This window comes from Calothrix anomala FACHB-343 (assembly GCF_014696435.1).
In the GTDB taxonomy this organism is placed as follows: Bacteria; Cyanobacteriota; Cyanobacteriia; order Cyanobacteriales; family Nostocaceae; genus Aulosira; species Aulosira anomala_A.
In genome coordinates this window covers 1-91,429 of the sequence record NZ_JACJQG010000034.1, presented here as the reverse complement: position 1 = coordinate 91,429, position 91,429 = coordinate 1, and the positions used below count along the sequence as shown (strand labels likewise).

Annotated in this window: 81 protein-coding genes; 32 read left to right on the top strand and 49 right to left on the bottom strand. The window is 39.5% G+C overall.

The annotated features are described in order from the left end of the window. Positions 1-108 precede the first annotated feature (108 nt). From H6G08_RS19770 to H6G08_RS19755, 4 genes are all read left to right on the top strand, one after another. Positions 109-888 carry a hypothetical protein gene (locus H6G08_RS19770; protein ID WP_190545982.1) on the top strand — a complete coding sequence of 260 codons (780 nt, stop codon included), beginning with the start codon at positions 109-111 and terminating at the stop codon, positions 886-888. After that, entirely contained in the window at positions 885-2,759 is a 1,875-nt protein-coding gene (locus H6G08_RS19765) for a ligand-binding sensor domain-containing protein (RefSeq protein ID WP_190545980.1), read from the top strand. The genes H6G08_RS19770 and H6G08_RS19765 overlap by 4 nt, the downstream gene beginning before the upstream one ends. A 29-nt stretch (positions 2,760-2,788) precedes the next feature. Then, entirely contained in the window at positions 2,789-4,576 is a 1,788-nt protein-coding gene (locus H6G08_RS19760) for an Hsp70 family protein (RefSeq protein ID WP_190545978.1), read from the top strand. A 76-nt stretch (positions 4,577-4,652) separates the two neighbouring features. Continuing rightward, on the top strand, positions 4,653-5,969 hold the full coding sequence (locus H6G08_RS19755) for a clostripain-related cysteine peptidase (protein ID WP_190545976.1): 1,317 nt from the start codon (positions 4,653-4,655) through the stop codon (positions 5,967-5,969). Between the two features lie 112 nt (positions 5,970-6,081). On the opposite strand, the gene H6G08_RS19750 is transcribed toward H6G08_RS19755, so the two are convergent. The 8 genes from H6G08_RS19750 to H6G08_RS19715 all read right to left on the bottom strand — a co-directional run bounded on the left by H6G08_RS19750 (position 6,082) and on the right by H6G08_RS19715 (position 16,543). Further along, positions 6,082-8,145, bottom strand: coding sequence for an NACHT domain-containing protein (locus H6G08_RS19750; RefSeq protein WP_242046215.1), 2,064 nt, complete (start codon positions 8,143-8,145; stop codon positions 6,082-6,084). After that, positions 8,133-9,296: a hypothetical protein gene (locus H6G08_RS19745; RefSeq protein ID WP_190545974.1), complete on the bottom strand. Its 1,164-nt coding sequence runs from the start codon at positions 9,294-9,296 to the stop codon at positions 8,133-8,135. Before H6G08_RS19745 ends, H6G08_RS19750 begins: the two co-directional genes overlap by 13 nt. Further along, positions 9,286-10,233, bottom strand: coding sequence for an AAA family ATPase (locus H6G08_RS19740; protein ID WP_190545973.1), 948 nt, complete (start codon positions 10,231-10,233; stop codon positions 9,286-9,288). The genes H6G08_RS19745 and H6G08_RS19740 overlap by 11 nt, the downstream gene beginning before the upstream one ends. Continuing rightward, complete coding sequence (locus H6G08_RS19735; RefSeq protein ID WP_242046214.1) at positions 10,218-11,306, bottom strand: XRE family transcriptional regulator; 1,089 nt, start codon at positions 11,304-11,306, stop codon at positions 10,218-10,220. Before H6G08_RS19735 ends, H6G08_RS19740 begins: the two co-directional genes overlap by 16 nt. Positions 11,307-11,363: 57 nt before the next feature. Next, complete coding sequence (locus H6G08_RS19730) at positions 11,364-12,713, bottom strand: hypothetical protein (RefSeq protein WP_190545971.1); 1,350 nt, start codon at positions 12,711-12,713, stop codon at positions 11,364-11,366. Between the two features lie 5 nt (positions 12,714-12,718). Next, positions 12,719-13,780 carry a trypsin-like peptidase domain-containing protein gene (locus tag H6G08_RS38535; protein ID WP_190545969.1) on the bottom strand — a complete coding sequence of 354 codons (1,062 nt, stop codon included), beginning with the start codon at positions 13,778-13,780 and terminating at the stop codon, positions 12,719-12,721. Between the two features lie 173 nt (positions 13,781-13,953). Continuing rightward, positions 13,954-16,344, bottom strand: a complete 2,391-nt coding sequence (locus H6G08_RS19720) for an NACHT C-terminal helical domain 2-containing protein (RefSeq protein ID WP_190545967.1) — start codon at positions 16,342-16,344, stop codon at positions 13,954-13,956. A 16-nt stretch (positions 16,345-16,360) separates the two neighbouring features. Beyond that, positions 16,361-16,543: a hypothetical protein gene (locus H6G08_RS19715; protein ID WP_190545965.1), complete on the bottom strand. Its 183-nt coding sequence runs from the start codon at positions 16,541-16,543 to the stop codon at positions 16,361-16,363. 46 nt (positions 16,544-16,589) lie between these two features. Between H6G08_RS19715 and H6G08_RS19710 the strand changes: the two genes are divergently transcribed. Together H6G08_RS19710 and H6G08_RS19705 are read left to right on the top strand one after the other, a co-directional pair. Then, positions 16,590-18,773: a CHAT domain-containing protein gene (locus tag H6G08_RS19710; protein WP_190545964.1), complete on the top strand. Its 2,184-nt coding sequence runs from the start codon at positions 16,590-16,592 to the stop codon at positions 18,771-18,773. 15 nt (positions 18,774-18,788) lie between these two features. Further along, positions 18,789-20,429, top strand: coding sequence for a hypothetical protein (locus H6G08_RS19705; protein ID WP_190545961.1), 1,641 nt, complete (start codon positions 18,789-18,791; stop codon positions 20,427-20,429). Positions 20,430-20,476: 47 nt separating this feature from the next. On the opposite strand, the gene H6G08_RS19700 is transcribed toward H6G08_RS19705, so the two are convergent. From H6G08_RS19700 to H6G08_RS19680, 5 genes are all read right to left on the bottom strand, one after another. Then, positions 20,477-20,968 (bottom strand): hypothetical protein, encoded by a 492-nt coding sequence (locus H6G08_RS19700; RefSeq protein WP_190545959.1) that lies wholly within the window; start codon positions 20,966-20,968, stop codon positions 20,477-20,479. Between the two features lie 155 nt (positions 20,969-21,123). Further along, entirely contained in the window at positions 21,124-24,390 is a 3,267-nt protein-coding gene (locus tag H6G08_RS19695) for an nSTAND1 domain-containing NTPase (protein WP_190545957.1), read from the bottom strand. 89 nt (positions 24,391-24,479) lie between these two features. Further along, positions 24,480-24,689, bottom strand: a complete 210-nt coding sequence (locus H6G08_RS19690) for a hypothetical protein (RefSeq protein WP_190555622.1) — start codon at positions 24,687-24,689, stop codon at positions 24,480-24,482. A gap of 52 nt (positions 24,690-24,741) precedes the next feature. Then, positions 24,742-25,644: a M48 family metallopeptidase gene (locus H6G08_RS19685; protein ID WP_190545953.1), complete on the bottom strand. Its 903-nt coding sequence runs from the start codon at positions 25,642-25,644 to the stop codon at positions 24,742-24,744. A gap of 337 nt (positions 25,645-25,981) precedes the next feature. Continuing rightward, complete coding sequence (locus H6G08_RS19680) at positions 25,982-26,545, bottom strand: hypothetical protein (protein WP_190545951.1); 564 nt, start codon at positions 26,543-26,545, stop codon at positions 25,982-25,984. Between the two features lie 187 nt (positions 26,546-26,732). Between H6G08_RS19680 and H6G08_RS19675 the strand changes: the two genes are divergently transcribed. After that, on the top strand, positions 26,733-26,912 hold the full coding sequence (locus H6G08_RS19675) for a hypothetical protein (RefSeq protein WP_190545949.1): 180 nt from the start codon (positions 26,733-26,735) through the stop codon (positions 26,910-26,912). A 52-nt stretch (positions 26,913-26,964) separates the two neighbouring features. On the opposite strand, the gene H6G08_RS19670 is transcribed toward H6G08_RS19675, so the two are convergent. From H6G08_RS19670 to H6G08_RS19645, 6 genes are all read right to left on the bottom strand, one after another. Further along, positions 26,965-27,405 (bottom strand): RDD family protein, encoded by a 441-nt coding sequence (locus tag H6G08_RS19670; RefSeq protein WP_190545947.1) that lies wholly within the window; start codon positions 27,403-27,405, stop codon positions 26,965-26,967. Positions 27,406-27,690: 285 nt separating this feature from the next. Continuing rightward, on the bottom strand, positions 27,691-28,095 hold the full coding sequence (locus H6G08_RS19665; RefSeq protein ID WP_190545945.1) for a helix-turn-helix domain-containing protein: 405 nt from the start codon (positions 28,093-28,095) through the stop codon (positions 27,691-27,693). Then, positions 28,079-28,378: a type II toxin-antitoxin system HigB family toxin gene (locus H6G08_RS19660; protein ID WP_190545943.1), complete on the bottom strand. Its 300-nt coding sequence runs from the start codon at positions 28,376-28,378 to the stop codon at positions 28,079-28,081. The genes H6G08_RS19665 and H6G08_RS19660 overlap by 17 nt, the downstream gene beginning before the upstream one ends. Before the next feature lie 422 nt (positions 28,379-28,800). After that, positions 28,801-32,925: an nSTAND1 domain-containing NTPase gene (locus H6G08_RS19655; protein ID WP_190545941.1), complete on the bottom strand. Its 4,125-nt coding sequence runs from the start codon at positions 32,923-32,925 to the stop codon at positions 28,801-28,803. A gap of 394 nt (positions 32,926-33,319) precedes the next feature. After that, complete coding sequence (locus tag H6G08_RS19650) at positions 33,320-34,258, bottom strand: DUF1822 family protein (protein ID WP_190545939.1); 939 nt, start codon at positions 34,256-34,258, stop codon at positions 33,320-33,322. A gap of 67 nt (positions 34,259-34,325) precedes the next feature. Then, positions 34,326-35,081 carry a hypothetical protein gene (locus H6G08_RS19645; protein WP_242046213.1) on the bottom strand — a complete coding sequence of 252 codons (756 nt, stop codon included), beginning with the start codon at positions 35,079-35,081 and terminating at the stop codon, positions 34,326-34,328. 439 nt (positions 35,082-35,520) lie between these two features. Here H6G08_RS19645 and H6G08_RS19640 point away from each other — a divergent pair, with 439 nt between their 5' ends. Beyond that, complete coding sequence (locus tag H6G08_RS19640) at positions 35,521-36,123, top strand: Uma2 family endonuclease (protein WP_190545937.1); 603 nt, start codon at positions 35,521-35,523, stop codon at positions 36,121-36,123. Here H6G08_RS19640 and H6G08_RS19635 read toward each other — a convergent pair. The 4 genes from H6G08_RS19635 to H6G08_RS19620 form a co-directional block, all read right to left on the bottom strand. Beyond that, positions 36,075-36,356 (bottom strand): hypothetical protein, encoded by a 282-nt coding sequence (locus H6G08_RS19635; protein ID WP_242046212.1) that lies wholly within the window; start codon positions 36,354-36,356, stop codon positions 36,075-36,077. The genes H6G08_RS19640 and H6G08_RS19635 overlap by 49 nt on opposite strands. Further along, positions 36,356-36,661, bottom strand: a complete 306-nt coding sequence (locus tag H6G08_RS19630; RefSeq protein WP_190545935.1) for a type II toxin-antitoxin system HicB family antitoxin — start codon at positions 36,659-36,661, stop codon at positions 36,356-36,358. The genes H6G08_RS19635 and H6G08_RS19630 overlap by 1 nt, the downstream gene beginning before the upstream one ends. A 167-nt stretch (positions 36,662-36,828) precedes the next feature. Further along, positions 36,829-40,911: an nSTAND1 domain-containing NTPase gene (locus tag H6G08_RS19625; RefSeq protein WP_190545933.1), complete on the bottom strand. Its 4,083-nt coding sequence runs from the start codon at positions 40,909-40,911 to the stop codon at positions 36,829-36,831. A gap of 215 nt (positions 40,912-41,126) precedes the next feature. Next, the gene (locus H6G08_RS19620; protein ID WP_190545931.1) at positions 41,127-41,621 is read right to left on the bottom strand and encodes a hypothetical protein; all 495 of its coding nucleotides are present in this window, start codon (positions 41,619-41,621) and stop codon (positions 41,127-41,129) included. Positions 41,622-41,878: 257 nt separating this feature from the next. On the opposite strand from H6G08_RS19620, the gene H6G08_RS19615 reads away from it, so the two are divergent. Then, positions 41,879-42,958 (top strand): tyrosine-type recombinase/integrase, encoded by a 1,080-nt coding sequence (locus H6G08_RS19615; protein WP_190545929.1) that lies wholly within the window; start codon positions 41,879-41,881, stop codon positions 42,956-42,958. A gap of 153 nt (positions 42,959-43,111) precedes the next feature. Here H6G08_RS19615 and H6G08_RS19610 read toward each other — a convergent pair whose 3' ends face one another. From H6G08_RS19610 to H6G08_RS19600, 3 genes are all read right to left on the bottom strand, one after another. Beyond that, entirely contained in the window at positions 43,112-43,687 is a 576-nt protein-coding gene (locus H6G08_RS19610) for a hypothetical protein (protein WP_190545927.1), read from the bottom strand. Between the two features lie 184 nt (positions 43,688-43,871). Beyond that, on the bottom strand, positions 43,872-44,126 hold the full coding sequence (locus tag H6G08_RS19605; RefSeq protein WP_190545925.1) for a hypothetical protein: 255 nt from the start codon (positions 44,124-44,126) through the stop codon (positions 43,872-43,874). Between the two features lie 78 nt (positions 44,127-44,204). Continuing rightward, a complete protein-coding gene (locus H6G08_RS19600) occupies positions 44,205-44,543 on the bottom strand; it encodes a hypothetical protein (protein ID WP_199322663.1) in 339 nt (112 codons plus the stop codon). Positions 44,544-44,732: 189 nt separating this feature from the next. Here H6G08_RS19600 and H6G08_RS19595 point away from each other — a divergent pair, with 189 nt between their 5' ends. The 14 genes from H6G08_RS19595 to H6G08_RS19530 all read left to right on the top strand — a co-directional run bounded on the left by H6G08_RS19595 (position 44,733) and on the right by H6G08_RS19530 (position 54,428). Continuing rightward, on the top strand, positions 44,733-45,095 hold the full coding sequence (locus H6G08_RS19595; RefSeq protein WP_096648833.1) for a DUF6876 family protein: 363 nt from the start codon (positions 44,733-44,735) through the stop codon (positions 45,093-45,095). A 157-nt stretch (positions 45,096-45,252) separates the two neighbouring features. Then, positions 45,253-45,549, top strand: coding sequence for a hypothetical protein (locus tag H6G08_RS19590; protein ID WP_190545923.1), 297 nt, complete (start codon positions 45,253-45,255; stop codon positions 45,547-45,549). A 99-nt stretch (positions 45,550-45,648) separates the two neighbouring features. Then, a complete protein-coding gene (locus H6G08_RS19585; protein ID WP_190545921.1) occupies positions 45,649-45,837 on the top strand; it encodes a hypothetical protein in 189 nt (62 codons plus the stop codon). 117 nt (positions 45,838-45,954) lie between these two features. Further along, positions 45,955-46,860 (top strand): hypothetical protein, encoded by a 906-nt coding sequence (locus H6G08_RS19580; RefSeq protein ID WP_190545919.1) that lies wholly within the window; start codon positions 45,955-45,957, stop codon positions 46,858-46,860. 219 nt (positions 46,861-47,079) lie between these two features. Next, positions 47,080-48,213, top strand: coding sequence for a hypothetical protein (locus H6G08_RS19575; protein ID WP_190545917.1), 1,134 nt, complete (start codon positions 47,080-47,082; stop codon positions 48,211-48,213). A gap of 371 nt (positions 48,214-48,584) precedes the next feature. After that, entirely contained in the window at positions 48,585-49,091 is a 507-nt protein-coding gene (locus H6G08_RS19570) for a hypothetical protein (RefSeq protein ID WP_190545915.1), read from the top strand. Between the two features lie 12 nt (positions 49,092-49,103). After that, positions 49,104-49,301 carry a hypothetical protein gene (locus H6G08_RS19565; RefSeq protein WP_096648845.1) on the top strand — a complete coding sequence of 66 codons (198 nt, stop codon included), beginning with the start codon at positions 49,104-49,106 and terminating at the stop codon, positions 49,299-49,301. A 76-nt stretch (positions 49,302-49,377) separates the two neighbouring features. Continuing rightward, on the top strand, positions 49,378-51,057 hold the full coding sequence (locus H6G08_RS19560) for an AAA family ATPase (protein WP_190545912.1): 1,680 nt from the start codon (positions 49,378-49,380) through the stop codon (positions 51,055-51,057). 67 nt (positions 51,058-51,124) lie between these two features. Continuing rightward, positions 51,125-51,922 (top strand): WGR domain-containing protein, encoded by a 798-nt coding sequence (locus tag H6G08_RS19555; protein ID WP_190545911.1) that lies wholly within the window; start codon positions 51,125-51,127, stop codon positions 51,920-51,922. A gap of 356 nt (positions 51,923-52,278) precedes the next feature. Beyond that, the gene (locus H6G08_RS19550; protein WP_190545908.1) at positions 52,279-52,596 is read left to right on the top strand and encodes a hypothetical protein; all 318 of its coding nucleotides are present in this window, start codon (positions 52,279-52,281) and stop codon (positions 52,594-52,596) included. After that, a complete protein-coding gene (locus tag H6G08_RS19545; RefSeq protein ID WP_190545907.1) occupies positions 52,593-52,961 on the top strand; it encodes an aspartyl protease in 369 nt (122 codons plus the stop codon). Before H6G08_RS19550 ends, H6G08_RS19545 begins: the two co-directional genes overlap by 4 nt. Positions 52,962-53,102: 141 nt before the next feature. Continuing rightward, positions 53,103-53,381 (top strand): hypothetical protein, encoded by a 279-nt coding sequence (locus tag H6G08_RS19540; protein ID WP_190545905.1) that lies wholly within the window; start codon positions 53,103-53,105, stop codon positions 53,379-53,381. A 210-nt stretch (positions 53,382-53,591) separates the two neighbouring features. Continuing rightward, positions 53,592-53,813, top strand: coding sequence for a hypothetical protein (locus H6G08_RS19535; RefSeq protein ID WP_190545902.1), 222 nt, complete (start codon positions 53,592-53,594; stop codon positions 53,811-53,813). A 117-nt stretch (positions 53,814-53,930) separates the two neighbouring features. After that, positions 53,931-54,428, top strand: a complete 498-nt coding sequence (locus H6G08_RS19530) for a hypothetical protein (protein ID WP_190545900.1) — start codon at positions 53,931-53,933, stop codon at positions 54,426-54,428. Here the strand turns inward: H6G08_RS19530 and H6G08_RS19525 are convergent. Continuing rightward, positions 54,425-55,366 (bottom strand): hypothetical protein, encoded by a 942-nt coding sequence (locus H6G08_RS19525; RefSeq protein ID WP_242046211.1) that lies wholly within the window; start codon positions 55,364-55,366, stop codon positions 54,425-54,427. The two genes, H6G08_RS19530 and H6G08_RS19525, sit on opposite strands and share 4 nt — an antisense overlap. A gap of 142 nt (positions 55,367-55,508) precedes the next feature. Here H6G08_RS19525 and H6G08_RS19520 point away from each other — a divergent pair, with 142 nt between their 5' ends. Both H6G08_RS19520 and H6G08_RS19515 read left to right on the top strand, forming a co-directional pair. Further along, on the top strand, positions 55,509-55,739 hold the full coding sequence (locus tag H6G08_RS19520; protein ID WP_045873569.1) for a helix-turn-helix domain-containing protein: 231 nt from the start codon (positions 55,509-55,511) through the stop codon (positions 55,737-55,739). 89 nt (positions 55,740-55,828) lie between these two features. Then, positions 55,829-56,356, top strand: a complete 528-nt coding sequence (locus H6G08_RS19515) for a DUF6155 family protein (RefSeq protein ID WP_190545897.1) — start codon at positions 55,829-55,831, stop codon at positions 56,354-56,356. A gap of 243 nt (positions 56,357-56,599) precedes the next feature. Here H6G08_RS19515 and H6G08_RS19510 read toward each other — a convergent pair whose 3' ends face one another. Then, on the bottom strand, positions 56,600-60,436 hold the full coding sequence (locus tag H6G08_RS19510) for a hypothetical protein (protein WP_190545895.1): 3,837 nt from the start codon (positions 60,434-60,436) through the stop codon (positions 56,600-56,602). Positions 60,437-60,656: 220 nt separating this feature from the next. Here H6G08_RS19510 and H6G08_RS19505 point away from each other — a divergent pair, with 220 nt between their 5' ends. Beyond that, positions 60,657-60,848, top strand: coding sequence for a hypothetical protein (locus H6G08_RS19505; RefSeq protein WP_190545893.1), 192 nt, complete (start codon positions 60,657-60,659; stop codon positions 60,846-60,848). Positions 60,849-61,124: 276 nt separating this feature from the next. On the opposite strand, the gene H6G08_RS19500 is transcribed toward H6G08_RS19505, so the two are convergent. From H6G08_RS19500 to H6G08_RS19485, 4 genes are all read right to left on the bottom strand, one after another. Further along, the gene (locus H6G08_RS19500) at positions 61,125-61,871 is read right to left on the bottom strand and encodes a DUF6753 family protein (RefSeq protein ID WP_242046210.1); all 747 of its coding nucleotides are present in this window, start codon (positions 61,869-61,871) and stop codon (positions 61,125-61,127) included. Then, complete coding sequence (locus H6G08_RS19495; RefSeq protein WP_242046209.1) at positions 61,868-62,854, bottom strand: P-loop NTPase family protein; 987 nt, start codon at positions 62,852-62,854, stop codon at positions 61,868-61,870. The genes H6G08_RS19500 and H6G08_RS19495 overlap by 4 nt, the downstream gene beginning before the upstream one ends. 206 nt (positions 62,855-63,060) lie before the next feature. Then, on the bottom strand, positions 63,061-63,483 hold the full coding sequence (locus H6G08_RS19490) for a hypothetical protein (RefSeq protein WP_190545889.1): 423 nt from the start codon (positions 63,481-63,483) through the stop codon (positions 63,061-63,063). Then, positions 63,476-64,630: a ParM/StbA family protein gene (locus tag H6G08_RS19485; protein WP_190545887.1), complete on the bottom strand. Its 1,155-nt coding sequence runs from the start codon at positions 64,628-64,630 to the stop codon at positions 63,476-63,478. Before H6G08_RS19485 ends, H6G08_RS19490 begins: the two co-directional genes overlap by 8 nt. 1,252 nt (positions 64,631-65,882) lie before the next feature. Between H6G08_RS19485 and mobV the strand changes: the two genes are divergently transcribed. The 3 genes from mobV to H6G08_RS19470 all read left to right on the top strand — a co-directional run bounded on the left by mobV (position 65,883) and on the right by H6G08_RS19470 (position 69,807). After that, positions 65,883-67,604, top strand: a complete 1,722-nt coding sequence (gene mobV, locus H6G08_RS19480) for a MobV family relaxase (RefSeq protein ID WP_190545885.1) — start codon at positions 65,883-65,885, stop codon at positions 67,602-67,604. Continuing rightward, positions 67,588-68,067, top strand: a complete 480-nt coding sequence (locus tag H6G08_RS19475) for a hypothetical protein (protein ID WP_190545883.1) — start codon at positions 67,588-67,590, stop codon at positions 68,065-68,067. The genes mobV and H6G08_RS19475 overlap by 17 nt, the downstream gene beginning before the upstream one ends. Positions 68,068-68,952: 885 nt before the next feature. Further along, a complete protein-coding gene (locus H6G08_RS19470) occupies positions 68,953-69,807 on the top strand; it encodes a hypothetical protein (RefSeq protein WP_190545881.1) in 855 nt (284 codons plus the stop codon). Between the two features lie 61 nt (positions 69,808-69,868). On the opposite strand, the gene H6G08_RS19465 is transcribed toward H6G08_RS19470, so the two are convergent. The 11 genes from H6G08_RS19465 to H6G08_RS19415 all read right to left on the bottom strand — a co-directional run bounded on the left by H6G08_RS19465 (position 69,869) and on the right by H6G08_RS19415 (position 82,114). Continuing rightward, positions 69,869-70,318, bottom strand: coding sequence for an HNH endonuclease (locus H6G08_RS19465; protein WP_190545879.1), 450 nt, complete (start codon positions 70,316-70,318; stop codon positions 69,869-69,871). Then, positions 70,315-70,554 (bottom strand): hypothetical protein, encoded by a 240-nt coding sequence (locus H6G08_RS19460; protein WP_190545877.1) that lies wholly within the window; start codon positions 70,552-70,554, stop codon positions 70,315-70,317. Before H6G08_RS19460 ends, H6G08_RS19465 begins: the two co-directional genes overlap by 4 nt. 118 nt (positions 70,555-70,672) lie before the next feature. Further along, on the bottom strand, positions 70,673-72,301 hold the full coding sequence (locus H6G08_RS19455; protein ID WP_190545875.1) for an AAA family ATPase: 1,629 nt from the start codon (positions 72,299-72,301) through the stop codon (positions 70,673-70,675). 2 nt (positions 72,302-72,303) lie between these two features. Next, positions 72,304-73,785, bottom strand: coding sequence for a hypothetical protein (locus tag H6G08_RS19450; protein ID WP_190545873.1), 1,482 nt, complete (start codon positions 73,783-73,785; stop codon positions 72,304-72,306). Then, positions 73,778-74,113, bottom strand: coding sequence for a hypothetical protein (locus H6G08_RS19445; protein WP_190545871.1), 336 nt, complete (start codon positions 74,111-74,113; stop codon positions 73,778-73,780). The genes H6G08_RS19450 and H6G08_RS19445 overlap by 8 nt, the downstream gene beginning before the upstream one ends. An 11-nt stretch (positions 74,114-74,124) precedes the next feature. Next, entirely contained in the window at positions 74,125-75,972 is a 1,848-nt protein-coding gene (locus H6G08_RS19440) for a type IV secretory system conjugative DNA transfer family protein (RefSeq protein WP_242046208.1), read from the bottom strand. A 26-nt stretch (positions 75,973-75,998) separates the two neighbouring features. Next, positions 75,999-76,547: a histidine kinase gene (locus tag H6G08_RS19435; protein WP_190545869.1), complete on the bottom strand. Its 549-nt coding sequence runs from the start codon at positions 76,545-76,547 to the stop codon at positions 75,999-76,001. Positions 76,548-76,842: 295 nt separating this feature from the next. Next, positions 76,843-78,681: a hypothetical protein gene (locus tag H6G08_RS19430; RefSeq protein WP_190545867.1), complete on the bottom strand. Its 1,839-nt coding sequence runs from the start codon at positions 78,679-78,681 to the stop codon at positions 76,843-76,845. A 31-nt stretch (positions 78,682-78,712) separates the two neighbouring features. Further along, a complete protein-coding gene (locus H6G08_RS19425; protein ID WP_190545865.1) occupies positions 78,713-79,498 on the bottom strand; it encodes a hypothetical protein in 786 nt (261 codons plus the stop codon). Positions 79,499-79,538: 40 nt separating this feature from the next. After that, on the bottom strand, positions 79,539-81,314 hold the full coding sequence (locus tag H6G08_RS19420; protein ID WP_190545863.1) for a TrbI/VirB10 family protein: 1,776 nt from the start codon (positions 81,312-81,314) through the stop codon (positions 79,539-79,541). Further along, the gene (locus H6G08_RS19415; RefSeq protein WP_190545862.1) at positions 81,314-82,114 is read right to left on the bottom strand and encodes a hypothetical protein; all 801 of its coding nucleotides are present in this window, start codon (positions 82,112-82,114) and stop codon (positions 81,314-81,316) included. Before H6G08_RS19415 ends, H6G08_RS19420 begins: the two co-directional genes overlap by 1 nt. Positions 82,115-82,174: 60 nt before the next feature. Here H6G08_RS19415 and H6G08_RS19410 point away from each other — a divergent pair, with 60 nt between their 5' ends. Further along, positions 82,175-82,600 carry a hypothetical protein gene (locus tag H6G08_RS19410; RefSeq protein WP_190545860.1) on the top strand — a complete coding sequence of 142 codons (426 nt, stop codon included), beginning with the start codon at positions 82,175-82,177 and terminating at the stop codon, positions 82,598-82,600. A gap of 4 nt (positions 82,601-82,604) precedes the next feature. On the opposite strand, the gene H6G08_RS19405 is transcribed toward H6G08_RS19410, so the two are convergent. The 6 genes from H6G08_RS19405 to H6G08_RS19380 all read right to left on the bottom strand — a co-directional run bounded on the left by H6G08_RS19405 (position 82,605) and on the right by H6G08_RS19380 (position 89,348). Further along, the gene (locus tag H6G08_RS19405; RefSeq protein WP_190545987.1) at positions 82,605-83,621 is read right to left on the bottom strand and encodes a hypothetical protein; all 1,017 of its coding nucleotides are present in this window, start codon (positions 83,619-83,621) and stop codon (positions 82,605-82,607) included. A 211-nt stretch (positions 83,622-83,832) separates the two neighbouring features. Further along, entirely contained in the window at positions 83,833-84,549 is a 717-nt protein-coding gene (locus H6G08_RS19400; RefSeq protein ID WP_190545858.1) for a hypothetical protein, read from the bottom strand. 21 nt (positions 84,550-84,570) lie between these two features. After that, positions 84,571-87,294: a putative type IV secretion/conjugal transfer ATPase gene (locus H6G08_RS19395; protein WP_190545985.1), complete on the bottom strand. Its 2,724-nt coding sequence runs from the start codon at positions 87,292-87,294 to the stop codon at positions 84,571-84,573. A 290-nt stretch (positions 87,295-87,584) separates the two neighbouring features. Further along, entirely contained in the window at positions 87,585-87,941 is a 357-nt protein-coding gene (locus tag H6G08_RS19390) for a hypothetical protein (protein WP_190545856.1), read from the bottom strand. A gap of 8 nt (positions 87,942-87,949) precedes the next feature. After that, positions 87,950-88,510: a hypothetical protein gene (locus H6G08_RS19385; protein WP_190545854.1), complete on the bottom strand. Its 561-nt coding sequence runs from the start codon at positions 88,508-88,510 to the stop codon at positions 87,950-87,952. Positions 88,511-89,087: 577 nt separating this feature from the next. After that, a complete protein-coding gene (locus H6G08_RS19380) occupies positions 89,088-89,348 on the bottom strand; it encodes a hypothetical protein (protein WP_190545852.1) in 261 nt (86 codons plus the stop codon). Positions 89,349-89,531: 183 nt separating this feature from the next. Between H6G08_RS19380 and H6G08_RS19375 the strand changes: the two genes are divergently transcribed. Both H6G08_RS19375 and H6G08_RS19370 read left to right on the top strand, forming a co-directional pair. Further along, on the top strand, positions 89,532-90,305 hold the full coding sequence (locus tag H6G08_RS19375; RefSeq protein WP_190545983.1) for a ParA family protein: 774 nt from the start codon (positions 89,532-89,534) through the stop codon (positions 90,303-90,305). Beyond that, the gene (locus tag H6G08_RS19370) at positions 90,302-91,264 is read left to right on the top strand and encodes a ParB/RepB/Spo0J family partition protein (protein ID WP_190545850.1); all 963 of its coding nucleotides are present in this window, start codon (positions 90,302-90,304) and stop codon (positions 91,262-91,264) included. The genes H6G08_RS19375 and H6G08_RS19370 overlap by 4 nt, the downstream gene beginning before the upstream one ends. Positions 91,265-91,429 lie beyond the last annotated feature (165 nt).

Here is a 91,429-nt window from a genome sequence, read left to right as displayed (position 1 = left end):
GTTATTACCCGAAACTTCAGAAACCTTTATCTACCTTGCTATGATCCGTATTATGGTGAGGCGGCTAGCATAAAATTTGACCCCTAAAAACTTTTCAAACACCCTCTAATGACAAACTACCCATCTACCTCAGCAATAACTCAAGCAGAATTAGATAAGTTACTGACGCAACTGCAACAACTGCGCTCCTCAATTACTACTGCACGGGAAACAATTGCACCACTAGAAACAAATCTCGCAGCAGCTTACAACGAATTTCAGGCAGTTGTTGGTACATTACGTCGCCAGTCGATGCGCTTACAAGCAGAAATTGCCTCCCTTCGCAGCCAAATTCAACGTTTCACCCAGGATGAAGACGATACGCAACAGCAAGATGTCGCAACTGATAATTTTCTCTACCAGGAAGAACAAACAACAGAATTTAGCCTCAAAGACCCAGAAGCAATTGATAAAGATATGCTACTGGAGCATATTTTTCGGTTACTAGATCCTGATGTCAATGCTGAGGATGCAGAGTTACTGGCCAATCTCCAGGGTTTATGTAGCGATGCTACCGTCAGTTTAGGCGATGTTTTGGAAGAATTACCTTGGGGAATAGTTTGGACAACTCGTAACTCCCAAGAAAACTTAACACAGCAATATCAGCGTCTGAAGATTTGGGAGGGAGCGTTAAACCGACAGCTACAAAATTTAAAGCAAGCAACAGAACGTTTGTATAAAGATGCACGTTATGGACTTTGGCGACAACAGCAAAAAAGTCCAGAACACTGGCATAATTTTCTCAATCAATGTATTGAACAGCAGCAAGACCAGAATTACGAATTGCAAGCTGAGTTAGACAAATTAAAAGAGGAGTGGGGGCGTATTACCAGCACCAATAAATTATGAGTAGTAAAGACTACCAACTTAATTTACCTGTACCAGTAGGGGGAGAAGATTTGCCCATCCCCGTTGCTGATGCTGCACCGCAACAAGAACAACCCAGTGATAAAGCTTTTTTGGAGTGGGGTAACTTAGTTAGTCAGCGTCATGTCCGTCACTTAGCTTTTGACCTGACACAAGAAAATTTATGGTTGGCGACTGGGGGAGGGATACTGCACTGGAAGCTGGAATTAAATCGATTTGTGAGATACACCAGCGAACATGGTTTGCCAGGTAACTCAGTGTTAGCAGTTAGCGTAGATGGTATGGGTCAAGTTTGGGCTACTCACGAACAATTTGGAATTTATTATCTAAAAAATGATACTTGGCGACCTTACCGCATTCTGGGCGAGGTAAAGGTAAGTTGTTTGACCCTGGACTCTACTGGTAGACTTTGGGCTGGAACTGCTAGCGGTCTTTATGCTATCAACACTCCAGACCGCAAACCCGCTATCGAATTACCCCCGGCTGGTTTTCCTCCGAGAGTAATGTCTATTGTTGACGAAAATGATATTTGGCTGTGCAATGCTCAAGGCGTTTATAATTACAAAAATGCTAGTTGGATGCGTACCAGCGACAGTGTGCAGCCGGATGTTCTCACGCTAGCTCGTCAAGGTGAAAACCTGTGGTTAGGCACTTTTCGCGGACTGGTACGCATTGACTTATCAACGAACAAACTACACAAAATTAATACTACATATCCTGGTGAAGTTACTGCCCTAGCTCCCCATCCGCAAGGAGTTTGGGTAGCTTGTGGCGGACAGGTGGGTTTAGCAACAGAAACTGGTTGGACACCCTTGACAGAAAAGCAATTTAATGCACCTATTACCAGCTTGCTAGCAGGTAGCGATCATCAAGTATGGATTGGTACTCATGATGGACTCTTACGCGGAGAGAAAAAACAAATATTTTTGCACTTAACGGACAATCCCCCTGATGTCATTGGGTTAGCTTCCCGCGAAAAATCTCCACCCACTTTCAGCAGTTTAGTGCAAGCACTATCAGTGCAACAATTTGCAGACCGTTCTATTTTATGGATAGGGACGGCACAGGGCTTATTTCGTTATGACTTATTTACCGAAAGTTGGCGACGCTATGGAAAACTTGCTAGCCAAGATATCCGCGCTATCATCACCAGCCAAGACCAAGAAACTGTTTGGGTTGCGAGTTGGAATAGTGGTTTACATAGCTTAAAACAGCAGAATGAACTGCAAACCGCTCCCAATATTTCAGAGCCTATTTTAACCCTAACTATTGGAAGCGATCGCTACTGGGCAATTGGCTTAGATGGTCTTTATCACTACAAAGATTCAGCTTTGTTACAAGTAATTTCCAACAAGGAATTACCCGTTAGGGGATGGCTGCAAGCAATTACCCAAGCTGTTACAGACCATGTTTGGCTGGGTACTTCAGCAGGATTGTTGTTATATAAAACTGATACAAAACGACTGATCCCCATTACTGGTAACTTAGGTAGTGCAGATGTGCGATCGCTACTAGCAATTAATAGAGATGAATTAGAACAGGTTTGGGTGGGTACAAGTCAGGGGTTATACATAGGCAATGTTGACAACTGGGAACCAATACCTGAGCTTGACAATCGACTCATAACAGCTTTGATATGGGATAAGAACAATAGCAGTTTATGGGTTGGGACAGATAAGGGGCTATTTTGTTTACTGAGTCAAGGCAATAGATGGAAAATTAACGAATTTAACATCCACAATAGTGGCTTAGGGGCAAATCGAGTTATAGCACTGGCCATCAGCACTGGTGAAGATAAAGAGACTAAATTATGGGTAGGTACAGCTTGTGGTTTAAGTTGCTACACATATTAAAAAATCTAAAATTAAAAGGGGAGTAGACAGTGAGTGAGGTAGATGTTTTAGGGATTGATTTAGGGACAACTAATTCAGCCATTGCCATTTGGGAACCAGACACAGGAAAAGCGAGAGTTTTATCCAACTCAGAAGGCGATCGCCTCACTCCCTCCGTTGTCATGTTTGATACCCAAACAAATCAACACATTGTTGGTAAATCAGCATTAAGTTGTATTACAACTCACCCTAGTGAAGTCATCTACTCCGTAAAACGCTTTATGGGCTGTACCTTTCGTGATGAACGGGTACGTAACGACCAAACTCAAGTTACCTATAATATCGCCGAAATGCAGCAGAGCAAAGTTGCTATTCTTGTAGGCGAAGAAACTTTTACACCTCCGCAGATTTCTGCTCAAATTTTGCGTAAGCTGAAGGAAGATGCTGAAGCAACTTTAGGTAAAACAATCTCCCAAGCTGTGATTACTGTTCCGGCTTATTTTAGTGAATCTCAGCGTCAGGCAACAAAAGAAGCTGGAGAATTAGCTGGTTTGCGAGTTCCGCGAATCATTAATGAACCAACTGCTGCGGCTTTAGCCTTTGGTTTGGGTACAGAACCCCAAACCGTAGCAGTGTATGACTTGGGTGGTGGTACATTCGATATCTCAATTCTGCGGATTGAAAAGGGTTTGTTTCGGGTAAAGGCTACTAGCGGCGATACCCATTTAGGTGGGGATGATTTTGATTTGGAAATTGTCACATGGCTGAAAGCTGCGTTTCAGCAGCAGCATGGTGTAGATTTATCTATTGAGCAAGATAGTGGCGTGCGATCGCAGTTACGCAAAGCCGCAGAAGCTGCCAAAATTGCTTTAACTAAAAGTACAGAATATCAAGTTAGCATTCCCAATCTTTTCACCATAGAAAGCCAGTGTTTGGGGCTAGAAGCAACATTAACTCGGACTGAGTTAGAAAAACTTGTGCAACTTTTGATCAACCGCACCTTAGATATCTGTGATGCGACTTTAAAAGAAGCAAAGTTGGAAGCTACAGATATTGATCAAGTGTTATTGGTTGGTGGACAAACCAGATTACCTGCTATCAAAGAAGCATTACGCGATCGCTTCGGTTGGAAAATCAATGATTCTGTCAATCCAGATGAAGCTGTAGCTAGAGGTGCGGCGGTACTGGGCGCAAGATTATGCGGTTATCTTCGGGATGAGGTGAAACTCTGGGATGTAACGCCTTTGTCTTTGGGACTTGAGTTAGCTAACGGCAAGATGGATGCAATTATTTGTGCCAATGAACCAATACCAGTTACCAAGTGGCGTAAGGGTTCCCAAGCTTTTACTACTCAGCGCGATGGACAAGAAAGTATCCGCTTCCGCATTTACCAAGGTGAACGACCAATTGCCGGGGACAATGAATTTATCGGTGAAGTAGTTCTCAACCTAGCTACTGCACGTCCGGCGGGGGAAGTTCGGGTTAATTGTAAGTTCACAGTTGACCACGATGGCATTCTTCATGTGTTAGCGGAAGATACCAGCACCGATGGACAACCTGTGGAGAAAACGTTTGACCGCTTTTATCGCTTGACTCAGCAAGAGGTAGAAAAGAAGCTGGAAGAAGCGAAAGTGCATGAAAATGAAGACGCTGTAACTAATCGGATTTTTCAGTTAGAAGAAGAGATAACCCGATTGCAACGCGCGATCAATCAAGACAAGTCATCTGATAATTTTTTACTAGAAAATTTAGGAAACTTGCAAGCTGCTATTAATAGCCGCGATGTCAGCCAAGCAGAGGAACTACTTGCCGAACTTAAAAGCAAAATAATCAACTAACAGTTTGTGTAATTTCCGGTAATCGCAGCAATAAATTTGTATAAAAATAAGAAACTTAAATACGAAATTTTGCAACATGACTCACAATGAGCGTCACTGGACTGTGATGGTTTACATGGCTGGGGACAACGGTAAGGTTTTCGAGCAACTTCAAGGTAAACGCTTGATGGCCCCGATGGAAGCACAAGGCTATCAAGACATTGCAGAAATGGAAGCAGTTGGCTCTACACCAGAAGTGGCTGTGTTAGTGCAGTTCGATACTCTTTCTGATAGAGAACACACATACCGCATATATATTCGCCCTTCAGAAGAACCCAGGCAAATTGAGAATATCCCAGAGCAGAATATGGGCGATCCTCGCTCCTTACGGGACTTTATTGTTTGGGGAATTGAGAATTATCCGGCAGAAAACTATGCGGTGATTTTGTGGAATCACGGTACTGGCTGGAAAGAAGACGATATTTATGCTTTTGCGCGCTCGCGTGGTGTTGAAATTCAGGCAAGTCAGGATGAAGTGCGATCGCTTACCCGAAATCATCAACGGTTGTCTCGTGCTTTTTTCCTTTCGTCAATTACGGAAGTGCTGCAACTGGAGGATGAAGATTCGCGGGCGATCGCATTTGATGATTCATCATTAGATTTCCTAGATAATGCCAAACTTCAGCAGGCTTTTCAGGAAGCCGAAGCAATTACAGGTAAAAAAGTTAGCTTAATTTGTATGGATGCCTGTTTAATGGGCATGGTAGAAGTAGCTTATCAGCTGCGGGCTAATGCTAATTATATGGTTGCATCGCAAGAGGTAGAACCCATAACAGGTTATCCGTACACAGCAATTTTGCAGAATTTAACCGCCTATCCAGAAATGACATCAGAGATGTTGGCAAAGTTAATTGTACAGGAGTATGGGCGTTACTACGAAGGAGAATCGCGGGGTAGTGTAACTCAGATTACCCAATCAGCAACAAATTTGAAAGTGGTTGAGAAACTAGCGGAGGCGTTGGGAAGATTGGCGGATGTTTTGCATCAATTGCTGACAGACGAAGATATTTATGCTGAGAATGCTCTTTACAATGCTCAACGTAAAGCGGTGCGTTTTAAAGATAGTGACTTTGTAGACTTGTATGATTTTTTAAAAGTTTTACGGGATAGATATGCTGGGGAAAGTAATGTATTGACTCAAGTCATTTCTGAAGTGATGGATTTGATGATTGTTGAAGTTGAACCGCAGTTAATTTTGGCAAATGTGACTTCAGGGGTGAGATTTAAACGTGTGAAGGGTTTGTCGATTTATTCGCCAGTTAGAGGTTATTGTCCGTTTTATGAGAAATCAGAATTTGCTGGTTATGGATGGGGACAGCTTATTCGGTTTCATAACCATGTGGATGAAGAGTAAAGGTTTGTATGTCAAGAGTTATTAACAGGTGGGGCATAAAAAATTAAGCTTCCTAATGCCAAGTATTTTGTAGTTAATCGCTGTTAATTTGGTATATATTAACATTTTGCAATTAATCTGAAGGGAGGGACATGTTAGTAAAATGGTCTTGTAATAGCTTATGTATGAACTTATATTGTCTTCCAATTCTTTGCAAAATTAATCGCTCAGTAGCATAGTCCAAAAAACGGCGATAGTTCCAAGGCATCTCACCACGCCAATATTTTTGTAACCTACCCAGCGCCTGTATTTCTTCGATTGAAAATAGGGTTTGACTTTGTTCCTGAAGCGTTCTTGCCAAACAAGTTAACCAAATCCGTGTTTGTCTAGCATTAGGAGGTTTGTTGTTCAAATATGCTCTACTGTTAATATTCCGTGTTAACATACGCCCTATATAAGCATCTAACAAATACTGAATCCGGTCTGCTGTAGAGTCTAAACGCTGCCATTGTTCAATAGATATTTCTTGAAAGGCTAAAACAGTAATGCTGAGTAGTAAGGGAGTCTTTACTAACTCTAGTAAGTCTAAGTCATTACTGATAGTTGACCAAAGCGCTATATAATTTATAGACGTTAGATAATCACAAATTTGATTGTAAGTCAAAGGCTGTAAGTAGATAGCACCATTAAGTTGTAACTGAGTAGCGTAGTTACTATATTCTTCACTCCGACTACAAACAATTAGATAAAGCGGTCTAGTCTCGCCTGATAAAAATTTATTGATTGCATGAACGCAAAGTTCTTGACGCTGTGGCTCAATCTCATCTAGACCATCAAGCAATGGTAGTAATTGATGATTATTTAAACACTCTTGGCCAAACTTTTTTGAGACACCATATTTAGATTTGAGTTCTGCCACTAACCACTCGGTTATAGGCTGACGATCATCTATCCAAGAGGACAAGTTAAATAAAACTGGATTGGGATAATCAGGCACTTCTTCTGCACGGCTGACTAAAGCTTGAGCCAGTTCTAATTGTGTGGTGGTTTTACCTACTCCTGGCGGACCCAGTATTAACAGTTTCCCTGCTATTTCTTGGGAGTCAAAAACTTCTAAAATTGTTGTGGTATCTGGGAGAGGTTCAGCAGGTTTTAAGCCAATTCTTATCTCAGCATCCCAAGGGCGTTTTACTTGTTGAGGTTGCGACTCCTTACCCAAATTAATCAGCACGGCGTTGTGTAGAGATTGCCTTAATCTTGAAGTAACTTCTTCCTTGACTGCGGCTAGTAGTATCCGTTCATTCTTTGGTCGTGCCGGGTTGCCTATTGGGGTTGTCTGCTGCCCGAAGAAAACATTCCAAATATTACCACCTATTCGCTGGGCTTCTATAACTTTATCAATTTTTTCAATTTCTTCTGTGGAGGAAGGACTAATATTATTATTAGCACTATGTTTTGTATGAGTGTTGGCATCATCTCCTGAAAAATCCAAAATTTGTTTTGGTATCTCTAAATTCACTCCAGCAACTTTGACTCGCTCATCGCTGATATTTAATTTGCTCAATTGTGCTTGCGCTGTCTCCAGGTTTCCATGAAAAAACTTACCTATTCCACGTGCATAAACTAATAATGGCTCAAATCCTGCATCCATTAAAGGTTCTGCAAAAGTTTCTATCAATGGGGTAAGACGAACAACCTCCGCTATATCCTCCTGCTTAACTCTTAAACTGAGTATCTCTGCTAATTCGCGTGCTACCTCACCCGGCTTAGTGTATACTAACGCTGTCCACTCCTGCACCTCCCGCAAATCCTGCGTATCTGCCTCATCATCAGTTAATCGCTGCGCTACATAATCTAATAAAAATTCCCCTAGTTCATCAAATCTTTCTTGCCCAGATTCCTCCTTCAATTCCCGTAACAATAAATTGCGGTCAGCAATATCCATCTCATACATTTCATAACCCACCTGACGACATAACCGCGACAGCAATACATGAGCAACTGCTACCCAAGGGGCTTGGGGAACAAAGTTTGCCCAAATTTGGTAAAGTAAATCAGGTGTCAATACCAAAGGAAACGCCGCATGACGAGCTAAGTTGCGGTGTGCTTCCCCAAACTGCTGGGCAAACCCTTCAACCCGTCTTTGGGCTATTCTCATCGCACGGCTTTGGTTAATATCTGCCGTCACATCAGCCATGAGTAAATTACCTCCCCAGCGATATATCGGCCCCGCAACACAGTAATTGCCGCATTCATTCCCTGGGGACTCATCTCAAACATCGGCACAAAACGGGCAATTTCCTCAGCCGTAGTTTGCCGCCAGCATTCACTAGGCATCGGATTCAACCAAGCAAAATAACGCACCGACTGCTGTAACTGCTCAATCCATACCTTAGTATTATCAACCCGTTCTGCGTCAAAATTCCCCCGTGCTGCTCCGGCATCGCTAATAATTAATACAGCCGCTCGTTCGCCTATTTCCGCCAATACTTCAGAAACAGCCTTGGCCTCAAGCATCGCTGGATGTCGATACAAGTATTCATCTGGGTAGTCGTGAAAATAAAATACATTGGTTGTTCTCAACCGTCCTCCCCGTTGTGCCGTTTCCACTAACTGCCGCGATAAATCGTGAAACGGAACCATTGAGCCTTCCTGGTCAATTAATAGCACCAAATCTGTACGATTTGTACGCGGTGGCATCATCACAGGTTGCAGTAAAATACCCTCACGCCCAATTTTTGCCACCGTCGCTTCCACATCTAATTCTGTAGGTACTCCTTGGCGCACCGGACGACGCAGATAACGCCAGCATTGCTTCATTTGTCGCTTAGTCACAGGGAAATATTCTGTCAACAGCATATAACGAGGGCGTTTGCGTTCCCTATCCCTGCGAATACTCCGCACCGCTTGGACAGCTTGCACTGGTTCCGGTGTAATAGTGGGAGTTGTTTCTAAATTAGAGATTACCTCGTCATCAAGTGGAAATTCTTCAGATGTAGCTGTTTCAATTGAGTCGGATTCGTAATTTTCTGGTGTAAATGATTCTGAAATTAAAGTTGAAGTGTCATTACTGGATGTAGCTTCATTCAAAGATTCTGGAGAATGTACAGGGTGTAATTCGATTTGGTTCCACATCTCCCTAAATAAGCGTTGAATCAGGAGATTTTCTTCTTCAGATTTTGCCCACAACATACAGCAAATCTGCTCTAATTCCTGACGACTATTGACACTAAACCCGGCTTTTAAACTATGCACAACCACCAAATATTCTTCAACTCCCAACGGCAAACCATGTCTCTGTCGCAGGCTGTTAAAAATATCTAGCAGTGGTAGTTCTTCAAGTTTCATATTTTTTTAAATACCGCAGATGGTCTTCCCATTTCTTCAACAGAACTTCTGGAAAAGGTATTTCTCCCTCTAACTGCTTTAACACCTCATCTTCAGGAAATTGCCGCAACACTGCAAACCAATCTAACAACTCACTGGTGCTAACTTTTTTACCTGCTTTCCCCTTCTCCATTTTCTGCCGCAATTCACTAAAACGCTGTACAGCAGCTTTTACTAAATTGGGTGAAGATTCTGCAAAATGTGACTTTACAATTTCTTTTAATTGTTTTTCATCTGGAAACTGAATATAATAAAACAGACAACGCCGCAGGAAAGCATCTGGTAAATCCTTTTCATCGTTGCTAGTAACGATAATAATTGGAGGGTAATTTGCTTTGACTTCTTCCCCCTTTTCTTCAATTGTAAATTTCTGTTCATCTAACTCTCGTAACAAATCATTGGGGAAGTCAATATCAGCTTTATCAATTTCATCAATCAAAACTACGGTGCGTTTTTCATTTTTAAATGCACGTCCCAAAGGCCCCAATTTAATATAGTTATCTAAATCTTTGACTTGAGAATTGCTTGCTTCCCCTATGTGAGAAAGTTGAGCATCATGCAAGCGTCCAACCGCATCGTAGGTGTAAAGTCCATCTCTGGCCCTGGTTGTAGACTTAATAAACCAAGCTTCATAGGGTAAACCCAATTCGGGTTCATTGGATTTACCCAATTCGTAAGCTACCGCTTGCGCTAAAGTCGTTTTACCGCATCCTGGTTCACCTTTAAGCAATAAAGGGCGTTTTTCTAAAAAAATTGCCAGATTAACAGCTTGAATGAGTTCTGGTGATGGTAAGTAAGGAGAGAGTCCGTACTTTTGGCACTCTTGGGGTGAAATTGGCTTGCCTTCATAAGGTTTTTTGCCATTGGCAGTGAGTACACTTGCTAAATTTTGATACATTGGGTAAAAACCTTTTCACAATCAATACTAAAAAAACTACAAATTTCTTCAAAGACAAATTGGGGAATACCTTGACAAGACTTTTGAAACAATATTTCGGATGTAAATTGATCAAATTCGATTTCTATATCACTACGCTGCATCACAACTTCTGTTATCCATTCTTCAATAATTTCCAGGGTAAAACTATCTACTGTGGGTAAATATAGAGGTATTCGTGGATCTAGAGGTGGAGAAGTTGTTGTTGATACATTAATATTTGACTGGTGTACTTTGCCGCCATGATCTACTAAAAACATAAACAAGTGTGTAGATTTTTGAGGTGGATTTTCTTTTCCGATATTTACCAATGGCTCCCAAAACTCCTCCAGCCAAGCGGAAAAAATTTCTGGTTGTAAGCAATCTACTTTATTAAATATGAAAACCACATCTTGAGTTTGCCAGCGCTCGCAGATTTTCTCCAAAATTTCGGAGGTGGAAATTGGATCTACACGAAAATAACGCCCTAACTGCATCCATAAGCGGTCTATCTTTCTGTAACCCACATCAAAAACAATTGGCTGATTGTTTTTCAAACTTGGTTTCATCCGAAATAACTTAGCCAGCAAGAATTCCAATCCACACTCAGGTTCGTTGTGAACTAAGAAGCCTGCTGTGAAGTAGCTTCTCATTACTTCCCTGACTATATTTGTCTGTTGCTTAAAATCCACTTGTAGCAGTAAATCAAACACTAAATGCGGTGGTGTAGAAATAGTTTGGGTTGCTGCCGATGGTAGAAATTCTACAATCAGTGCATCAATAGTGGCTTGGACATCAATGCCCACATCCTCACGAATTACCTTTAATAATGCATAAAGTGCGGGTTTACCAGAGGATGTTTTACCATAAACAACTAATTCATTCACTAAATTAGGAATAAAATCATCTGTAGGTGTATTAAAAGCTAGCCGATACTGAACAGGCGTATTAGTCCCCAATGCCCTGAATAAATACCCCCGACGCTGGCTTTCATTCTCCATCAGGGGTCTCAGCAGGTGCAATATTTTTTGCATTAATTCGCTGTTTACAGACATCGATTAAATCTATGTACTAAACCTTAATTATTATGTCAGTAATGTTCAATTTGCTTACTACTCTGTCTCATCTGTAATACCTTCAAGGAAGCCAATGATTGCTTTCCCCCAAGGTGTTTCTTCCGCAAAATGCTCACCTACTTTTAGAGAACCTTTCTTCACACCGTTCCATAGGCGTTTGAGGCTCCATATCTTCTGCCATCTTTGGGGTTGAGTACGCTGGATTTCTTTAAACTCAGCATCAATGATAGCAGCAGCTTGCTCCTCGCTGGCGTGAGGATACTGCTGTTGCAATTTTTCGATCAATTGTCTCAAATATTCTAATGATTGCTTGATATCTTGCTCATTAATATTGTTATTCTCAATGTAAGTATCAACTTGCTCAAAAATTTGCACTCTTTTGGCGTTGGGAAAGTTATATTTAGACTGTTGCTCTGGCATAGTTTTGATAATTTTATAGATTTCTTCTAATCTTGATTCTAATCTAACAAAATTCTGACTACTTGCTTTTGTATCGTTATCTAAATGAATAGATGGAGAACGATAGGTATATATAAAAGATTTTAAATATTCTAATCCGGGAAATACCGAATCTTCCATAATCACTACAGGGGGAAGTAATGAAACTGGATTGTTATGGGTATGGATTTGCTTATATTTGACATCAATTACCCAAGAAACAAGGACAGCGCTTCTTTCCCAGTGGGAGATTTTTGTCTGCTTTTTAATAAACTCTATTAAAGAACGAGGACATTCATCTTCAAACACCAAACCCAAAAGACCATTTGGCATTCTTGGGCCAGGTTTTAAACCAAAATCATAAGATACAATTTGCGTAATGTTGAAAAACCGATCGCGTAGATCCACAATCTGCTTTTCGGTGAAGCCATCAGCTTTGGTAAAAGCCACTAAATCTACTGATAGGGGAGTTTCCTTCAAGCCTATAAAGTTAAACTCTGCAAACTCTTCGTTTCGAGATAAGTCATAAACTTGTTTGTCACTAATCAAACGGGTTCGCAGTTCAGTAATGAAGCTCATTTGCTTGGATCTGCTATGTTTGTCAGTTTGAACTGAACTTGACCTTTCTTTTTTTGTCAGTTCTTTTATAATCTTTTGCTGTAAATTATCAATCTCTAGCTGTTTGTCTACACCTACATTTTCACGAATAACTTCTAATAATGCACAAATTGCAGGCTTTCCAGGGGCAATTTCTCCAGATAATATCAGTTCGTTTACCATTTGGGGAATGAATACATCTACAGGTGTATCCCATACCATATGGTTGAAAACGGTTGCATTAGTCCCTAAAGCAATGAAAAGATAAGATCGACGTTGTTGCTTATCCCACATAAAGGGTCTAAGGACAAGCAATAATTCTTGAATGATTTGCCCACTGAGTTCTGCCATCTAAATTATCTCTGTAATCTTGCATAAATTTCTGGTGCGTTGTTTTTCAGGTCATTTAATAATGCGATCGCACTTGTTCCTGCATTACGTAAATACCTTTGTTGGGTATTTGGTTCTACTAACATACCACCGCTATGGTGAATACCAACCACCTGAAAATCATTATCGAAAACAGGCGACCCCGATGAACCTGGTTCTGTACTAGTAGTATATTGCAATACTTGATTATCGGCGTAAGCAACAAAGTTATTCTGTATGGAGATTTTCTTCAAATGCCCACCTGGATGCTGAATAATTGCTACGCGGTCATCTCGCCGCATTAATTTACTTTTGAAGATTAAGGGTTTGCCGAAGTCGGGTACTTCTTTCAGGGTTATTACTGTATAGTCCAGTTCTTCGTTAGTGTAAAAAGCACCTCCAGATAAAGCCCCAATAGTCTGTGTTGGGCATTCTTTACCGTTGATATCCAGTTGATAGTTGAAGCTAAAATTACTTTTTTCCCCTACTTCCTGGCTGTTGATAACGTGATTGTTCGTCATTAGTAAATCGGGTGCAATCATAAACCCTGTACCCGCACCTTTAGGAGTAGCAATACGCACTACAGCTTTGGAGGCTTCCAGAGCCAAGTTTAAAATGTAGATATCGCGTAATGTATTTTCCCCAATAATCTTTTCTTTGATATCAGCGGTACTATCCATTCCCTTCCAGTTGCCAATTCCACGGCTAGGACTGACTGGAACATCAAGCGGGTAGTTCTGAAAGAGTTCTACGATAAAGTCTTTATCTTCATCCCCAGTGTAAGGCTGAATATAGTTGAGGAAGACAGCGAGGGCTTCTTTATCGTAAGCGACTCGTCCAAATTGAGCTAAAAATCGCACCACTTCCACAGAAACACCCATCGGCGCACCATCCAAATCTAACCGCGCCAGGATAATATCTGCTTGGGCTACACCTTGTAATGCACCTGCGACTAAACGACGGCGATCGCGCACGTTAGCAAAGTCTGGTAAATTCTGGACTATGCGCGTTAGACGTTGAAAGTCAGATGTGGATAGCTGGACAGTCACTGTTACTGTATCCTATGAAACGAGCTAATAACCTTTTAGTTTAGAGCAAAAATTTTATGGACGAGCAACGGTTGAACCTTTCGTTTGAATGGTATGGTGTTGTTAATCTACGTCGATTGTTGACGAGTGCAAATCTACATCCAGCAATTCAGGTATAAGATGATTAGTAAAGTTCATTTTTCACGTTTGCGCTTTTCGATTTCGGTGATGGGTAACAGTAATGTATCCACAATTTGCTTTTTGACTTCATGAGATACTTCACTACTGCTATTGAGGCATATAACCAGTAACTGATTTGCATTATAGTAGTGGTCTAGTAATCGCCAATGATCCTCAGAAAAAAAGTTTAGATTATGTCTAATATTACGGTAATTGACTATCAATGCTCTAAGCTTATCAGCCCAGGCTTGACCTTCTTTTACTGCCCAATTTATAAATATTTCACTACTTTTGACAGAAAATTCTGGTAGTAAACTTTTAATGTTTTCTAGGTCTCTTTTAAAATTATCTTCTAATGGATAATTAGTTAGTGTTTCATATACTTGAAGAAATAATTTATTGCCCTCCAAGTAGTCATAAAAGTTTTGATATGGTGGAGTAGCAACTATCCAGTAGGCATTGTATAGAAGCAAAGAAAGTTCATAATCTAGCATACAATCAAACGCATATTCAAGATTCATTAATGAATTAATATCAAAATCAAAATTTTGGTTTGGTAAAATATTTAAAGTTAGTTTAATATCAAGTATATTATTCCGATTGATCTCAAAATAAAAAGCTCTAACTTTTGTATAATGATATGGTACATTAACAGACTTAGCTTTTTCGTTAACGCGGTCAAGAAAAGTTTGAATGTATTTATCTGCACCTAAATTGTTATCAATTTCTTGCTTCATTAATTCCAGTAATTGCTCACGATTAATAGATATCTCAGTTGCGAGAATAAAAACTTCTCTATAACGTAATTCAGAGATATGTTTGACTAAGATTTGCCAGTCAGGTTGATCGCAAAACCACTTGGCTGCAAAATATTCTTGAAATGTTAAGTGAGAAAAAGAGTAAATTCTCTGTGCCCGTTCTACTATTAAACCATGCTGTGCTTCTATTGACTCAAGTACTGTTTGACTATCTTCTAGAGAAATATTAAGATACTCAGCTATGTAACTCAGAATTTCATCTTGTTCAAACAACATATATTGCTCTTGTTTGAATTTACGAACAGCTAAATAACTTAGGAGTTTCCGCTTCTGTTCAATAGATAGATTCTTGTAGACTGAATAACGCTTAATTCTCCTTGAATTATCCCACTTTGAAAGTAGTATTGCTAATCCTTGTTCATAAAGTTCAGATTGTTTCGAGTAAAATTTACCTTTGTCATCAAATACTCTACAAGTTAAACTTAGCAAAATTGGAGTAACTGCTAATTCTTTAATTTTTAGATTTTCTGGCGAGTTAAATAGCTCTATCAACCTTGATGATTTTGTTTCAGCCTCTTGTAATCCATTCCGAGAATTAGCCGCAAACCATTTGTGAATAAAATTTACTATCTGTTCTGAATTAAAATCAGCAACTTCAACATAGCTAAAAGGATTTAATCTGTATTTTTGCGCTTGAACTCGACAGGTAATAATAAAGTTGTTTTGTTCGTATTTTTTTAGAAGAGACTCAATCTCATCTACTACTTCATCAATGTTTTCTGCCGGAACTTCGTCAAGTCCATCCAGTAGCAATAAAAACTTACCTGCTGAAAGTAGTGTTATCACTTCTTGTTGAGAAGCAACTTCCTGCAAGTAGGAAATTATATGAAAGTCTAAACTAAAATTACTGACTTTTTTAGCTTGTCTGACAAAATCTCTAAGCAGAATTAAAATTGGTATGTGGTTAGCTAGTAAATAGCCTTGATTACATTCAATAGCAACGTGCTGCAAAAAGGTAGTTTTTCCCGATCCCGGTTTTCCTAATATCATTAATTTTGCGTATTTCTTTACCGCTTGAAGTCCCGTGACTCGCTCGCGCACTTTGGATAAACCAAAACGATTAAAATCTTCTCTTTGGTCACGACCCCGTAACAACTCACCAATTTCTAAACGAGAGTAGCTACAGGGTTCCTCAAGAATATTGACATCAACATAAAGACGGTCAATTTCTACTGGATGGGCGATATCTAATAATTGTATGGTTCCATGCAAGTTTGGGATTTTATCATATAGACCTTTCCTTACTTTTTGCACAAGCCCATCAACATCGTTGGTTGTAGAAGCTGGTAAATTAAGTTGATGAATAAGTTTATCAATACGTTGCTGAACATTTTCATGGACACTCATTTGCGATCGCGCATATTCCAATACCGCGCAAAGTGCTTCTCTACCAGCAAAATCTGCTAGCTTACTCAACATATGGGGTATAAAAGTTGCTACAGAACCACCCCAACTAATGTGTTGCAACGCAGGTGCATCGTTACCCAGGGCGGCGATTAGGAAAGATTGGCGTTGTTTCTCAGACTCTACAAATGGTCTGAGGATTTCTACAAATTTATTGATAGTGCTGGGGTCTAATTCCACCATCGACTCAACCTTTAATTTATGTCAACTTTATAGGTGACACGCTTAAGTATACTGTAGAAAATACTGATGGTTGTATGGTTGTGAGCGCGATCGCTTCCGCATCCGTTGCTGGGGTAGTCAGATGCTTGGCTTCACTTGTCGGTGTATCCTTTAAAAAAGGATATTGGTTGATACCAACTATAAGTGCTTCTCTTCTCATAGCTAAGAATTTTAACCGTATAAAGTATTACAAGCAACCTACTTCAATGAATTCTTCCGTTACCAAAACTCTACTAGCTCTGTTACTGGCGCTGAAAAAACTGGAAATTCCTTTGAGCGAAGATGAACAAGCACTTCTGCAGGATGTAGGACAGCAACTAGCTCTCGATCCTGATTACTGGGAGTTTATTGAACCAGAATTAATTACTATAATTCAGGCAAATTCTACTTTACATCAGCTTTTTGAAGCAGGAAAAGTCAAATTAGACGCTTTAGACGGTCGAATCCCTAGAGAATTGTTACCAAGCCTAGCTTACTTAGAGAAAGAACTATTCGGAGAGACAAAAGAAATTACCACCTTTGACGGTCAAATCAAAGGTGAACCCAACAATCAACCAAATCCGGTAATTAGCCTTACCAGTTCCATCCTGCGTCTTTCCAACCAAGACCACACTGTTAAGCAGCTACCTTTTATACAAGAAATCTCCGACTATGTAGAAAACTATCGTTACTTTAATACTTACTTTGCTAATCCTGATGAGCGCACAACAGTTCCACCCAGCGAACCCTTAATTCACGGACAGACTTATTTATTGCTTGTAGACATCAGCCCAGAACGAAAAGGAATAGAGAGTGAGCCGACTCCATTTCCAGATCAAGCCTTGGCTCAGGTGTGGAATGACTCGGAATCCCTACCTCTAGATTTAGCGGTGGCTTCTAAGGACTTTAACATTGATACAACAGTCAAAAAGCTAACCCTACCCCGCATCGGTGCATCGGATATTGTCCAGTTCACCGTTAAACCTAACTTATTTGAAAGTCGGGGCTACATTCAGGTGGACTTGTTATATCGCGGATATCTGCTCGAGTCAAAGCAACTTGCAGTCCTCATCATCCCCGTAGCAGGTACAGCAATTCCGGAGTCACTGCGCCCACCTCAAACTGCTACCATTACCTTTACTACCACTGACTTGCTGACTCATGACAAGCTAGCACTGCTTCCTGAGCGATTCTTAACTGTAGATGTACAAGTTGATACACGAGATGGTAGCACTGATCTGCGCTTTCTGGACAGAACACAGGGCAATCAAGAATTAGTATCTTATAGTACAAATTTACAATCTGGATTAGGAAATGCGATCGCCAGAGTGCGGCAAAAATTGCACTCAATGGCGGCGACAAAAGAGGGTTATCAATTTAAAACCCAAGGTGACATGACGCTGTTGAATGCTTGGCTACCGCAGTTAGCTGATGCAGGAAGATATCTATATCGCTTACTTATCCCTGAGAATAAAAGCCTAACTTTAGGTGATGATCAAGGGGAAAAATTACGCGCCGCCTTAAAACCTGATAGCGTTATTCAAATTAACCCAATTAACCCAATTTTAGGATTGGGAAAGGCGACAATTCCTTGGGGGTTACTATATGAACGCAAAATCATGCCTCCAGTCAAGCAACTTCACGTATGCGAAGAATTTCCCCATCGTGACGTAGACTGTACTGGTTGCCCTTTGAAAGATAATTATAAAGTTGTTTGTCCCCATGCTTTTTGGGGCTACCGCTACGCGATCGAGCAACTTCCAGCTTGGACAAGTAACGAAGGTTTGCAAACACCTAGCCTAGTCTGGCAAATTGCTAATAATCAACCTTTGTATATTAATTTCAACGTCTGGCGAGATTTTCGCTTTTGGCAAAACCACTTGCCTAAAATAAAACAACTCGGTTCAGTGGAAATGCTGATAGCTCAAGAAATCATCGAACTGGAAAATATTTGGACAAGCTACAGTTCTCATTTAGATATTGTCTATTTTTATTGTCACGGCGGTATAGATGAAATCGAAAATTTACCTTACTTACAACTGAGCGATGACAAAATCTATAGTAATTTTATCGAAGCCTGTGGAGTCAACTGGCAGCATCGCCCTTTAGTTTTACTCAACGGTTGCGCTACTGGGGATTATAGCCCAGAAAGTTACATTAGCTTAATTGATGACTTTCGTGCAGCTGGTGCTAGTGGTGTAATTGGTACAGAATGTCCCGTACCAGAATTATTTGCAGAACTTTACGCCTTTACCTTACTGAAGCGGGTATTTCGTGGCGAACCTTTAGGAAAAGCCATGCTGGCGGTACGTCGAGAAATGCTTCAGCAGAACTTCAATCCTTTGGGTTTATTGTATTCATTGTATGCTCCTTACGAGATTGCCTTAGCTCGTGCAATTACCCATAATTAACTGCTTCACCCAATCATGAAACGCTGGATTACTGCTGCACTGTTGATTTTACTCATTTGTCCTGCACCGGCTGTGGCTCAAACTAATCGCAAAATAGAAGTTGATGCTTTAGACAAGCCTTTAGAAATTAAAGGTTGGCTGGGGGAAGAAAATGCTTTAATTAGCAACATTCGCTTAACAGCCTCTGGCGAAAATATCACCAATTGGACATTGCTCCCCTCAGACTTAAAGCGAACTGAAGGCGATGAAATCATTGGTCGCCAGCAGGTAGAGTTAATTGGGGAACGCAAGCTAGAAGCAGGTTTACCAAAAGATTTTCAAGTGAAAGTTAATGGTGTCAAACTACCAGGAACTTATCAAGGACAAATTGAAATACTGTTACCCAGTCAAAAGCGGTCTGAGGCGTTAATAGTTCCTGTCACAGTAAAAGCCAAAGCTAGACCCGCCTTAGTACCTGTCAAAGATTCCGAACAAGTGCAATTGCAATTAGTCCGATGCAGTTGGGATTGTGGTTTAGCGCATCTGTTGCTTCCAGACAGCGCATTTCAACAACAACGGCTAATTTATTTAGATAACCCTAATCAGGCAACTATATCCCTCACCAGTGCTGAAGTAATTTTACAAGGAAGACAAACTAACTATCAAATTACTAACGCTGAAGTAGAAGCACCCCCAAGTCCCCAAACTTTAGCTGCTAATAAAATTATTAGTGTGCCTTTGAAGTGGGTGCGATCGCAAATTCCCCCCGATAGATATACTGGCGCAGTTTACTTAACAATGGAAGGTCGAGAAGGAAGACTATCAATTCCCATAGATTTAAGTATGCGAACTGGCCCAGCTATGCCAATTTTAATTTTAATCCTGGGTATTATTTTAGGTCGGTTGTTTAAGTATATGCAAGAAAAAGGCATTCCCCAATCCGATGCTTTGGCGGAAGTCTACAAAGTAGAAAACACAATTAATCAGGCTGACCAAAAAGACCAAGAAATTCTCAATCCAATGGTTACAAAAGTCCGCAGTTCTGTTAAGCAAATGGATTTAGAAACCGCGAATGCAGATTTAGTTAAAATTAAAGAACGAAAGAACTGCTTAGATAGCCTCAGAAAAATCGAACAGCAGTTAGCAGGTATGGAACAAGACCCTGATGTCGGTGGTGAGAATGGAATATTAGCCAAAATTAATGAGGCTCGCAAGTCGATTAAATTTGAGAAAGACGATCAAGCTCAAGAACTTTTAGAACAAATAAAGAATAGTCTGATCAAACTCAGTCAAGTTATGATGGGAGCAAACCAACAACCCGATCCTACTTTAACAGCAGCTGCAAATGAAGCAGCGATAGCTAAGAATTCTGCTGAAAGTGCTACAAAGGTGCAGAAAATTCCCGCAGCTAAGTTTGCATGGTGGCGACGACTTTTGATAGTGACAGCAGGAGTATCTAATGAATTGCGAGCAGAAGCAACATTGTGGGTGGTGCGACCGCTATTATCTTTAACTTTATTAATAGGATTATCGTTAGTAGGAATCCGCGCTTTATATGTAGAAAAGGGGTTAACTTTTGGTGCTAACCCCTTTTCTGATTATTTAGAATTGATACTTTGGGGATTGAGTGCAGATGTTGCTAGCCGGAGTTTGAGTAGTTTAACGGACGAAAAGTAAGAGTATATATTAGCAGATTATCTTGAAAATTTTCACTAAGCTTCATTCTAAACAGGTGCATGAGGCCCCACATCACCTCCTTCAAACCGTTCATTCTGTATTACACGATTATCCAAAAGAACAGCTAGTTCTTCTGGCGATTTTATCCATAATCTCTCAATTGTGAATTCGGGTAGAGATTCTAAAGATTTCTTAATAGTGTTTTCTTGTTCTTTAGTTACAGGTACGGGTATATCTGGAGTACCAACAATAGTAATCATAGGATACAATAGTACCTCAGCAAGGTTAAAACCAAAGCTACAACGAAATTTATCTATATAATTCCAACTAGCTTGAATCCAAGAGTATGGAATTATCTTTTCATCAATTTGTCCAAATAAAAGATATTGCAAATCTTCATTAAACAAGTTTTCTTGACTTCGACTAATTTTAAATAAGTTAGCACTTTCCTTATTATAATCAACCTTTTCTTTTAGATCTGTTATACCTAACTCACTTCTGATTAGTGAAATTGCTCCTGAAAATAAGATTCTATTCATAGAATTTATAATATGAATTTAAAAATTCAACAATCTTGCTCAAATATAATTTATTATACAATATGCTTGCAAGCAAATTTTCGATTGATAAATTACAATAATTTATTCATTGATGATAAATCTATAATTTAACTTTACAGCATAGATTTATTTCTTTACTGTAAAGCCTCTTCAGAATAGTAAGCTCCTTGCGTAGTTCCCAACCAAAGATGTTTATCTTTTCCCAACACCATAAAATGTATTTCGTTAAATTTACCGTCTTTTATAGAAATCCTATTCCAATCCTTGCTGGTTATATTATGTAGATAAACGTCACTTTGTTGAGTTGCAGCTAATATTATCTGTTTTTGAAGTATAACTATATCTTTGATCGTAGTCTCTAAACTTGGCAAATTAAATAACATATCGTCTTTCGTGCTTGGAGTATCTATACCCTGAGTAATTATGGTAATATTTCCGTAAAAGCTTCCCATTGCTAGGGAAAGTGACTGTTCATCAAATTCTAAAGCAGTCAAGTCAGCAGTTTGTGTCGAAGAAAGAGACTTGTGCTGTGCTTGAGAATAACACTGTGTTGAATCTATTTTTTTTCTTAAATTCCAACTGATAAGGCCTTGTGTACTTGCTATCCATACAATGTCGCGGTTGGGATATACTAATATTTTGTCTACATGTAATTTAGAGTCTGGTAAATCTTTACATAGAGATTGGATATTAGTTATATGTTGCCATCCTTCATAAGATTCTCTATAAATTCCATTATTGGTTCCTACCCACAAGTGTCCTTTTTTGTCCTTGCTTAAGCTGAAAATAGTTGTTGGCTTGACAATTGTTTTTACTATTTGAAAGATTACTCTATCATTAGTATAAATACCATGCATTATCCCTTTGTCTTTGATACCAAGCCAAATATCTTCTCCTTCTGTCCAGATGGAACTCACTTCGCTGCTAATAAAATATTTATTTAAAAGTTTTTTAGTTTTTAAATTGTATTGCCATAAGCCTAACCCTTGTTTTTTGTTATTATATACTGCCAGCCAAATCATTTTATTGGTTAAAGCTATCTTCTTAATTAAAAAATTTTCTGTGCCTGGTATAGGAACTACTCTGCTAATTTTTGTTTGTAAGGTTTTCTGAAATTTTTCAGCTTGTAATTGTTCGGAGACACGCCACAATTGAAAACTGACCATAAGCGCAAAACCTGCGGTCATTAATAAACTGAATACTAGTTTAATAACAGTCTGTTTCCGTTGGCGATCGCTTTGTTGTTGTTGGCGATCGCGTTCTTGCTGACTCGCGTCAATGAACTCAAAACTCAAACCTGATAGCGGTACAATATCAACGTGTTGTTGTAAAAACTTCTCGGCTTCTGCCAATCTCAACCCTGTCAGCAAGTAATCAACAGGCTTACCTTTATCTTCCCACTCCTGGGCTGCGGCCTGAATTCTGCGCTCAGTTCTAATCGCCTCTCGATTATTATCTAGTAAATTCTGCAACCTCAACCAATGGCGAATCAAGGCTTCATGGGCTACATCCACTACCGCCAGTTTCTCTTCACCTCGGCGTTGTTCGCTAGTCACAATTAACTTGGCTTTTGCTAGTTTTAGAATTACTTGCTCTACCAACTGTGCAGATGTACCCAGAGAAATCAAATCTCGCTGCGGAACTTGCTTGCGCGTATCTGGTGTACCTTCCCCTAACTGAGTCAAATTAATAAAAATCAGATCTGCTATTTTTTGTTCTGCAACTGAAAATTCTTTGTAAGTTTGTTCTGCCAAATTTTCTAGAGTTTTTCGCACTCCGCCTAATTGATGATAACTATCTAGTTTCAACCAATTTAATGTTTGTCTTTGCCAAAGCTGCTCTAAAGTATATGACAACAAAGGCAGCATTCCCGGTTCGGCTTCTTGTGTGGATTGTTCTGCTGTAATTCCTAAATCCTGAAGAATAGCATTAATTAAATTCTCCTCAATCTTCCGCCCTAATTTTGCGGCTGGTTCGCGAATTGCTCGCTGTAACTCTTCCACAGACATGGGAGTTACCATCACTAAATTACTTTCAATTAAATCAGCCAGTTCATGATATGCCGCACACTTACCTAAAAAATCATCGCGCATGGCAAATATGAGGCAGAGTTTATCTGCTGTCTGTTGCAGCGCCCCTAATAAACTAACAATAAACTGCTGGCGATCGCTTGAGTTTTGGCACACCGTAAAAATCTCTTCAAATTGATCGATAATTAGTAGAGTGCGGGGTGATCGCGATGCTTTAATTAATCTTGCTAGTCCTGTTGCTCCTTCATTTATTGCATCTTCGGCTATTTTCAACTGTTCTGCACGCTGAATATCTGTGGCTGACTCATCCAAAAAAGCCGTGGCTAAACTTACTAAAGGTTGTTCTCCGGGAGTAAAAATCCGAATTTTCCATTCCTCTGTTCCCGGTAATCGACGCTGTCGCTGTAATTGGTAAATCAAACCCGCCCGCAACACAGAAGATTTACCACTCCCCGATACCCCCAAAACTGCTAAAAAATTTCCCTTACCCACCTGAATACTTTGAATTAGCTTTTGAGTTAATAGTTCTCGCCCATAAAAATAATCAGCATCTGCAACTTCAAAAAAGCGTAACCCTTTGTAAGGACAAACTCCATCGGGGATATCGATCAGAACATCTTCCCGTTCACCAGTAAGAATAATTTCTTGGTTGGGGTTATACCATATCGGCTGTTGGGGAGTATCCTTCAGGGTTTGGGCAATATACTCAATCAATTTGTCATTGTTAACTAAACCATCTGGCTGTTGTCTGGGATCTAATCCTTGCCAAAGTGCTTTGGAAAATACCCCATGCTTACCATCAATATCTTCCTCAGCTAGTTCAAATTCTCGCGATGCAGCCATAAAAAACCGCGTTTGTTCTTGTAGTGATGTCCCTAAATCTGAAGAGGCAAAATTGAACAGTTCACCACTGTAGCAGCAATCTAGCCAAACAATTTGCTGCTTGACTGGGCTTTTTTGCAACAGTTCGCGCAACCATCGCAGGGAAACACCCCACTGATTTTTTCGCGGATCGACATCACTGCTAGCCAAAAACCCTTCAGTTACACCGCCGCGATTTTTACGTAAACCATGACCGATAAAATATAACAGGGCTGTTTCGGGAATACTTGCGCCTACTGGGTTAAATAATTGAATGATCGCATCTTCTAAGGTATCAGACTTGACCAAGCCCTCAGATACGACTTGACGCTGTTCGCCCTGAAGCGCTTCTGGTAGCCGCCGCACGCGAAAATTACCATATTCTTCTAATCGTTGGGCGATCGCTTCGGCGTTGTTGGCAGCAGACACAAGATGTTTGGCTTTGCTTGTTGGAGTATCTTTGAGAAAAGGATACTGATTAATCCCGACTACCAGCGCGTCTCGATTCATTCGCTTGAAGCATACTCTATTCAGTATATCTTTTTAGGTTAAAGTATAATAATATTTTACTTATAAGTAAATTTTACCATTACGTAACTTTAATTAAAAGTAGCGTAAGTTAGCTTTTTTTCATTTCTGGCGGTATCCGCTTCAGGATTGATAGTCATTGCTTCCTTTTTTTGGCAAAGCGATCGCCTTTGTGGATGATGATTCAATACAGTTGAGTTAAGGAGAATCATAGGTTGGGTTGTAGCAAAATCCCGTTCGCCTTTGGCGTCCCGTAGGGAAGGGTATGAAGCTAAACCCAACAACTCTGGTAATGAGTATAATTTACCATTCTCCCTATTCGTGCAACATTGCCTATCGGGAAACAAATTTGGAGTTGATTCGCAAAGATACTCCATCTTCCGATAAATCTAATTTTAATGGTTGAGGATTATTTTTTAATCGCTCATAGCCATCTATCCATAAAGAGAACCACAAATATTTACTCATTACCTGTTTTAAAGCATTGATTCTTTGTTGTGTTGGTGGATGGCTGCTATTTTCTGTGTAGTCGGAAGGTAACCGCGAAAGCAGGTTAAAGACTCGAAAACCTCCATTTACATCATAGCCAGCCTTAATCATATAGGTGTAACCAATTTCATCGGCTTGAAATTCATGCTGGCGACTTAATGCTTGTATGGTTCTTTCAAATTCTTGTTTTTTCTGGATAATAATTCGTTGTTTGATGACATCTTTTGTAGCAGGTAATATGGGAGTTTTCGATTTTCTTCTTTCTTGGACAATCCAATTGTTATATTCTGCTTCTGCTTCTTTGAGTAATCTTGCTTTTAAACTAGCTTCAGCTTCTTCTTGCTGTGCAGAATGGCGTTGTGTATGGTGCGCTAATTCATGACTGATAATAAAAGCTAAAGCTGCATCATCACCATGTATTTGGTCTAGCAAGCCTTTGTAAATTACGATTTTATTTAACTCACCAGCGTAGGCATTGATATTATATTCATCAGTGATTTGTAAGCGCCAGGGATGGTCATCAAGTCCATTAGCACGAATTACTCTGTCTGCTACGCTGTAAACCCATTGTAAATTAGTCTTTTTAGGTTGTACTCGTGGGAGAGAGGTAGAAGGATTTGTAGTAGTTGACAGTGATGGTAATGGACTTACTGCTTGCGCGAAACTTGGTGTATTGAAGTTTAGTAAAAAGCTGCTACCAAGACCTAATGTGGTGAAAACGATGCTGCGAATGTATGAGGATGCCATAATCGTAAATGCCTATTTGCTTTGGTTGAATCCCTTTGATTATGTTTACGATAAAACAACGGTATATTTACGCAATTTAGATTTTTATATTGAGATATTTTATTACTAAAAAAGCGGGCAAGATGCCCGCGCTACAAGTTTGAATAAAAAATATTTAAGAGAACAATTATTTACAGCATCTTCCTGTAAATGAACCACAAATATACCTCACTTCTATTCTTCTCTCCTTTTAAGAGAGAGGCTGTGATTTTCTCTCCAACGCTAATAGGGAAGCGGGTTAGGTCTCATAATTGTGGTTTAAAGACATGAAAACTGCTGTAAATAATTACTTTGGCTGCTACAAAATTTGAAAAGCATTAAAAAATTTACTAGCGTCACCAACAGCAGGATTTTCAACGAAGAGTAAATATATGCGTTGACCTGCTAAAAACACTCTAACTTTAGTAATTTTTTGCCCCTCTTGATATGTATATTCCTTACCAGGATAACGACCTAAGGAGATATTGCGAGTTTCCAGTATTTTTTTATATTTATCTTGAAACTCGCTGACAAATGCAGTCAATAATTCGTTGGGATCAACTAGACTAATATCCATCCGATACTGTCCGTAAAAAATCCCATATTTACTTTCATCTGTTTCTGCTAGTTGTGCCTCCATAAGTATATATTCATTATCTAATTTCATGGTCATGACACCTGGCTCAACGGGTAAGATACCAGAGAAATTCCAGGTACTAGAGGAAACATTTTTCCATCCAGAAATGGTATTAGCTTCTGCTAAAATTATTGGCGATTCGGATTGACTCGTTTGGGTTTTTGATAAGCTAATGGCTTGTGCTTTGGGAAGACAAACTGAAGTTCCTAACACGAGGATTGCCAGTGCCAATTTCCATGTTTTCATGATTATGTATCTCCTATGAATATTGTCGATGTATTGTTTTAGATGTCAGTTATATTGTCTGAACCCTTTCATAGGAAGATACGAATTTATTTACGTGCAATTACGCAGGTGATAAAAGATTTATTTTGATTTTATTGAAGAATAATATGATGTTTTTTTAGGGTATGTGAAGGCTACAATAAAAAGCGTGAAGAAATCAATCTATATTGCGATCGCACACCAGCACCCACAGATAAAAACAGCAGATTCGTTGATATCATACGATCGCACACCAGCATCAATAGATAAAAACAGTAGATTCCTTGATTTCATGCGAACAACTTACGTCGCGCAAGCTTCGCACCGCACCTATCAAATCTGCTGGTAATATTTCAGTATATTTTTATACAAATCTAATTACTGAGAACAGATAATATTCTTCAATTCTCATTTTTAATTTTTTGTACAACCAAAGTTCTAGACACTATGTCATGAAAGGCTTGATTTTTTTCTGTGAAAAACATCGCGATAAAGCTAATTCCCAAAACAAAGCTTAAGATAATTTTGGAACAATTTCTTGAGCTTGCAGCTTTAAATGAGAGTCGATCGCCATTTAAGTCTGTCACAAAAATCCCCATTGATTGTTTACCAATAGTTGCCTGTTTTGGAGAACTTTCCATTAGCGTATAGTAAAGCCAAGAAATTGTAAAGAACAACCCATACGCAAGATATTCAGGAATTTCGTCAATTGTGATAAATAAGCTGTAAATTACAGCAAAAATCAATGCGATTATAATAGTAATTATATATAAAATAATTATGTCAAATAAGTGAGCAAAAAAACGCTTGCATAAACCCGCAGGTATGTAATTACTTTGCATTTCAGAAATCCTTTTTGTCTCCAAAAGGTAGAGTAATCGCAAATGCTTTATCTATTTATTTGGCGATGACTTCTACTGATGAACCCTTTCATCAGAGATGACGAATTTCTTTCAATGTAATTACGCAGTTGGTAAAATATTTTTTGGGGTTGGGTAGTCGTGTTAGCGCAACGCACCGTTTCCAGATGATTATAGTTGCGGCGATCGCAAGTTTTGTGAGCAATGCAAAATTAAACGCTTTTACGTCGGACTCCAGTCTTCAATAATTAATAGTTGTGAGTAAAGTTATATTTCTGTAAATAGAGTTGGTTCTACATGAAAAAAGGCACCTAATTTTTGAGCTATCTCTGGAGTTATATTCTGTTTTGCTTCTAAAATATCACTGACTAATTGTTGTGACCCTATGTATTGCTGTAAATCATCTATAGTTTTTCCTGATTGCTCAAAAAGAAATGAAAGCAAAGATTGAATATTGGTCGGCTCATTAAAATGATATTTTTCCTTTTCAAATATTTCAATTAAAGTAATTAACAACTGATATAATTCATTTTCTTCTGGGGTTCGCTCTTTGTGCATTAACTCTTCTACAATTGCTAAAGCTTTTTCGTTTTCATCTTCAGTCTTTATAAGTTTTGGCACATGAGCTACTAATAACTCTTTATATTTTTCTATACTAAAAGTAAGGGTCATTTTTCCAATACTCCTTATCATATTCTGCGTGAGTTAGGATATATTTAATATAAATCATTTCTTCTCCATAATCCATGTTAACAATCAATCGGTACTTATTCCCCTTAATATTAAAGACAGTGAAATTTCCAACTGCCTCAGCTTTTGGAAAAGCTTCTTGCACTTCAACTAAATTTGACCACTTAGCTTTGCTAGCAGTTTTATACCAATATATGAGTGCTTCCCGGCTATCTGCATGAATTTCTGCATATTCTCTTAAAGCCTTAAAACTGATGACGTGCATTTATCTAAAAACCATTTGCTATAATTATACATGAATTTTATTTTCAATTTTTTAGCGTATTTGCTTATTACATCAAGCTTGTTTTTATTTTAATTGAATTAACATCTTTATTTACCCTCAACGTTTGATGTTGTCACACAAATGTTTATCTTCTGCGCTGACATCGGGGTTATTTTTCAGGTAGTCGTAGGGTGTGTTGTCGCGTTAGCGCAACGCACCATTTCCAGATGATTATAGTCGCTATGATCGCAAGTTTTGTGAGCAATGCAAAATTAAACGCTTTTACGTTTGACTCCAGTGTTCAATCTCTAAATCTTCGATTTTATCGAAATATCTCCCATTGTTAGTCACAAGAACCAAATCGTTAGCGATCGCGAAAAATCGCCAAACATACATCAAGAAAATTTACCCATCTATTGCGTTTAGAACTCCGACTTCTTCAAGAAGTCGGGTTTCTGTTTTATGTCGTCACACAAACGTCTATCTTCTGCGCTGACATCGGGGTTATTTTGCAGATAATCGTGCAGCCAGTTGCAACCTTTTTTAAGCAAATAAGCTAGATTGTCATCTTTGAGGTTTATTTCTTTCAAATTCTCTGAACTCCAAAGTCTTCTACTTCCATCAATATGGTCTAAACTCCAAAGTTTAATTGTTCCATTATCGCTAGCAGAAGCTAAAGTCTTACTATCTGGGCTGAAATTGATACTTGAAATTGAAGCACTATAACTTTTGAATGTTAATATTTGATTACCCTGATTGTTCCAAAGTTGGATAGTTCCATCATTACCAGCAGAAGCTAAAATCTTACCATCAGGACTAAAGGAGATATCTATAATTGATTTTGTATGACCTGTCAATGTTGCAATTTCCTCACCTTGATAGCTCCAAATTTTTATTTTACCTTCATCATCAGCAGATGCAATTATTTTACTATCGGGACTAAATATAACGCTTTGAAGCTTTCCAAGATGACCTTTCAATATTCTGAAGTTAGTGCCGTCTAGATTCCTTAAAGTAATTGTCCCGTCGTAATTTCCGACAGCAATTTGCTTGGAATTGGTACTGAAACTAACAAGATTATCAGGTATAGTGTTCCAATCCATAGCCTGTATAAAATATTCTGTTTCTTTATCAACATTATTTAGGTAAGGATAATTGGGCTTTTTTTTACTACTAATACCCCATACATTTTTTTGTTCATTTCTATTAGCATCATATGCAATAGTTTGCTTCCAATTACTAATTTTATCTGTTATTTTTTGTCTCTTGAAAGTTTGTATTAAGTTGCCATTTAGGTTCCAAAGTTTAATTATGGAGTTATCGTAAGAAATAATATTTTCCCCATTAGGACTAAAAGTAAGTCTTTTTTCAGTACCCGTATCACCTATATCAATTTTTATGCTCTTTGATAAATGCATTTTTTTATCAACTTTCCCCCAAAATTGAATTATCCCACCATTACTAGCAGATACTAAGGTCTTACTATCGGGAGTAAAATGAATATCTGTAACTCTATTATGAGCTTTTATTGTCTCTAAATATCTCCCATTCGTACCCAAAATTTTAATTTTTCCTTGCTCCTCAACTGCGGCTATAGTTTTACCATCAGGGCTAAAAGAAATTATAGAGCCATAATTATTATTGATAATAACTATATTACCTTTTTCTTGAGTGGTAATTTTTTCTTTAAAAGCGTTAGAGAATTTAAAGGCATAACTTGCATCAGTCTGTAAGCGGTTACGCTCTCTTACACTGCCAACTACTTTCGTTAATGTTTCTACAACTCGTTGAATTGTATCTTTTGAAATTCCTGCTGAGGACTTAATTTTCTTAGCAATTTTGACAATTTCTAACAATGCTTCAAGTTCATTGTTTGATGCGAAAAGTTTTTCTGCAAAATAACTACCTGAAACTAGTTCGGAATTTTGAGACTTTATAGCTAGAGTTCTTGCTTCTCGCCATTGCCACCCAGCAAATACAGCAAACCCAGAAATCACCAACAAAGCACAAAGCAACCCAGCAATAACACTCCTCTGCAACCTCTGTTTCTGCTTCCTCTCCCTCTCCCGCAACTCCACACTCTTCTCAATAAACCATCGCTGCGGTTTACTAACTTCCCCACCCCGTTGCTGCAACCAAACCTCCGCGACAGCCAAAGTCGCACCCCGCAACAAAGCACCCTCATCCTTACCACTCTCCACCCATTGCTGCAACGCCACCATCAACCCCTGTTGCCAAATGCGAAACTTGCGGTTCTCCTGCATCCATCCCCGCAACCGTCCCCAATGGCGAATCAAAGCCTCATGGACGACTTCCACCGTTTCCTCATGACTCAACTCATCCCGGTTCGTCACCACCAACCGCTTATCAGCCAACCGCGTCACCAAATCCCAATTCTCTCCCCCCACTTCCTCACTCGTCGCCAAATCCCAATTCTCTCCCCCCACTTCCTCACTCGTCGCCAACCTGCGGGTATCTTCCGTACCTTCCCCCGGTTGCACTAACTGAATAAACACCCGTTGCGCTGTTTCCCGTTCCCACTCGCTCAAGTCTGCATAAACCATTTCTGCATAATTAGCCAGCGCTTGCTCCACCCCGCCAATTTTCTTATAAGCTTGATGAGTCAACCTTCCCGCATATTGCTGCTTCCACAACTGAGTCAGGGTAAATTCCAACAACGGCAAACGCCCATCCCCATCTTCGATATCATCAATTATGGTATTACACAAACCCTCCTCAAACTCAAAACCCAATTGTTTCGCGGGGAGTGTAATGGCTGCTTCCAATTCCTTCCGATTCATCCGCACCACAGGCTCTAGTTGATACTGTTGCAAAGCCCGCCCAAAAGGCTCATAATCATCCAACGCCCTAGATAAAAAATCCGCCCGTAAGGTGAGTAATAAAGTAAAAAATGGTGCATTATTAACCGCTTGTAGCAAACCATCCAAGAAAATTTTGCGTTCCTCTGCATCCGTACACAGAGTATAAATTTCCTCAAATTGGTCAGCTATCAACAAAATCCGCTTCCCCTCTCCTCCCAGGAGACGGGTTAGGGGTGAGGTAATAAACCTTTCCAAACTTGTCGAATCGCGCTGTAAATTGACATCCAATTCCAACTCAGCCAAACGTCGCTCATTGTCTGGTAAATTTAACGCCGAAACCAACGCTACAGCCAAAGCAGCAAAGGGATTTTTACCGGGACGAAACGATAAAATCAACCAATTATTAATAGTATCCCCACGCAATTGCGGAATTAACCCAGCAAACACCAGCGAAGATTTACCACTACCTGAAGCACCAACTACAGCCACCAAAGGTTTACTATTAACAGCAGTAACTAAACTCGCGGTTGCTTTATTTCTCCCAAAAAAATACTCAGCATTTTCTTCCTTAAACGCACTCAAACCTTGATAGGGACAAAAAGAAATTATCCCCAAACTTTGCCAAGTTGGTGGTGTTTCCGTCTGATTTTGAATAATTACCGGAAGCCAACTCGCACAGGGAAATTCTGACTCTAGTTTTTGTAATTCAACCCGCGCATTTCTCACAGATATATATAGAGACTTCCCACTAGTAAACTCTTGCAGAAAATACTTCAAAAACTCCTGTGCAACTTTATCCGGTACAGGTTCCCGCATGACAATTACTTGGGGAATATGCAATTGTTCCAACTCATAAGCAATCCCCAAACCATCGCAGGAATTAAAAAATGCAATTTGCAAACGTCTTTGAATAGCAACTTGCAAAGCATCCCGCAATTCCCCCATCGTCAAACTATCGTGATGATTTATATAAATCCTCCCCTCCATCATCCTCTTAGCCCCCTCCTCGCTAGCGGGGAGGGGGTTGGGGGTGGGGTTCTGGGTTCGAGAATGTCCAGAGAAAAACAAAATATCCCAACCAATCTCATCTTGCAAATAATAATTTAAGTCCTCCCGTGATGGTTGTTGTAATAAAACAATTTCCGCATCATCACCACAGAAATTATGTAGCAGCTTTTTATCAGCTTCAATATCAATATTTGAACTATCACCCAAAATAATTAAAATTATAATTTTTTCTCGATAAGCTCGTTCTCTCCGTTCTGCATTTGGCGAACTTAAAGCCACCTCTACCAGAGGAAAATTAATTAAAACCTCCCATAAATGCCAAGGTAGCTGACGTAATTCATGACAAGAAGTCGTAATTATGATTCTGATTTCATCTTGGGGATTGAATTCTTTGAGAGAATTAGCAATAGAAATAAAAGATTGTGCATTCAGCCATTGATTAAAACTAGCAAGTAAGTTGATAGATTCTCTCGTACATTCTTGCTTTAAAGATTCCAGATCAACCTGACGACTCCCCCCAGATTTAATTCTAAATTGACTGTAGCGACTGTAATATATTTCGTGCCAGTTATTTAATAATTGCGGAATCGTAATATTTTCCGGTAACTTAGCTGTCGTGGTTCGATAAGCGCGTTGTCCTTCATTTGCGATTTCTAAATTAACTTGAAACCCTGATTCAAAATTGCCATCAAATTTTAAAATAACCAGCTTTTTCATAGGTGATATAACCTAATACATTTGCTTTAAATATCATTTATACTACAATCTGTAATAGTGCGGGCATCTTGCCCGCTAATACCAATAAAGAGGATTCCTGCTATTATCAATCAATACGGTTCAGTTAGCGTTAAAAACCTTAATAGGCGTAGGTTGGGTTGAGGAACGAAACCCAACACCAAGGCGGCTTTGTTGGGTTTCGCTTACGCTCTACCCAACCTACAATTATCCTTAACTGAACTCTATTGTATTATCAATAGAAAGGATTCCCACTACTACCAATAGGGAGCAAGATGCTCCCACTACTTTAAAAAACAATTTACGATGCAAAGCCTGTTTTATGATGTTCCCATACAGAGGATAGAAACCAGAAATTGATAGAAATTTTTAATTATCATACAACAAATTCCTGGGTTACTTTCGACTCACCTAAAATTATGTCAACACCAAATTCCTCATTTAATTCTGCACTTAATGTAATCTCCACCCAATCATCATGCTGTCGAGAAGTAACAGCATCTACTTCTTTACCATTTTCATCATTAACAACCAATTTTAATCCGGTCGGTAAAGCAACACTTTTCTCTCGATCAGGATGAACTTGTACAATAATATCTATTTCGCCCTGATTTTGATTTTCCCCATCAATTATCTCTTGATTTTTGGGATTTAACTTGACAAGCAAAACCACAGACTCGCCATTTAACTGCAAACCAATATCAACTTTTTTGCACCTCGTTACACTAAAATTTCTAGCGAATCTAAAACTCAGTTCTCGTGGGTTAAAGATTTCTTCCACATTTAACCAACCTTCTGTAAATACTCCTTTCATCCATTCGCGAATATTGACTTTTGCAGTTGCTTCTTTTGCAGTTAAATAATCGAGTAAATCATCAACAGGTTGTAATTGACTTAAATGTATCCTTGCTAGTTGTTGAGTAGTAAACCCTAAAATTTTGGCTTCTCTCAAAGACTGATTAAACTGCACTGCGATATATGCAACTCTATCTGCTCTTACCTCGGTGGGAATTTCCAAATATTCCGCATCTGATAACACCGGACGACATTCGATTTTACCAACATTCTTTACTTCCAAATCAGCTAAATCAATTAAACTTAGCATCCACGGATTACTATTATCTGCATTTGAACCCTTAGTTTCAAACCCCATACAATCAAGATAATAATTGACCGCATACACAGCTAAAGTATTGAGATATATTTTTTTCCCATCCTCAGTATTTGATATTCCTTGTTTTCTTTGATTCGCCTTTTCATGAGCTTCTATACTCAGAGGAATTGTAAAAGATGTTTGTTCGTGCTTAGTGTTCATGATTTTGATTGAATATGGTTGTGCAAGTGTGATTTTTTGTTAGTAGTAAATTCAATTAATTAGTGAATTACTGTAAATATCTACGAAAATAATCGAGAATATTACGCTTTTTAGCACTGCGTTGATATAGTTCGGAAAGCCTGGGAATTGGATGACCTAATTGTTTTGATATCTCTTCCCAACTTTTTTCATCAAAGCGCATCAATATCACTTTCTGTAAATTAGCGTTTTTATCTTCGCCAATATAATAATTCTGCAAAATCTTCTCTGGGTCATTTCTTACGAAGTCTTTGACTGCTGAAACTTCAATTTCATCACCATTAATCGGAATATTTTTATCTTTGCGTTCGTTGGCAAGTTCAAATATTTTTTTATCCGCTCTGGATAATTCTTTACTAATAGGTTTATCCGAGTTATTTTTACAATCATCTAATTCATCAAGGGATAATATTTTTGAGTTTTGGGTTTTATGTTTATTTAAAACATCATGAAATCGCCAATCAAATACTTTATTTACCCAAGCCATAACGGGATGTTCTGGATGATAATCTTCAATTTTCTTGCAAATCTCTAGATAAGTATTTGCTGCTGCTTCGCTATACATATCTTCAAAATTAGGTAAATGTCGATATTTGGAAAACTTTTTTAACTTCCCAGAACTTTGAATTTTGGCAATTAATTTATTGAGAACTTTCCTTCGTTCTGCACTTTTTTGGGGATGGTTTTGTGCTGCGTAAACTAGCTGACGCAACTGTAAATCTAAATCATCATCCATCGAAATCTCCTGCTGCACCTCGAATGCTTGGTATTTTGTTGTCATCATAGATACATAAAATACTGTAGGGTAAATGGTTGTTTGAGCTTTGGGAAATTTGCACCTTCGACGCGAGCAACGCAACACCACGCGGTAAAATATCCCAGGTAGCCAGCTTTTCGCGGGAATATATTCGACTTTTATCGATGCATGGTAATTCCTCCCCAACCTCTTTAAACCCTTCTACGAAGGAGATGGGAAGCTTTTACGCAGTTTTTGGGAAAATATTTGAAAATTATTTCTGTAGTATGAGGTTACAGAAGCAACAGAAGTAGGAGCGTTGGTGAAGCCTCTCGGAACGAGAATCGCGCAAGTGCTGACTTGTCAGTTCGCAATACATCTCCAAACGATACGATGTAGAGCAGGAGGTTATTAGTCAATGGCTGTAGAAAATTATAGTTAATATCGCTTCGCTAAAATAAAATCATCTCCTGCCACAATATCAGCTATGACCTACACCCCACCCAAACTTCTAACTTTCGAGCAATTTATCGCTGAATATGGGGATAATCCCCGTTACGAACTTATTGACGGAGAATTACGCGACATGGAACCAACTGGCCCACATGAAGAGGTTTCAGGAAACATTGCTGGCAGAATTTATGCTGAAATTCTTCGTTCTAATTGTAACTGGTTGATTCCCAAAACTTGTTTGATTAAACCACCAGCAGCAGAAGCGACAGCATTACGTCCAGATGTAATTGTTTTAGATAAAATCAAACTTAATCAAGAACCACTTTGGCAAAAAGAGCCTATTATTTGTATTGGTAATACGATTAAATTGGTTGCCGAGGTGGTAAGTAGCAATTGGCAAGATGATTATGCAAGAAAAGTGGAAGAATATGCTTTTCTAGAAATACCAGAATATTGGATTATAGATTTTCGTGGGTTAGGTGGTTTGCAATTTATCGGAAATCCTAAACAGCCTACTTTTACAGTCTGTCAATTAGTTAATGGGGTATATGAGCAGCAACAATATCGCTTGGGTGATGCTATTAATTCTTATTTATTGCCAAATTTAGAGCTTAAACTTGATGATATTATGCCATAGCGATCGCTTCGTTGAGCTAACATGACTGTTTCCACTAATCGCTGATAAGCATTTGACTGTACAACTCCCTCTTTTGCTTCAGCAACTTGAGCCAAACGACCTCTTAATTGTTCTTCAACATTAATCGCAGTTGTTGTTAGTTGTATTTTAGCTGCTAATAGCTTTGGAATTAGAATGGGGTGATTTCTTCCATAAAGACTCAAGTGGTCTGTATCTAAAATATAAATCGTCATTACTCATCTATCGTTGCATTTGATTCTTTGCGAATAGCAGCTAGTTTATCCATAAAATCGTCAAATGTTGGGTCGTCTGCAAATATTCCTGCATACTTCATCTGAGTTGTTTCTTGATGAGAAATTTCTTGTGGGTTAACTTCAATGGTTACAAACTTACCTGTCGCTAATTGCGCTTGTAACGCAGATTTCGCCTTGGAAATTGCTTCTTCTTCTGTATTCGCTTCTACTATTACATTTGGCAATCCAACCACTGATGCAATAAAGTTATCTTTTTGACTTTGGATAAAAATTTGGTACTGCATAATTATGTATATTTTTCGTCAATAAAAAATATCTACAGCTTATATTATAATCAATTGCGATTAATAATTATGACACAGTTTGAAAAGCTTCTAAACTCTGTTAAAGCTATAGCAGTCTAAGCGATCGCGTTTTTAATTCAACCCGTACCGTACAGCGATCGCACTTTTTATTGAGTTAGGATATCATCACATAAGTGCTTATCTTCTGGGTTAACATTGGGGTTATTTTTGAGATAGTTATGTAGATGATCGCAACCTTTTTTTAGTAAATCAACAGGGTAATTATCACTGATATCTGTATCTTCTATATCCTCTATTCTTAATGTGATACTTTCATCAATACCTACTAAACTCCACAGTTTAATTATTCCATCACTGCCAGCAGAAGCAAGTATTTTACCATCTGGGCTAAAACTAATGTTTCTAACTGCACCACTGCGATCTTTAAGTGTTAAAACTTCCTTACCTTGATTGTTATAAAGTTTAATTATTCCATCATTGCCAGCAGAAGCAAGTATTTTACCATCTGGGCTAAAACTAATGTTTCTAACTGCACCACTGCGATCTTTAAGTGTTAAAACTTCCTCACCTTGATTGTTATAAAGTTTAATTATTCCATCACTGCCAGCAGAAGCAAGTATTTTACCATCTGGGCTAAATTTGATAGTTGAAATATTACCAAATTTCCTACCATCTGCAGCCAACCAAATAAATCTTTCATCATCATTTTCTCTATTTTTAAATGTTTTTAATTTTCTACCATTTGTATCCCAAATAGTAATTGTTCCGTCATCATTTTCGGAAACAATTTTTTTACTGTCATAGCTGAAACTAACAAACCCAAGTTTCCTTAAATCTGAATATAATAGTTCAGGAGTCGAAAGTGAATTTGCATATTCTTTGCCTTTTATACCCCATAACGTTTTTTCCTGTTCTTTAGCGAGAGTACTTAGTTTAGCTGCATAATCATACATACTAGCTTTTACAATTCTCGGTTTCTTGATTGTTTGCAAGAGTTTTCCATTTTTGCTCCAAATTTTAATTACTTCGTTGTTAACAGATGCTAATTTTTCACCGTTAGGACTAAAATCCATATATTCCGACTTACTTACATCGATTTTAATTGTTTTAAAATCTTGCAGTTTTTTACCCTTTTTTATCCAAAATTTGATTGTTCCATCATTGCTGGCAGAAACTAAACTTTTGCTATCATGAGCGAAATGAATGTCTTGAATTACACTACTATGAGCTTTAATTGTCTGTAGGTGTTTACCATCTTTATCCCAAAGTTTAATTGTCCCATCATTACCAGCAGAGGCTATATTATTGCCGTCAGGACTAAAAATTACATTACTAATACTTATTACATAATTCTCGTCACTAGAACTAGAAAGCTTATCACTCTGTAAACGGTTACGTTCTCTTACGCCGTCAACTACTTGAAATAACGTTTTTATTATTCTTCTAGCTGTATCTTCTGAAACTACTTTTGAATATTTAAGCTTTTTAGCTATTTTTACAATTTCTAGCAATGCCTCAAGTTCATTGTTTGATGCTAAAAGTTTTTCCGCAAATAAACTACCTGAAACTAGTTCGGAATTTTGAGCCTTTATCGCTTGAATTCGGGCTTCTCGCCATTGTAACCCAGCAAAGCCTGCCAAACTCAACGCTAAAACCAAGCCAGCAGCCAACCCACCAATAATAAACCGTCGCTGTTTCTCCTTCTGCTTTCTCTCCCTTTCTCGCAACGCCATACTTTTCTCAACAAACCATTGCTGCGCCTTACTAACTTCCGTTCCCCGTTTCTGCAACCAATCTTCCGCCACAGCCAAGGGTGCGCTCCGTAACAAAGCCCCATCATCTTTGTTACTATCCACCCATTGCTGCAATGCTACCTTCAATCGTTCTTGCCAAGTACGAAACTCCCGGTTATCGTCCATCCATCGTTGCAAGCGTCCCCAATTTCTAATCAACGCCTCATGCACAATCTCCACCGTATCCTCAACTAACTCATTACGGTTTGTTACCACTAATCGCTTATCCGCCAAGTGCGTTACTAAATCCCAATTATCTTCCCCCACCTCATCACGAGTCGCCAACCTGCGGGTATCCTCAGTACCTTCCCCCGGTTGCACCAACTGAATAAACACCCGTTGCGCTCTTTTTTGTTGCGACTCACTCAACCCAGCATAAACAGCCTCCGCATGATTTGCTAAAGCCTGCGTCACCCCACCAATTTCTGTATAAGCTTGATGCGTCAACAATCCCGGACGTTGTTTTCCCCACAATTGCGTCAAAGCAAACTGCTGTAACGGTAAACTACCTTCCCCCGAACCCACATCATCAATCAACTTATTAACCAAACCCTCCTCCAACTCCACAGAAAACCTCAACCCAGGTTGAATAATTGCTTCTTCTAATTCCTCACGGCTCATCGGCGCAAGTAAGGAAGGGGGATAATCTTGTAAAGCCTTGCCCAAAGGTTGGTAAGACATAGCTTTACCTAAAAAATCTGCCCTTAAGGTAATCAGCAAAGTAAACCAAGGGGTATGATTAACAGCATTCAGCAAGCTATCAATAAAAATTTGACGCTCTTGAGCATTTGGGCAAAGGGTGTAAACTTCCTCGAATTGGTCAATAACTAGCAGAAGATGAGTAGGGGATAGACTGTGAAGAATATCTGCGATAATTTTTTGTAGCGCAGAAATATCGCGTTTTAAGTCAATTTCTAGCTCTAATTCCTGTCTACGTCGTGAAATTTGAGCATCTGACGAAGTGAGAAATTCCGCCGCTATTCCCCTGAATTCTTCCAAGGCTATAGCCAAAGACTCAAAAGGGTTCTTACCCGGACGAAAAGAAATAATTTGCCATTGGCGATGCTCTTGGAGGGAATTGCCCATAGAGCGATAAGCCGGAGGCATGACGCTACGCGTATCGCAGTCCAAACCACCATTATCCCCTACAATATTATGCTGCCGCAGTTGGGGAATTAACCCAGCAAACACCACTGAAGATTTCCCACTGCCAGAAGCACCAATTACTGCAACCAAAGGTTTACTGGTAACATCAATTACCAATTGCTCAACAAACGCTTCTCGTCCAAAGAAATTTTCCGCATCTTCTTCCCGAAACGCCATTAAACCCCGATATGGGCTGCGAGTAATGCCCAAACTTTGCCATGTTGGCGGCACTTCTAACTGATTTTGGACAATTACAGGTAACCAACTGGCACAGGGAAATTGTGACTCAAGCCTCTGTAATTGTTGTCTTGCATATCCCACAGAAATACACAAGGAACTACCACCTGTAAACGACTCTAAAAAATACTTTAAAAACTCCTGTGCAACTTTATCGGGAACAGGTTCGCGCATGACAATTACTTGGGGAATCTGCAAACTTTCTAACTCTCTTGCGATTCCCAAACCATCACAAGAATTAAAAATTGCTAATTGCAATCTTTTGGCGATCGCTGGCAGCAAAGTATCTCTCAATTCTGCCATCGTTAAACTATCATCATGATTGAGAAATATGCGCCCCTGTGTCCCCTGAGTTTGAGAATGCCCAGAGAAAAACAACATATCCCAACCTATTTCATCTTGTAAATAATTATTTAGTTCCTGCCGCAATGGTTCTACAAGGGTGACTATTTCTGCATCACCACAATATTGTTGCAGTAGTTGTTCATCTGCTTTAACATTTATTCCTGTACTATCACCCAGAATAATTAAAATCCTAATCTTTTCTCTAAATGGTCGTTCTTTGCGTTCAGCATCCGGCGCACTTAAAGCAACTTCAAAAGGTGTAATTCGGAAATAAGGTATAGCATCAAATCCGTTCCACAAATGCCAAGGAAGTTTACGTATTTCTTGACAATCTGTACTAAGAATTACTCTGATTTCATCTCCCCTATCCCAATCTTGTTGAGATAAGCAATTTATAATCGGGTTAAAAGATTGTGATTCCAACCATGAATTAAAAGAATTAAGTAGATTTTGCGTTCGCTCATCGCATTTTTGTTTCAAATCATCAATATTTACATTCCTAGCGCCACGTTTTTTAATCCGAGTTCGTTCATCCAAACTGCGGTAAACATCACGCCAATTTTGAAAACATTGAATAATATCAAGAGCAGATGCTAGTTCTCCTCTGATTCTCAAATCAGGACGTTTTCCCTCTTCGCCCACTTCTAAAGTTACTTTATATCCTGTAGAAAACTCACCATCAAATTGAAGGATCACTAACTTTTTCATAGTCGATGCAAACAGCTTGACTTTGTTGAAATTAACGGGTTTGAAAGAAACGCAGAGATTATTGGTATTTTATTACACAAGCAGTCAAATCTGACTTTTGATTCTTCTGAAGGGACATGATGATTTTGCTCCCAGATACTTCAAATCCTTATACGTATAAGGCGGGGAGTTTTTACGCATAGTGAAAGGATATCAAGCACGATTAATTTCAAATTTCAAAAACCCTCAACATCTTCTCCTCCCACACCACCGGAGCCTTCCCCAAAAAGCCAGTCGTTATCACTATCAGCATTACTTTCGCCATCCACCTGAAGATTTAAGGAAGGTATTAGCTGTTCAATTTGGCTTTCAAGTCGGGAGATTGCCTGCGTTAGAGAAGCAAGTTGCTCTCTATCCTTCTTAATTTCATTTGAAATCCCCACCCGCAATTGATTCAACCGCTCCTGGAGGGTATGCACTTCCGTTTTAGTTGCAGAAGGAATTCTTACCTTATCTTCCAGGGTGGCGATTTGAGCTTTCAAAGCTTCAATTTCGGCAGCAGTTGCACTATCTGCATCATCTAAACTCTCTTCCACAAGTGCTTGTTTAATACAATTCAGTACAAACTCTTTAAAAGTTAAGCGCAACTCAAGAGCACGCTGCTTGGCCTGCTTCACCAACTCCCGGTCTTCTTCAGACAGAAGTTTTATATTTATCTGCGGATATTCCACCAGTCCCTCGCGCTTTTGTTGTCCAGAAATGATTTCTAACCAGTTCTTTAACCATTTGCTTCTCTGTCTAATCTTTACTTACTTCCCCCACTTTCATCTCTCCCCCTACTATCATCGCATACGGGATATCCACGGATATACGATATAGATTATTTTTGATGATGTTTATGTGGTGCTTGGGAAAGAATTATCATAAAGATACCGGGAATTGTGATTCTCGGCATCATAATTATCAGTGGGGGTTGAGGAATTTTATTATGGAAAATTTACCCGTCAAAAGCGTGGAATCACTTGCTGTGGAGGTTGTGACTCTACCACTTGATGAAGCTCGTGTCGCGCTTGTGGATTATTATTTCCCCAACCGCCAGAAAATTAATTCCACACAACAGCTAATTGAGCTATGGGTGCATTCTGTCACTATCAAAAGCGACCAAACGCGACGGGCATATCGGCAAATTGGTTATGAGCTTGTCGATTATATGCAGTCGCGGTTTGGGATATCTGATTTGAGGATGGTAACCTTATTCCATCTACACGCTTATCTGGCTTGGCTCAAGGATGAAAAGCCAGTACGGGGAAAGAAAAATACTTATGGAATTAGTAAAAATACTGCGGCTAAATACACGGCGGCGATTAAAAGTTTGTGGGAGTGGGGTACTAGAGCTTCTATTGGTTATTTTGCTATCGACTTGGGCAAGGACTTAAGCATCCAGTGGGATGATAAGCTCGCAGAGCGGATTCTCTCGGAACGCGAGATTGCTAAGTTGGAAAAAGCGGCGATGGCAGTAGACTTGCAACACAATACTAATAAGATGCATTGGCTGCTGTTTACTCTCATGTTTTACAGTGGGGTGAGGGCAGGAGAAATTGCGCGGCAAACTTCTGATTATGGTAAGCGCATAATTACGCCGGGGTTATTTTGGCGGCAGTTTCGGGAGGATGGGGACTGTCTATTATTAACTGTGACGGGGAAACGAAATAAAACTAGAACCATTAGTCTCGATCCGGAGACGAGTGCGGTACTACTGGATTATCGTGGCGATGCCAGCAATGATCAGCCGGTGTTTCCTAGTCCCAGTCGGCGGGATAGGGGTAAACCTTTAAGCGATCGCGGGTTGCGACTGATGATGGAGGAAATTTCTGCTTGTGCGGGAATTAAGTTCAGTGCCCACTTTCTCCGCCACACTCACGCGACGCTGGCTAAAAAAAATGGAGCTTCTGATTTTGACTTGCAAGCAGATTTGGGTCATGCTTCCCCAGCGACAACTGCAAAATACATTCACCATGTCGGGCGTGTTGGGACTTCTCACGCACTGCGTAAAAAAAGCAAACATTAGCTAAATTTTTTTTGTGCGAACTCCAGAAGAGAATTTGAACTATATCCTGGCCGCTTTTAGGCTATTGTTTTGTATTGGCTGTTGGGGTTGTTGGTAGCGGTGGTGCAGGAAGTTTCAAGCGATCGCTATGTTGCCACCAAAAATCAGATGAGTCTACCGTTGGGGGTGGTATAGTCCGTCTTTAGCATTCCATTCCCAAGCTGTACTCATTGGGTCGCGGTGACGAGACCAACTCAAAAATTCTTTGGTGCTGAGTTTTTCTCTTTCTGCAATCAAGCTTTGAGGGCTAACACCAAGTCTTGGGGCAAGATTTTCGTTTGTCCTGGGTTGTAATTCAACTTGGGGTTGTTGGTGTGAGTATGTTTGTCTGCGAGGTCGAGAGTTGTTGTATCTACCAGAGGCGTTAGCGGAGCTTATCGTAGATATCGCCCGTTCGATTTGCTCTAGCTTTTTGGTAATCGTTTCAAGTTTTGTTTCTACCGAGGAGCCTTGATCTGCAAGATGGGATTCCAGTTTCAGCAGATGCTTCTCTAGCTGTTTAACTGGTTTACTGCCTGCTGTTATATCGATATCATTTTTGCTATCAAATTCTTCTATTAATTCCTCTAAGGCTTGCAGCAAGGCAATTGTATGCCCTTGCCTATGTAGTTTTGATAGTCGCCGAACCACCTTAATTAGTGGAACGGGCACACGGATCATCTCGCTGGGTGGGGACTTTTGGTCAGGCATTTGATATCATTTTTGATATCGACGTACTGATTGTACAAGGTTTGGCAGAAGGCTAGAATCTACTGAGTATTAATTGCGTCTATCTTTTTCAAGATTGTCACATATCGACACAATTTTGACAGGAGCAATGTAAAAAACCCCTAGTAAATTAGGGGCATAAATGGCGATTGCGTGGTGGTAGAGGCTATTGCACTAAAATTTGACGGCTTAAAATACTCATGAATTCACCAGGGTTACCAGTTGGTAGAAGTTTGCTCCAATCACCAACCTGGGCATAACCAATAACCTCTAAGTAGTGGATTGTGCTAGTCACAGCTTTAGAAGAACCAATTAATAGATGTTTGAGTGGTTCTCTTTGCGGAACTGTATTGTCAGACGCTTGATTTTGTCCGGGTGGATTTGGATCTTCGACACTAGATAGGAAGCTTTGGGTAATCATGATTCACCTGTGTTGAGCAGGAACAGCTATCACTCACAATAAAATCTCTGTTGTCATGGTGACAACTAAATCATGCACCTATGACAACAAATCATTACAGTTTGTATCGTTTTTGCGGCGACGCTTTCTTGCCCAGATTTCTCTGAGGTGAGCAGGTTCATTTTCAAATTGAGTCCACAGAGCATGAATTTCTGCCAGTCTGCGTTTGTCAGCTTCTGACGGTTCTCTACGATGTTCACCTTGGGAAAACCAATGAGCTACTGTGCTTTTAGAGCGTCCACATAACTCTGCAAGTTCTTCGTAATTGACAGCCCAATGCTTTAGGAACTCTTCAGGCTCCATCTGTTGCTCAACCTTAGCTTGATAAACCTTAAACAGTTCCCAGTGTCTTCTAGTAGGGGTTTTGGCTGCAATCATGGTGACAATTAGCGAAATGCACGGGTGACAACATAATAATCATCATATCCTGCTGGGCAACAAAGCAGAGTCACCGAAGATGTTCCCAAGCTTCAACCAGTACCGTTAAGGGCGATCGCACACTGGTTGTTTGTTTTGAGGCTTACGCCTCTTGGGGTAATGAAAGTATTATCTTATGAGCTTAAAGCCATGAAAAATGCTGAACAAATAACTGCTGAACTCAAATATTTTACGGGTTCGGAACTCATCTACAAACACTGGTTAGGTATTCAATACACTGAAGGGGTTAAATATCTAGCTGATGCGGCTAAAGCTTACTGGCTAATTGATGCAATTGCTTCATATCAAACTCAAAAGTTTCTCTCTAATTCCCAGCTACAAGATTTCCAAATTTGGAGTTTGTTAGTAGAAAATCAATCAGGCACGTTAATTTGTGAGTGGGATACAGATCAGGAAGTACTACGCCAAGAAATTGAATATACAGACTTCCCACTTGCTACCACTAAACTTTATCTAGTGCAGAAAGTTTTAATGTTACCTACTGAAAATTGATTTCAAATAAGCTAATGCGCGTTCCAATTTAAGGGCGTAACAGCTTAAGACAACAAAAATTGTCATTACTGAACTGCACATTAATTTGAAATTAAACTCGCTCTTATGTTGAAAATCACACAATAGCTAAGAGCGAGTTTTTGTTAAGCAATCAGTTATGAAAAACAACGACATAACTCAGCTAGAGCTTGATTTTTCTGTCATTAAAGATGGTACAAAAGTTAGGGTCAAGGGATATGATTGCCATCACTTATTAGACCTTACAGATATCATTGGAGTAGTTGATTCATATTGCCAAATAACGGGCGATTATTTCATCTATTTCAAAGGAATGCGAGGAATAGTCCCTAATACTCGTCTCATTCTCATTTATAGGCGTGAGCAATTGCAAGTTATTCCAGGTCGTCGTGGCAGATGTAGTTGGGAACGTTTAGTTAAGAAGAAATCGAATTAAAAATCTTCTCCCGAAATTAGATGTGAAAGTGCCGTTCCGTAGGTTAGCACAGTAAATGCGTTTACACGCATCAGTCAAAAGAATTTTATTGCAGGAAAAATGAAAATTATCACACCGAAGAGAATACAAGATTTAGCAGTGTGTAACAAAAAATTGGAGTCAGTACGACAAGAAACAATAACTGATTCCAATTCACCAGAATCACGAGAATTAGCAGTTAGGGAAGCACTTTGGCAGGAAGAACAAGCTTATTACCATGACCGATTTGTTTACGATGACAGATTTTAGTCTTCTGACCATTTGCAAAATGGCGCTCAAGTAATTTGGTGTTCAAAAAAAAGAAAATCCGTACTTTATCGCTAACGCGATTAAAGGAATTGATATTGATGATTTGGAGCAAAAAATATGGCAAAAACAATTGAATTTAGTGCGGCTTCGTTTCCTTCCATCGTGCTGCGAGAAGACTTGGCTCATACCTGGAACGATATTGGTATTTCTCAACTTTCAGATGCTGAACAAGGTGCTTTGTTGAATTTACTCGAACACTTTGGAACAGAGTTATTACGGGATTTCGATGTTGAGCGAGTGCTGTTGGTAAAAGCAGCTAATGGTGTCCCTCAAGGTGTGTATGGCCCCGCTATCTTTCGGGATGATGATTCTATAGTCCTGAAGCTGGGAGCTAATCTCTTTCGGGTTCAACAGATGAGCGATCGCCTGATACTCGGAAACTTGAGAGGCAAAGTCACGGTGACAGAGGAGAAAGATGCTGCCGGAGTAACCTATCCTAAAGCTTTCTGTTCTTTTGTTGCTCCCTCTAGAGATGTCTTTAAAATTAGCATTTCACTAGCGACAAAGGAATTAAACCTCACATCGGCAGACCTGAATGCAACCTTAATTAACGAAGAATCCCTAGTCCCTTTCTTACGGCAAGTTCCCTGTGGCTCTTGCATGAAAATGCATGAATTGGGCTTGGGCGAATTTCAGGTTCAAGGTATCACGGAAACCGAGGGAGAGTACGGCACAAGTTACAAACTTCACCTTGCTGATGGTCAGTCTGTCTGGGCTAGGGGTAACGTTGCGTTGCTTCTAGATTCTGGATGGCGACCTACTCCTGGTGAAGCTTTGTGTCTGGTGATTTCTCATATTGAGCAAACAGGAGATAAGTACAGTGTAGATTGCGCTTTGAGATTGCGGCTTCCCAGCTTGCCTAATCAAAGTAGCAGCAATCATCACTATCACAATACAGCGATCGCTGTAGAAGCTTCACCTGTCATAGATGACGAAGACATCGAAGACGATATAGGTTTCTAGCTGGTTTATCTCTGTTCTTGTTCAGGTTTCGTTTCACAACTTGCTAAGAAAAAATCACTCCGTTATTGCCCTTAACGGAGTGATTTAGTTTGGCGGTGCTTACGCACCAAAGATTTTGAAAATTCTCCTTTTAGCTTAAAAAGTGAGCAATGAACTAACAACATATATGCGCTCACTTTTTGGAGAAATTTTGCTGACTAATTTACAAAAATAAGAACGATGACACAAGTAATAACCTCTCCCACAATACCCGAAACTTCATCGAGTCTACTAAATGTTGCTACCGTCAGAAAGCATGACCTGAGAACCTTAAATAAAACCAAGGTGCGATTCAAAATTAGCTTGAAAAATGCCACAAAGAAAAAAGCACCGTCCTGGCATCAGGTACTTTCCGGTAAAAGTTCTTTCCAAGCAGATTCTACTGTTACTACAGACCAAAATACACAAGACCTGGAATCAGACCTGGAAAAAGTTACACGCAGTGAAGTAGGTTTGCGTGGTATTCCAGTATTCAGAGCTTTAGAAGATGCTGCTGCGGTTTTGCGAACAGAAATTGAATCTGTCAAAGAATGGACTACCCCAGATGGCTCTGTCATGGTTTGTGCTATTGAATTGGCGCAAATTGTGTGGACTCAACTACTGCATATTCGTGACGAACTAGCTCCAGCACTTCGCACTGAATTACATACAAAATACGAGCAAGGATTGGCAGAATATACTGGACGACTTGATAAGTTCCTTCAGTTACAAGCATGGAATTTAAATGCTGAAGATTATGAATTAGCCCGCAACGAAATGCTGTCAGCTTATCCATCCAGAGAAGAAATTGATGATTATCTTCAAGTTACCATTGCTAGACCAGAAATAGTTAAACCACTAGCAACACAACTATCAGAAGAACAGGCTCGTATTTTAGGAGAAATTACTCGTTATATCGAGCAGTATGACCAAAATCTGGAAAGAAGTTTAGCAACAGCAGCAATCTCATCTGGAGAGAAACTTGCAGGAGAACTTATTGAGGCATTAGCAGCATGGGAACCAGGAAAGAAACCAGTACGGTTTCGCAAGTTCATTGAAAAACAACTTAAGAAGGCACGAGTATTACTGCTCAATGCTGATAACAGTGCTGTGCCTTCATTAACTGTCTTAATGAACAACATTGAACAGATAGTTGAGGACACGAAAATATCATCAAAAGAGCAATTATCAAGACGGTCAGAACTGGAAAATAAAATTGCTGAAATTTCGGCTTCGATGCTGCTAGAACAACAAAAACTGAGAGAAATTGCAATTACTGAAAGTTCCTTGGATGACCGTTCTGATTGGGTAGTGTTCGCCACTTCTGAAGATTAGAGATTGGGTACTGGGAATTGAGATTTCGCCAGTCCACTAGTACAACACGGCGTAAATAGCGCAAAGTTGAGCCAGTGTGTTGGACGGGTTAAGAGGCTTAAAGCAACTGGCGTTGGCGGTGTCGGTTTCCGTCCCGCCAAACTTTGTAAGAGAAACCACCCATTCCAAATCAACGAAACGCTTACGCTGTATTGATTTTGAATTTTGAATTCACGGCGGTACTAGTCCCATAGCTCTGGGGAATGGGGCATGGGAAAGAACATACCAATGCCCAATGCCCCATACGACGGGGCGCACACTCTACGCACCCACGGTCATTGAGTTTCCCGCCGCTTTCAATAAATCACCAAATGTAAGGATGTTCATAATTTATGAGCCATTTTTCGAGCATAAAAACAACATTAATAGACAAGCAAGCTCTTGTCGAAGGACTAAAGTCACTACTGGCATCTCATCAGATAGATATTCCGGTTGAAATCTATGAATCTCCAATGCAACTATTCAATGATTACGACAGGCGAAATACAGATGAGGGAGAAATCATCATCCGTCGCACTTACTTAAAGACTCGCAATCGTGATGCTTTAGTTGATGTCGGATTTGCCAATAACCCAACTATAAATGCCTACGAAATTAAAGTAGATGCTTGGGATTTCAATCAAAATTTATTGGGTAGCGTCTTTGGCAATGTGCGAAATTTCCAAGAATCAGTGCAACTTGCTCATAACCAAGCTTACATCAATATCCACTATCCTCCAGAAATTTGGGATTATCAACAATCTACTCTCGATGATGGCAGCTTACAAACAACTCTTACTAAGAAAGTAAGTTTAACTGTCTCAAATTCAAATGGTAACGATTGGAATAATTGGCAGTAATAGGAGTGAAAAATGTCACAAACTCAAATTATTATCAAACAGAAAAAGGGGCAACCTTTACAGGTAGAAGTGGTAGGTGTACCTGACTCTAGTTGTCGAAACCTCACGCAACCTTTAGAAGCACTCGGACAGGTTGAGGTAACACCAAAACCACAGATGTACGTTGAACCTACGATTACCACATTCTCAACCGTTGAAATTGACGGGTAAGTAGAAGCTAAGAGGAAGCGACTACCTAAGAACGCTTCCTCTTAGCTCAATGATGTTTTGAAACCAAACCAAATATATGACATTTAACACACAAGAAGTTATCACTTCGTTTCACGCTGGTTGTGCCACAGTAGCAATCAATTCTCCGACAGCTAGCGAAATCAACATCACTAATCAGCTAATTGTTGATATTGCTCTACGGCTTGGTATGGAAAGTTACATTTGGGATATAGCTAAGTCTTTGCAGAAAGTAGAACCAAAAATGCGTTCTGGCAAAGTTACGGGACTTCCTAAAACACCTGCTCCTAATTTTGATACCAAAGGACATCCCATAGAAGCACTCCTGAAACACATTGAGGCTGAGTGTGCTAACAACACAAGTGTCCGAAAACTTTTCATCCTCAAAGATATTTACCCCTTTATTACTGGAATCAACCCCAATCCAGTATTTGTGCGTCTGGCGATCGATACTTTTAATGCAGCCAAGCGTAGCTCCCATCGGCTGGTTATCCTGCATGACAATTTGAGGACACCCAAAGTCTTCCAAGACTTGATTGCAGATATGCACAATCCTAATCCCACACAACAGGAAACGGAACACATATTTGACACACGAGTAGAAGCATTGAGAAAAAGTGCGATCGCTCAAGGTGCAGAACTGCCCATACACATTAGCCCATCAGATAAGAAACGCCTCATCCGCGCTTTGCAGGGGATGTCTTATGAAGCAATAGAAGATGCCGTTTCTCTATGTGCCACATCCTTAAGAAAGGTTGATGTTGGGGCAATTGAATTTCTGTCCAAACACAAGCAAAAGAAATTCGCCGCCAAGGGTATTCGGTATGCAGAATCTCCTGATGTGGCTGTACAAGGATTGCCAGCAGTTACAGAATGGGCAGAAACGATGGCTGCACTGCTAGAACCGGAAGCTCAAGAGAAATATAACATCCCCTTTCCTTCTGGGGCGTTATGGGTTGGTGTGGGAGGTACTGGTAAGACTTTGTGCGTCAAAACCATCTCACAACTGTGGGGTCTGCCTAGTTTAATTATGGACACTGGCAGTTTGATGAGTCGAGAACTAGGTGCAAGTGAGGAACGATTACGGGAATACATTCAAGCCGCAGAAGACCTTGCACCTAGCATCCTGTTCATTGATGAGTTTGACAAGCTCATGCCGGGCGGGAACGCCGTAGAATCTGACAGTGGTACAAGTGCGAGAATGTTTGGCTATTTCCTCACATGGTTTGAGGAAAAGAAAAGCAGTGTATTTGTAGCAGCAACCTGTAACCGACCTTGGGGAATTAAAGATGAAACTCTCAGGCGATTCACGAAAATATTCTATGTGGATTTGCCGAATTTAGCAGCCAGAAAAGATATCTGGAATGTACAGCTAAATCACTGCAAAGTTGCAATTAAGAAACCTGAAATCGAGAGATTAGCTGCTGTGAGCGCGGATTATACAGGTGCAGAAATTAGGAAGATAGTTCAACAATGCGCTAGTTACTCCTATGCCAAAACCCGAAAAGTCAATGTGTCTGTTGAAGACCTGTTAGCAGAAATTCATAGGACTCCAGCACAATTTAAAGCTAACACCAGAGAACTAGAAGAACTGCGAAAATGGGCGCGTTCTGGGGGCGCAACATGGGCTGCACCTGAAACTGAGGCTGGCGATAGAAATCGCGATCGCTCTGTCACTTTTCATTCAACCAGTGAAAATTCGCACAGCGACATCATTGATTTTTCAGATTTCAACTAAGTGATTCTACCCCGCTCAATATCTGACGAAATGATTGAGCGGGTAACAACTTTATTGGTGTTTAATTATGGCAGATAAAACTCAAGCTCTCAAAGTCCAAAAACTTATTTGTGTCCGCCCTGGAACAAACAATAACAAATATTGGTGCGGTTATGTAATGCCCAATGGGGAATTACTAGTAGAGTACGGACGGGTAGGAAATACACCCCGTACTCATGTTTATGCTTGCGGTTCTAGCAATGCAGCTAATCACAAACTAGCCACTTTAGTTTGGGAAAAAACTACTCAAAAAGGCTACACTTTTGCAACAGTAGATACTGACACGAATCCTCAGCTTGATTGGAGTCAATTTCCAGTTGATGCAGTAAATCAACTCCAAGAAAAATTATCTCAAATTCAAGCTATAGGAGATAAAATTTCCAGAGATACGCTGATTAAATTTGACTCACTTCACGGCTTGTTTATCACTGATTTAGGAGCTATAAATAAATCCACAATCAATAGAGCTACTCAGGCATTAAACGCAGTTGAAAGAAGCTATAACCAGGATAATAATAGCTTTAATGATGCTGTAGGTGATTATCTGCGTTGTATCCCGTTACCAGTTGGCAGAAAACTAGATGCTAGAGCAATACTGGGAACAAGACAATTGATTACTCAGCAGCGACAAATTCTGTCTTTACTACAAAATGGATTAGAAGCAATAGAGAGTTTACGCCAGGAAATGCTCTCTATACAAACACAGTCTTCATCAGATTTATTAAATGACCGTTCTTGGTGGGTAAGGTGGGGAATTGACTCAGTAAGTCCATCATTATCCACCGACAACTTAGACAATCGTTCCTACTACGTCCAATTTAATTAACTAAAGAAAGGGAGAAGTTAGTCGATTTCGTCGCTAACCGACAAAATAGCGATCGCTGTTTGGGAATAATTAGAAATGGCGATCGCTTTAGTAATGACACAAACTAATAAGGTGGCGATAAACTTTGATACTATTCACCACCTTATTAGTTTGAGGATTGATGATATACTTACAGTTAGCATCATCACTAATATCCACCAATATAGAGTCCCCCTCATTAATCCCTGTTTTTTGAGAATAAGTAACACCATATTTTTTATAAGTTTAAAAACTTGTGATTGCCGAGCGTTCGCTCTAAAATCATTCAGATATTTTATAATAAAATCAGGAAAATAAATTTTTATGAGGTCAAAAATATGACACACTCTTCACCAGAAAGAATTGTCAGACGTGGGAGAGTATTTCCGGAAATTCAATGGACAGAAGCACAAAAAGCTGAAGAAAAAGCCAGAAGACAGGCATTTTATGAGCGTTGTTGGGTGATTTTTGAGCGTTTAAAACCAGAAATACTAGATAAATACTATGGTTGGTATATTGCCATTGAACCTGATAGTGGTGATTATTTTATTGATCGGGATCAAGAGGTAGCAAGTAAAATGGCCAGAGAAAAATATCCTAATATGATTCATCATATTTTTGGCATTAATGAAACCGGAGTTAGTGGCAGAATATGATTGAGGGGAGATTTGGAGATAAAGGTCAAGTTTACTTTGAAATTGATTTAATTGGAGGGGATGACTTCAGTTTTCCTGTAGAAACAATGTTAGATACAGGATTTACTGAATTTTTAGCTATGAACAAACAAGATGTACAAAGTCTTGATTGGGATTTTTTGCGTCAAAATAAATTAAGAACTGCTCAAGGAGAAACTGAATTTGATGTTTATATTGGTAGGGTAATAATAGATAATCAAGAGTGGGAAATTCCTGTATTTGCTGGAGATGAAATCCAGGAAATTTTACTAGGTTCTCGATGGCTAAAATTATTTATATTAGTCGCTAATTATAGTCAGAATATAGTAAGTTTAGAGTTAATTTAATCAAGAGTTTCTACATAGATACTTGCTATTACTCCTGATTCCTTGAGATATAAGTTTACTTCTTGAGAGAATCGCTCTCACTTGCAGCCTGCCACAAGCCTTACGGCTAAAAAAATTAAAACGATTCAAGTGAGCGTTTATATGGCAGAAGTGTTAGTGTCACCACAATTTCAGGTAGTCACTCATATACAAACTGGGGCAAAAACAGGCAGGATTTACTTTCCGGCATTATTCCTAGCTGAATTTTACAGTAGTGTTATCAAATGGCTGCAACGGCAAGAAATCCACTTTAGCGAACAAGACCTCAAAAAATATGGAGATGGTTCTTTTCGCCTCTATTTTAGAACAGCAAAATCTCCAGAAATAGAATATTTCGAGCTAATAGCAATACTGAAAAATCTACACAATAGCTATTCCTAAGAGTCTCGTTATTCTTCCTAAAATACACAGCATGGAGAAGAGTAGAGAATTTTGTTGAAATAATTTCTCCGGAGTGTGATGAGGAAATTTATTGTTAGTAGATGTAGCTTTTAGTCTGTGTGCAAGCTATTGGTGAAATACCAGTGGCTTGCTTTTTTAACGCTTACGCGCTGCTGAGGAATGAAATTTAAATAGCCATTGATCGATAAAATGTGCAATATCACCACAGACATCGACCGTGAAATTGACTTTTTGATGCAGGAGCGCGATAGGTTAACACTATATTGGTTTGAGTTAGGCGAGGCTGACCGTACCTGTAATTTACCACCATCGTATTCAGAAAATTACTGGTATCTGCTTGGCTGGCATGACAGAGATTACCAGATAGAAATCGCGTTTCAACCAGAATCCTCAACTTTTGAGCATTTCTAGAATCAGTAACACCTCTAGCTTGTAGCTGGGGGTGTTGAAAGATGTGCAACCCCTGACGGGAAAAGAACTACAAAAAGTCAGCACACACTTCACGCAATTTTATTGGAGACACAGAAAATGCAAAATACTCAAGACTTTTTGACAAATGCGATTTTGGCGATCGCCACCTTATATGCAATCTTGATGATACTTGATTTCTTTGCAGGTTTAGTAAAGCTATGGAATGCTTGCACTCAGCAACAAAATAATACGGCATACCAGGTAAACCACAAGCAAGTGATAGATAAAACTACAACACCCGCTTCTAATAAACCTGTAAATAATCCAGAATCCCTATCAATTCCAGTAGCCGACAGCACCGCGCCAAGTATAACAGATAATATTGACACTGAATCCCTAACGCTTTTAATAGAAAAGCTGCCCCAGCCTCGCATTCGTACCGCAGCGCGACGTTTAGGGATTGCAGACAAGGTGAATGGTCATTACCAGCGATTGGCGATTCTGCGGACACAGCTCAAAGCCAAGTTAACATCCCAGCCAAAGGAAGTAGCACGGGTACTAAGTGAAATGACACTACAAACTTCTACTAGCAGGGCAAAAGTTATTGCTGGCTAATGGAGTCCGTACTCTTGTTCCACATCAGCCAGCAATTTTTCTTGTAACGGCGAAAGGTACGGCTTGGGTTGTTTCCCTAACCCTAAGCAAAGCCAATCTACTGCAATATCTCGGTTTTCAATTTCGTGCAGCCGCCGCAGTCGCGCACACAGTTGTTGCATAAATTGGCAGTCATTGTCTAACAGTTCTAAGGACTTGAGATGTTCTATTTTCACGGTATACTCAGCATCCCAAGTCTCCAGAGTGCAACTATAGTCCCCAACATGAGTGATGACACCCCAACAACCACTCTTGCCTTTAAGTTCTGGGTTGTCTTTGGGCAGTAGAGTACATACTTCCCCAAGGCGGTAAGGATTAGGCAATTTGGTTCTTTCTCGAATTTTGTCCACAATATCCTGAACAATACGACCAGAGGGAATTTTACCACCAGCAAGTTCTACTGCCTGTTGCCAAGCTTGACGTTGTTGTTCTGGTTTCAAGGGAACCAAAGGTCTAACTTGGCGTTCGCTCGTTGGTAAGATTTGGGAACCATTGGTTCCCGTTTCATCTGAGTTCCCAATTTGGGAACCATTGGTTCCCATTTCATTTGAGTTTTTAATTTGGGAACCATTGGTTCCCATGAGATTGTCAACCACAAAAGAACCAGCTATCAAGTAGTTCACATGGCGGTGAGTGAAGCCAAACCGGGAACGACAGTAATCTTCAAATGTTGAGTGAGTCGAACGGTACAAACGTCTATCTCGTAGTGCTTTCAATGCTTTAGCAGCTATGTAAAATGCTCGTTCAACTTGCCTTTCTAAAAATATGCGATCGCTCCACTCTTCTGTGGTAAGTTCGGAGCTACTAATTACTTCAACTGGTGTAGTCTGGTTGGCTTCTAAGTCACTATTGGGGGGTAGCAGGTTCCTCTCACTGGAGATGTTGGACATCTCGCTCATACTTCTACCCCCCCTAGCTTCAAAAAAAAGTCACTATCATTTGATATCTTTGATACCTTACCATAAACTATAAACTTATGGTTTACGATTTCGGACAAACTGACAATTTATAGTTGAGGAGAGTTGAAGGGCTGAGGAATTGATGAAAGTTAGAAGAACGATAGATGTAGAAATCCCCAGTCTGGGAAAGAGAATTAGACAAGCAAGAGAAGCCGATAAGCGCTCTTTAGCTGAAATATGCCGTCAAATTCCCATGACAACTATGAATTGGTACAAAATAGAAGCTGAAGAAACAAAAGCTTTGCCAATCGAAACTTTACGGCGCATAGAAGAGGTATTAGGAGTTAATTTTAGTATCAACTTTGATGAATAACCCAGAATTAATTTTTTCAAATTCACGCTTATGAGTGAGTTAATTATTTTAGGATCTGTCAATTCTCATGTACCTGACTGATGCATAAAATGACACAGCAAAAAATAAATCTCACCCATCTCAAACAATATCTCAAAAGTTGTTCTCAAGAAGAATTGATTTCAGACATTGCCGAACTCTTTAAAAAGTTCCCATCAGTGAAAGATTATTACCAAATTAAGCTCTATCCCCAAGAAGATAAAGAAATTGCTACCAAGTACAAAAAAATTATTGAATCGGAGTTTTTTCCCACTCGTGGATTGGGTAAAGCTAGACTGTCTGTGGCTAAAAAAGCTATTTCTGACTACAAAAAAATCTGTAAAACCGATGCTGCTCTGATTGATGTCATGCTTTTTTATGTAGAGCAAGGAGTCAAATTTACCAAGGCTTATGGGGATATTGATGAGCCTTTCTATCTCAGTATGGAAGGGGTATATGAGCAGGCTGTAGGAATTATTATCAAATCCAATTTAAAAGATATCTTTCAACAGCGTTGTCGAAAGATTATGGAAAATACATCAGGAATGGGATGGGGATTTCATGATACTTTGACTGAAGTATATCAAGAAGCTTTTTGAAACTTTATTACTAATTATTTTTATAAAAATTATTCTTTGTGAGTCTAGTTGCAATTAATGCTGTCTCAGAATGATTTCCCTTGCGGAGCGTTTCTTATTGCAGGCTCCTCAATTATGGGGCTAAATAAAAACTGATACCGTTTCACTTTAAGAGTGATACAAATAGCAGCAAGGGGGTAGGGAGCAGGGGAAAATAATTAAAGACTAATAATTTGTATCAAGTATTTCGTAAAATTGTATGACCTAGCGTTCGTATTCTAAATCTTTTGTTTTTACTGTAACGGCCTTCTGAGTTGCAGTCGCTCTCTGGGGTAAATTACGCCTATCAAACTCTCCATTTTCTGGAATGTATGCTGCCACAGGTATTCCTTGATGATCTGCATAGTTAATAATTCCAGATGTTTCTATGCTGCTGACACCAATAACGATATCATCCGGTTGTTTTAAAAGCTGCATAGCAATTTTTACATTGGCTGCGGTAGATAAGTCGATTTTAATATCTTCTCGCGCAAGCGCCAGTTGTTGAATTGTCAGCAAAACTGATGAGGAGTTTTCTGACTTGTATGGTGAAGCATTCACAAAGTGAACTGTATTACAACCTCGCTCAATTGCTCGGTCAACAGCACGCTTTACCATATTACACATAACCATATTGGTTTTAGCTTGATGTGCTTGGTCAACCGGGGCTTCAAAAAATACGACAGTGGCAATTTTATGCTCAATCTCTTCTTGCTTTTTAGGAGATGCGACAGCTACTTTGTCTTTACGCGAATTTTGACTAACTTGTTCTTCTATTTGAATTTCTGGATACTTAACAGTCGCGGGATCAATGACGATATCTACATAACTAGCAGGGGCATGACTAACAGTACCAACAATCGTAAAACCATGAATTTCTCTACCAACCCTCGCTAATCTTTCTTGCAAAAAACTTACTGATTGTTTGTTTAAACTTCCTAATATTTGATTTCCAATCTTAGCAAAAACTATTGGTGCTTGGTGAGGGTCTTTTCGCTGCACTTCCAGAGTTATATTAGCTTGCTCTCCTTGCCATTGATGAGCAGCTAAAGCATATTTATTAATATTATCAATCTGTAACTTATGATGGGAATTTTTTAAACTTGTGACAATAACACTAGTACTAGGAGAGGAAGTAATAGCAGCGATCGCTTCACATCCAGGAAGCAGATGAGGAGAACGAGCATCAATAGTACCAAGTTTTCTACCTTCGACTATTATCCAACGAGCAGTCAGGCATGGGTCGCGGGGGTGAGCAGCATTCTCAAGTTTAATGGCAACCTTTTCACCTCTAAAATTTCTGTTAGCACATTCATTAAACTGAGTTCCAATTACTCTCATATTAGTAAATTGTAACTGCTTCAGTTGAGCTAATACCTCATCGTTGAACAGAGAAAACGCTACACTAGCTCGACGTAAACCAGAATATTTTTTACTTTCTTCTGTATGACTTACATCGTGAATAACTGCTGCTAACTGTAACTTTTCTACTGCCGGAAGATTATTTTTGATAGATTCTATATATTCTTGATTTTGCTGTTTTAAGGCATCTATCATACCCTCACTAATGCCAAAATTAAATTTTATACTACCTTGATTAATTATCATTCCTGGCTGTGGATTATGCTCTTGAACTGATTTAAGACTAATTGTGCCAATTGGTACAACTGTCTCTGCTCCATCAGAGGTATTGTATTTAATACAAGCCAACAAATGATGTGGCATTTTAAGAGTCGGTTTCCTCGATTTTATCTGAATATTTATTTCTGTAGTTTTCCAAAACTCTGGGTTTTTAGCAGGTTCATAGGTAATTAAATTAGTAATTTCTAATGTTCTCCCGCTAGTTGGAGAAGTAATTACCATATATGGGCCTATTTCTAGCTTTCTCTGCTCTTCTAATTCAATTTCTTGTTTAACTAATAAGTTATAATTATTTTTTATCTCTTGAGCATACTCTTTCTGAACAGGGGTATATTCAACTCCTGGATACAAGTTTCTAAAAGTTTCAATGGGTTGAGATACAAGTTGATTTGGTTCAAAAATTTGATTTGTCTGCTTAATCATTAAATCAATCGGACTATAGCCATTAGTCTTCATACTTCTATTCGTAAAAGCCTCTGGATTTTTTTTATCAGCCAACCACTCGATTTCTTTGTAAGCCGTTATAGTCTGACAGTATTGAATAATAGAATCTTCAGGTCGTAAAGCACTTTTTGGCCCATCAGCCGCTACTTGTAGCTCATTACCTAGTTCAGCTAGGCAATCTTTCAATAATTTTTGGATTAACTGCAATTGATTTTCGACTTGATTATTATCTATAGGCGCACTTTGTAGTTGAGTAACTTGACTTATCTGCTGAAGTATTTTATCTGGAATTTGTAATTTACCTGCTTGGTGTTTAGCCAGTACCTTTCCTAAATGCGCCGATACTTGACTCAGATATTTATTTTTTTCTGGGTGGGGTAGTGCATCAATTTCACATTGCAGTGCTACATTTTTTTGAATTTCATTAGCAATAATCCCAATTTTATTCTCCATTGCTGATACAGCAATTTCCTCAAACGTACCTTGATAAGGAACTTTAGCTTTCTTGACGATATCGGGATAACGATTTTCTGGCAAGTTTTTTTCTTTCACTTCTGCTGCTAGCTGAGGAAAGTCTTTAGCTTGAGCAAAAGCCAGTAAATCACCATCAAAATCACACTGCATATTTTCCATTGCAGTTTTAGGATGTATGTAGACACAACCATCTAGCATTTCTGGCAGATGCTTGTTTTTTAAAGTAATGACACCATTCGAGTTAATCAATGGCGAACGAGTAACTATAATTTCTTCTCCATCTTGAATATAAGGTATACAGATTTCATCACTCTGTAAATCTAAACTTGGTTGAGCCAGACCAGATGTAAATTTGATAGAGCGTCCAGTGGCAATTTCAACCCATTGTTTACGCACAAAATTTTGAAGTTCAGCGATGATTTTGGGATGTTCAATAATCTGGCAATAATTCTCTAAGTCAGTTTTTAATAACGAATACATTAATAAATCTTTTGGTTCTTGCTCTAAAGATTCACTTTCTTGGATGTCTCCGCTTTCACTACCCGAGCTTAAAGTATCGAATATGGCAAATTTGTCTTCTATATCTGCTTCAATACTTATGATTTTAGATAATAAAGCTTTGCGGCGTTCGTAAGTTTCAACATATCGCAGTGCCAATCGCCTGGGGTCTTTTTGGTCTTGAGCTAGTTTTTCTGCTTGCTGCTTGATAATGGGCAATATTTCTTGCTTCACTGCTTGAGGATAATTGACTAAAATCTGAGTTCCTAAACTGTGTTCCCGATATTGAGCCACTGCTTTGACACCCAAACCAATGGTAAGCATATATTCTCCTGGCTTAATGGCATCTTCTCCTTTTCTACCTTTAAAGGAAGAGGTTGCCAGTACCATGTCGTAGCCTGTTTTAGTACGCAAATTACTTGTTTTTAGACTGCCGCCCATTCTAAAAAAAGACTCTCCAAATTTATCTAACCTTGCAGGTGCAAGCGTGCCTTTAGCAATTCGCATCTCTGGACTTTCTTGTTGGGGTTTGATACCAAGTCTGAACTGAAAAGCACGCAGTTCTATATTATGGGCTTGAGCAAAATCTTTATCTATTAAACCTTTACAATCACCGACCAACATTTTGGCATCGTTGTTGGCTATGACACCGCCATTTTCTCCGGTCGTATCATCAATTACCAGAATTCTCACGTTTCGTAATTCTTGAAAAGTTCGGCAGGGTGTGAAAGGTAAAGGGTAAGCCGCTCCATCTGAAGGGTTGGGGTAAAGTTGTTGGCGGACAGTAGGGTTGTTGGCAAAAAACATCCTCTTACCTGCCGAAAATTGTAGAGTCATGCCGTTATGCTCTCCTAAATCTTCCGGTACTGTAGCTTCGGGATAAGCTGTACCAATGCTAAACTGCACACCTGGAAATAAATATTCAGCAAGTGTGTTCTCAAGTTTTTCTTTTACCCCTGTATCTTGCTTAGTTTTTGTATCAAAATGATTTAGCGTTAGAGTCATATAAGCATATTAGGCACTATTAAAAACTTTTGTGAAGAACTCAGTTCCGCAGAATAAGTGAAATAATTTTTGATTTTTTCCACGTAGCTTGCTTCTCGCGGAGCGAGTATAAATTCACTTGCTCTGGAATATATTTAAATTTTGAATTTTCAATGCAAAATCTAAAATTCGGTGAATACAAATTAGAATAGGAGTTGGTATCGCACAAGAGGCGAAGCAGATGGTTAAGCAACCAAAAACAAGTAGATACCAGCTAGTAGCATCGATGACTGCTGAAGAACTGCTCAGTGAAGGGTATGTAAGTCTTGATGACTTATACGACCCTAATGAAGAGCAGGAGAAAAAGGCACTTATAGAAGAAAAACAACAGGTGAGAGAAAGCGGTTGGCAAGAAGAGGGGGAAGAGTTTTAGCCAAATGCTGAATTAAGCAAATTCTTATAGCTAAGTAAGTCGGCGCAATTGATAACTGACGACGGCTGTCATTCTTACAAAGTTCTGATGCCTGCGGCAAGCCGCTTCGCGTCTACGGAGGAAACCTCCGCTCAGACTTTGCGCTTTGTCCTTAGTCATTTGTCAAGTCTATTTACATAAAGTACATAGTTGGGTGCAATTACCGACTTACTTAGTTACAACTTTACATCTGAGTTTACGAGTTTACGTCTTAGTTTAGAACTTTATTGTTTGCGTTCACTCAACAAACTTACGCTTCTCCGGCGGGGTAGCCCAGATAAGGCAATGCCCTGACTTGGCCTTACGTCCGTATTGTGACAAGACGATCCCTAACTTTTGGACATCCTTGAGACATTCTCCATTTTCTAGGTAGCCTTTATTCCAGTCAATTAAATTTTTGGCAAACTTCCCCTCTTTGGACAGCGCCCAATTCATTGCCTCCAATTGATTCCAAGTCAAGAGGTTTGACTGTACATCTGTATATCCTCCACCCAGTATCCCAGTAATCAAAGGTGGGACGCTCAGTCCCATAATGAAGCCCATACCCAGGATAAAAAACATTAAGAGGGCGGCAGGGAATACGGCGGTGAGAATTTGTCTTCCCTCTGCTAGCTGTGCTTTGTGAATGAGGGCGTGGGCTGCGCGGTCTATAGCAACCTTCTGCCGCTCGACTGCTACGTGTTCCACTAGTTCCAAGTTACGAGCTAAGTCCCGATTCCAATTCTTGAACAGCAATTGCAAAGTGTCGGGTGCATCTTTCAGCATTGCTTCTAATTGTCCGGTAGCAACTAACACTAAGAATAAAGGGTCGTCTTGGGATAGACCGCTACTAAGGGCAAAATCCATGACTCGGCGCTTAAAGGCTTCGCTTTTTCCCTGCAAGGCTTCGGCTAGCAATTTATCGGGAGTCAAAGGTACGGCTGGTTGGTCAGTAGGGGTGGGAAAAAAATCTTCGTCAAATCTATCTACTTCTTTGCTTGTCATTGCACTAACCCCGTACCGGCAAAGGCTGCATAAGCTTCTTTGAGGAAGTTCTTGACTCGTTGCTTTGATATTACCTTGAGATCGGGATGGGCGATCGCAGCTTCAAAAGTCACTCCCAATCGGTCAACCATGTTACGCTCCCAAAAGGGAAACTTGGGAAAGTCCATCACGATAAAATTATATTTAGTTTGAGCGGCTACAAACTCTGGCATCTCCTGAATATATTTCCAGTCATCGCACAATCCCAAATTTCTCACGAATACATGGAGCATACTGTCTCCCAAATCTTCTAAAGACTTGAGGAAGAAATTTACGGAATCAACCCCACCGGTACACACAAACCATTTAACGAATTTAATCGAATTTTCCTTGCCTATTTCAGTCAGATCGTTATCTTTTATCCAATTAGTCACTTTTGAGTAAACTTGAGCAGGCAAGTTTACAATTACTGAGTTTTCAAGTGCCAAGTCAAAAATTGTGTCTGCCTCTTTAGCTAACTTGTCATCATCGCTGAAATATGCAGTCTCTACATTGTCGTAAATATTGACAATATCCTGATTACTTGTATCCGCATCTACAATTACCACATCATGACCAATGGCAGCGCAATATTCAATAAATGCTCTAGATAAAAAAGATTTACCTGCGCCTCCTTTCTCTCCATCTACAATGTGAATAGTGGTAGATAGTTTAAATGTTTTTTCTGGATTGTTTAGATTAACTTTGGCATCATTTAGGCTAACTTTGCCATCAACAGATGTTGTTAGCTGCAACTCATCTGGATTTTTATTGGCTGCTAAATCTGCTTCAGCTTCAAGGAATATAGCAGGATTACCAACATTTTCTACTTCTAGGAATAAATCTTCTCTAGGATCTACGACATCCAAGTCTTGGATATCACCTTCTAACTGAATCGAATTATCTTCTATTTCTCGTTCCCAAGCGACATCTTCTATTTTGAGATTTTCATTGATTGTAGACATAACATCATTTTCTACTTTGGAGTTTGATGACTGGTTAAGGTTGTCACTAGCAAAATTATTAGCATTCTTTCTTGGTCTGCCTCTTTTTCTTTTTTCAGGATTGGGAGTTTGTGCTGTAAAGTTCATAATGCCAATTAATTAGTGATTCAAGTAGTAATTGGAAAAAAAATTCTCACCTATTTGGTGAATTGGTGTAGTGAACTGACTTACCAGTTTTCAAAAGAATTGATGTCGTAATCAAAGCTTCCTATCATCTCTTTTTGTTCCTCTATAGTGGGAGGAGTTTTTACGGCGTGAGTATTAGATTTAGAGTCAGTTGATAAAGGCGATCGCTCTGTATTAAAAGTCAAAAGTAAATTATGAGAATTAGATACACCTGCTGCGCTGTAAATTTGCGTGAGTTGGTGTAGCAAAGTATAGCTAGCATCACTGACTACTCTTTGTTTAGTAGCTTCGTCGCATTCTGATGAAGCAATAGCCAATGGTAACCAGAATGCTCGTAGGGCGAGCAGTATCATCTCTGTAGTACTTGTAACACTACTAGTGGCAATGTAATCGAGCATTAAAGCATCCATCTTGTTGCGCGGCTGATAGCGCCACCGAAAATTCATCCGAGCCTGGTTAGACATGGCTGACAACCTCAGCATGACGAGCAAAATGCTGTTTCACTCTTTCGTCAAAATATAAAAATGCTCCGTAGACATCCGCCAAACGACTGGCAAGACAGTGCTTATCTAAGCTTTTGGGAACCGAAACACCAGTAAATATGCAAGGTGTAGCTGGATAATGCGAATTCAATTCTTTTTTTATGTAATCCGCAGTGCCACCACAAAATAATATTTCTTCTACATCCAGTGGCACAACCTGATCCAGCCAACTCGTAAGGGCTGTAACGTATTCATATCGGGCAATTTTAATCGCGTTTACAATTGTCGTTAATTCAGATGTGCGCCCTTCCCTACTTCGAGAACGCAACACTCGTACTAGGGGACGAGTATCAATCTCAGATCCTGCTTGGGCGATCGCTCTCGTCAAGCGCTCTACAGTTTGGCCTGAAGTGGCAGTGACTACTTTTTCTAGCATCCTTACCATCCCTAAGTCAGAAGTTTTTCCTTCCTTGGAAACAATACCCCGATAGGAAATCAAGACCGACGTATTACGAAAGCCCACCATCACTACTACACACACTTTCTGCTTCAATACCTCTCCCATGCGCCTTTGGTGAGATAAATAAATTCCTGCACCTTCTGGCAAGCATTTGAACATCACGCACTCTACCTGCATCGTCACACCACTAGCCAAATAGTCTGCACTATAAGTACGTAGTAATTGTTCAAATTCCACTTTGTTCTTAAACTCTCCAGGCGGTAACAGAACAGAGAGTGCAATTCTTATTTTGAGTGGTAACCGGAGTCTTTCTTTAATTACCCAAATTGCTGCTAAAGTTTTATAAATCGCCCGCTCGTACTTCAACTCAACTAGTCCTGCATTAGCGTAGTACTTATTTTGAGCTAAATATCCTACCGCCTTTGTCTGACCATTAACAGACACCCACGCCCGGTTCTCTGGATCGGTATCTCCCATCAAATTTTGTTCATGAGTTTTAATGGAATCCTGCGTTATATCTCCTACTTCCGGTTCCATAAACATCGAGTGCGCTTCTGAACCTCCATACAGAGAATAAATTCCTTTGGTACCGCTCCCCCCAAAGTCCAGAGCAATAATAACTAATGGAGTAGAGTCAAAATTATTGACAGTTGCAGTCTTTCTTTTCATGGAAATCAATCAAAATTAATTTTTACATGCTGTATGTGGAGACATTTGGAGCTTAATGATTAATGAGACTTATGGATTTAGCATTTTTCGCGTGCAAAAGTTGGCTCCAGTTAGCTCCTCTCAAAATAAATTCCTTGAAAAATCTGTAAAAGCTTGACAGCAAGACTTTGAGGCTCATGTTACCTAGTTGTATATTCAATATCAGCACATAAAAATAATTCAAAGTTTCCTTCAATAAAAAATGATGTGTACCGTCCAGATTAAAAAACGAAAAAAATTTTCGGGCACTCATAATTAAAATTGTGAACTCACTACACAATTGGTGGCAGAGAAATTCCCAAAAATTATTTTGTTTACCCTGAGAAAACTTGGATTTCATCCTATCTACCAATTTGAAAATTCCTCTCGTGAGCAACCAGGAATGATTATTAGCGTTACTTATCAATGAAAAATAAATATTTTGCGGTTGAACGTCCACTAACTCAACTAAGCTGTCCATAAATTCAAATATTACTTTCTTCTTTTAGTAACTAACTTTTGATAAAGCCTTGCCATTGAACAACAGACAGATTCTCTACTACCCCAGATAGCAGTAAATCAGTCTGTATAAAAATAGATCCAAGCTATATTAAGTTACTTATCTACCAGAACCAAGATAAAAATACTGAAACCATTGTCTGGCAGGAATTACAGCAACTAGGCGGAAAAATAATTTTGTGTATAATTACACTATTTTTGCAAATATGGTATTGCAAATTGTAACTATCTATAGCAACTATAACAGCGATGTTATCAGTTAAAATACACAGAAATTTAATAAAAAAATTGACCCTGATTTTTATTAATACGTAAGACTAAAGGTAGATTTTATTGCAATTTTTATTACCGTAATGTGATAATTACATCCAATGAAATTATGTAATTGATGTCAGCTGTCGGGCATACAACTTGCAGCGTCAGGGCGGGCTTTCTGTCCTAACGCTACTTGCTACAAGTCAGAAGGGTGCAGTGGTTCTCTTTCAAGGATAGGTATTTAATTTTCCGAGCAATAATTGAGAATATTTTCAATTATTGAACAAAGTTTTCAGGTCTCAGACGATGATTTTGGTTTTAAAACCCAAAAAATTGGTCAAATCTGAAAAACCTACCCTTGAAAAGCAGTGGTTCCCCCACAAGAGATTGAAAAAAATATTTGTTTGAATTAAAAGCGTGACAGCTGATCCACAAAGTACTTACATCACGCGCCAGTGTTATGTCGCTAGCTGTCTGTAGAATACAAAAAATTAAAAGCTGGGGATTGCTAGGGGGCAATGAAGCTCACACAGCCAGAGCAAGAAACACACTCAATGCCAACCCAGAAGTAACAAATGTTACGCTCTTTGGTAATTCTGACAACGCCAATTTAGTAGCCTTGGTGAAAGACAAAATCGGGTTGCAGAAAATCCGCTCGAATGCTGTTTTGGCAGTGGAGATGGTACTGAGTGCCAGTGCTGAGTATTTTCGTCCTGAAGGACTTTTTCAGGCGGGGACACAGGATAAACAGCGTTTGGAAAACTTTACACAAGCAACACTTACATGGTTGTGTTCTGCTTGGGGCGATCGCCTGCTGAGGGCTGAATTACACTTAGATGAAATTACACCCCACGTTCATGCTTACATTGTGCCATTGGACAAAAATGGAAAGCTCAACTGTCGTGCATTGTTTGGCACTAGAGAAAAGCTATCCCAACTGCAAGATAGTTTTGCTGATGCTGTTGCACATTTAGGTATTTCCCGTGGCATTAAGGGTAGTGCTGCTACCTACACCTCAGTTAAGAAATATTACGCCAGAGTAGAGAGCGATTCTGAAATTCTCGATTTAGAAAGCTATCTGCCTAAACCTCGAATACATGAAGCAAGTGAATCCTATCGAGAACGGATGATTGAAACTCTCAGTCCAAAGCTAGAGCTGATCAACTACCAATTGAGCGATCGCACTCGCTTGCTCAAACAAAAAGCCGAATTAGAGAAAACGGCATTAAGAAGCGAAAAACTCAGGGCTGGTTTAGAAAAAGAATTACTTGCTCTACGCCAGGAAATGAAGGTTTTACAAGATTTACCCTTGGAATCTGTGGCTGATGAACTGGGGTTAAATCAAGACAAGCACAATCAGAGTAAGTGGTTGTCAAACCATCACGCGATCGCCATTAGCAACTCTTCGTTTCACGATGATTTGCACAACAGCATTGGCAAAGGTGCGTTGGAGTTGGTAATGCACGTTAACCAGTGTACTTTCGATGATGCAGTTGTCTGGTTGCGCGATTGCTTTGGGGAAGAAGAAATGCTGGCTGCGGTTACTCACCACGCCAGAAGAGAAGCTTTAAGTATTGCCCAGCAGGTTCCTCCATCTATATTTGTAGCGCCAAAAGAGGATCGCAATCGGTGGACGGAAATTGAGCGATACTTAACACGCGATCGCTCTCTTCCTCAAAAATTGGTACAAACTCTGTACCAGCGTGGATTGATATATGCAGATAGTACAGGTAACGCAGTATTTTTAGCCCGCAGTCTTTCTTCTGAGGTGACGGGAGCATATTTGCACCCGCCTAGAGCTACTGGTGATGCTTTTAGTTTTTGCAGTAGGCGACGCTTAATATCTCAGCATGGTTGGTTTCACTTGAGTATGGGTGGAAACTTCAACAGCCCCACCATCATGGCAATGTTAGTTTCTACACCTATCGAAGCTATGTCCCTAGCAGCGTTAAACGCTCCTCATCAAAAGAGAACTCTATATTTAGTATCTGACAGCGAAAACGCACCTGCACCTGTAGAATTTCTCAAAAACGTACCCACAGTAATTGTAGCTATGCCCAAGGTAGCAGCAATCACACTTCAGAGATATATATCTCATGCCAAACAGTTAGAACCGAGAACTTCTTGGAATCGACAGTTGCAAGAACTTCAGGGAGATACAAGCTATGTCACGTTGGGATGACGAACGAAGGGAAATGATGTTACATTCTCTTTTCATTACTTTTAACCCTGTGGCATATCTGCTGGGAATGGCAGCGCTGGGATTTTTGGGGGGACTATACATCTGGTTCAAACCAACATCAAATATGTCGCCACAACCAAGGCGACTAGAAACTGCTACCGATTATGTTGATTGGGGCTACAAAATCATGAATACCGATATGCCAGAAATAGCCAGAATCAATCCAGAGCGTCGTCAAGCTAATTGCAAAACTGCTCTACAATACTTTGAAAAAGCGATCGCTCTAAACTCTAAATTAGCTTTTGGTTATCAGGGAAAAGGAATGAGCTTAATTTGTCAAAACAACAAGCAGGCTGGTAGACAATCACTTGCTCAAGCCAAAGACCTTTACTTGAAACAAGGTAACAAGCAAGAAGCTAATAACATAGACATAATTCTTACAATATATAGTAATCCGATTTAATTCGCAGAAATTATTTGCTTGGTGCGCTTCTGGTGCGTCGGCTACGCCCTAAGCGTAGCTATGCCGCAGGCTTTACGCGCAGTGCAAGCGCGATAACACGGGAACAGGGAAGAAGGAATAAAAGTGTACCTAGCTTCACAAAAATAAAATAATAGTCCTATCTATAGGAATCCGCTTTGATTCCTGAAATTATTTGCGTAGGGAGGGAACAGGGAACAGAGAACAGGGAATAAGGAATCAAAGTATACTGAGTTTTTTTCAAAAATCAAATATGAATCCTATAAATAATAGATATTTACTTATTTAATACCGCCAACCACGGAATTATTTTTCAACTAATCTCACTTTTGTGAGATTTTTTATTAGATTCAATTAGGCATACATAAAATATAAATTTAAACAGGAAATGAAATATTTTTTATGATAGAAAAATCAAGATGTTTTCTTTACGTTGTATAAGTAATTTATTTAAAAACTATTTTTTTATATTTTTTTAATTTTCGATTTTTCTTATTTGCCTATACTAGTAATAAGCAGTTGTTAAGCTATGCTTAAAACAAACATCGGCCACGACTATTATAAATTGGACAAAAAACAATTTAGTAGTTAATAGCCAGGTTTGTAGAATTGGGAAAAAATATCTTTAATTGAACTCGAAAATTAAAGATTTGAATGCACTAACGAAATTTTTCTTAAATAAGTTTCGCTTAACGAGACAGTTATTTATATTTGTGAATTTCATGCTTACTCACAGCAATTAATTGCTTAGAGGCAAAAGCTAAATTTTTTCTTAACTATGAGTATCAATATTAAAAATATGCAGACTTAGTACTGCATAGAGCAAGCCTATAAAATAGGTTTTCTACAATTTAAGGATGACAGGTTATGAATCTATCCACAGCCATAAAGCCAGAAACAACAATAAACCATACAAAAACAGAAAGTTTTAAAATTTCAGAAAATATTGCTCCACAGATACCAAAAACAATTAATATTCGCTGGTGGTGGAAGCACCACTCTTGGGCAGCATATGAATTAGTAAACGGTATCAAGGTCATGAGTGATAGGCAAATGGCCCTGATTGTTGGGCAATCTAAAGGAAATGTCAAAAATTTTGTCCAGTCAAATAATTTGCAAGTAATACCTGTACAAATTCCTAGTAAAGTCATAATTCAAGGTCATACATTACCTACAGTAGCGACTTATTTACACCAACTCCTAAAAGAAGATAAGTTAGAGCAACATCCGTTATCTTTGAGTCGTAATGAATGGAAAGAACTAATCAAAGCATTGACAAATAACGATGTACAAAATAGAGAGCCACTTGTACCAAACCCTAGATTTTTTAGTAGGAATTATCAAATTGTATCAGCCAAGCCAATTCAAATAAAATTAGACAACAACATGACTTTAGAAATTTTAGCCATGCCATCAGGAGAATATCGCATTGGCTATGATGAAGGCTTGAATTGCATTCAATGTAACCCGAATTGGTTGCTGGAAGATTCTCCCAAAAAAGCAAAAACTCTTGCACAATTAAAGTTGTCGCCATCTCCTGTAAAATGTCTTATTCCTGCTTCAGACGGCATTAAACAGATATATACTCTCAGCTGCGATGATTGGTTATCTATATGGGAGTACTTTGCAAATAAGGGAAATAGACGAGCTACTGCTATTTTGAAAGCTTGTGCTAAAGAGAGCATTAGCTTTAGAGTTGCAAAGTTGTTATCTAGTAGGTAACAGTTTTTAAATTTCTGCTTTGAAGAGGAATTAAAGCCACCTCAACTCAAGGTTGACTTTCTTATACTTGTCGCGGATCTTCATCCGGTGGATGCCAACCACCTTTGATCCAAAGACGACGTGCTTTGACGATAGATCCTTCGTTATGACGTTCATCATTGAGGTCTAAACGATTACAAGTAGCGCGTCCTGTGGAAGTAATGCCAATAATTTTTAGACCATCTGCTGACCAAATAAAGTGCTCATACCACTTTTGCTGACGTGGATTAAACAGAGGTAGCATCTGACCTGTATCTGGATCAATTCCAGTTGTGAAGTTATAACGATATCCATTACAACGTTGACAAGCTAACGCTAGATTATCGGGGTCATCTGAACCAGAAAGTGATTGTGGAACAATATGGTCAATAGAAAATAGAGCGGCACTTGCTTCTTCTAAAGAATGACAGTATTCGCAAAGAAATTTAGCTCTTTGTCTGACTAATTTTTTAGTGGCATCATTGACTGTCATGATTCAGAAATAATTTTGGCATTGAGCAAGGTAAAAATTCTATCAAGTTCCAATATGCCTGCCAATTCAGCATCTTCTTCTGAAGTTAGCAATCCGGCTTTTTTCTTCTCAGACAGTTCTTCAAGCCGAGACTGTAATTCTTCAGTAAATTTAAATAAATATATGTTCCTAACTTGAGTGAGTTTGATTCCAGATTCTACCCAGAATGAGGGTTGAACCATCATTTGAGTAATCATAAGCGGTGTGTCTCGTTTAATTGAGCGGATTGGTCGTATTGTAACAGCGAATCCTCTTAGGTTTGTTTGAGTTTGAACAGTAGTTGATTAACTGTAGATAAGCGATCGCTTGTTACGGTTAACTGTGAACACACGGTTCTCCCCAATATGTAGTAATCGCTGGAGCAAAAACCGAAGAGTCTTTTGTCGATGCGGGTTGACAAATATACTTGGCTCGATTTTCTATAGCCAGTATTCTGTCGGTATCCCTGACGTAGAGTGGTACTATCATTTCCCTTTGTTCCAACAGTTCTGACAACCCAATATGAATGTCCCGTCCCTGATGAAATAATGCACGCGCTGCTTTTTCTACCATTCGTGCTAGTTCAGCACCGTTACAGTTGATGGTTTTGTTGAGAAGAATCCGCCATTCTTTCTCAGTCAGGCGATCGCCACCATTGCGGTATCGTTCGTCAAATCTCGCTAGGTGCATCATCAGAATTTCTTTTCGCTCTATCGCTTGAGGAAAGCCGACGTAGAATATTTCATCAAATCTGCCAACCCTGGTTAATTCTGGTGGTAGTGCATCGAGTCGGTTAAGGCTGGCTACGACGAACACAGCACTCTGTTTTTCTTGCAACCAAGTGAGCAGGGTTCCCAAGATTCGGCGTGAATCAATATCTTCACCTGAAGGAGTGGATGCTGCAAACAATTTATCCAATTCATCAAAGTAAAGCACAACGGGAGCGCAAGCTTCTATACGCTCTAGCAAGCGTTTGAGATGAGTTGCACTACCACTCACTACTGCTGCGGTATCCATACACACAAGGGGAAATCCTAAAGTTTTGGCACTGACGTGCGCCGCCAGAGTCTTTCCTGTCCCCGGTGGCCCCACTAGTAAGCAACCTTTTGGAAGGGGAATATTGGCAGATCGTGCTTCGGGAGCAAAATCTAGCTTGACATTTTCTAGAAACTTCTTGAGTAAATCTAAACCACCAAAGTCAGCTACGTTTGAGTGAGAAACGAAGTTTAGGTTGAAAGCACGAAAGCGGTTAATTTTATAATCTAGTAAGTGTAGGGCTATTGTATTACTATGAAACTCTGGACAGGAATTAATTGCTATTGCACATCCAGAACGTATTTCCTCAAGAGTTAAACCAGAAGCAGCATTTACCAAAACAGATAAATCAGAATTATTTGGTAAATCGGTTATTTTTTGGGATAAAGATTTCCTAATAAAATCATCTATGATCTCATGTGAAGGCAACGGTGTAGAGAGATTTGGAATCAACTGAGTCAATGACTGTGGTAGTTCCACATCATCCATTGCTAAAATAATTAAATATTTTGGATTATTGGTGTTTTTTAATTCATAATAAATATTAATTATTTGCGATGTTATTTTAATTGCATGATTTTTCAGATATGATATTGAATCTTGCTGAATTAAGGATTGCAAATTTTCAAAAATAAAAATACCATTGATTTCAGAATTTAATAAATCATCAAAAGCTGCAAAGATTGCATCATCACGAGGCTGTAATTTACTGGAGTCTACAGTTGGAAAAGTTACACAACGCTCAGAATCAAATTGGACTTGTTTAAAACATCCCCAACCAGCATTCCATAAATAAAGAGGGAGATTTCTGTTAATTGCACATTCCTGGTGAATTTGCTTTAAAACTGTCATACGCTCTGATATTGAAGCGGTTATGCAGACTATAGGTATGCCAGAGTCAATTAATAGATTCAATTGGGATAGGTTCATGGCTATCTCTCTAATTCATTACTGTTAATTTTTGGCGATGGACTACGTTCTACCGTAGGCGATCGCAATGCTGTTGATTCCTGTTGGCGTTGGTAAGCAGGCTGTAATTTGGGTAAGATTTGCTCGAAATAAATTAAATCTCGCTCACTCATAGAACTTTTGAGTTGTCCCTCAGATTTTTCTAATACACTTCCACGTCCATCTTTAGCATAAATATTCACTTTTCCATTGGTAGTTGCTTGCCATTTATAAGAGAATACGCCATCAATTTCTACATCTCTTTGGTGAGCGATCGCATATTGCACAAGCGCATTAGTAATCTTATCTATCCGAGCAAAATACTCAGCTTCTTGCTTACCTACAGGAGTAAAGGAAGCAGGAATAGGTTCATGGCGTTTAAGCGATCGCATTAAAGCATTAATATCTTGAACATGTGTAGGTTCCAAATTTCTAGCTTCCACCCGTACACCCAAATTTGTAGAACGAAACTGCATTAAAAGTTTGCCTGTTTCTGATTCCGTAATTTTATACAATGAACCATCACGAGAGATTTGGTATTGAGTCGCTTGGTATTCTAACGCTCCTGGATGTGTCTGAGTATGAAATAAGGTTTTTAAAGATGTTGCAATTCGGTATTGTTCTGAATGTTGTTTAAATTCTTTAATCCCCATCTTCACAGCATAATTCACACTATCTACTACAAGTGAGACATTATTAATTGATTGCTGCCACCAGGAAAGATTTTGCGACTGTTGTAACCTTTTTTCAATTAAGGTTTGATACACATTTTGCTGTTGTCGTAATGCTTTTATTTCTGCTTGTAGCTGGACAATTTCATTAGCTAGTAAATTTTTTAAAGGGCTATCTTCTAAAGCTTGAAGAGATTGCATTACTCGTGTTGAACCTGGATTATTGGAGAAGTCTTTATATTCCTGTACTTCTTTATCATAATTATTACCTAACAATTCAGGATTAGTAAATTCTATTAGATTATCTCTATTGGTAGACTCGTCCGCATCAAGCATCTGGTAATTTTTTGTAGATTTGACTACTTCAGGGTTGATAGACTCGTCCGCATCAAGCGTCTGGTGATTGTTTGTAGATTTAACTACTTCAGGCTGTAATAAATTATTAATAATTACCCTACCCTGTTCATCAGATTGCAAAACAATGCGTCCATCTAACTCAACTGTTTTATTAGTCGCTCCTTCTACCATACCTCCCACTCTTGCAGAACGCAGTTGTTGTAGCTGGACAATGATTTGAGGATTTAAAAGTTGTCCTGATAATCCCGAAACTTCATCACGAAATTGATTTTTATCATGTCCATAAACAAGTCTGTTACCATCAAATATTTTTAATCCTTGGCGCTGATTATCATGTTTGGCATTGAGTAAAGTTTGCAACAAAACTTCTATGATTTGTTCGTAATGCCTTTGAATGGCAGCAGCTTCTCCAGATGCAACCTTAAATATATCAGTCATGGTGATAACCTCCGCCAACTTCTGTCAACAATTGCAGTCGATTGATAACTACCTCATCATTTACGTAAAAAGCTCCAAGTTCTCCATCAAATAACCAAGCAATAAATTCACTTTTATCGAGAGAATTACGAGTGCTTTCATAAGAAATAGAATTCAATACTCTACCTGCTAATAAGCCAAACTGGTCAAATATTTCTATAGTCTCTGGGCAATAATTTACATCGAAGAAAGGCTTATTCGATGCCTCAATAACTATGTGTTGCCACTGCGGATAACGTGCTAAGACAGACGAAACTTGTTTACTCCAATTAACCTGTGAAGATTGCATTCCTAAAACCCCTAAAAAACATTGGCAAGTTCTTCTGGAGAAGGCAGAGAATTAGATTGTTCAGGGATGGGAAATAATTTTTCAGCTAATTCACGCCTTTCCATAAATTGTTGAGAACGTTCAGAGTCGCTAATTTGCACAGAATTGTTTTGAATCAGTCTGTCTCTAACAAAATCCCACTTTCCTTCCGACCAGTTCATCTCAGCAATATCAGCAGCCGGAACTTTCATAGTCTGCAATATGGGAACATAGGCTTCTGTGCCGCGAGTGTAAGCTGGATTGATAATTACCGCCTTACCCGTACTCATCTTGGCAAACTGTGCTGCTTCAAATAAATGGCGTTTTTGATGCTGTTCGTTAGTGCTGTGTGAAGCACCTCCCTTTCCTGTACTGCGCGATTTGGAATTAAATTTAATTTCCATCTCACCCAAGTAGTCACTGAACAACTTTGCAGATTCCGGATCTTGTGGGTTGAAAATAAACTTGGTGGCTGTACCTCCCAAGATTGCCCGTGTCAGTTCCTTACCATAGACTTTTTCTAGCTGGGCAATGTTTTGATATCCCAAAATCCCTACAAAACCGTCTTCACGGCTTTCATTCAACCAATTAACAAGGGCTGGCAAATACAAGGTGGGCAGTTCGTCTAAAGCCACTACTAACGGGTCTTTTCTGGGTAGGATACGGGATACATTGCGCGTAACAATCATGTGCAAAATAGCCGCCAGCAGTGGACTGATAATGTCACGGTTGTTCCTGTTTAGCCCAAACACAATTAGCTGTTTACCATCCAAGTCCAGTGGTAATGTTGTCTGACCACAGAATGCGCCCACAAAGTCTTTCTTGAGGAATCGCTGAAATATACGCTGCGCGGTTCCAATAATGCTGGCAGTAGTTTTTTCAGAGTCCTTGACGCTGATTAGCTGAGATAACGGTCGTGTTGTCCAAATTTTCAGCTTGTCCTTGGAAGCAGCTTCTAATCTTACTGGCAGATTGGGTAAAGATAAAATTGCTTGCGCCATCATCAGATCGCAATATTTGTCATCACCGGTTAGAGTTTTAACTGCCTTGGTGAGTAGTAAAATACCCTCAACCAAACTATCCCCGGCTTCTTCAAAGAATTTATCGCTGCTGGTATTACCCCCACGGTCGAAGTTACGTGAAATGACGCTGGTAATTTGACCTGCTGCGATCGCATCTTCCTCGTCTTTCAGCAGATCTAAAGGATTGCAGGTTTCACTTTCAGGGAACCCCGGTGCAAATATTCTGACGGTGTAACCGCGCTTCATAGCGTAAGCTACAGCCCGTTTGGTCTGTGCGGGATATTTGAAATCATACGCACATACAGGAAACCCCTGGTCAAAAGCGCTACGAATTAAAGGGTCGATTACAGAGAATGTCTTGCCGGAACCTGCTGCACCTATAACGGCTATTCCTCTTTGGACATCAGGAACGTACAGAGTAGAGTTAGGCGATATTAATTTGTGTAATTTTTGATTCACAGTTGGTTTTGTCTTCAGTAAACCTGCGGTACGCCATTCATTTTCAATGCGCGATCGCATTTGTTGAGGTGTACCAATGTAAAGTGCCGCCCAATTGCGCGTAGGATTTAATATCTGCTGTTTGGCTTTACGTGCAGCCAAAGATTTTTCACGACCACCACCCCAGTAACTGGTAGCAAGTTTACCTTTGCGATTCCCTCCCGAAAGAACTCGAAAAATAGCAAGGGCAATCAAGCAACTCAAAAGTACCAGACCAGACTGCGATTTCATCAATTCTGTCAATCTTTGAATTTGTAATGTCTCTACTTTTGCAGACGGTACTTGAATCCCTAAAGAGTAATTTGAAGTTAAATTTTTCATTAGCTTGTATTATATAAATCTAACTTTTATTTGCTACTAAAAAATTCTTCGTTCAACCGTATAAATATTTGATTCTGGTAGCAATATTTGGTACGAGATAGTATGTTCTCATTCAACGTCGGTTGCGTAACTACCAAGCAAGGAAATTCACCAGCTATTGTGTTTGAAGCACGCATTAACTCTTCTTTGGGTGGTAAGTTTGGATTAGCGATTAAGGGCAAAAGCAACTTACCGGATTCGTGATAAATCAGATAAAGACAACCACCTATACCACAAAGCTGAGGTGAGCGTAAATCAAATATGTATAAATCTCCTGCACCTTGAGATGGGATTTGCATAACTTTGACTGATTTGTCATCAATCCTAGCTATGGAATTCAAAGATAAGACTTTTTTAATAAGAAATGGTGGTGCAATTTCTTTGGCATTTCTCCATGTTGTTGTACGATTGTTATTGGCAATATGGGCTTTGAATAAAAATGCTGTAACAAGTAAACTAAAAATAGTAGCAATAGCTAATATTGCTTGATATTTAAAAAATTTTAAGTTTGTAAATTTATTCAATTTCAATTGCATATAAGACTCCAATTTAAGTTTTGAAAATATTCTGAGACTGAAAAACGAATTTGATTAAATTTTTATTTAAAAGTTATGGCTATTTATTACGTATTATGCTAAATGTCTCTTCGCAATAAAAATGAACCCCTGCTATGCAATAAAAATGCACATTATTTACTAACATTTTAGTAATTTGACAGAAATTTAGGTTTTTGACTTATTTTTTCAACCAATTTTTGAGATTTAACTAATAACTTGGAATGACAAGTAATGAAAAACCAAAATTACAGAAATTAGACAGGATTCCTATAATTTAAAAACAACCCATTAATTGCAGAGCTTGAAAATATTTAGCAGATGTTTTGTTGCCATATCCTCTGACTGATATTTTTCCATCCACATCACTGACAGCCGTATCGATAGGGATACCTACACCAGCAAAATTCATTTGAGCAGCACGTTCAATTAATCGCTCTCCTCTGAAAGGTTTGTCAGTTGTTGGGTCGATTTGTTGAGATGCGCTGTTCAGTAAATTGGTGATATCAGCTTCAATTAAAGTTTGTTGTTCAGCAGGTGAAAAATATTGCATCATATCTTCACCTGTAACTTTTTCGCCTGCATCCAATCTGGATAGAAACTTTGCACCGCCAGACTTACTTAAAATAATCTTTCGCACATCTGGACGATATGACATAAACTGCATTGCACCCAGCCCACGTCCACAGTTACCGGATGAGTCGCATACATAATTACCAACTAAGTTGTAATTTTCTTCAACACTAGAGAAAGCAGCAATCAAAGCATCGATATTTATTCCTGATGAATGAATATTCTTGCAATCACCTTTAATTGTGGGCAGTAAATTAGACAACTTATTTGTTGAACTATCAGGAGATTGTTTAAATCTAAATCCCGTACTCTTCAATCCTGTGCTTATGGAGACTGAATTAGAGCTTCCTCCGGCAATTAAACCTAAAAATATAGGTTCTTTCTCTTTAAAAGTCATGAATGGTACTGGCCCAATAAAATAGGGTGTACAGCCTAAATCTACAAAAGTATTCCGCATACAAACCCGGAAGAATAAAGCTTGAGAAATCATGCCGTCTACTTCTGAAATATCCCACAGTGCGACTTTGAAAGCATCACCAAAGGGATGACGACCTGTTGGTTCTTTACCGCCATTCACTGAACTGAGGATTCCTTTACCACCCTTAACTAATTGATATTTACCACTAACCCAGGCTTTACCTGAAATCGCAGATGAACCGGATAATTCTATGTGAGCGCAATCTTTTTGACATGGCACAGTGAAGCCTTCTTTATTACTACCAGAAATTGTGCGATCGCGCTGTTGTTCGTCGGTTGCAAAAGCAATATCAACAATACCTACATTTCCACCCACAGCATTAATCGGATTAGGAAATTGAGAGAAAGGTACATCAGCCAATCCAGGAATCTCATTAATATATACACCTTGCCATTTTTCAAATGCACCAATTGGTGTTGTTACCAAACCGGGAATAGAATCCAAACTATAAGATGCTAAGTTCAAAGATGCAAACTGTAGTTTTCCTAAATGCGGGGACTGTTGCAATAGCTTTCCTATTGGTTGATTGGAATCAAAAGAAGTTTCTAGTTTTTGAGATAATAAATCCAAAACTGGTTTAATTTCAGCAATAGGTGTATCTTTCAAATCAGGAATAGCATCACTCAAACTTTCCAAAGTTTGGAATTTCATTACGCCAAAATTGTCTAAATCAACTTGACTTAAATCCAAATCAACAGTTTGGGCAATATCACTTATTGATAAATTTTGAAGTTTGAAAGCATCATGAAAGTCACCTAACATCATGTAAGAATCAGGTGTCTGTCCAGCATTCCAACTACGCGAAGGGTCGTATCCCAACTTTTCTGCCACACCTGCTGGTACTTGAAAAGAACCAGATTCGGCAATACCAGGCATTTTAGCAAAGGTAATTTGATTCCAATTAGGCAGACGAGTATTTTGCCAATTGATTGTAGTGATTTCATCTGTTTTTAACTGAGGATTTGATAATCCTTGCTCTTGTGATGAAATTAAAGTTGTACCAGAAATTAAGATAGTTAAACTTAGCCCAGATATCAAGCTAAAAGGAATTTTCAGGAATTTCATTGCCTTAATTTTAAATCTTATTTGAGTAATTTTATTGATTTACTAAACGCTGCCTCAAAGTATTTACAGGAGTAGTTTGTCCCAGTTCTATCAGCCGATTAACTAGCTGCAAAGTAATACCAGCTTTCCGGGCAGCATTAGATACTGATTCTCCTGACTTCACATTTGTTAAAAAGTTTTTTATTCGCTGCCACAAGCGCGATTCAGGCGAAATTAAACGTTGTTTTTGGGCAATCTCCAGCCCCCGACTTATAGCTTGTAAATTTTGATATTGCGGTAGTAGTTCTCTAATTTCAGGTTCTTCTTGGGTGTGAGGTGTGACCTCGATTGTGTGATATTTGGGTTTTGTATTAGCTGTAGCGACCCGAAATAAATACACTCGCCGCCCAGAGTTACCTTTTGCTACTACTGTCAGCAAGCTGCTATTCATCTTCGGCAACTGCGGCATATCTATTGGGTTGATCCGTCGCAGATGTAATACTGTTGCCCCTGGAGAGTTACACTCACGTCCCAAGCCTGACAAACAACCATCAACATCAAGAGAAGCGATCGCTGGATTATCTAACCAAACTTTCTCTACTATCTCACCACTGGAGATAAAGGAAATATTGACTCCATACCCCGGCGATAATTCAATTAGAGGTATTTCACTTCCACTCTGCCCAGTGGCTGTCTCCTGTGAAATACGTCGCAGTCCTTGAGGAATTTGACTGGAACGAGATGTTTCCCCTGCCACCACTGGTAAAAGGCTAGTAGCAAAAGTCAGCACAGTATAGATGGAAGCGGTTAAAGTCAAATTTTGCAGAAAAACTTTCATCGGATTCATACTGAGTAAATTAGGGCATGGGGGAGGCAGTTTAAAATTGAAAAGATTGGTTGACAAAAACCTGAATATCTGAACCTGCGCGGACGTACCAAACTGCTTTTCGTTGTTCGATTTCTCTTAGCGATCGCTGATTGCGTTCTAAAATTTGTTCAGTCAGTGGTTCAAATCCTCCTTCTAAAACTGCACCCAAGATGTTAGGGCCACCTCGCCTAGTAGAAGAAAAAGTAGTTGTACCACCAAACCCAGTGGAAGTGGAGTATTGTTCGTCTTGAGGTTGATTGAGTACTTTGCCCACTTTAGCCAAAGAACCAACTACGAATGTTTCTGCATCTCGTGAAGCAATTTCGCCACCTTTATCATTCGACTTTGATGCCATTAATGGACGACCGGAGTTGCCGCGAATAGTAATTGCTCCCGGTGGCAGCACATACTCCTTACCTTCCATCACAATTTGGGTTGCTTCCAGTTGCACAAGTCCTGATTCTTCAATGTCTCGTACATGGACAACAATTTCAGTATCTCTTGGTAAGCTAACAAAACCATCCCCTTCAGTTAGCGGTTCAACAAGTTGGACAATAAACTTGTCTTTTTGAGCCGGAGCCACTGATTTTGCATCAATATTATTAGTTGAACGTTCACTCCAAATTAACGGAGTAATTAACTTTCCAGATGCAGTTGCACCCACCGTTAGTTGTCGCACAGGTATACCTGTAACAATTGCATTTTCTTCTGTGTAGAGTGGTTCTAGAGAATCGGCAGTTTCCACAATTGTGTTAGCAACAGCTAAAACTGGGGTGGCACGAGGAATTATTATTGGTGAATTTCCTTGTCCGTTTGTAACAGTATCTACAGCACTATTATTCGGTTGTTCGTAAGTTTTGGTTGCCAATTCATTGTTAGTCGCAATTTCACTACTGCCATAACTTCCTAATCTATTAATTGCCGCCCATTGTTGCATTGGGTCGGTAGATTGGTTTGTACGAGGCGGTATTGGTATTGTGCTTGTGGTATTTACTGGCACGTTACTTACAGGTGCTTGATTCCGAGAAACTGTTGTAAAACGAGGCGAATAATATTCTCTTGGTGTTGTTTGACGAGGGACATAAGCAACTTGAACTGGACGAGAAATTGGTGATGGACGCACATCAGGTGGAGTCTGGTTGACTGTAGTTCGTTTATTTAACTCATCCTTAGTTTGGTTACGTGCTTTGGCTACAGAAGTTTTGGGACTTTTGGAACTTTCTAAAGATTTGATTTTTTCTACTTGGCTTCCTAACGCTAATTCTGCTTTTAGCTTCCCTGTTTCTACTTCTTGGGGTTTTATATTATCAGCAAGTTCTACTGTAGGCTGGGCAGAACCTTGCTCCACAATTTTTGGTGCTGCTTTTGGTCTACCGGAAATAATAATATTTAAAAAAGTAGCTCCTACACCGAATATCACAAACAATCCCAAGCCGACAACACCAAATTTAGAAAATGGATTAGTGGAAAAATTTTGTTGTGTTTTACCTAATTGTGGGTCATCAAATAACTCATGGGGTGCTACTACATTTGGCGGAGATACTTCAGCTTGATTTTCGGTATGTTCAACTACTTCTGAAGTTATTTCATGTTCATTCACTTCGGAAGTAGTTGTTGAAGTTACCGCCGGATATACATAACCGAGTAATCGCGCCAGACTTTCTTCATCCCATTCATCATCAAATTCTTCATTGAACTCTTGTTCAAATTTTTGGTTAGCCGTAGCAGGTTTTTTTTCTAATTCAAGAATATTTGTAGGTGTTTTACCATTTTGATGCTCAGGCATTATAAATTCTCCTGTGGTAAATCCCGTATTGCATAAATTTCTAAACCGCTAGCTCGCATCTGATAAATTGCTGCTGCTAATCCATCATTTGTTGTAGCCATATCAGGAGCTTCAACGGCTTGTACGAAGATTTCTTTATTAAAGGGAATTACTTCTCCCAATTTATTTCCTTGGTCAAATATGCTAAGGTTAGCAACCATTTTGACTTTCCACTTACCCTCAGCAATTTTGATGGGAGGTTGAATAGAAAGTGGAACTAAAACTACTTGCGTTGTTCCCTTGAAAACTGCTGGTGGTGTAATTTCAGCTAGTATTTGCAAAAACTCTTTACGGAAGTCTTCCGATAAAGCATGGGATGCTTGCCATGCTGAAGAAGTTACTTTACGATTTCCGTTACTTGAAGAGCGAATATCTATACCAGGATCTGGTTTGGGTTTAGCAGCTTCTTCTACTGTGGTGGATGGTAGCGTTCCTGACCAATTCATCATCAAAGTCATTGTGTCAGAAACAAAATGTAAAATAACTTGAGGAGTACGTTCTAAACTACCTATTGAGGCAACTTTAATTGATTTGCCTGTTTCTAATTGTACTAGAGACGGAGGTGCTTTCTGACTCAACTGTGAGTAGGAACCATAGAGTAAGATTAATACAAAAAAAGTAACAATATGTAGCCCGAAAGTACCAACAGCAAATAAAGCTAAAGTATCACCAGTCGAAAATCTTGTAGAAGCGGAATTTAAAAATCGCAATCGTTTTCTTTTGGCATTTTTTGAATCTATATTTTTATCGAAAATAGTCATAAGCTATCCTTAATACGCACAAAAAATTTAGTTATCCGTCATTTTCAGTAGTAGAAGCAAATGATAAATGAATCACCAAAGTATCCTACAGCTAATGCAATACAACGGCTAAATGAAATGTTTCATCTCACTCAATATGGACAAGATTGGGAAATTGAAGTAGCTGATTCATCTCGTATTGCGGAGTTCTGTGATGGTTATGAGAATTTTGTTTTAGACTCTGAGGGAAGATTTGCCTTGATGTGTTTAATCATTGCTTCCTATGATGAATACCTACGTGAGTATGGACAAGACATTCGTGATCCCAGCTTGGAAGAACGAATATCCCGTTTGATAGGTAAGGATTTCTACTTACATAAACACACGTTGGAGTATTGGTGCTTGCACAATGTGACTGCTGAAGAAGAAGATTGGGATAACCCTGAATGGGTATTTGCAGTAACGCCAATGATGCGTAAGATTTGGAATTCATGCCAACAAAGATAGCTCACTAAAATTTTTTAACCATTCTCGTAACTACAGAAGAAAGCCCCAAACTAGCAATACTAGAAAAACTTCTAAAAATCGCCATACCGCCACCCGCAGCCAAAACAACAGATAAAATTGGTGCGAGAATACCAATAGCAAAGGCGAAAATCATAGGGTCGTTATTATCAGCATTCAGCACCATTGTGGCGACTAACCCAGAAATAATATTGAAACAAAGCTTGATCATTCCCACAGAGAAGAAGCCAGTTAACCATGCAAAAATCGCTTTTTGACCAACGGGAAGTAATGAACCTCCCACAGCCAAAGGCCCTAACAGTGCAGTTAATAGCATGGAAACTTCGACTATCCATTGAAAAGCAATACCAAATGCTAATAACCAACCACGCAGAGTTAATTGAAAAATGTTGGTGTTAAATAATTCGCCAATACCTTTCATCCAACCGGGGCGATTATCTGTTTGAGTTTCAATTTCTTGGGCTTGCCCAGAAGCCTTTTGCAAACACTCAGCTTGTTGCTTCGGATCGGCGATCGCATCGCACTGGACAATTAATGCTTGAATGACATCGGCGTTACCAGTCTTCAGCATTACTTGCTGATATGCTTCTTGGAGTTGGATAGAAGCAGAAGTAGTTGTCAGCAGAGTGTTGTTTGTTTGATTAATGATGGCTCTCAATCCTTTAGTGGCGATCGCCAAAGGTTGAGCATTGTTGGCTAGCAGAACTATCACTACTATGGGCCAAATCATTTCAGAGAAAGCTTTTGAGTTATCACCATCCACTATTTCCCGCGTCCATTGGACAATGAAAATCAGCAGAGTGCCAACAGCAAAGAAAACTCCTAGTGAGGCGATCGCACTGTACAATCCTCCACCGAGTACGTCATCCCAAAGTTTTTCCATTGTCTGTGCGATCGCTTCACTGGCAGCTGCACCATCTTTAGTAATGGTGGAAGCTGCTTGCCCTGGATTAGGAGTTTGGCTTTGTGCGAGTATCAATTCATATTTCAATAATTTCAACAATCTTCGCCCTCCTTCTGACTCGAAGTGCTGTAGACGCTGCTGCGACTTCTCACAGGTGAAGCCAGTGGCATTGCTTTTCCAGATTTGAAGCAACTGGCGTTCCTGAATGCTGAGTAAAAGTCAAGGGTTATTAATTATCCTCCTTGTCCCCCTTGTCCTCCTTGTCCCTTTTTCATGCATGGCGATGAAATTTTGTGCTTGGGGCTGCCTCTTAGAACAACCGCGCTTGGGCTGCTGTCCTTAAATTGTTAAACCCCTGATCCACCGTTTGTTTCTGATACGCTTGCTTTTGACCATCTAAAGAACGGGAAATATTTGTCAAGTTGAGGTTCGCCAAATTTTGAGACTGCCGTAATTTCAATCCATCAGCCCGCATTTCTCCTAAAATTGCTGCGGTTTGGACATTTTGTTGAGCAATTCGCTTCATAACATTCTGGGTGACAACTTCATCTTGAGCAGCATTAGCATCTACATAAACTTGTGCAACTGAATTTTGGGTTGTTTCAATTCGCTCTTTGGTGTGTTGTTGACCTGCTTTGCTAAGAATGCTATCTGCTTCTGTACGGGTAATTTGGCGGTCAATTTCATTTGTGGCTCGTTCAGCCGCCTTGATGGCACTATTTGAAGTAGCTGCACTATCCTCAGCCTTTTCCCTGGCTGCATTAGCATCTGGTAAACCCAATACACCCATTGCTTCCGTAATCGCAGCTTGCAAATCTTTACCTAAGAACTTCGTTAAAGGTTCCAGTTTTTGAGCCAGGGAGGAAGCATCTTGAGTGAATGGATTCAATTGCTGTCGCCATTGCTCGAAGAATCTTGCAGAGGAGCTATCTTGAAAAATTGGTAATGAAAATGCCTGAGCGCTAGTGAATCCAATTGCAGAGACGGCGATCGCTCCAATAATAGTAGCTCGCTTAATTTTGTGCATCACTCCTCCTTTTTTGGAGATTTACTTTGTCTCAACCAAATGTTTGGATAACTCTGTCAAAGCCACAAATTTATCGGAATGCTGAGATAAAGCAGCAGTTCTTTGCTCTTGTTCTTCGGGATTGTTTGCTACTGCTGCCAACAAATTAAAGGCGGGATAGTAGCGACAAAAAGTAAAAATCCCGTTATCGTCTAGCAGCCATTGGGAATAAACTCCTTCCTTTTTTGGGAAAAAACTTTCTGTAGCATTGCGAGAAATGATTTCTGGCGGATATTTCAAAATGTTCGCAAAGCTATCAACAGCAGTAGGTTGGATACGTCCAATCAGTCGAGTGGTTAGATTTTGGAAAATCTTCGCACCTGTTGGAGATTGGGCAATGGTATCAGGGTCTTGAGCAGATAAAATTACTCGGATTCCGGCTTTTGCTCCATTGGCACACAGTCTACCCACCAGTGCGGCAATCGAATCGTATTCAAACAGGATAGGACTTTCATCAATAAAAAACACGCTGGCTGGGGCTGCTAAGGCTCGACGCAAAGCTGCACTGTAAGCACTTAAACTTAAAATTGCTGCATCATCGTCATTGGATAAGTTACGCAGCGCAAAGATTAATAGATGTGCATCACTGCGGAAGGTGGAAGGTTGAGCCAGAGCTTGTCCAACTCTACTAGAAAGCCAGAATCGCAATCTTAACTTTATGGTTTCTAGGGCTGCTTTGATATCGCCCCCTGAAGAATCTAGCTGTAAACGCTCATAAGAACAAAAACTTAAGAAATCTTGCAAGGTGGGCATTGCCAGCCATTCTTGTGAGCCAAAACCATTAATGTAGGCAGCAGCATAGCGATCGCGGATTAATTCATCGTTAAAAAAATCTTTCAGTGCCAGAGCAATAATCGAACGTATAGTGTCCGTGAGTGTTTGCGATACATTGGTTACACCCCGACGCGTACCCACAACCATTGCTAGTATTGCCGTCGCTAGGAATTCTTTATAATCCTCAAATCGTTCTTGCTGCAACTTAGGTGGGAGAGAGTGTAAATTCGGCAATTCAAATAAATTACTTGATTCTTTACCGATATCAAAGTAGGCTCCATCATCACCCATAAATTGGGTGTAATCAGTAAAAGTACTGCTGCCATCAGGCTTAGGATAATCCATCGCTACCACCGGCATTCCATGCGCTAAAGCTTGGGTGAGGATGCCCGATGCTAGGACGCTTTTACCTGCACGGGTAGTAGCGAATAGCCCCAAGTTCTTGTGCTGGGTGTACAAATTGAGAAATACTGGCGTTCCTCCTTCTTCGGCAATGAGTTCCAAGCCACTATCATCTCGAGCTTGAGTTCGTACTAATGGCATGAACCCAGGTACTTCACTGCTCAAGTAAACTAGCCGTCGATTAAAGGGGACGGTCATTAAACGCTCCCAAGTGATAGGAAGAGTCTGCAACCACATCCGCCACGGATATTCAGTTTCGCGGACTACCCAGGCTGGACGCAAAAAACAAGATTGCAAATATCGACAGGCTTCATCTAATTTTTCACGGGATGAGCGATAGACCAAAAACACGATCCCAGTATGAATGGGAACAGCACCTTCATAAAGTTCTTCCTGAGCAGCAATTGACTTTTTGATATTGACTAAAGACTTGACATCAACGGAATTTTTTTCATGTGCCAAAACTGCGCTTGTATTCGCCTGTTTGGTTAAGCGCTGCATATTGGTTTTGACTAAAGTCTCATTAGCCCGCATCAATTGGCAGTAAATTTCGGTGTCATACACCCGTTCTCTGGATAAAATCTCCCAGAGATAACGCATCTGGTGTTCCTTGTCTGTCCAACCGCCAGGTTTATCAACAAAGGTTAGCGCTCCAATATATTTGTCTAGTAGATGCACCCAACGGCGATCTGCAACAGGAATCGATGATTCGGACTCCATTAACATGGAAGTAGGCGCAACTTCTGAGTAAATTTCTTCGCGCAGTCCCTCCTCATCTAAAATCAAAAGTTGGGGAATTGGTCGCGGTGGAGTCGAGTTGAAACGTTGCCAGAGAATTGCCCAAAGTTCTTCAGCATCGTAGGGGCGAACATTTAAGCCCATTTTGTTGGACAGCAATTGTTCCCAAAGTTGAAAGCCATCAGTAAAAGATGCGTGCAGCAGACGTTCAATGCGAAGAAACTGCAACTCGTTGATTTCGCCAGTGAAAGATTTCCATGAACGCTCTAGTTTTGAGAGCAATTGTTCTATGACATCGCTGGTGCCAGTGGTATCTGGTTCTACTGTATAGGTACAGTACAAGCGCAGGGTTTTGGGTTTGCGGATGCCGAGTTTCGTCAATTCTTGAGTACGGCAGCGTTCTCCCATCAAGAGATATTGTAATTCTTTGTTGGGTGAGCGATCGCTCAAATTCTTGAGTTGTTGTTGCCTGAAACTATCATCAGTAAACGAACTTAAATGTATTGTCAGCCGTTCGCCCTCTGGCAAATCTTTCAAACCTGATTCAATAGCATCAAAAACTGGGTCAATTTGTTCAGTACGCAACGTTGAGTGAATCCCAGCACACTCAAACCCAAAGTGAATCATAAAGCTGTTAGTACCTTTACGCAGTACGTAAGCACCAACGGAGCGTCCTTGAAGGTTAATTTGCAACATTGTAACTAGTGCAAAAGCATCTTCTAGAGGTGTTAAACGAACCTTGCGTTCCCCATTATCAACAATGCGCTTACCAACTTTCGACTTCACCGAAATATCACCTCCTAAGTCAACCCTTTTGGGGAATTTAATTAATATCCCATCCTGACCGAATTTTAGATTTTAAATTTTGGATTGTTGGCGTAGCCTCTGTGTCAGGAGAAGATTCAAAATTTAAAATTTCAACAGGTGTCAAGCTCCCGAATTAATTCGTGGAATAAATCCATGCATCGAAAATTTTTAATTAAAGCTACTGCGGTGGAAGGGTTCCCGCGCTTGTTGCAAGTGGCGTGCATGGGGTTAATCTAAAATCTAAAATCCAAAACCTAAAATCCAAAATTGATTGACTATTTTCTAAATTTCAAATTTGTTCGCAGTTTTTCTGTTTTCTGACCTTTTTTAGCATTGGACTGCAAAATTGGTTGATACAGCACACGTACTCGCGTCCAATTAGGAGTAGCTAAAAACTTTGATAAAATTCTCCAAGCTCCGTTAGCAGTCAGCACCCACCAAGTCGAAATTCCCCAAGTTGCTAGAGTTAGAGTCCAAATCCAGTTAAGTCGCAAAAATCCATGAAATAAATAATAGGAAACTCCAGAAATCACTACCCAAGGAATTAATTGATCGGATGGAAATGGCCCAATGTTAGGCTGCTTACCAATAGTGGTATTAACAGTGCGTGTTTTGGATTTACTATCAACCATTTTCGACCTCAACCAGTTGTACCGCCACTGCCAATAATTAAGTTCGCCAAGATATCACCCATAGTCACTGCAATTAGAATAATCATTGGTGTTCGGGCTAAATTCTGCCAATCTTCGTCTTGACGAGCTGATTGTATGACTTTTACTAAAGAAATTCCCAAGTAAATCAAAAATAAACCACGCAGCACGTTAAATACTAAAGGAATAGCTTGACCAGCACCTGTAAAGTTTGATGTCATCCAAGTTTGTGCATTTTGGAAGAACTGTGCTTTTGCAGGAGTTGATAGTGCATCTAACAATGAAATAGTTCCTAGCATTGTCAATGCAGGGGTAGTGAATTTATAGCGCCGATTTAGCTTGGTACAAAAATTAAGCAGACCATCTAACTCACGCCGCCAAATAATTACTGCTGTCCCTAATGTTGTTAAACCAAATGTTAAAAAGCTCAGGGGACTGTGGTTGATGATTACATCCAAGACCATTGCCACATTTGCAGTAATTACTAAAGGATACAGATTAGTCGAATACTTCTGTTTGTGGCGTTGTGGATACAGCTTTATTGAAGACATAGAGAATCACAACAAAGTTTTCTATATCTTTAATAACTTGTATATATCCTAATAATAATCAGCCTAATGTGAGAAGATGATCAATTTATTCTTTATCAGAATTTATGATTTATTGTGGATAAATTGATTACTGAAAATTAGTTTTTAATTGTGTAACTCTACATAAAATATATAATCCTAAGTAATTATAAATATGGATGATATTCATAAAATAAAGTAAATATACATAAAATTATTTTTAAATTTATACATCAATTTTGTGTAGTCTACACAAGGAAGTGGCTCTATCAATAGGTAGAGAACATTCATATCATTAAATGATGAAATTCATATTTGGTAAGGAAATTCGTAATGGATACGCTCGCCGCAGGCATCGTGTATCCATTGAGCCTACGAACCGAATCTCAAGAAGAAAAACTCTATTTGGCCAGAGGTTTCAAATTTTTATTTGACGAGAGTAATACAAGAGAGTTACAGGACTTCCAAAAATTATTTTATTTGGATCGCGGAGGCGATGAATAGGCTCTTTCTCCCCCAGCTTGCCCTAGCGATGGAATAGTTATTTACTTGGAAGTCCCTAGTGCCTTGGATCTTCTCGATTTACGGAGTATCTTTTCCATGTAAAGCGATCTCCCATTTCCTGGCAGTAATTTTCTTCTATCCAATCGTATAAATCTCGCCCTATCTCGAATGCTCTGTTTTGGCTTGCTCCTGCTACCACTGGAGAAAATATGTGCCCTTGGAAGTGTACAAATACATCCCAAAGCTCTTCTTCCTCGGTAAAGTCTAAGTTTTCGGATATCTCGATGATTCCGTTTTTATAAAGTTCTGCTGGCATTACACTAGTACTACAAGATTGATTGACTTCAACTATTTAGAAAGATTTAGTTATTGCGCTTACTTAGCTGCTGCATTACAGAAAAAGAGTGCGATCGCACTCACTACAGATTGTATAAAATCACCGCCTCCGATAAAATTTGGCGTATTAAGGAGAGATCTAAAAAATCTTTTATCAAAAATTGTGAACAAAACCTGCATTATTACACTGTTTAACCAAAGTGGTGGTGTTGCTAAAACCACACTTACTCAAAATTTAGGCTATCATCTGGCACTTAAAAAACGTCGTGTCTTGTTGGTAGACATGGACCCACAAGCTAGCCTGACTACTTTCATGGGGCTTGAACCCGACGAATTAGAGCAAAGTATCCAACAGACAATTGTTGACAACAAGTCATTACCTATTTATCCTGAACTGATTCACGGTATGGCGCTTGTCCCTGCTGATATTAACCTAGCGGTTACTGAAATGCAGTTAGCAAGTGCGATCGCCAGAGAATATCGTCTAAAAAATGCACTTGCCACAGTGCAGGACAATTACGACTTTATTCTGATCGACTGTCCCCCTTCTTTAGGGTTACTCAGTGTTATTAGTTTAACTGCTGCTACTCACATTCTTGTTCCGATACAATGCCAGTTTAAATCATTTAAAGGGACAGAACTTTTACTCAGTACGGTAGCCCAAGTCCGCAGTCATACTAACCCCGGTTTACAATTTGCGGGGTTTGTTCCCACAATGTTTGATGGTCGCACTGCCCAAGAGTCTCGGACTGTTAAAGCTGTGCAAGAACAACTATCAGATATTGGTACTGTATACCCACCCATCCCTAAATCCATTGCCTTTGCGGATGCGTCTGAGCGTAGAGTACCTTTAGCATTGTTTGATAAAAATCACTCTGCCGTCAGCGTACTCAAAAAAATTGCCAACAGTTTAGATAAACTCGAAGTAAAACAGTGAATAAAAAGCGTAACGAACCCTACGCCGCCATCAAAAAACCGGTCGAACTGCTGTTTGGTAGCAGTGCAGATACCACGCAGTCTGATAAGCAAGCCAATGCTAGTTCCACTATTGACATCACTAAAATCAAGCTGCCTGACTCGCAACCCCGGCGCTATTTCGATCCCCAAAAGCTTGAAGAACTATCACGCTCGATCAAAGAACTGGGTATTCTCGAACCTCTGTTAGTACGTCCACTGCCTGGGGGATATTATGAATTGGTAGCAGGGGAACGACGCTACAGAGCGGCAACAATGGCAGGATTAATCGAAGTACCTATTGTTGCAAGGGAAATGGACGATGCGACTACATATCAAGTACGCCTCGTTGAAAACCTTCAACGTGAAGACCTCAACCCCCTAGAAGAAACTGAAGGTATCCTCGAACTGTTAGCATTGCGGTTAGAAATCAGCGTTGACGAAACCGTCAAACTGTTGCAAAAAATGGATAATGAAGCTAAAGGTAAAATTACCCGTAACGTTACGGGTAACTCTCAAACTCTGCTTGTTGAAGAGGTATTTATAGCTTTAGGACGCATGAAGTGGGATTCTTTTGTTCGCAACCGCCTTCCACTGCTTAGTCTGCCGCCTGATGTACTGTCAGTTTTACGTTCTGGGAAACTTGAGTACACTAAAGCACGAGCGATCGCACGAGTTAAAAATGAAAAAACTAGAGATGAACTGCTAAACATAGCAATTGAGCATAATCTATCCCTGAGCGAAATCAAACAGAAAATCCAAGTTTTTGAGCAGCAGTCTGAATCGCGCTCATCTTCTCAAACAGAGACGACAGAGCTCAAAGAGCGTGTTGATGATACCCTGCGCCGATTCAAAAAAGCTAAATTGTGGGATGACCCCAAGAAAAAAACACAAGTAGAAAAACTGCTGGCACAACTCGAAGCATTAATGCAGCAAGAGTAATGCTTCACGAATAATTAATTTTCTAGAGAATCCATTTGATATGTATGCCTTAGCTAACAACTGTACGTTCGCTCATTTTTGAAGGGAGAGAGGAATTAATGCCTTGAGGGAAAAGCCTTCCGGGGTATTTTCTAACCCAACGGGATTATGCGTCAGTAATCAAGG

Bases quoted from the DNA above. Each gene is read 5' to 3' on its own strand.
- H6G08_RS19770 (WP_190545982.1), top strand. From the start codon at position 109: ATGACAAACTACCCATCTACCTCAGCAATAACTCAAGCAGAATTAGAT.
- H6G08_RS19765 (WP_190545980.1), top strand. From the start codon at position 885: ATGAGTAGTAAAGACTACCAACTTAATTTACCTGTACCAGTAGGGGGA.
- H6G08_RS19755 (WP_190545976.1), top strand. From the start codon at position 4,653: ATGACTCACAATGAGCGTCACTGGACTGTGATGGTTTACATGGCTGGG.
- H6G08_RS19750 (WP_242046215.1), bottom strand. From the start codon at position 8,145: ATGGCTGATGTGACGGCAGATATTAACCAAAGCCGTGCGATGAGAATA.
- H6G08_RS19745 (WP_190545974.1), bottom strand. From the start codon at position 9,296: ATGAAACTTGAAGAACTACCACTGCTAGATATTTTTAACAGCCTGCGA.
- H6G08_RS19740 (WP_190545973.1), bottom strand. From the start codon at position 10,233: ATGTATCAAAATTTAGCAAGTGTACTCACTGCCAATGGCAAAAAACCT.
- H6G08_RS19735 (WP_242046214.1), bottom strand. From the start codon at position 11,306: ATGTCTGTAAACAGCGAATTAATGCAAAAAATATTGCACCTGCTGAGA.
- H6G08_RS19730 (WP_190545971.1), bottom strand. From the start codon at position 12,713: ATGGCAGAACTCAGTGGGCAAATCATTCAAGAATTATTGCTTGTCCTT.
- H6G08_RS19720 (WP_190545967.1), bottom strand. From the start codon at position 16,344: ATGGTGGAATTAGACCCCAGCACTATCAATAAATTTGTAGAAATCCTC.
- H6G08_RS19715 (WP_190545965.1), bottom strand. From the start codon at position 16,543: ATGAGAAGAGAAGCACTTATAGTTGGTATCAACCAATATCCTTTTTTA.
- H6G08_RS19710 (WP_190545964.1), top strand. From the start codon at position 16,590: ATGAATTCTTCCGTTACCAAAACTCTACTAGCTCTGTTACTGGCGCTG.
- H6G08_RS19705 (WP_190545961.1), top strand. From the start codon at position 18,789: ATGAAACGCTGGATTACTGCTGCACTGTTGATTTTACTCATTTGTCCT.
- H6G08_RS19700 (WP_190545959.1), bottom strand. From the start codon at position 20,968: ATGAATAGAATCTTATTTTCAGGAGCAATTTCACTAATCAGAAGTGAG.
- H6G08_RS19695 (WP_190545957.1), bottom strand. From the start codon at position 24,390: ATGAATCGAGACGCGCTGGTAGTCGGGATTAATCAGTATCCTTTTCTC.
- H6G08_RS19685 (WP_190545953.1), bottom strand. From the start codon at position 25,644: ATGGCATCCTCATACATTCGCAGCATCGTTTTCACCACATTAGGTCTT.
- H6G08_RS19680 (WP_190545951.1), bottom strand. From the start codon at position 26,545: ATGAAAACATGGAAATTGGCACTGGCAATCCTCGTGTTAGGAACTTCA.
- H6G08_RS19670 (WP_190545947.1), bottom strand. From the start codon at position 27,405: ATGCAAAGTAATTACATACCTGCGGGTTTATGCAAGCGTTTTTTTGCT.
- H6G08_RS19665 (WP_190545945.1), bottom strand. From the start codon at position 28,095: ATGACCCTTACTTTTAGTATAGAAAAATATAAAGAGTTATTAGTAGCT.
- H6G08_RS19660 (WP_190545943.1), bottom strand. From the start codon at position 28,378: ATGCACGTCATCAGTTTTAAGGCTTTAAGAGAATATGCAGAAATTCAT.
- H6G08_RS19655 (WP_190545941.1), bottom strand. From the start codon at position 32,925: ATGAAAAAGCTGGTTATTTTAAAATTTGATGGCAATTTTGAATCAGGG.
- H6G08_RS19650 (WP_190545939.1), bottom strand. From the start codon at position 34,258: ATGAACACTAAGCACGAACAAACATCTTTTACAATTCCTCTGAGTATA.
- H6G08_RS19645 (WP_242046213.1), bottom strand. From the start codon at position 35,081: ATGATGACAACAAAATACCAAGCATTCGAGGTGCAGCAGGAGATTTCG.
- H6G08_RS19640 (WP_190545937.1), top strand. From the start codon at position 35,521: ATGACCTACACCCCACCCAAACTTCTAACTTTCGAGCAATTTATCGCT.
- H6G08_RS19635 (WP_242046212.1), bottom strand. From the start codon at position 36,356: ATGACGATTTATATTTTAGATACAGACCACTTGAGTCTTTATGGAAGA.
- H6G08_RS19630 (WP_190545935.1), bottom strand. From the start codon at position 36,661: ATGCAGTACCAAATTTTTATCCAAAGTCAAAAAGATAACTTTATTGCA.
- H6G08_RS19625 (WP_190545933.1), bottom strand. From the start codon at position 40,911: ATGAAAAAGTTAGTGATCCTTCAATTTGATGGTGAGTTTTCTACAGGA.
- H6G08_RS19615 (WP_190545929.1), top strand. From the start codon at position 41,879: ATGGAAAATTTACCCGTCAAAAGCGTGGAATCACTTGCTGTGGAGGTT.
- H6G08_RS19610 (WP_190545927.1), bottom strand. From the start codon at position 43,687: ATGCCTGACCAAAAGTCCCCACCCAGCGAGATGATCCGTGTGCCCGTT.
- H6G08_RS19605 (WP_190545925.1), bottom strand. From the start codon at position 44,126: ATGATTACCCAAAGCTTCCTATCTAGTGTCGAAGATCCAAATCCACCC.
- H6G08_RS19600 (WP_199322663.1), bottom strand. From the start codon at position 44,543: ATGATTGCAGCCAAAACCCCTACTAGAAGACACTGGGAACTGTTTAAG.
- H6G08_RS19595 (WP_096648833.1), top strand. From the start codon at position 44,733: ATGAAAAATGCTGAACAAATAACTGCTGAACTCAAATATTTTACGGGT.
- H6G08_RS19590 (WP_190545923.1), top strand. From the start codon at position 45,253: ATGAAAAACAACGACATAACTCAGCTAGAGCTTGATTTTTCTGTCATT.
- H6G08_RS19585 (WP_190545921.1), top strand. From the start codon at position 45,649: ATGAAAATTATCACACCGAAGAGAATACAAGATTTAGCAGTGTGTAAC.
- H6G08_RS19580 (WP_190545919.1), top strand. From the start codon at position 45,955: ATGGCAAAAACAATTGAATTTAGTGCGGCTTCGTTTCCTTCCATCGTG.
- H6G08_RS19575 (WP_190545917.1), top strand. From the start codon at position 47,080: ATGACACAAGTAATAACCTCTCCCACAATACCCGAAACTTCATCGAGT.
- H6G08_RS19570 (WP_190545915.1), top strand. From the start codon at position 48,585: ATGAGCCATTTTTCGAGCATAAAAACAACATTAATAGACAAGCAAGCT.
- H6G08_RS19565 (WP_096648845.1), top strand. From the start codon at position 49,104: ATGTCACAAACTCAAATTATTATCAAACAGAAAAAGGGGCAACCTTTA.
- H6G08_RS19560 (WP_190545912.1), top strand. From the start codon at position 49,378: ATGACATTTAACACACAAGAAGTTATCACTTCGTTTCACGCTGGTTGT.
- H6G08_RS19555 (WP_190545911.1), top strand. From the start codon at position 51,125: ATGGCAGATAAAACTCAAGCTCTCAAAGTCCAAAAACTTATTTGTGTC.
- H6G08_RS19550 (WP_190545908.1), top strand. From the start codon at position 52,279: ATGACACACTCTTCACCAGAAAGAATTGTCAGACGTGGGAGAGTATTT.
- H6G08_RS19545 (WP_190545907.1), top strand. From the start codon at position 52,593: ATGATTGAGGGGAGATTTGGAGATAAAGGTCAAGTTTACTTTGAAATT.
- H6G08_RS19540 (WP_190545905.1), top strand. From the start codon at position 53,103: ATGGCAGAAGTGTTAGTGTCACCACAATTTCAGGTAGTCACTCATATA.
- H6G08_RS19535 (WP_190545902.1), top strand. From the start codon at position 53,592: ATGTGCAATATCACCACAGACATCGACCGTGAAATTGACTTTTTGATG.
- H6G08_RS19530 (WP_190545900.1), top strand. From the start codon at position 53,931: ATGCAAAATACTCAAGACTTTTTGACAAATGCGATTTTGGCGATCGCC.
- H6G08_RS19525 (WP_242046211.1), bottom strand. From the start codon at position 55,366: ATGAGCGAGATGTCCAACATCTCCAGTGAGAGGAACCTGCTACCCCCC.
- H6G08_RS19520 (WP_045873569.1), top strand. From the start codon at position 55,509: ATGAAAGTTAGAAGAACGATAGATGTAGAAATCCCCAGTCTGGGAAAG.
- H6G08_RS19515 (WP_190545897.1), top strand. From the start codon at position 55,829: ATGACACAGCAAAAAATAAATCTCACCCATCTCAAACAATATCTCAAA.
- H6G08_RS19510 (WP_190545895.1), bottom strand. From the start codon at position 60,436: ATGACTCTAACGCTAAATCATTTTGATACAAAAACTAAGCAAGATACA.
- H6G08_RS19505 (WP_190545893.1), top strand. From the start codon at position 60,657: ATGGTTAAGCAACCAAAAACAAGTAGATACCAGCTAGTAGCATCGATG.
- H6G08_RS19500 (WP_242046210.1), bottom strand. From the start codon at position 61,871: ATGACAAGCAAAGAAGTAGATAGATTTGACGAAGATTTTTTTCCCACC.
- H6G08_RS19495 (WP_242046209.1), bottom strand. From the start codon at position 62,854: ATGTCTACAATCAATGAAAATCTCAAAATAGAAGATGTCGCTTGGGAA.
- H6G08_RS19490 (WP_190545889.1), bottom strand. From the start codon at position 63,483: ATGTCTAACCAGGCTCGGATGAATTTTCGGTGGCGCTATCAGCCGCGC.
- H6G08_RS19485 (WP_190545887.1), bottom strand. From the start codon at position 64,630: ATGAAAAGAAAGACTGCAACTGTCAATAATTTTGACTCTACTCCATTA.
- mobV (WP_190545885.1), top strand. From the start codon at position 65,883: ATGTCGCTAGCTGTCTGTAGAATACAAAAAATTAAAAGCTGGGGATTG.
- H6G08_RS19475 (WP_190545883.1), top strand. From the start codon at position 67,588: ATGTCACGTTGGGATGACGAACGAAGGGAAATGATGTTACATTCTCTT.
- H6G08_RS19470 (WP_190545881.1), top strand. From the start codon at position 68,953: ATGAATCTATCCACAGCCATAAAGCCAGAAACAACAATAAACCATACA.
- H6G08_RS19465 (WP_190545879.1), bottom strand. From the start codon at position 70,318: ATGACAGTCAATGATGCCACTAAAAAATTAGTCAGACAAAGAGCTAAA.
- H6G08_RS19460 (WP_190545877.1), bottom strand. From the start codon at position 70,554: ATGATTACTCAAATGATGGTTCAACCCTCATTCTGGGTAGAATCTGGA.
- H6G08_RS19455 (WP_190545875.1), bottom strand. From the start codon at position 72,301: ATGAACCTATCCCAATTGAATCTATTAATTGACTCTGGCATACCTATA.
- H6G08_RS19450 (WP_190545873.1), bottom strand. From the start codon at position 73,785: ATGACTGATATATTTAAGGTTGCATCTGGAGAAGCTGCTGCCATTCAA.
- H6G08_RS19445 (WP_190545871.1), bottom strand. From the start codon at position 74,113: ATGCAATCTTCACAGGTTAATTGGAGTAAACAAGTTTCGTCTGTCTTA.
- H6G08_RS19440 (WP_242046208.1), bottom strand. From the start codon at position 75,972: ATGAAAAATTTAACTTCAAATTACTCTTTAGGGATTCAAGTACCGTCT.
- H6G08_RS19435 (WP_190545869.1), bottom strand. From the start codon at position 76,547: ATGCAATTGAAATTGAATAAATTTACAAACTTAAAATTTTTTAAATAT.
- H6G08_RS19430 (WP_190545867.1), bottom strand. From the start codon at position 78,681: ATGAAATTCCTGAAAATTCCTTTTAGCTTGATATCTGGGCTAAGTTTA.
- H6G08_RS19425 (WP_190545865.1), bottom strand. From the start codon at position 79,498: ATGAAAGTTTTTCTGCAAAATTTGACTTTAACCGCTTCCATCTATACT.
- H6G08_RS19420 (WP_190545863.1), bottom strand. From the start codon at position 81,314: ATGCCTGAGCATCAAAATGGTAAAACACCTACAAATATTCTTGAATTA.
- H6G08_RS19415 (WP_190545862.1), bottom strand. From the start codon at position 82,114: ATGACTATTTTCGATAAAAATATAGATTCAAAAAATGCCAAAAGAAAA.
- H6G08_RS19410 (WP_190545860.1), top strand. From the start codon at position 82,175: ATGATAAATGAATCACCAAAGTATCCTACAGCTAATGCAATACAACGG.
- H6G08_RS19400 (WP_190545858.1), bottom strand. From the start codon at position 84,549: ATGCACAAAATTAAGCGAGCTACTATTATTGGAGCGATCGCCGTCTCT.
- H6G08_RS19390 (WP_190545856.1), bottom strand. From the start codon at position 87,941: ATGGTTGATAGTAAATCCAAAACACGCACTGTTAATACCACTATTGGT.
- H6G08_RS19385 (WP_190545854.1), bottom strand. From the start codon at position 88,510: ATGTCTTCAATAAAGCTGTATCCACAACGCCACAAACAGAAGTATTCG.
- H6G08_RS19380 (WP_190545852.1), bottom strand. From the start codon at position 89,348: ATGCCAGCAGAACTTTATAAAAACGGAATCATCGAGATATCCGAAAAC.